The sequence below is a fragment of the Stappia sp. BW2 genome, from assembly GCF_008107695.1.
Taxonomy (GTDB): Bacteria; Pseudomonadota; Alphaproteobacteria; order Rhizobiales; family Stappiaceae; genus Roseibium.
Window position 1 is genome coordinate 115,343 of sequence record NZ_VIRG01000060.1, and the last position, 115,343, is coordinate 230,685.

Annotated in this window: 101 protein-coding genes and 1 riboswitch (1 of these 102 cut by a window edge); of the genes, 38 read left to right on the top strand and 63 right to left on the bottom strand. The window is 59.1% G+C overall.

The annotated features are described in order from the left end of the window. Positions 1-642: 642 nt before the first annotated feature. The 5 genes from FMN63_RS10165 to FMN63_RS10185 all read left to right on the top strand — a co-directional run bounded on the left by FMN63_RS10165 (position 643) and on the right by FMN63_RS10185 (position 4,993). A complete protein-coding gene (locus tag FMN63_RS10165) occupies positions 643-1,683 on the top strand; it encodes an ABC transporter substrate-binding protein (RefSeq protein WP_148583860.1) in 1,041 nt (346 codons plus the stop codon). Between the two features lie 68 nt (positions 1,684-1,751). Then, on the top strand, positions 1,752-2,840 hold the full coding sequence (locus FMN63_RS10170; RefSeq protein WP_148583861.1) for an ABC transporter ATP-binding protein: 1,089 nt from the start codon (positions 1,752-1,754) through the stop codon (positions 2,838-2,840). A 1-nt stretch (position 2,841) separates the two neighbouring features. Further along, positions 2,842-3,726, top strand: a complete 885-nt coding sequence (locus FMN63_RS10175; protein WP_148583862.1) for an ABC transporter permease — start codon at positions 2,842-2,844, stop codon at positions 3,724-3,726. Beyond that, positions 3,726-4,553: an ABC transporter permease gene (locus FMN63_RS10180; RefSeq protein ID WP_148583863.1), complete on the top strand. Its 828-nt coding sequence runs from the start codon at positions 3,726-3,728 to the stop codon at positions 4,551-4,553. The genes FMN63_RS10175 and FMN63_RS10180 overlap by 1 nt, the downstream gene beginning before the upstream one ends. Before the next feature lie 74 nt (positions 4,554-4,627). Continuing rightward, positions 4,628-4,993 (top strand): cupin domain-containing protein, encoded by a 366-nt coding sequence (locus tag FMN63_RS10185; RefSeq protein ID WP_148583864.1) that lies wholly within the window; start codon positions 4,628-4,630, stop codon positions 4,991-4,993. Positions 4,994-5,125: 132 nt separating this feature from the next. Here the strand turns inward: FMN63_RS10185 and FMN63_RS10190 are convergent, their stop codons facing one another. The 4 genes from FMN63_RS10190 to FMN63_RS10205 all read right to left on the bottom strand — a co-directional run bounded on the left by FMN63_RS10190 (position 5,126) and on the right by FMN63_RS10205 (position 9,850). Beyond that, the gene (locus FMN63_RS10190; protein ID WP_148583865.1) at positions 5,126-6,385 is read right to left on the bottom strand and encodes an NAD(P)/FAD-dependent oxidoreductase; all 1,260 of its coding nucleotides are present in this window, start codon (positions 6,383-6,385) and stop codon (positions 5,126-5,128) included. Between the two features lie 430 nt (positions 6,386-6,815). After that, the gene (locus tag FMN63_RS10195; protein ID WP_148583866.1) at positions 6,816-7,808 is read right to left on the bottom strand and encodes a threonine/serine dehydratase family protein; all 993 of its coding nucleotides are present in this window, start codon (positions 7,806-7,808) and stop codon (positions 6,816-6,818) included. 117 nt (positions 7,809-7,925) lie between these two features. Next, positions 7,926-8,918, bottom strand: a complete 993-nt coding sequence (locus FMN63_RS10200) for an ornithine cyclodeaminase family protein (protein ID WP_148583867.1) — start codon at positions 8,916-8,918, stop codon at positions 7,926-7,928. Positions 8,919-8,992: 74 nt separating this feature from the next. Next, a complete protein-coding gene (locus FMN63_RS10205) occupies positions 8,993-9,850 on the bottom strand; it encodes a GNAT family N-acetyltransferase (protein ID WP_205513966.1) in 858 nt (285 codons plus the stop codon). Between the two features lie 271 nt (positions 9,851-10,121). On the opposite strand from FMN63_RS10205, the gene argE reads away from it, so the two are divergent. The 6 genes from argE to FMN63_RS10235 all read left to right on the top strand — a co-directional run bounded on the left by argE (position 10,122) and on the right by FMN63_RS10235 (position 16,700). Then, a complete protein-coding gene (gene argE, locus FMN63_RS10210; protein ID WP_148583869.1) occupies positions 10,122-11,246 on the top strand; it encodes an acetylornithine deacetylase in 1,125 nt (374 codons plus the stop codon). A gap of 15 nt (positions 11,247-11,261) precedes the next feature. Then, positions 11,262-12,185, top strand: coding sequence for a 2-hydroxyacid dehydrogenase (locus FMN63_RS10215; protein WP_148583870.1), 924 nt, complete (start codon positions 11,262-11,264; stop codon positions 12,183-12,185). Positions 12,186-12,204: 19 nt separating this feature from the next. Next, positions 12,205-12,558 carry a cupin domain-containing protein gene (locus tag FMN63_RS10220; RefSeq protein WP_148583871.1) on the top strand — a complete coding sequence of 118 codons (354 nt, stop codon included), beginning with the start codon at positions 12,205-12,207 and terminating at the stop codon, positions 12,556-12,558. A gap of 152 nt (positions 12,559-12,710) precedes the next feature. After that, a complete protein-coding gene (locus FMN63_RS10225; RefSeq protein WP_148583872.1) occupies positions 12,711-14,174 on the top strand; it encodes an aldehyde dehydrogenase family protein in 1,464 nt (487 codons plus the stop codon). Between the two features lie 8 nt (positions 14,175-14,182). Continuing rightward, on the top strand, positions 14,183-15,232 hold the full coding sequence (locus tag FMN63_RS10230) for a tartrate dehydrogenase (protein ID WP_148583873.1): 1,050 nt from the start codon (positions 14,183-14,185) through the stop codon (positions 15,230-15,232). Positions 15,233-15,242: 10 nt separating this feature from the next. After that, positions 15,243-16,700, top strand: coding sequence for an NAD-dependent succinate-semialdehyde dehydrogenase (locus FMN63_RS10235; protein WP_148583874.1), 1,458 nt, complete (start codon positions 15,243-15,245; stop codon positions 16,698-16,700). A 120-nt stretch (positions 16,701-16,820) separates the two neighbouring features. Here the strand turns inward: FMN63_RS10235 and FMN63_RS10240 are convergent, their stop codons facing one another. Further along, entirely contained in the window at positions 16,821-18,095 is a 1,275-nt protein-coding gene (locus FMN63_RS10240) for an NAD(P)/FAD-dependent oxidoreductase (protein ID WP_148584062.1), read from the bottom strand. Positions 18,096-18,109: 14 nt separating this feature from the next. Continuing rightward, the gene (locus FMN63_RS10245; RefSeq protein WP_148583875.1) at positions 18,110-18,778 is read right to left on the bottom strand and encodes a haloacid dehalogenase type II; all 669 of its coding nucleotides are present in this window, start codon (positions 18,776-18,778) and stop codon (positions 18,110-18,112) included. Positions 18,779-19,085: 307 nt separating this feature from the next. Between FMN63_RS10245 and FMN63_RS10250 the strand changes: the two genes are divergently transcribed. The 6 genes from FMN63_RS10250 to FMN63_RS10275 all read left to right on the top strand — a co-directional run bounded on the left by FMN63_RS10250 (position 19,086) and on the right by FMN63_RS10275 (position 26,897). Next, the gene (locus tag FMN63_RS10250; protein ID WP_148583876.1) at positions 19,086-19,922 is read left to right on the top strand and encodes a GNAT family N-acetyltransferase; all 837 of its coding nucleotides are present in this window, start codon (positions 19,086-19,088) and stop codon (positions 19,920-19,922) included. Positions 19,923-19,942: 20 nt separating this feature from the next. After that, complete coding sequence (locus FMN63_RS10255) at positions 19,943-21,316, top strand: aspartate aminotransferase family protein (protein ID WP_148583877.1); 1,374 nt, start codon at positions 19,943-19,945, stop codon at positions 21,314-21,316. Positions 21,317-21,659: 343 nt separating this feature from the next. Beyond that, complete coding sequence (locus FMN63_RS10260; protein WP_148583878.1) at positions 21,660-23,261, top strand: ABC transporter substrate-binding protein; 1,602 nt, start codon at positions 21,660-21,662, stop codon at positions 23,259-23,261. A 182-nt stretch (positions 23,262-23,443) separates the two neighbouring features. Next, a complete protein-coding gene (locus FMN63_RS10265) occupies positions 23,444-24,397 on the top strand; it encodes an ABC transporter permease (protein ID WP_148583879.1) in 954 nt (317 codons plus the stop codon). Next, a complete protein-coding gene (locus FMN63_RS10270) occupies positions 24,394-25,242 on the top strand; it encodes an ABC transporter permease (protein WP_148583880.1) in 849 nt (282 codons plus the stop codon). Before FMN63_RS10265 ends, FMN63_RS10270 begins: the two co-directional genes overlap by 4 nt. Before the next feature lie 2 nt (positions 25,243-25,244). Further along, entirely contained in the window at positions 25,245-26,897 is a 1,653-nt protein-coding gene (locus FMN63_RS10275; RefSeq protein WP_148583881.1) for an ABC transporter ATP-binding protein, read from the top strand. Between the two features lie 9 nt (positions 26,898-26,906). Here FMN63_RS10275 and FMN63_RS10280 read toward each other — a convergent pair whose 3' ends face one another. Continuing rightward, positions 26,907-27,383 (bottom strand): Lrp/AsnC family transcriptional regulator, encoded by a 477-nt coding sequence (locus FMN63_RS10280; RefSeq protein ID WP_148583882.1) that lies wholly within the window; start codon positions 27,381-27,383, stop codon positions 26,907-26,909. A 231-nt stretch (positions 27,384-27,614) separates the two neighbouring features. Between FMN63_RS10280 and FMN63_RS10285 the strand changes: the two genes are divergently transcribed. Further along, positions 27,615-28,940 (top strand): NAD(P)/FAD-dependent oxidoreductase, encoded by a 1,326-nt coding sequence (locus FMN63_RS10285; RefSeq protein WP_148583883.1) that lies wholly within the window; start codon positions 27,615-27,617, stop codon positions 28,938-28,940. A gap of 173 nt (positions 28,941-29,113) precedes the next feature. Here FMN63_RS10285 and FMN63_RS10290 read toward each other — a convergent pair whose 3' ends face one another. Together FMN63_RS10290 and FMN63_RS10295 are read right to left on the bottom strand one after the other, a co-directional pair. Then, a complete protein-coding gene (locus FMN63_RS10290) occupies positions 29,114-29,812 on the bottom strand; it encodes a YfdX family protein (protein WP_148583884.1) in 699 nt (232 codons plus the stop codon). A 165-nt stretch (positions 29,813-29,977) separates the two neighbouring features. Beyond that, positions 29,978-33,418 (bottom strand): indolepyruvate ferredoxin oxidoreductase family protein, encoded by a 3,441-nt coding sequence (locus tag FMN63_RS10295; RefSeq protein WP_148583885.1) that lies wholly within the window; start codon positions 33,416-33,418, stop codon positions 29,978-29,980. A 127-nt stretch (positions 33,419-33,545) separates the two neighbouring features. On the opposite strand from FMN63_RS10295, the gene FMN63_RS10300 reads away from it, so the two are divergent. Next, positions 33,546-34,016 carry an Lrp/AsnC family transcriptional regulator gene (locus FMN63_RS10300; RefSeq protein WP_148583886.1) on the top strand — a complete coding sequence of 157 codons (471 nt, stop codon included), beginning with the start codon at positions 33,546-33,548 and terminating at the stop codon, positions 34,014-34,016. Positions 34,017-34,299: 283 nt separating this feature from the next. Here FMN63_RS10300 and FMN63_RS10305 read toward each other — a convergent pair whose 3' ends face one another. The 4 genes from FMN63_RS10305 to FMN63_RS10320 form a co-directional block, all read right to left on the bottom strand. Further along, positions 34,300-35,121 carry an ABC transporter ATP-binding protein gene (locus tag FMN63_RS10305; protein WP_148583887.1) on the bottom strand — a complete coding sequence of 274 codons (822 nt, stop codon included), beginning with the start codon at positions 35,119-35,121 and terminating at the stop codon, positions 34,300-34,302. A gap of 34 nt (positions 35,122-35,155) precedes the next feature. Further along, entirely contained in the window at positions 35,156-36,175 is a 1,020-nt protein-coding gene (locus tag FMN63_RS10310) for a FecCD family ABC transporter permease (RefSeq protein WP_286192588.1), read from the bottom strand. After that, positions 36,175-37,293, bottom strand: a complete 1,119-nt coding sequence (locus FMN63_RS10315) for an ABC transporter substrate-binding protein (RefSeq protein WP_148583888.1) — start codon at positions 37,291-37,293, stop codon at positions 36,175-36,177. The genes FMN63_RS10310 and FMN63_RS10315 overlap by 1 nt, the downstream gene beginning before the upstream one ends. Before the next feature lie 352 nt (positions 37,294-37,645). Then, on the bottom strand, positions 37,646-38,071 hold the full coding sequence (locus FMN63_RS10320) for a DUF2946 family protein (RefSeq protein ID WP_148583889.1): 426 nt from the start codon (positions 38,069-38,071) through the stop codon (positions 37,646-37,648). A gap of 328 nt (positions 38,072-38,399) precedes the next feature. On the opposite strand from FMN63_RS10320, the gene FMN63_RS10325 reads away from it, so the two are divergent. Then, on the top strand, positions 38,400-40,301 hold the full coding sequence (locus tag FMN63_RS10325; protein WP_148583890.1) for a PhoX family protein: 1,902 nt from the start codon (positions 38,400-38,402) through the stop codon (positions 40,299-40,301). A gap of 84 nt (positions 40,302-40,385) precedes the next feature. On the opposite strand, the gene nrdF is transcribed toward FMN63_RS10325, so the two are convergent. From nrdF to nrdH, 4 genes are read right to left on the bottom strand one after another with little or no spacing between them, the layout of a single operon-like run. Then, complete coding sequence (gene nrdF, locus FMN63_RS10330; protein ID WP_148583891.1) at positions 40,386-41,375, bottom strand: class 1b ribonucleoside-diphosphate reductase subunit beta; 990 nt, start codon at positions 41,373-41,375, stop codon at positions 40,386-40,388. Positions 41,376-41,387: 12 nt separating this feature from the next. Then, positions 41,388-43,538, bottom strand: coding sequence for a class 1b ribonucleoside-diphosphate reductase subunit alpha (gene nrdE / locus FMN63_RS10335; protein WP_148583892.1), 2,151 nt, complete (start codon positions 43,536-43,538; stop codon positions 41,388-41,390). Further along, positions 43,520-43,924, bottom strand: a complete 405-nt coding sequence (nrdI, locus tag FMN63_RS10340; RefSeq protein WP_148583893.1) for a class Ib ribonucleoside-diphosphate reductase assembly flavoprotein NrdI — start codon at positions 43,922-43,924, stop codon at positions 43,520-43,522. Before nrdI ends, nrdE begins: the two co-directional genes overlap by 19 nt. Positions 43,925-43,945: 21 nt before the next feature. Further along, on the bottom strand, positions 43,946-44,167 hold the full coding sequence (gene nrdH / locus FMN63_RS10345) for a glutaredoxin-like protein NrdH (protein WP_148583894.1): 222 nt from the start codon (positions 44,165-44,167) through the stop codon (positions 43,946-43,948). A 107-nt stretch (positions 44,168-44,274) separates the two neighbouring features. Then, positions 44,275-44,486: riboswitch (cobalamin riboswitch) on the bottom strand. A gap of 322 nt (positions 44,487-44,808) precedes the next feature. On the opposite strand from nrdH, the gene speB reads away from it, so the two are divergent. Together speB and FMN63_RS10355 are read left to right on the top strand one after the other, a co-directional pair. Continuing rightward, on the top strand, positions 44,809-45,861 hold the full coding sequence (speB, locus tag FMN63_RS10350) for an agmatinase (RefSeq protein ID WP_148583895.1): 1,053 nt from the start codon (positions 44,809-44,811) through the stop codon (positions 45,859-45,861). A 106-nt stretch (positions 45,862-45,967) separates the two neighbouring features. Then, positions 45,968-46,873, top strand: a complete 906-nt coding sequence (locus FMN63_RS10355; RefSeq protein WP_162530013.1) for a LysR family transcriptional regulator — start codon at positions 45,968-45,970, stop codon at positions 46,871-46,873. A gap of 137 nt (positions 46,874-47,010) precedes the next feature. Here the strand turns inward: FMN63_RS10355 and FMN63_RS29820 are convergent, their stop codons facing one another. After that, on the bottom strand, positions 47,011-47,136 hold the full coding sequence (locus FMN63_RS29820; RefSeq protein WP_286192590.1) for a hypothetical protein: 126 nt from the start codon (positions 47,134-47,136) through the stop codon (positions 47,011-47,013). A gap of 66 nt (positions 47,137-47,202) precedes the next feature. Between FMN63_RS29820 and FMN63_RS10360 the strand changes: the two genes are divergently transcribed. Next, on the top strand, positions 47,203-49,611 hold the full coding sequence (locus FMN63_RS10360; RefSeq protein WP_148583897.1) for an aminotransferase class III-fold pyridoxal phosphate-dependent enzyme: 2,409 nt from the start codon (positions 47,203-47,205) through the stop codon (positions 49,609-49,611). 131 nt (positions 49,612-49,742) lie between these two features. Here the strand turns inward: FMN63_RS10360 and FMN63_RS10365 are convergent, their stop codons facing one another. Together FMN63_RS10365 and gad are read right to left on the bottom strand one after the other, a co-directional pair. Then, entirely contained in the window at positions 49,743-50,636 is an 894-nt protein-coding gene (locus FMN63_RS10365; RefSeq protein WP_205513976.1) for a hypothetical protein, read from the bottom strand. Positions 50,637-50,728: 92 nt separating this feature from the next. Further along, a complete protein-coding gene (gad, locus tag FMN63_RS10370; RefSeq protein ID WP_148583898.1) occupies positions 50,729-52,108 on the bottom strand; it encodes a glutamate decarboxylase in 1,380 nt (459 codons plus the stop codon). Positions 52,109-52,480: 372 nt separating this feature from the next. Between gad and FMN63_RS29985 the strand changes: the two genes are divergently transcribed. Then, complete coding sequence (locus FMN63_RS29985; protein WP_148583899.1) at positions 52,481-52,750, top strand: integrase core domain-containing protein; 270 nt, start codon at positions 52,481-52,483, stop codon at positions 52,748-52,750. Between the two features lie 220 nt (positions 52,751-52,970). Here the strand turns inward: FMN63_RS29985 and FMN63_RS10380 are convergent, their stop codons facing one another. Then, positions 52,971-53,831, bottom strand: coding sequence for an alpha/beta fold hydrolase (locus FMN63_RS10380; RefSeq protein WP_148583900.1), 861 nt, complete (start codon positions 53,829-53,831; stop codon positions 52,971-52,973). A gap of 158 nt (positions 53,832-53,989) precedes the next feature. Between FMN63_RS10380 and FMN63_RS10385 the strand changes: the two genes are divergently transcribed. Next, complete coding sequence (locus tag FMN63_RS10385; RefSeq protein ID WP_148583901.1) at positions 53,990-54,532, top strand: TetR/AcrR family transcriptional regulator; 543 nt, start codon at positions 53,990-53,992, stop codon at positions 54,530-54,532. Between the two features lie 49 nt (positions 54,533-54,581). On the opposite strand, the gene FMN63_RS10390 is transcribed toward FMN63_RS10385, so the two are convergent. The 12 genes from FMN63_RS10390 to FMN63_RS10445 form a co-directional block, all read right to left on the bottom strand. Next, positions 54,582-55,781, bottom strand: a complete 1,200-nt coding sequence (locus FMN63_RS10390) for a glycosyl hydrolase family 8 (RefSeq protein ID WP_148583902.1) — start codon at positions 55,779-55,781, stop codon at positions 54,582-54,584. A gap of 519 nt (positions 55,782-56,300) precedes the next feature. Then, positions 56,301-57,587, bottom strand: a complete 1,287-nt coding sequence (locus tag FMN63_RS10395; protein ID WP_148583903.1) for a TRAP transporter large permease — start codon at positions 57,585-57,587, stop codon at positions 56,301-56,303. After that, entirely contained in the window at positions 57,580-58,071 is a 492-nt protein-coding gene (locus FMN63_RS10400; RefSeq protein ID WP_148583904.1) for a TRAP transporter small permease, read from the bottom strand. The genes FMN63_RS10395 and FMN63_RS10400 overlap by 8 nt, the downstream gene beginning before the upstream one ends. Continuing rightward, positions 58,068-59,078, bottom strand: a complete 1,011-nt coding sequence (locus FMN63_RS10405; protein WP_148583905.1) for a TRAP transporter substrate-binding protein — start codon at positions 59,076-59,078, stop codon at positions 58,068-58,070. The genes FMN63_RS10400 and FMN63_RS10405 overlap by 4 nt, the downstream gene beginning before the upstream one ends. A 74-nt stretch (positions 59,079-59,152) precedes the next feature. Beyond that, positions 59,153-59,650 carry a flavin reductase gene (locus FMN63_RS10410; RefSeq protein WP_148583906.1) on the bottom strand — a complete coding sequence of 166 codons (498 nt, stop codon included), beginning with the start codon at positions 59,648-59,650 and terminating at the stop codon, positions 59,153-59,155. A 19-nt stretch (positions 59,651-59,669) separates the two neighbouring features. Then, the gene (locus FMN63_RS10415; RefSeq protein WP_148583907.1) at positions 59,670-60,617 is read right to left on the bottom strand and encodes a PDR/VanB family oxidoreductase; all 948 of its coding nucleotides are present in this window, start codon (positions 60,615-60,617) and stop codon (positions 59,670-59,672) included. Positions 60,618-60,623: 6 nt separating this feature from the next. Beyond that, positions 60,624-61,385, bottom strand: a complete 762-nt coding sequence (locus FMN63_RS10420) for an SDR family NAD(P)-dependent oxidoreductase (RefSeq protein WP_148583908.1) — start codon at positions 61,383-61,385, stop codon at positions 60,624-60,626. Next, positions 61,385-61,867 carry an aromatic-ring-hydroxylating dioxygenase subunit beta gene (locus FMN63_RS10425; RefSeq protein WP_209001060.1) on the bottom strand — a complete coding sequence of 161 codons (483 nt, stop codon included), beginning with the start codon at positions 61,865-61,867 and terminating at the stop codon, positions 61,385-61,387. Before FMN63_RS10425 ends, FMN63_RS10420 begins: the two co-directional genes overlap by 1 nt. A gap of 1 nt (position 61,868) precedes the next feature. Next, positions 61,869-63,149 carry an aromatic ring-hydroxylating oxygenase subunit alpha gene (locus FMN63_RS10430; protein WP_148583909.1) on the bottom strand — a complete coding sequence of 427 codons (1,281 nt, stop codon included), beginning with the start codon at positions 63,147-63,149 and terminating at the stop codon, positions 61,869-61,871. 3 nt (positions 63,150-63,152) lie between these two features. Beyond that, positions 63,153-63,524: a hypothetical protein gene (locus FMN63_RS10435; protein ID WP_148583910.1), complete on the bottom strand. Its 372-nt coding sequence runs from the start codon at positions 63,522-63,524 to the stop codon at positions 63,153-63,155. Between the two features lie 25 nt (positions 63,525-63,549). Beyond that, the gene (locus FMN63_RS10440; RefSeq protein ID WP_148583911.1) at positions 63,550-64,689 is read right to left on the bottom strand and encodes an acyl-CoA dehydrogenase family protein; all 1,140 of its coding nucleotides are present in this window, start codon (positions 64,687-64,689) and stop codon (positions 63,550-63,552) included. Beyond that, positions 64,686-65,837 (bottom strand): amidase, encoded by a 1,152-nt coding sequence (locus tag FMN63_RS10445; RefSeq protein ID WP_148583912.1) that lies wholly within the window; start codon positions 65,835-65,837, stop codon positions 64,686-64,688. The genes FMN63_RS10440 and FMN63_RS10445 overlap by 4 nt, the downstream gene beginning before the upstream one ends. A 159-nt stretch (positions 65,838-65,996) precedes the next feature. Between FMN63_RS10445 and FMN63_RS10450 the strand changes: the two genes are divergently transcribed. After that, a complete protein-coding gene (locus FMN63_RS10450) occupies positions 65,997-66,560 on the top strand; it encodes a nuclear transport factor 2 family protein (RefSeq protein ID WP_148583913.1) in 564 nt (187 codons plus the stop codon). A gap of 68 nt (positions 66,561-66,628) precedes the next feature. Here the strand turns inward: FMN63_RS10450 and FMN63_RS10455 are convergent, their stop codons facing one another. The 5 genes from FMN63_RS10455 to FMN63_RS10475 form a co-directional block, all read right to left on the bottom strand. Further along, positions 66,629-67,954 carry a TRAP transporter large permease gene (locus FMN63_RS10455; RefSeq protein ID WP_148583914.1) on the bottom strand — a complete coding sequence of 442 codons (1,326 nt, stop codon included), beginning with the start codon at positions 67,952-67,954 and terminating at the stop codon, positions 66,629-66,631. 6 nt (positions 67,955-67,960) lie between these two features. Then, positions 67,961-68,473 (bottom strand): TRAP transporter small permease subunit, encoded by a 513-nt coding sequence (locus FMN63_RS10460; protein WP_148583915.1) that lies wholly within the window; start codon positions 68,471-68,473, stop codon positions 67,961-67,963. A 51-nt stretch (positions 68,474-68,524) separates the two neighbouring features. Then, a complete protein-coding gene (locus tag FMN63_RS10465) occupies positions 68,525-69,559 on the bottom strand; it encodes a TRAP transporter substrate-binding protein (protein WP_148583916.1) in 1,035 nt (344 codons plus the stop codon). A gap of 382 nt (positions 69,560-69,941) precedes the next feature. Next, positions 69,942-70,799, bottom strand: a complete 858-nt coding sequence (locus tag FMN63_RS10470; protein WP_148583917.1) for an alpha/beta fold hydrolase — start codon at positions 70,797-70,799, stop codon at positions 69,942-69,944. After that, positions 70,796-71,170, bottom strand: coding sequence for a hypothetical protein (locus FMN63_RS10475; RefSeq protein ID WP_209001061.1), 375 nt, complete (start codon positions 71,168-71,170; stop codon positions 70,796-70,798). The genes FMN63_RS10470 and FMN63_RS10475 overlap by 4 nt, the downstream gene beginning before the upstream one ends. Before the next feature lie 239 nt (positions 71,171-71,409). Between FMN63_RS10475 and FMN63_RS10480 the strand changes: the two genes are divergently transcribed. Together FMN63_RS10480 and FMN63_RS10485 are read left to right on the top strand one after the other, a co-directional pair. Further along, positions 71,410-72,279, top strand: coding sequence for a dioxygenase family protein (locus FMN63_RS10480; RefSeq protein WP_148583919.1), 870 nt, complete (start codon positions 71,410-71,412; stop codon positions 72,277-72,279). A 93-nt stretch (positions 72,280-72,372) separates the two neighbouring features. Beyond that, on the top strand, positions 72,373-73,263 hold the full coding sequence (locus FMN63_RS10485; RefSeq protein ID WP_148583920.1) for a LysR family transcriptional regulator: 891 nt from the start codon (positions 72,373-72,375) through the stop codon (positions 73,261-73,263). 215 nt (positions 73,264-73,478) lie between these two features. On the opposite strand, the gene FMN63_RS10490 is transcribed toward FMN63_RS10485, so the two are convergent. From FMN63_RS10490 to FMN63_RS10525, 8 genes are all read right to left on the bottom strand, one after another. Then, entirely contained in the window at positions 73,479-74,633 is a 1,155-nt protein-coding gene (locus FMN63_RS10490) for a muconate cycloisomerase family protein (protein WP_148583921.1), read from the bottom strand. A 253-nt stretch (positions 74,634-74,886) separates the two neighbouring features. Next, a complete protein-coding gene (locus tag FMN63_RS10495; protein WP_148583922.1) occupies positions 74,887-76,392 on the bottom strand; it encodes an aldehyde dehydrogenase family protein in 1,506 nt (501 codons plus the stop codon). 27 nt (positions 76,393-76,419) lie between these two features. Beyond that, on the bottom strand, positions 76,420-77,928 hold the full coding sequence (locus tag FMN63_RS10500; protein WP_148583923.1) for a tripartite tricarboxylate transporter permease: 1,509 nt from the start codon (positions 77,926-77,928) through the stop codon (positions 76,420-76,422). Positions 77,929-77,940: 12 nt separating this feature from the next. Further along, positions 77,941-78,480, bottom strand: coding sequence for a tripartite tricarboxylate transporter TctB family protein (locus FMN63_RS10505; RefSeq protein ID WP_148583924.1), 540 nt, complete (start codon positions 78,478-78,480; stop codon positions 77,941-77,943). Positions 78,481-78,530: 50 nt separating this feature from the next. Further along, entirely contained in the window at positions 78,531-79,469 is a 939-nt protein-coding gene (locus FMN63_RS10510; protein WP_148583925.1) for a tripartite tricarboxylate transporter substrate binding protein, read from the bottom strand. Between the two features lie 129 nt (positions 79,470-79,598). Then, on the bottom strand, positions 79,599-80,456 hold the full coding sequence (locus FMN63_RS10515) for an intradiol ring-cleavage dioxygenase (protein ID WP_148583926.1): 858 nt from the start codon (positions 80,454-80,456) through the stop codon (positions 79,599-79,601). 28 nt (positions 80,457-80,484) lie between these two features. After that, positions 80,485-81,561 (bottom strand): maleylacetate reductase, encoded by a 1,077-nt coding sequence (locus FMN63_RS10520; RefSeq protein ID WP_148583927.1) that lies wholly within the window; start codon positions 81,559-81,561, stop codon positions 80,485-80,487. Next, positions 81,558-82,925: an aminotransferase class III-fold pyridoxal phosphate-dependent enzyme gene (locus tag FMN63_RS10525; protein WP_148583928.1), complete on the bottom strand. Its 1,368-nt coding sequence runs from the start codon at positions 82,923-82,925 to the stop codon at positions 81,558-81,560. Before FMN63_RS10525 ends, FMN63_RS10520 begins: the two co-directional genes overlap by 4 nt. 152 nt (positions 82,926-83,077) lie before the next feature. Here FMN63_RS10525 and FMN63_RS10530 point away from each other — a divergent pair, with 152 nt between their 5' ends. Both FMN63_RS10530 and FMN63_RS10535 read left to right on the top strand, forming a co-directional pair. Further along, positions 83,078-84,118, top strand: coding sequence for an AraC family transcriptional regulator (locus FMN63_RS10530; protein ID WP_209001062.1), 1,041 nt, complete (start codon positions 83,078-83,080; stop codon positions 84,116-84,118). A gap of 150 nt (positions 84,119-84,268) precedes the next feature. Further along, positions 84,269-84,724 (top strand): MarR family winged helix-turn-helix transcriptional regulator, encoded by a 456-nt coding sequence (locus FMN63_RS10535; RefSeq protein ID WP_148583929.1) that lies wholly within the window; start codon positions 84,269-84,271, stop codon positions 84,722-84,724. A 64-nt stretch (positions 84,725-84,788) separates the two neighbouring features. Here the strand turns inward: FMN63_RS10535 and FMN63_RS10540 are convergent, their stop codons facing one another. Beyond that, the gene (locus FMN63_RS10540; RefSeq protein ID WP_148583930.1) at positions 84,789-85,556 is read right to left on the bottom strand and encodes an amidohydrolase family protein; all 768 of its coding nucleotides are present in this window, start codon (positions 85,554-85,556) and stop codon (positions 84,789-84,791) included. 87 nt (positions 85,557-85,643) lie between these two features. On the opposite strand from FMN63_RS10540, the gene FMN63_RS10545 reads away from it, so the two are divergent. Genes FMN63_RS10545 through FMN63_RS10560 form a run of 4 tightly spaced genes read left to right on the top strand, consistent with a single transcriptional unit; the run spans position 85,644 to position 89,314 of the window. Further along, positions 85,644-86,372 carry a GntR family transcriptional regulator gene (locus tag FMN63_RS10545; protein WP_148583931.1) on the top strand — a complete coding sequence of 243 codons (729 nt, stop codon included), beginning with the start codon at positions 85,644-85,646 and terminating at the stop codon, positions 86,370-86,372. A 27-nt stretch (positions 86,373-86,399) separates the two neighbouring features. After that, positions 86,400-87,350, top strand: coding sequence for a tripartite tricarboxylate transporter substrate binding protein (locus FMN63_RS10550; RefSeq protein WP_148583932.1), 951 nt, complete (start codon positions 86,400-86,402; stop codon positions 87,348-87,350). Next, complete coding sequence (locus FMN63_RS10555) at positions 87,347-87,784, top strand: tripartite tricarboxylate transporter TctB family protein (protein WP_148583933.1); 438 nt, start codon at positions 87,347-87,349, stop codon at positions 87,782-87,784. The genes FMN63_RS10550 and FMN63_RS10555 overlap by 4 nt, the downstream gene beginning before the upstream one ends. 12 nt (positions 87,785-87,796) lie before the next feature. After that, positions 87,797-89,314 (top strand): tripartite tricarboxylate transporter permease, encoded by a 1,518-nt coding sequence (locus tag FMN63_RS10560; RefSeq protein ID WP_148583934.1) that lies wholly within the window; start codon positions 87,797-87,799, stop codon positions 89,312-89,314. Positions 89,315-89,466: 152 nt separating this feature from the next. Here FMN63_RS10560 and FMN63_RS10565 read toward each other — a convergent pair whose 3' ends face one another. The 5 genes from FMN63_RS10565 to FMN63_RS10585 form a co-directional block, all read right to left on the bottom strand. Continuing rightward, positions 89,467-90,900: a methyl-accepting chemotaxis protein gene (locus FMN63_RS10565; RefSeq protein ID WP_209001064.1), complete on the bottom strand. Its 1,434-nt coding sequence runs from the start codon at positions 90,898-90,900 to the stop codon at positions 89,467-89,469. 362 nt (positions 90,901-91,262) lie between these two features. Next, positions 91,263-93,611 carry a cytochrome P450/oxidoreductase gene (locus FMN63_RS10570; RefSeq protein WP_205513978.1) on the bottom strand — a complete coding sequence of 783 codons (2,349 nt, stop codon included), beginning with the start codon at positions 93,609-93,611 and terminating at the stop codon, positions 91,263-91,265. A 114-nt stretch (positions 93,612-93,725) separates the two neighbouring features. Further along, complete coding sequence (locus tag FMN63_RS10575) at positions 93,726-95,039, bottom strand: TRAP transporter large permease (RefSeq protein ID WP_148583936.1); 1,314 nt, start codon at positions 95,037-95,039, stop codon at positions 93,726-93,728. After that, positions 95,032-95,460 carry a TRAP transporter small permease subunit gene (locus FMN63_RS10580; RefSeq protein ID WP_209001073.1) on the bottom strand — a complete coding sequence of 143 codons (429 nt, stop codon included), beginning with the start codon at positions 95,458-95,460 and terminating at the stop codon, positions 95,032-95,034. Before FMN63_RS10580 ends, FMN63_RS10575 begins: the two co-directional genes overlap by 8 nt. A 122-nt stretch (positions 95,461-95,582) precedes the next feature. Then, positions 95,583-96,599 carry a TRAP transporter substrate-binding protein gene (locus tag FMN63_RS10585; RefSeq protein ID WP_148583938.1) on the bottom strand — a complete coding sequence of 339 codons (1,017 nt, stop codon included), beginning with the start codon at positions 96,597-96,599 and terminating at the stop codon, positions 95,583-95,585. A gap of 379 nt (positions 96,600-96,978) precedes the next feature. On the opposite strand from FMN63_RS10585, the gene FMN63_RS10590 reads away from it, so the two are divergent. Next, entirely contained in the window at positions 96,979-97,407 is a 429-nt protein-coding gene (locus FMN63_RS10590) for an acyl-CoA thioesterase (RefSeq protein WP_353619191.1), read from the top strand. A gap of 12 nt (positions 97,408-97,419) precedes the next feature. Here FMN63_RS10590 and FMN63_RS10595 read toward each other — a convergent pair whose 3' ends face one another. The 8 genes from FMN63_RS10595 to FMN63_RS10630 are packed head-to-tail and all read right to left on the bottom strand — an operon-like array spanning position 97,420 to position 105,693. Continuing rightward, the gene (locus FMN63_RS10595; protein WP_148583939.1) at positions 97,420-98,145 is read right to left on the bottom strand and encodes an SDR family NAD(P)-dependent oxidoreductase; all 726 of its coding nucleotides are present in this window, start codon (positions 98,143-98,145) and stop codon (positions 97,420-97,422) included. Then, a complete protein-coding gene (locus tag FMN63_RS10600) occupies positions 98,142-98,915 on the bottom strand; it encodes a cyclase family protein (protein WP_148583940.1) in 774 nt (257 codons plus the stop codon). Before FMN63_RS10600 ends, FMN63_RS10595 begins: the two co-directional genes overlap by 4 nt. Further along, a complete protein-coding gene (locus FMN63_RS10605; protein ID WP_148583941.1) occupies positions 98,912-100,168 on the bottom strand; it encodes an SDR family NAD(P)-dependent oxidoreductase in 1,257 nt (418 codons plus the stop codon). Before FMN63_RS10605 ends, FMN63_RS10600 begins: the two co-directional genes overlap by 4 nt. Further along, a complete protein-coding gene (locus FMN63_RS10610; protein WP_148583942.1) occupies positions 100,165-101,340 on the bottom strand; it encodes a thiolase family protein in 1,176 nt (391 codons plus the stop codon). The genes FMN63_RS10605 and FMN63_RS10610 overlap by 4 nt, the downstream gene beginning before the upstream one ends. Beyond that, on the bottom strand, positions 101,340-102,953 hold the full coding sequence (locus tag FMN63_RS10615) for an AMP-binding protein (protein ID WP_148583943.1): 1,614 nt from the start codon (positions 102,951-102,953) through the stop codon (positions 101,340-101,342). Before FMN63_RS10615 ends, FMN63_RS10610 begins: the two co-directional genes overlap by 1 nt. Continuing rightward, entirely contained in the window at positions 102,950-103,423 is a 474-nt protein-coding gene (locus FMN63_RS10620; protein ID WP_148583944.1) for an aromatic-ring-hydroxylating dioxygenase subunit beta, read from the bottom strand. Before FMN63_RS10620 ends, FMN63_RS10615 begins: the two co-directional genes overlap by 4 nt. Then, a complete protein-coding gene (locus FMN63_RS10625) occupies positions 103,423-104,733 on the bottom strand; it encodes an aromatic ring-hydroxylating dioxygenase subunit alpha (protein WP_148583945.1) in 1,311 nt (436 codons plus the stop codon). The genes FMN63_RS10620 and FMN63_RS10625 overlap by 1 nt, the downstream gene beginning before the upstream one ends. A gap of 27 nt (positions 104,734-104,760) precedes the next feature. Then, positions 104,761-105,693: a PDR/VanB family oxidoreductase gene (locus tag FMN63_RS10630; protein ID WP_148583946.1), complete on the bottom strand. Its 933-nt coding sequence runs from the start codon at positions 105,691-105,693 to the stop codon at positions 104,761-104,763. A gap of 122 nt (positions 105,694-105,815) precedes the next feature. Here FMN63_RS10630 and FMN63_RS10635 point away from each other — a divergent pair, with 122 nt between their 5' ends. Then, entirely contained in the window at positions 105,816-106,274 is a 459-nt protein-coding gene (locus FMN63_RS10635; RefSeq protein ID WP_148583947.1) for a MarR family winged helix-turn-helix transcriptional regulator, read from the top strand. A 70-nt stretch (positions 106,275-106,344) separates the two neighbouring features. Here the strand turns inward: FMN63_RS10635 and FMN63_RS10640 are convergent, their stop codons facing one another. Both FMN63_RS10640 and FMN63_RS10645 read right to left on the bottom strand, forming a co-directional pair. Further along, complete coding sequence (locus FMN63_RS10640) at positions 106,345-108,840, bottom strand: DNA translocase FtsK (RefSeq protein WP_162855018.1); 2,496 nt, start codon at positions 108,838-108,840, stop codon at positions 106,345-106,347. Between the two features lie 431 nt (positions 108,841-109,271). Continuing rightward, positions 109,272-111,782, bottom strand: a complete 2,511-nt coding sequence (locus tag FMN63_RS10645) for a heavy metal translocating P-type ATPase (protein ID WP_148583948.1) — start codon at positions 111,780-111,782, stop codon at positions 109,272-109,274. Between the two features lie 159 nt (positions 111,783-111,941). Here FMN63_RS10645 and FMN63_RS29485 point away from each other — a divergent pair, with 159 nt between their 5' ends. Together FMN63_RS29485 and FMN63_RS10655 are read left to right on the top strand one after the other, a co-directional pair. Next, complete coding sequence (locus FMN63_RS29485) at positions 111,942-112,148, top strand: heavy-metal-associated domain-containing protein (RefSeq protein WP_162530015.1); 207 nt, start codon at positions 111,942-111,944, stop codon at positions 112,146-112,148. Positions 112,149-112,455: 307 nt separating this feature from the next. Beyond that, a complete protein-coding gene (locus tag FMN63_RS10655; RefSeq protein ID WP_148583950.1) occupies positions 112,456-112,929 on the top strand; it encodes a fasciclin domain-containing protein in 474 nt (157 codons plus the stop codon). 208 nt (positions 112,930-113,137) lie between these two features. Here FMN63_RS10655 and FMN63_RS10660 read toward each other — a convergent pair whose 3' ends face one another. Then, a protein-coding gene (locus FMN63_RS10660; protein WP_148583951.1) for an autotransporter outer membrane beta-barrel domain-containing protein crosses the window boundary here: on the bottom strand, positions 113,138-115,343 show its end. 4,430 nt of this gene lie beyond the right edge of the window; 2,206 of the gene's 6,636 nt are visible here — the last part of the coding sequence; its start codon lies beyond the right edge, outside the window — the gene reads right to left on this strand; it ends in the stop codon at positions 113,138-113,140.

Below are 115,343 nucleotides of genomic sequence, written 5' to 3' on the forward strand. Positions count from 1 at the left end.
CGAGCGTTAAGCCCTCTGTTTTTCGCGATCCGCCTGGACAGGAATGCGCGCAAAAGCGAGGGCTTAAAACTCTGGCAAGCTCCGTTTTACCACTGTACGGGCTGGTTCGACATGCCGCGAACGACGGGTCTGGGCTTCGGGCGCGGCCGAGGAACGCTCTCGAAAGACAGCTGCTGTTTCAATAAGGCGAGCCGACGCGAAGTTTACTGAATGGCGGAGACACTGGCGAAACTTGTCTGGTGTTGGCTTGTTTCGGAATTGGTCTGGCTCTTTTGTCAAATTGGATATGAACCGTAGTCCAATACTGCTCTAGCTTTCATTCCAACGTATCCGCGGGATGGGCAGAGAAATGGCCGCCAACGGTCGATGTTTTCACCGTTGGGGCGGGGAATAAGGGGCAGAAGGTTTTCTGGCAGGCTGAAGGCAAGTCCGCTTCCAACCCAGCCAGTCCACACCGGCAAGCCTTCGATCCTGCCGGCGGCCGGTACCGCTCCCGATAGGCCGACACCTTCCAGTGGAAGCGTGCGGCCGGCCACGGGTAGCGCAAACACATCGCCCGGAGCTGGTCGACCGGGCGACCACAAAAAAGCACCGACCGGTGTCGCGTTCCAGAGCGGCGATTGTTCGATAGGAGGACTGTTTATGAAGCACAAGATGACTTTCACCCTGGTGTCGGCCCTGTTTGCCACAACGGCGATGGCCCATGCCGACGATCTGACGGTCGCCTCCTGGGGCGGCTCCTACCAGGAGGCCCAAAGCAAGGCGCTGTTCGAACCCGCAGCCAAGGCCATGGGCATCGATGTGAAGCAGGAAACCTACGGCGGCATGTCCGACGTCAAGCTGCAGGTGTCCACAGGCCAGGTCACGCTCGACATCGTAGCCAGCGGTTCCGGGTCTGCCGCCCGAGCAGGCGCGGAAGGCATGCTCGAGGAACTCGACTATGACGTCATCGACGTTTCGAATTTCGGGCCGACGCTCTACTCCAAATACTGTGTCGGCGGTGACGTGTTCTCCACCACCTACGCCTGGAACACGGATACCTACGGCGAGAACGGTCCGCAGAGCTGGGCGGATTTCTGGGACGTCGAGAAATTCCCCGGCAAGCGCGCGTACCGCAATAAGGTCGCCGGCGCGCTGGAGCCAGCACTCATGGCCGATGGTGTTGCGCCAGAGGACGTCTACAAGGTTCTCGATAGCGAGGAAGGCATCGAGCGCGCCCTCAACAAGATCCGTGAGCTGCGTCCGAATATTGATGTCTTCTGGTCGTCGGGTGCGCAACAGGCGCAGCTGATGAAAGACGGCGAAGTTGACATGACCACAGGCTGGAACGGACGTTTCGACAACGCCAAGAAGGATGGCGCCAAGGTGGCCTACTCCTATAATCAGGCACTGCTCGACTACGACTGCTTCGCCATCCCGAAGGGGGCGCCGAACAAGGATCTGGCGATGAAGTTCCTGGCCGAGATTTCCAAACCGGAATACCAGGACGACCTGCCGAAATACATCACCTACGGCCCGACCAACAATCTCGCCTTCGAAACCGGCGTGATCGATGCCGCAACTGCGGCTGGACTGCCGTCGTCGCCTGAAAATGCGGCCAAGCAGCTTCCGATCTCGCTGGAATGGTATGCGAAGTGGGAAACCGTCGCCTCAGAGATGTACCAGGAGATGATGACCGAATAGCTAGCCCCCCAACCCTGACGGCGGGCGCGCTGCGCCCGCCTCTATCTGTTCAATAGTAGGAGGGGCCCTTGCGGTCACAAGACAGCGACGCTTTGCCCATTTCGATCAGGGGCGTCACCAAGACCTATGGAGCGGTTCACGCGCTGGACGATGTCTCACTGGAGGTCAAAAGCGGCGAATTCATAACGCTACTCGGCCCATCCGGATCGGGGAAGACCACACTCCTGATGGTCATCGCCGGTTTCACGCGTCCGGATTGTGGAAGTCTGAAATTCGGTGAACGCGAAGTGATCCGAACGCCACCGCATCTGCGGGACCTTGGAATGACCTTCCAGAGCTATGCTCTGTTTCCGCACATGAGCGTGGCCGGCAACGTGGCCTATCCGCTAAAGCTCCGCAAACTGCAGAAAGCCGAGATTGCCGAGCGCGTGGAAAAGGCGTTGGAGACCGTTCAGCTCGGCGGCTACGGCGACCGGCGCATCACCCAGTTGTCGGGCGGTCAGAAGCAGCGCGTGGCGCTGGCCCGCTCCATCGTCTTCGAGCCGCGCATTCTCCTGATGGACGAACCGCTGTCGGCCCTCGACAAGAAACTGCGCGACCAGATGCAGATCGAACTGCGCCATCTGCATGAAAAACTGGGCATGACCACGGTCTATGTGACCCATGACCAGCGCGAGGCGCTGACCATGTCCGATCGGATCGCGGTCGTGAACAAGGGGCGCATCATGCAGCTAGCGAGCCCGCGCGAACTCTATGAGCGACCGGCGAACCGCTTTGTTGCCGATTTCATTGGCGACAGCACCTTCCTGCCGGTCGAAAGATCTGGCGAGCAGGTGTCTTATGGCGGCATGCCGCTTAAGTTTGTCCAGGCACCACCCGACACGCCGACCCTTGCCCTTATGGTGCGTCCGGAACGGATCGTCCTGTCCTCCGAAGGCCCTCGTGAGGGCGCAAACAACTTCGCGGCCACTGCCGTAGAAGTCGTCTACCAGGGCGACAGCTATCTTCTGCACGCAAGGCTTGATGACGGAACGCTGATTGCGCTTCGCGGCGGGGTGCGCGGCGCCAGCCTGTCTGCGCTGCCGAATGTGGGTGACAAGGTCACGCTGACCCTGGCACCGGAAGACACGGTTCTGATCGATGGAAGCGAGGCCTGAGATGCAGGCGACCCCGGCAAATGCGTCCGGACTGCGCGTCGACGAAAAGCTGGAGCGCATGAAGCTCTTTGGCCTGAGTTCGCCCGCGTTGCTTCTGGTCCTCGTCATTCTGGTCATTCCGGTGGGATGGCTTTTCTATGTCTCGTTTCTTGGCGGCAACGGTCAGTTCTCGCTGGAGAACTATCAGCGCATGGTCGAGCGCAGCTCCTACATGCGGATCTTCCGCACGACCTTCGAGGTCAGCCTTGTCACGACGGGTCTGTGCATCCTGATCGGCTATCCACTGGCCTATTTCCTGTCCCAGATACCGCCCAGGATCGCGAACCTGTGCATGATCACGGTGCTGTTGCCGTTCTGGACGTCTCTGCTTGTCAGAACCTATGCCTGGCTGGTGCTGTTGCAGAAACAGGGCCTCATCAATGAATGGGCAATGGCTCTCGGCTTGTGGGACGAGCCGATCAAGATGGTTCACAACATGACGGGCACGCTGATCGGCATGGTCCACATCATGCTGCCGTTCCTCATCCTGCCGGTCTACGGCTCCATGAAGGCCGTCGACCGGGACTACGTGAAGGCAGCGGCCAACCTGGGCGCCAGTCCGAGACGGGCGTTCTGGGATGTCTTCTTTCCGCTCACCATGCCCGGTCTTTTCGCAGGCACGCTGATGGTCTTCATTCTCTGCCTCGGTTTCTTCGTGACACCGGCCGTGCTTGGCGGTGGCAAGGTCATCATGGTGTCGATGAAGATCGTCTCCAACATCGAACTCTTCGTCAGCTGGGGCGCGGCCAGCGCCCTTGGGGTCGTGCTTCTGGCTTTGACCTTCGCGATCCTCTGGGTGGCGTCCCGCTTTCTGAAGCTCGACCAGATTGCAGGGGGAGGGCACTGATGTTCGCCTGGCTCAAGAAACCTGCAAGCGAGACCCAGATCACCCATGGCCAGCGCCTCTGGCTCTACGTGCTCGCGGTCATCATCATGGTTCTTCTGGTGACGCCGACGCTGATCGTCATTCCGATGTCGTTCTCCGACAGCCAGTATCTGGAGTTTCCGCCACGGGTCTGGTCACTGCGCTGGTACGAGCACTACCTTTCGTCGCCCGAATGGATGCTGGCCACCTGGACGTCGCTGAAGACCGCGTTTCTGACAATGCTGGTCGCGACGCCCGCCGGCGTTCTGGCCGCCTACGGTCTGCACGCCTCACAGGTGCGTTTCGTGCGGGCGGCCTTCCTGTTCCTGATCACGCCTATGATGGTGCCGCTGGTCCTCGTCGCCATCGGTGTTTTCTATGTCTACGCCCAGATAGGCATCCTCTACACGTTGTTCGGGCTGGTGCTGGCGCATTCCATTCTGGCGCTGCCGCTGGTGGTGATCGTGATCGGATCTGCTCTGAAGAGTTACGACATGAGCCAGGAAAACGCCGCGCGCAGCCTTGGGGCACCGCGCTGGAAGGCTTTTGTGACGATTACATTGCCGCAGATCCGCTTTGCGGTGGTGACTGCGGCACTGCTCTCCTTCCTGACCTCCTTCGACGAGGTGGTCGTCGCCATGTTCGTCTCGGGAGGCGACAACCCGACGCTGACGCGCAACATGTTCAACGCCCTGCGCGACCAGATCGACCCGACCATCGCGGCGATCTCGACCATCATGATCTGCGTGACCACCTTTTTGATGGTGTTGGCACAGATCTTCGGTCAGCAGCGGGCTGCGAAGGACTGAAAACCTTGATGCGCCGGGCATGGAACGCCCGGCGTTGTTTCCCCTCATGAAATCCGTTTCTCCTGGAGCCTTTGATGATCAATCTCCTGACCTTCGCCGACCTCGCCAGCCAGCCGCTCGGCGACTTTGCGGACAAGCCGACCACCTTGACCGAGGGCCAGAAGGAGGCCTCGACGATGCTGTGGACCTCTGCCGACGGCCACACCAAGATCGGTGTCTGGGAATGTATGCCCGGCCGCTTTACAGCAGACCGCACCAAGGCTGGCGAATATTGCCATATCCTCTCCGGGCGGGCGTCCGTGACCAATGCCGACGGCAGTGGAACAAGGGAGATCGGTCCCGGCGATCTGCTCGTCCTGCCGCAAGGCTGGACAGGGGAGTGGGTCATCCACGAGCACATGCGCAAGCTGTTCGTGATCGACGCTGCGCCGGCGGCGTGACAGGACGTCTGACCGGAAAGGCATAGCGCGAAGGTCGCATTGGTGGGCAACCGTCCCGGCTCCTAGGCGTCTTGGCCCCAATACCGAAAGCCGATGTCTTTTAAGGACAGTGCGTGTCGTCCGGTCCGCCAGCTAGAACCGATCCACTGAATAGTCCGACAGGTCGATGTTGGGTTTCCGCCCGCTGGCCAGAGCAGCGACCATACGGCCGAGCTTCGGGCCGATTGTGAGACCAATGTGCTGGCCGCCATAGGCATGCAGGATGTTCGGTGCGCCGGAAGCTTCGCCGAGCACCGGCAGGCTGTCCGGTGTCGTCGGGCGCCGTCCCATCCAGCTTTCCGTTTCGTCGATCTCGAGACCGGGATAGACGCGTGCGATTGCCTTGGAGATCAGGTTTACCGGCGCCTTCGCCGGGGTGGCATCGATGCTCGCGAATTCGACAACGCCCGCGATCCTCAGCGCATCCTGCATCGGCGTCATGACGACTTTTGCATCCGTGACCATATAGGGCTGCGGCGCCGTGAAAGCGGGGTTCTTCAGAACCACGTGATAGCCGCGCTCGGCGACGAGCCTCATCTTGACGCCGAGCTTTTTCGCGAGCGGGCTCGACCAGACGCCAGCAGTCAGGACGATCTTGTCAGCGCTCAGAACCTCGCCGCCCTCCAGGGTGACAGACGGCCTTGAGCCGGGCGTCATGTCCAACACGCGGCCCTGCCGGAAGGAGCCGCCCTCACCAAGGTAGGCCTCGAAAAGATCGGAAACATACTCTCCAGGCGAAGACAGCCACTTGTAGTCTTCAAAAACCGTTCCGAACCCGTACTGCGGACCGAGATTGGGGTCGCGCTGCAGTAGTTCTTCCCGGGTGAGCGTTGAAGGCACGAGGCCGTAGCGTTTGCGGGTTTCGATGCTCAGTGTGTCGCTTTCGTATTCTTCCCGATTTCGGAACAGGGTCACGAAGTCGCCGCTGCAAATGTGCCGTTCGGCTGGCGTGCCCTTGGCCAGCGCCAGATGCTGCTCGTTGGTGTCGAAGGTGATCTGTGACAGCGCCTTCGAAATAGGCGCAATCCGGTCCGGTGAAAGGTTCCGGTAGAAGGGAATGAGCCAGGGCAACAACCGGGGCAGATAAGACCAGCGCAGATAGAGCGGCGAACCCGGATCCAGCAGCATCGCGGGTGCCTTCCTGACGAGCGACGGAGAGGCAACGGGCATGACGGAGGCACGGGCCAACAGCCCGGCATTGCCAAAGGAGGCCTGTTCCGAAGAACCGGGGAGAACGGGATCGATCAGGGTCGTGCGCCAGCCATCTCGCCGTAGCCATTCCGCCGCCGCCAGTCCGGTGATCCCTGCACCGACGATGATGATGTTGCCTTGCACGCCGCTGTCTTTCGCCATTGAACCGCTGTCTGAAAGGTATGCCCCATAGGGGCGGTTTCAGGCAGGACCATTATGCGTTTTTTCGCAAGCCACTGCAGCGCGTTGCATCCGTCCTACTGTTTTTGCCGGAGGTCTTCAGCACCGGTCTCGCATCCGTCGATGCGCAGAAAATGGTATGAAAAGGTGCTGAAAATGGATTTAGAAAGCAGCCAATTGCTGTCGGGGAGGCGCAGAGCCCTGCTGTTGCCGGTCAGGGTTGACCGGAAAGACCCCGCGGCCGCGTGTCGGCCAGCCTTGATGACGACCCGCGCGCGAGTATCACCTGGAAACCGTGTGCGACGATCACGGCAGTATCGTCGCACACACGCTTGACCTGGCGCTGCGGGCATCTTCTTGCGGCAACGCGCTATAGTTTGCAGTTCCCTGCCGAAACCTCGCGGGCAGCCAATCAGACGGTACCAGATTTGTAGACATCCGCGAGGGCGTCCAGTTCCCAGTTTCCACCTGTCAGAATAACGCAAACCTTTGCGTCCGGCCTGACGGCGATCGAACCGGCCAACAAGGCTCCAATGCCAATCGAAGCGGCCGGTTCGGCAATCAATTTCGCATCGACGGCGAGTGAGCGCATGCCTTGAACGATATGCTCGTCGTCTACGAGAACGATCTCATCGACATATTTTTCGATGATTGGATAGGGGTTCCTGCCAGGAACGCTGATCCGCAAGCCATCGGCGATCGTGTCCTGCAAGGGAAGGGAGGTCGGCTCTTTGTTGATCCGGCTTTGATAGTATTTGGGTGTCAGCGCAGGCTCTACCCCGATGACGCGCACGCGCGGATTGGTTTCCTTGATGGCCGTGGCGACGCCGGAGATCAGCCCGCCACCGCCCAGGGGCACAATCACGGTGTCGACATCTTCCAGGTCCTCCAGGATTTCACAAGCCATCGTTCCCTGGCCTGCCATCACCATCGGATCCTCAAATCCATGGACCACCGTGTAGCCGTTTTCCTCGGCAATTTCATAAACCCTTTTCCATCTGGCGGCGTTGTCGCCATCGAAAAGAATGACTTCCGCACCAAGGGCTTTCGTATTTTCGACTTTCAACTTTGCCGTGGTGGTCGGCAGCACCAGCAAGACTTTCGTGCCCAGCATTCGGGCGACATAGGACAGGCCTTGCGCGTGATTGCCCGAGGAACTGGAGATGAGGCCCTTGGCGATCTTCTCTTTGGGCAAAGAGAGGACCGCGTTCAGAGCGCCTCGGATCTTGAACGCCCCGGTAACCTGCAGGGTTTCAGGTTTGAGATAGACTTGGCAACCGACAGCCTTTTCGATCCGTTCTGCGCGCAGCAGCGGCGTGCGCCTGATATAGGGTTCTATCCGTTTCCGGGCCTCCCGAATATCCTCGATGGTCGGGGAGTTGCGATGACTATCTTGCTGGTTCACCTTCGCGGCCTTTTTATTGTTCAGAGGAGGCTGGAGTTGAAGTTTTCTTGGCAACCTCAAGAAAAATCTCAGGTTTGCCCGATATGGAACGATCCCGTCAACGCGAGCAGACGCGGCTTATGAGAAGAACTCGAAATGCGTTCCGACGTTCTGCGCAATGGCGTTTTGATAAATCCTGTCGGCGGTGGTGATGTCCTGTATCGCCATGCCGGTGGAATCGAAGATGGTCACTTCATCTTCATGTTCGCGGCCAGGTTTGCGACCCAGCAATATCTCGCCGATTTCACCGTGAATATCATCACTGGTTATGATGTCATGGTTGAGCGGGTGCCAAGTCTCGCCCTTCTCGGAGCATTGCGCCAACGAGTCGACAACAATTTTCGCGTTTCTGAAAATCTCCGGCTCCAGTTCCTGCTTGCCGAATTGGTCAGTGCCGATCGCAACGATATGTGTCCCCGGTTTGACCCAGGCCGCTTCCACCGGAGCTCCAACGCCGCGTGTCGTCGTAATCAGGACATCCGCTTGCTCAACCGCTTCTTTCTTGGTTTCGGTGATGATCACCGGAATGCCGAATTCGCTTTCGATGTCGGCCTTGTATTTGGCAAGTTTTTCAGCCGTGCGGCTCCAGGCATAAATCTCGTCGATCTTCATGACCTCGTTGATGGCGCGAATTTGCATTCTCGCCTGATTTCCGGTGCCGATCGACGTGATTTTCGAAGCGTTTTTTCTGGCAAGCGCCTTTACCGAGACGGCCCCGGATGCGCCGGTTCTCAGCCCCGTGATCAGGCTTCCGTCCATCACGCAGATCAGGGCGCAACTCCTTGCGTCAAAGAGAATGATGGTCCCCATTCCGGTCGGCAAACCAAAGCTGGCCGGGTTGTTTGCGAAGCCCCCTGAAGAGGCCTTCATGGAGATTGTTTCATTGACTTTGTAATAGCCGAGCTTGAAGTCGATTTCTCCGCGCGGCGCAGGCATGTGAATGGAGAGATATTCCGGTTGTTCGACCTGTCCGCTGTTGAAGGCTTTATAGGCATTTTCAACAGCTTCGATAACTTCCCGATTGGAGATCAGGCGGCTCACTTCCTCTTTGTTCAGGAGCAACGTCTTCATGTCTCATCCTTGTTGGTCGCCAGAAGCTGCCTGGCCCTGGTTGTTTGATCTCCATAGCGCTCAGGCAGAACCGCCTAGCCGAGCGTCTGGCTGACAAGCGAGTAGGTGACAGGGCCCTCGACAACATCCGTTCCAAATTTCCGCAGCCGCTCGCCCAGTGACATGGTGAGGACCGTATCGAAAACGGACATGCCGCTGCCGGTAACCAGATGCGCGAAATCACCGCTTTCGAAGTGGGTGTCGAGCCGCAGAAATCGGCCTTCATGCTCTTTGATGTGAGGAGAAAGAACGTCGATTGCATCGGCATCGTTCGACGCGACAATAGGGCCAACCACATGGCCGCGCCCGAAACGTCTGCAGAGCGCGAAGGCCGTCAATACGCCGTCGCGATAAAGGCCATAGCCCACCGATTGCGCCAGGAGCTTGTCGATCAAACCCGCGCGCTCAACACCGAAAGCCGCGCCGTCAAGCGCCGTGATTGCCGGCAGATCGTCTTTCGTGAGGACACGAAGGTCGCCTTGCGGCGCATCACATGCGGCACCGGCGCCATCCTTCACGACACCCTGACACTGGAAAACAGTCTTTTCCGGCGTAAAGCCGAGCGAATGATAAAGCCGTTGGGCCGCGCGCGTGGCATTGAGCCTGAGGTTACAGCCCTCAAGCTCATTCAACGCATATTCCATCAGCCAGAGGCCGGTTCCTTGCGTTTGCAGCCGGGGAGACGTGATGACCATGCCGATTGTGGCCAGGCTTTCAGCCTGACGGTACCACATGGCGGATCCCATGATCCTGCCGATTTCGTCGTTGGTGACGACACCCTCGCCGACCTCGCGCAAGAACTGCCAGTCTTCACCCCGGTGCGGCCAGCCGACGGAAATCGACAGCGCATGCAATTGGTCGAGATCGGCATCCTGCACGTCGGCAATATGCATTGAAAAAGCGTCGATCTGATTTTTTTTGCTTGGCCCCAAAGCCTCGCTCCCGGCAATCAAGAGTGTTATTGACCAGCGCGCCATATTTGCGCAGCGCCCTGACCATCGTAAACCTGCGCCGCCGCATAAATTGCTCTTAAGACCCCCAAAAGCAAAACATTCGACCGAAGTGAGCGCAGGTTCGGCATTCAATCCCGCAACAATCCGTCATGCTTCATGCCTGCAATTTGAATTATGGGACCGCTTGTCGATGCCATTTGCCGGGGAAAACATGAAAGCGACTGACATTCTGGAGCGGCTGGTCTCGTTTCCTACCGTGGTAGGAACGCCTAACGGCGAGATTGTTGACTGGATTTGCTCCTACCTGGAGGCAGAGGGTATCGCGGTTACCGTTCTGCCTGGCCCGGAAGGCGACCGGAGCAACCTGTTCGCCACAATCGGCCCCCGGGACGTTCCCGGCTACATCCTCTCCGGCCATATGGACGTCGTGCCGGCAGAGTTGGCGGAATGGACATCCTCCCCGTTCTGCCTGCGCCGTGACGGCGAGCGGCTGTACGGGCGTGGCACGACAGACATGAAAGGTTATCTGGCCGCAGCACTCGCTGCTGCCCCGAAGCTGGCCAAGATGGGTCTTGCTCGGCCTGTGCATCTGGCATTTTCATACGATGAAGAGGCCGGTTGCCGGGGCGTGCCACATCTGCTTGCCGCGTTGCCGGATCTTTGCGCTGCCCCATTGGGCGCGATCATTGGAGAGCCCAGCAACATGCGGGCGGTGCTCGCCCACAAGGGCAAGTCCGCGGCAAGCGTCACCATTCAGGGGCGTGCCGGTCACTCCTCCCGACCCGATCTAGGGCTCAATGCCATTCATGCCATGGCAGGCGTATTGAATGCGGCTATCGAGGCAGCGGAACAGCTGTCTTCGGGTCCGTTCGATCAGGCCTTCGAGCCACCTTATTCCTCGCTACAGGCCGGGGTGATCTCCGGCGGCAAGGCTATCAACATCGTGCCGGACTTATGCCGGCTTGAACTGGAAGCGCGCGCAATATCAGGTGTCGATCCGCAAAGCCTCCTGACCCCGATCCGGAACAAGGCCGAAGCGCTGCGCGAGATGGGGTATTCGGTCGAGTGGACTGAAATGAGCGCTTATCCGGCGCTCGCGCTCGATGTGACTTCGCCACTGGTATCCTTGGTCGAGCACCTCACGCATCAAACGGCGCTAGGGGCGGTCAGCTACGGCACCGAAGCTGGCCTTTATCAGGGGGCTGGCATAGATGCTCTCATCTGCGGCCCGGGCGATATCGGGCGGGCGCACAAACCCGACGAGTTCATTCTCGAAAGTGAGCTTGTCGCCTGCCAGACCTTCATTGAAGCGCTCGGCCAGCGCTGCCAGGCCTGAGGCGGTTCAAATTACATGACATTTCTCTTCAGGTCCGATGCGGAACGCGGTGCAATCTTTGCAGAAGCATTTGCCGAAGCGCTGCCGGATGTCCCCTTCAGCATGGATGAAAATGACGTTGCTCCCGAGGACGTGCGGTACCTGCTGACCTGGGGAATGCCGGACGATCTCGATCGCTACAGAAACCTGGAGGTCCTGTTTTCCATCGGGGCAGGCGTTGACCAGTTCAATTTCGATCTGGTGCCGGACCATGTGATGATTGTCCGCATGGTCGAGGACGGCATTGCCCGGATGATGCAGGAATATGTGCTTCTGGCGACATTGGCACTTCACCGCAATCTGCCCGCCTATCTCGACCAGCAAAGACATCGGCTCTGGTCACCCTTGCCGCAGATGCAGGCCGAGGAGCGCCGTGTCGGCGTGCTCGGGCTGGGCGTGCTGGCGCAGGCGGTCATCGAGCGATTGAAGCCGCTCGGCTTTTCGCTTTCGGGCTGGTCTCGCAGCGCCCGCGTGATTGACGGCGTCACCTGCCACCACGGTGCTGATGGTCTCGATGAGATGCTTCGGACAAGTGACATTCTGGTCTGCCTCCTGCCGTTGACGGAGGAGACGCGCGGCTTTCTCAATGCCGACCTTTTTGCAAAGTTGCCAAAGGGCGCCGCCCTCATTCACGCGGGCCGCGGTCCGCAGCTTGACCATGCCGCTCTGACAGACGCACTTGACGACGGCCATCTCTCGGCTGCGATGATCGACGTCACCGATCCGGAGCCGCTGCCTGAGGCGCATCCTTTCTGGTCGCACCCCAGGATCATCCTCACGCCTCATATTGCCAGCGTTACCCAACCAGCGAGTGCTGCGCGAACCGTCATTGAAAACATCAAACGGCACCGCGCCGGACTCGATCCTGTCGGGCTCGTCGACAGACGTCGTGGCTATTGAAACACCTGAAAGGATCAACATGTCCCTGCTGAAAACCCTCGACCCGAATCCAACCTTTGCTCCCCGTGAATCGCTACCAGCGCCCGAGAAGCTGATTGCCGGATCGCCATCCTTCAAGACCTGGGCAATGGATGAAGCAAAGGATGGCAAGGTTCTTTCCGGCGTCTGGGAAGCGACACCGGGCGAAACGAAGTCGATCAAGGGCGAGGTTTTCGAATTCTGCCACATCCTCTCCGGCCGCGTCGAAATCACCCCTGAGGGCGGCGAACCGGTCATCTACAAAACCGGCGACAGCTTCGTGATGAAACCCGGCTTTGTCGGCGTCTGGAAGACAATTGAGACAGTGCGCAAATTCTACGTCGTGGTGAACTGACAAGACCGGTGAGGGCGGCAGCTCCTTTCTCTTGGAAGATTTGACTGCCGTTGCCCGCCAAAACGCAAGAAACGTCGACCGCAACAGATGAGCACAATCATTCGTACTCGGACGTTCGGGCCAGGATGTGGACCTCTCAAGGAAGACCTCTCATGAGTCTCAGTTTCGACCCGGACAGCCTGTCTCTGCCCATCGGCCATTTCATCGGCGGTGAACTCATCCCGGCTTCGGACGGGATCGAGATGCGCCGGCCCTCTGACGCAAAGGCCTATGCCGAGTGTCCCATTGCAGATGCCGGTCTGGTCGACCGCGCCGTCGAAAATGCCAGGGAAACGCTCAAGGCCAGCAATTGGGGCGGGGTGCGCCCGCGCGAGCGGACCAAGGCGCTGCAGGCCTGGGCTGACCTGATCGAAAAAGAAGCGGAAACGCTGGCGAAGATCGAAGCCCTGTCTTCCACACGGCCTGTTGGTCAGCTGATTGCTGGTGACATTGCCGTGACTGCCGAACAGATCCGCTTCTTTGCCGAATTTGCGGACAAGGAAGGCAGCGATCTGGTGCCGACCGATGATCAGACCTGTGGCATGATCGTGAGTGAACCCTATGGGGTCGTGGGCGCGATCACGCCTTGGAATTTCCCCATCTCCATGGCGGGATGGAAGCTCGGTCCGGCGCTTGCCGCAGGCAATGCGGTGGTGATCAAGCCGTCGGAAATGACGCCCTTCTCAACCGTTTACATGGCACAGCTTGCCGTGAAAGCCGGCATTCCGGCAGGCCTTTTCAATGTGGTTCTGGGCGACGGCCCGCTTACCGGCAACGCCCTTACCGGTCATGAGGACATCGCCAAGGTGAGCTTTACCGGTTCGACCCGTGCGGGCTCGGCAATCATGGAAAACATCGCTCGCACCGGCATCAAGCCGATGACGCTGGAACTCGGTGGCAAGAGCCCGCAGATCGTGTTTGCCGATGCCGATATCGCGAAAGCCGCATCGGCAATCGCCGGCAGCGTCATGTTCAATGCCGGCCAGGCCTGTGTCGCGGGCACCCGGCTGATCATTGAAAAATCCGTCGCAGAAGAGCTTGTCGCTGCGATCATTGCGCAAATGCAGACCGCCCGTCCCGGACCTACCTGGGACGAAGCAACACAATATTCGCCAATCATCTCCGAGCGGCAGCGTGCCCGCATCGCCAGCATTGTTGATGCGGCGAAGTCCGCCGGAGGAGAATGTCTCACGGGCGGTGGTCTGATCGCAGGTGAGGGCTATTTCTTCGAGCCAACCTTGATCGACAATGTTGATCAGACGAACCCGGCCATTGTCGAGGAAATCTTCGGGCCTGTGTTGACGGTCCAGACATTCGAAACCGAGGAAGAAGCCCTGGCGCTTTCTGCCCACCCTGTCTACGGCCTTGCTTCGGGCCTTTTCACCAAAGACCTGTCGCGCACGATCCGCTTTGCGCGCAGGCTTGAAGCGGGCACCGTGTGGGTCAATCGCTATAGCCGTTCGCGCGACCATATCCTGCCGACCGGCGGTTACAAGCGTTCCGGTATCGGCAAGGACCTTGGCCGCGAAGCCTACCAAGCCAACCGCAAGACAAAGAGTGTCCTCATCAGCCTCTAAGGAAAACCATGCAAACCTATTCAATCGCATTGATCCCCGGTGACGGCATCGGAGTTGACGTCATCGACGCTGCCTGGGAAATCCTGAATTCGGTCGCCGAAACCTCCGGCTTTGCGCTCAAGGGAACCGAGTTTCCCTGGTCCTGCGCCTTCTACAAGGAAACAGGGCGGATGATGCCGGAAGACGGCATCGAGACGCTGCGCGGCTTCGACGCCATTCTTCTGGGGGCGGTCGGCTGGCCGAAAGAGGTGCCGGATGCTGTCTCGCTGCACGGCTTGCTGCTGCCCATCCGCAAGGCGTTTGTTCAATATGCCAACATCCGCCCCCACCGCCTTCTGCCGGGCGTTCAAGGTCCGTTGAAAGCGGAAGCTTTCGACATTCTCTGTATCCGCGAGAATACCGAAGGCGAGTATTCAGGCGCCGGTGGGCGGGTCCACCAGGGCATGGACAACGAGGTTGCAGTCGAAACCTCGATCTTCACGCGCGCGGGCGTCGAACGCATCATCCGCTTTGGTTTCGAACAGGCAAAAGCCCGTCGTGGCAAGCTGGCCTCTGTCACCAAGTCCAATGCGCAGAAATATTCCATGGTTTTCTGGGACGAGATCACCCAGAAGCTGGCCCGCGAATATCCGGAGGTCGAGGTGACGAGTTATCATGTCGACGCGCTAGCCGCTCGCATGGTCATGGCGCCGGAAAGTCTCGATGTCATCGTCGCCTCGAACCTCTTTGGCGATATCCTGACGGATCTGGGCGCGGCCATTCAGGGCGGCCTTGGTTTTGCCGCCTCGGCCAACATCAATCCCGACCGCGCTGCCCCCTCCATGTTCGAACCTGTCCACGGCTCGGCTCCGGATATTGCCGGCAAAGGCATCGCGAACCCGATGGCGACCATCTGGTCCGGCGCCATGATGCTGGAGCACCTGGGCGAAACCCAGGCGGCCCGGCGCATCATGGAGGCGCTGGCGATCACCACCGGCAAGGGCATCGGCACCACGCCTGGAAAAGATACGACCGCCACGATCACGAGTGCGGTCAAGAATGCACTGACAACACTGTAAGGATATCTCGATGCTGAACCTCAAGGATAAGAGTCTTTTCAGCCAGGAAGGGCTGATCGGTGCAAACTGGGTTGCAGCCCGCTCCGGAAAGACCGTCGACGTCATCAATCCGGCGACGCAGGAAACGCTGGGCACCGTGCCCGATATGGACGGCGAGGATACACGCGCCGCGATCGAGGCTGCAGATGCGGCCTGGAAGACATGGAAAGCCAAGACCCATGCCGAGCGCGCCAAGCTTCTGGAGGCCTGGCATGACCTGATGATCGAAAATCTCGAGGACCTGGCGCTCATCCTGACAAGCGAGCAGGGCAAGCCGCTGGACGAGGCGCGCGGCGAAATCCGCTATGGCGCGTCCTTCGTTAAATGGTTTTCGGAGGAGGCGCGCCGTGTCAACGGTCACATGATCCCCGCGCCGAGCAACGACCGCCGCATACTCGTGCTGAAGGAGCCGGTCGGTGTCTGCGGCATTATCACGCCGTGGAATTTCCCCAATGCGATGATCACCCGCAAGGTTGCGCCTGCACTGGCCGCCGGCTGCACGGTGGTCATCAAGCCTTCGGAATTCACACCCTATTCGGCGCTGGCGCTTGGATTACTTGCCGAGAGGGCAGGCATCCCGGCCGGCGTGATCAACATCGTCACCGGCATGCCGACGGACATTGGCAACGAGATCATGGCGAACGAGACGGTGCGCAAGATCTCCTTCACCGGCTCCACGCGGGTCGGCTCACTCCTGATGCGTGGCGCTGCCGACAGCGTCAAGCGCCTGAGCCTCGAACTTGGTGGCAATGCCCCCTTCATAGTCTTCGATGACGCTGATCTTGATCTTGCAATCGAAGGCGCTCTTGCCTCGAAATTCCGCAATGGTGGCCAGACCTGCGTTTGCGCCAACCGCATTCTGGTGCAGTCCGGCGTTTATGACGCGTTTGCGGCCAAGCTGAAGGCACGCGTCGAAGAAATGAAGGTTGGGCCTGGCACGGAAGCGGGTGTGTCCATCGGGCCGATGATCAATAGCGCGGCGATTGAAAAGATCGAACGTCATGTTGCCGAAGCCTTGGAGAAGGGCGGCAAGGTCATTACCCAGACACCCGAAATGCCGAACGGTCGCCAATACACCGCACCAATCGTTCTGACGGGCGCGACAACCGACATGCAGCTTGCCAGTGAAGAGACCTTTGGGCCTGTGGCGCCGCTCTTCCGCTTCGAGACCGAAGAAGAAGCCATTGCCATTGCCAATGGAACGCCCTTCGGCCTTGCTTCCTATTTCTATACGGAGAACCTGAAGCGTGCCTGGCGCGTCGGCGAGGCGCTGGAGTTTGGCATGGTGGCCCTCAACACTGGCCTCATCTCGATGGAAGTTGCCCCCTTCGGTGGCGTCAAGCAATCCGGCCTTGGTCGCGAGGGCGCTCAAATGGGGATCGAGGAATATCTCGAAACCAAGAGCTTTCACATGGGCGGGCTCGCCTGAGATGGAAAGCGGAGCGGTCTTGAGACCGCTCCATTGTTTTCAAGTGTGAAGACAAAAAGAAGGAGCTGATTGCGTGCAATCAGCTCCTTTAGTTTGAGCCCTGGGGGAACAGGGAGGGCTTCACTGGAACTTGTCGAGCATCTTGTAATACTGGCCGACCAGCGGCAGGAACCAGGGCCTGCCGAAGTGGCCGGGCACTGCTGGCCAGGGATAGTCGCGCATCGGATTGCGATCGGCACGGCCAAGGATGGCGTCGGCCACCATCATGCCCAGTTGGGTTGAAAGCTGGGCCCCGTGCCCGGAGTAGCCCATGGCGTACCACAGACCATCATGGAAGCCGGCGCGGGGGTAACGGTCCGCGGTCATATCGACAAGCCCGCCCCAGCAATAGTCGATGTCGATACCTTTGAGTTGCGGAAAGATGCGTTCCATGCTTTCGCGCAGGATCTCGCCGGATGTGGAATCCGAGCGCTGGTCAGAGGTCGCGGAAAATTTCGCACGTCCACCGAAAATCAGCCGATTATCCGGTGAAAGACGCCAGTAGTTGCCGATATTCATCGTGTTGACGCAGGTGCGGTTGCCGGGCATCACGGCTGCAGCTTCGCTCTCGGTCAACGGCCGTGTGGCGATCAGGAAACTGCCAACGGTAATGATGCGCCGGCGGAAGTAGGAAAAATTCTGTGTCGTATAAGCGCCCGTTGCCAGGATCACGTCGGCCGCTGTCACCTCGCCGCGGGAGGTGCGAAGGGTATGAATGCCATTGGCTTCGCTGTGATCGCTGACGGCAGCGTCTTCAAAGATGACTGCGCCATGGCGCGCTGCCGCCTCGGCCAGACCCACCACATAGCGGCCCATGTGCATGACGGCGCTCTTCCTTGAGAGCATTGCGCCATGAAATGGCGAACAGACCTCGCTTTTGAGGTCTTCGGATGTCAACAGTGCCGTATCCGGGTCGCATTCCTTGTTCAGCGCTACGAAATTGCGTGCGATCGCATCGAAATGCTTGGGCTTGGAGGCGAGCTTCAGCTTGCCCGAGCGGCGAAAATCGCAGTCGATGCCCTCTTCCGCGATTAAGGCCTCAATGGTGTCGATGGAATCGTCCAGCGCCTTGTAAAGCGCAATGGCGCGCTCCTTGCCAAGTTGAGCCTTCGCGCCGAGATAACTGTGAGCCAGCCCGTTGTTCAGATGCCCGCCGTTGCGGCCCGATGCACCGAAGCCGACGCGCTCGCTTTCCAGTACGACGACCTTCGCCCCCGTCTTGGCAAGCTGTCGTGCAGCGGCAAGCCCGGTAAAGCCCGCACCGATGATGGCGACATCATAGTGCCCGCTGAGCGGCCCTTTGGCGGCGCCGGTAAAGGCCGGCGCCGTGTCATGCCAATAGGATACGAATTTCATCGTCATTGACTTTCCTACAGGCCGACGACGCCGGGGAGGCCGGAAATGTCGGCGATCTCGGTATAGCCGTAGTAGGGGTTGGCCGGTTCATGGCCACGGTTTACCCAGACCTTGTTCTTGATACCAAGATCATGCGCCGACATCAGGTCGTAGCGGAAAGAAGACGAGCAATGCAAAACGTCTTCCGGGCCGCAACCCAGCATGTCGAACATATATTCAAAAGCCTGGAAGCGCGGCTTGTAGGCTTGCGCCTGTTCGGCGGTATAGACCTTATGGAAGGGCGCGCCGAGCTTCTCGACATTGGACATGATCTGCGAGTCCATGGCGTTGGAAAGGATAACCAGCGGAATTTCCTTGGCGACCTTTGCGAGACCTGCAGGCACATCCGGATGAGGTCCCCAGGTCGGCACGCGTTCATAGATCATCTGCGCGTCTTCATCCCGAAAGGTGACGCCGTTGGCCTTGCAGGTCCGCTGCAGCGAATTATGGACTACCTCGGCATAGGGCTTCCAGGCTCCCATGATTTCGTCGAAACGATAGGCCGAGAAATTCTTGATGAATTTCTGCATCGCCTGCTCATCCAGCTGGTCGCTGTAAAGGTCGCGGGCAGCACCGGCCATGTCGAAATGAATCAGGGTGCCGTGACAATCGAAGGTGACATATTTCGGGCGAATGGGGGCCATGAAGGTCTTCCTCTGTCTATGTGTGTCGTTGACATCATCATAAAGTGACGAGACTTCGCTTGGCCGAGCGAATTGGCTGCTCTGGAAGCACAAAGTTTTTAAATTGCCGCCCGGTTTGGCACAGAATTGCACGGCAGCCCTTCAAGGTGCCGGTCGAAATGCCTGTCCGCCGGCCCCTTAAATGCCTTGCCAGCACAATATGCGGGATGCGCGCCGCGGTTTGGCAGAAGATAGTGCGCAGCCCCATGCATTTAGATGAATAGCTTGCCTTTCCTGTCCGAAACTTCTCATCAGGAAAGGATCACTCATGCAGAGCCAAATTGATATTGGTGCTTTCGGGCCTGAGCATATTGATGGTGCACTTGCGCTGACGCGCGCCGAGAACTGGCCGCATCGTCGCGAAGACTGGATGCTCGTGCAGCAGCTGAGCACTGGCGTTGTCGCAACCGACGCGGAAGGCCGTGTCACCGGCACGACGCTTGTGACGCCCTACGGCGACGATTGCGCCACGATCAATATGGTTATCGTCGACAAGTCCATGCGCGGTCTCGGTGTTGGCCGAAAGCTCATGGAAGAGGCGTTTGTTCTGGCTGGGGATCGCCCGCTTCGCCTCATTGCGACGCAGGAAGGACTGCCGCTTTATGAAAAGCTCGGCTTTGTAGCCACCGGCACGATCCTCCAGTGCCAAGGTCAGGCGCTTTTCTGCGACACCCCGGTGGGCGTTGAAAATATGGCTGCCGGCGACCTTGATGCTCTGAAGACGCTTGACCGCGAAGCCTACGGTGCAGACCGGTCGAAGATGATCGATGCGCTGGTGGCGTGCGGCAGCATTGCGGTGATCCGCAAGGGCGGTGCCGTAGAAGCCTATGCTGCGATCCGGCAATTCGGGCGTGGCGACGTGATCGGCCCGGTCATTGCGCCCGACAGTGAGGCGGCCCGCGCACTCATTGCCTATCACGTCTCCTCGCGCCCCGGGGCGTTCCTTCGTATCGACACGGGAAGCGAAACCGGCCTCGCGCCCTGGCTCGCCGAAATCGGGCTTGCCCATTCCGGCGGCGGCGTGGCGATGCGGCGCCCTCCCAAAGACAATGCAGAACAGGCACGGCGAAAAGTCTACGCGCTGGCCAACCAGGCCCTCGGCTGAAATCAATCTGGAGAAGCATAGTGCTCGCCAATTCCCTGAACGAACTTGATCGTGCCCATCTGATCCACCCTGTCGCGTCCTATCGCGGACACGAACGCCAGGGTGTGCGGGTCTTGAAATCCGCCAACGGGGCAACCGTTACCGATTCCAGCGGCCACCAGCTTATCGACGGCTTCGCGGGGCTCTGGTGCGTCAATGCCGGGTACGGCCATGAAAGTATCGTTGAAGCCGCAGCCCGCCAGATGCGGGAGTTGCCTTACGCTACGGGATATTTTGACCTCGGGTCGGAGCCTGCCATCCGGCTGGCATCCGAACTTGCCGAACGTGCACCGGGTGACCTGAACAGGTGTTATTTTACGCTCGGCGGATCGGATGCCGTGGATTCGACCGTTCGGTTTGTCCACTACTACTGGAATGCCAAGGGTCAGCCGCAGCGCGATCAGTTTATCTCGATCCAGCAGGGCTATCACGGTTCATCGACGGTTGGCGCCGGACTGACAGCGCTTCCCGCCTTCCATACCGGCTTTGGCGTTCCCTTTGACTGGCAGCATAAAATTCCATCGCCTTATCCCTATCGCAACCCTTTCGGAGACGATGCGGCAACAATCACGTCCGCGTCGCTTTCCGCCTTGAAGGCCAAGATCGAAGAAATCGGGCCGGACCGTGTTGCCGCATTTTACGCGGAGCCGATCCAGGGATCCGGCGGCGTCATTGTGCCGCCTAAAGGCTGGATCAAGGCAATCCGCGACCTTTGCCATGAATACGGCATCCTCTTCATCGCTGACGAGGTCATCACCGGTTTCGGTCGCACCGGGCCGCTTTTTGCCTGCGAGGCGGAAGACGTTGTTCCGGACATGATGACGGTCGCCAAGGGTCTGACCTCCGGCTACGTGCCGATGGGCGCTGTTTTCATGTCGGATGGCGTCTATGACGTGATTGCCGATGGTGCGGGCGAAGCCGCGGTCGGCCACGGCTATACCTACTCCGCCCATCCCGTCAGTGCGGCGGTCGCGCTTGAGGTGCTGAAGCTTTACGAAGGTGGCCTGCTTGAAAATGGCCGCAAAGCGGGTGCCCGGCTGATGGCCGGACTGGAAAGTCTGCGCGATCATCCGCTGGTCGGCGAAGTTCGTGGCCGCGGCATGCTGGCAGGCGTCGAACTTGTTACCGACAAGGCTAAAAAAACCCCGCTTCCAGCTGCGGCCATGGCAGCCAGGCGCGTCTTTGACCGGGCATGGGACAATGGCCTTGTCATCCGCGCCTTTCCGCAGGGCGTTCTCGGCTATGCGCCGCCGCTTTGCTGTACCGATGCCGAGATCGACGCAATCATCGAGCGGACCCGCGAAACGCTGGATCAGACGCTCGCCGACCCGGATGTCAGGTCCGTCATGGCTTGAGAGAGGATTCCCGAAATACTGCCGGAGCAACAAAGTTCGCAATTTAATGCTGCCGCGACCGGCAATTACGGAGAATAAGCCAACGCTGGCATGAAACACTAGAGGTGGGAAAAGGAGTAATCGGCTACTTGGATCAGGCACTGAATGAAGGGGAATATTTTCCTCCTTCAGATTTTGACAGTGGGAACCTTGGGTGATCCCGGGAAGCGAAGGTTCCGAAGAGACAAGTAGCTAACACATTGCCAACACGAAATCCGCAAAGGGTGGCTGTGAAAACCAACCGAGGCTGGAAGGTCCGCAATCAAGACGGCCGCCACCCAAACCGACCGAAGAGGGGAATGTAATGACTGATAAAATTATCAATTGGACGAAGTCCGACGACGCAAAGGTCGAAGACGCCATCCGTCGCGGTGCGTCCCGCCGCGATCTCCTGAAGTTGATGCTGGCGAGCGGCGTTGCCGTTACAGCTGGTAGCGCCATTTTCGGCCGCGCCTCAAGCGCTGTTGCCGGAACCCCGGTTTCCGGCGGGCATTTCAAGGCCGCAGGTCTGTCGTCCTCAAATGCCGACACACTCGACCCGGCCAAGGCTTCGAACGGCACCGACTATGTGCGCTGCTGCTCCCTCTACAACCGGCTGACCGTCATCGATGGCAGCGGCGTTCCCCAGATGGAACTCGCCGAGAAGCTCGAGTCCAAGGACGCCAAGACCTGGACAGCGACGCTTCGCAAGGGCGTGACCTATCATGACGGGAAGGCGCTCACCTCCGACGACGTCGTCTTCGCGCTGAACCGCCATCTCGACCCGAGTGTCGGATCCAAAGTCGCAAAGATCGCCGCGCAGTTTGCCGAGATCAAGGCTGTCGACCCGTCGACGGTCGAGATCGTTCTCGAAGCAGCGAACGCCGACCTACCGTTCATTCTGGCACTGCAGCACTTCATGATCGTTCAGGACGGCACGACCGATTTCTCGAAGGGGATTGGCACCGGTCCGTTCACGCTTGAAACATTCGAGCCGGGCGTACGCTCGATCATGAAGAAAAACCAGAACTACTGGAAGCCGGGTCTGCCGCATATCGATAGCTTCGAGTTCTTCGCAATCGGTGACGACAATGCCCGCGTCAACGCCCTTCTGGCGGGCGATATCCATTTGGCGGCTGCCATCAACCCGCGTTCGACAAAGCTGGTCGAATCCCAAAGCGGCTTTGAATTGTCCAAGTCGACAAACGGCAACTATACAAACCTCAATATCCGCCTCGACATGAACAAGCCGGAGTTTGTCACGGGCATGAAATATCTGATCAATCGCGATCAGATCATCAGCTCGGCACTGCGCGGTGATGGAGAAATCGGCAACGACCAGCCAATTTCGCCAGCTAACGTCTACCATAATGCCGATCTCAAGCCGAAGGAGTTCGATCCGGACAAGGCGAAGCATTACTTCGAAAAAGCCGGAGTGCTCGGCCAGTCCATCCCTGTCATCACCTCGGATGCTGCCGGCAATGCTGTCGATATGGCCATGATCGTTCAGGCCGCAGGGGCCGATATCGGTCTTAACCTAGACGTGCAGCGCGTCCCCTCAGACGGCTACTGGAGCAAATACTGGCTCAAGGCTCCGATCCACTTCGGCAACATTGACCCGCGCCCGACGCCAGATATCTTTTTCTCGCTTCTCTATGCGTCCAACGCTCCCTGGAACGAGAGCCAGTACAAGTCGCCGAAGTTCGACAAGATGCTGCTTGAGGCCCGTGGTATGCTCGATCAGACAAAACGGCACGAGATCTACAACGAAATGCAGACCATGATCTCCGATGACGCTGGTACAATCATTCCTGCCTACATCACCAATGCGGATGCACTTTCCACCAAGGTGAAGGGTCTGTTGACCAACCCTGTCGCAGGCATGATGGGCTACTCGATGGCAGAACATATCTGGCTTGAATCCTGATCTCAGGAGCCATATCCGGAGGGCAACGCCCTCCGGATATGAGTGTTGCCAGACTATTGCGCGACAGAACGAATGGCCGCAACACACAGGCGGGCCGGGAGCAATAGGCTCTTCTTTTGGAACATGTTTGATGGGAAAGTGGCTTGGCCGCCGGCATCGGACATTGCGGCTGGAGATCTTCCATGAACTCTGAAATCGGACGCCTGATCCTGAAGCGATTGGGCATCGCGATCATCACCCTTGTTATCGTATCATTCGCGGTGTTCTTCACGACGAATATGCTGCCGGGCGACACGGCCACCATTTTGCTTGGCCAGGCTGCCACGCCGGAAGCGGTGGCGGGACTGCGTGAAGCGATGCATCTCAACGATCCCGCTATTACGCGCTTCTTCCATTGGGCGTTCGGCTTCGTGACTGGCGATCTTGGCAAGTCCTACGCCAACAACATGGAAATATCCACGCTCATTGGAAACCGGTTCCTCAATACCCTGGAGCTTGCAGCAATCACCACGGTGATCGCCGTTCCCTTCGCGCTGACGCTTGGCATTACCTCCGCAGTCGCCAGGGGATCACTTTATGACCGGATCGTCACCGTTTTGACCATTGGTGTGATTTCCGTGCCCGAGTTCGTGATCGCCTCGACCGCGGTGCTTATCTTTGCCGTCTATTTGCGGTGGCTGCCCGCGATCTCCTTCGTCAATGAAATCCACTCCGTTTCCGACATGCTGAGAATGTATGCGATGCCGGTCGTTACGCTGACCTTCGTGGTCTCGGCACAGATCATTCGCATGACGCGCGCCGCCGTGATCGAGACGCTCGACACACCCTATGTCGAAATGGCTCTCCTGAAGGGGGCGTCGCGTAGCCGGATGGTTCTGCGCCACGCATTGCCGAACGCGCTGGGTCCCATCGTCAATGCGCTCGCACTGTCGCTCTCCTATCTGATCGGCGGCGTCATCATCATCGAAACGATCTTCAATTATCCGGGCATTGCCAAGCTGATGGTAGACGCCGTCGCGACGCGTGACCTGCCGTTGATCCAGACCTGCGCGGTGATCTTCTGTGCCGGTTACCTGATCCTGATCACGATTGCCGACATCATCGCCATTATTTCCAATCCGAGGCTCCGCAAATGAAGCAGACCGCCACAACCATGTCGGCTCACCGTTTCGGCTACACCTTCAGCCCGATTGGCATGATCGCGTTGGCCGTCATCCTGTTCTGGGCGTTCGTGGCCGCTTTTGCACCACATCTTGTTCCCTATTCGCCGGGCAAGATCGTTGATACCGACTTTTTCGGCCCGATAAGCAGCAAATTCTGGCTTGGTTCGGACTACCTGGGGCGAGACATGCTCTCCCGCATCATCATGGGGGCTCGCTACACTCTGGGTGTCTCTCTTGCGGGCGTTCTTATTGCCACAACGAGCGGCGTTGTCCTCGGCATGGCCGCGGCGGTTATCGGCGGATGGTTCGACACATTGCTCAGCCGTTTCATGGACGCGATGCTGTCGATTCCCAGCAAGCTCTTCGGTCTTGTTGTGGTTGCCGCAGTCGGGTCTTCCTTGCCGGCGCTCATCCTGACGCTTGCATTTATCTACACACCGGGCTCTTTCCGCTTTGCCCGGGCGCTCGCGGTAAATGTCAACACCATGGACTTTGTCGCGGTCGCTCGCATTCGCGGAGAAAGCACCCTTTATCTCGTCTGTGCGGAAATCCTGCCCAACATCATTCGCCCCGTGCTCGCCGATTTCGGAATCCGCTTTGTCTTCATCGTGCTGCTGCTCTCCGGCCTGTCCTTCCTCGGACTTGGCGTGCAGCCGCCGCTGGCAGACTGGGGCGCCCTCGTGCATGAGAATATCCAGAGCCTCTCTTATGCCTCGGCAGCCGTGATCGCACCTTCGTTAGCCATTGCCAGCCTGACCATCAGCGTCAATCTGCTGATCGACAATCTGCCGCGTAAAATCCGGGATCGGAGTGCCTGAACATGACCAATCTCGTAGAAATCAGAAATCTTCACGTTGAAGCGACAACGGACGCCGGACGCCGGATCGAGATCATCAAGGGTGTCGATCTGGATATTGCCAAGGGCGAGATCGTTGCGCTGATCGGGGAAAGTGGCTCGGGCAAGACGACCATCGCACTTTCGCTGATGGGCTATGCCAGACGCGGCTGCGAGATCACCAAAGGGTCGTTGCTGGTCGACGGCAAGGACATGGCCCGGCTTTCGGAAAAACAGCGCCAGCAGGTGCGCGGTACCGAGGTCGCCTACGTGCCGCAAAGTGCGGCCGCTGCCTTCAATCCATCGGCAACAATCATAGATCAGGTGTTCGAGGTAACCCGGATTCACAAACTCATGCCACCGGCCCAGGCACGCCTTCGCGCAATTGAACTGTTCCGCGCGCTTTCCCTGCCGGATGCCGAAAACATCGGTAACCGCTATCCCCACCAGGTGTCGGGGGGACAGTTGCAGCGCCTTGCCGCCGCCATGGCACTGATCGGGGATCCGAAGTTGATGATCTTCGACGAGCCCACCACTGCGCTTGATGTGACGACACAGATCGACGTCCTCAAGGCTTTCAAGTCGGTCATGCAGCAGGGCGGCATTGCCGGTGTCTATGTTTCGCATGATCTGGCCGTTGTTGCCCAGATCGCTGACCGGATCGTCGTCTTGAAAGACGGCGAGGTCCAGGAAACCGGCACCACACAGGACATCCTGCAGGCACCGAAACATCCTTATACCCGGGAACTTCTGGCTGCATTCGAGCCCAGACATTTCGAGTTTTCCGGGCGAAAAGAGGCAGCAGCGACACCGCTCCTGCGCATTGAAGATGTGACATCCGGTTACGGTCAGATTCAAGCGGACGGATTGCCGCTTATCCGGGCCGTTCGATCCGTGAGCTTTGAGCTCGAAAAGGGCAGAAATCTGGGCATTATCGGCGAATCCGGCTGCGGCAAGTCGACCTTGGCGAGAACGATCTCCGGCATGCTGCCCGCCAGCGCCGGACGGGTCCTCTTCGACGGGCAGGAAATGCCCCCGGCATCAAAAAACCGCACCCGGGATCAGCTGCAGCACATGCAGATCGTCTTCCAGTCTGCAGACACCGCGCTCAATCCGGCCAAGCCTATCGAAGATATTCTGGGGCGACCGCTGACCTTCTACCACGGCATGAGCGCTCAAGACCGCAGCAAGCGGGTTGATGAACTTCTCGATATGGTCCACCTGCCGAGAAACCTGCGTTACAGGCATCCGGCTGAACTGTCCGGCGGGCAGAAGCAACGTGTCAACTTTGCTCGTGCCCTGGCCGCTGAGCCGAAATTGATCATTTGCGACGAGATCACCTCGGCACTCGACACGGTCGTCGCGACCGCCATTATCGAGTTGCTCAAGGAGCTGCAGCGCGAACTTGATCTGTCTTATATTTTCATCAGTCACGATCTTTCAGTCGTCGAGGCCATCTGTGACGAGATCGTGGTCATGTATCACGGGGAAAAGGTGGAGCAGTTGACGCGGGAGGGCATCAAGGCCCCCAAGCATCCCTATTCGAAACTGCTCTTCTCCTCCGTGCCGAAGCTTGATCCGGCGTGGCTGGACAATCTGGTTCTGGAACCGGAACTGGTGCGGCAATATGTTGGCTGATCAAAGCCGTTAGGCCGGGAAGAGGCTGGTCAACGGCAGGTGTGACTTCACAATCGGCGACTTCAGCACGACGAAGCTGAAGTACTTGTCGATGCCGATGTCCATGTCGGTCAACCGTTCCATGATGACCTGGTATTCTCCGATCCCGGCGGTGATGAATTTCACCAGATAGTCGTAGCCCCCGGACACGAGGTGGCATTCGATGACCTGATCGACCTTGCCGACGACCGAAAGAAACCGCGCAAAGTCGTGCTGGCGGTGATTCTTGAGCGTGATTTCCGTGAAGACGGTGAGCGTCTGTCCGAGTTTCCCCAGGTTGATCTGCGCCGAATAGCCCTCGATATAACCCTCGTTCTGCAGACGTTTCACGCGCATCAGGCATGGGCTGGGTGACAGGTGAACAAGCTCGGCCAATTCGACATTCGTGATGCGGCCGTTCTTGTGCAGCTCGGAGAGGATCTTGATATCAGTCCGATCCAGTTTCATCACTGTTCTGTCACCTTCCCGTTGCCGTCGACTGCAGCATAAACTGCTGCGGATAACCCGGAGAAGTTTACCACACAGCGCAACATCATCTACAAACTCTTGATTTTGATACGGAGCAGATAATTCTATTGTTTGTTCCGTTCAAAGAATTATCTGCGGCGCTGAAGATATCTCCAGCACTGAATGCGGACATAGCCGGACTAGGGTAGGGGCCGGAATTCGGAGATGGATATGCCAGCGCCACTGACCCTGCTTGAGACTTCATCGAACCTGCCTGACCATGCTGACGCGGTCGTGATCGGCGGCGGCATCATCGGTGCATTTGCCGCGTACTATCTGACGCGGCGCGGACTGAAGACGGTGCTCATCGAGAAGGGACGCATCGGAGCCGAACAATCGAGCAGAAACTGGGGCTGGTGCCGTCAGCAAAACCGCGATGCCCGCGAATTGCCGGTCTCTACGAAGAGCCTTGATCTGTGGGAGCGTTTTCAGGAAGAGACCGGTGAAGAAACCGGCTTTCGTCGCTGCGGCCTTCTCTACCTCAGCAACAACGAGGAAGAAATCGCAGGCTGGGCGCGCTGGCGCGATTTTGCAAAGCCCCTCGGCGTGACCACGCATATGCTCTCAAGCGCAGAGGCCGCCGAGCGGGGTTGGGCGACCGGAAAAAGCTGGAAGGGCGGCGTCTTCTCGCCAACCGACGGGATCGCGGACCCGGCACAGGCGGCGCCTGCTGTCGCGCGAGCCATTATCAAGTTCGGTGGCACGGTGATCCAGAACTGCGCAGCGCGTGGTCTCGAAACGGAAGGTGGCCGAGTGAGTGCTGTGGTCACGGAACACGGCACGATCAAAACCAAAACGGCTGTTCTTGCCGGCGGGGCATGGGCGTCGTCTTTTTGCAGACAACTGGGCATCCGCTTTCCGCAAGCCTCCATCCGTTCCACCGCATTGTCGGTCTCGGCTGAGGCGGAAGGTCTTCCCGATACGCTTCATACCTCTGGAATTACGGTCACTCGCAGAGGCGACGGTGGTTATACCCTGGCAATCAGCGGGCGCGGGCGTGTCGACGTCACACCACAGCAAATAAGGTTTGCACCGCAGTTTCTGCCGATGTTTTTCAAGCGGTGGCGAAACCTCGCACCTGGAGGTCTTGAGGGGATCAAGGGTGGGCACGAGACGCTAAGCCGCTGGAAGCTGGACGAGAAGACGCCAATGGAGCGGATGCGGATCCTGGACCCCAAACCCGATGCCGCGACTGTCCGCCTGACTCATGGACGCGCGCTCGAACTGTTGCCGGAATTGAGCAAGACCAAGATAAAGGCAGTCTGGGCGGGCTTTATCGATACAACCCCGGACGGCGTGCCGGGCATTGGAGAAATCTCGACTGTTCCTGGCTTCATCCTGGCTGCCGGCTTTTCCGGTCATGGCTTTGGTGTTGGACCAGGTGCAGGTCATCTGATCGCCGACCTTGTGACCGGAGCAGAACCGCTCGTCGACCCGAAGCCGTATCATCCTGATCGCTTCAACAACTCTGCATGGGGCAAGGTCGCCGATTTCTGATGTCGCCCGTCAGGCTGCAAGTCGGCCTCGTAATGGAAGAGGTCTGCCCATCGGCGAGACTTGCGGCAAGTCCAAGCAAGAACGCCCGATGACGGAGCGATCCGCCACGGGCGTTTTTTGACTGAGGGAAAGGCGGCGCGGGAGCGCCGCCTGTTCCATCCGGGTTCTGCTGGTTATCCCTGTGCGGGAACCGCATCGACCGAGTAGTTTTCTACGACAACGGAGTCTTCGATAGCCTTCAAGGCAAGGTTCGCTTCGTAGTATTTCTTCTCGCCGATCAGCTTTGCCGCATCGGTAACATGGGCGACGCTGGCATTGGCGGGCACAAGGGCTGCGGTCACCGTCACATCGACATTCGCGAGTTTCAGGATCTCGGCTGCCTTCTTGCTTTCGCCCTTGGCCAGATGCTCATTGGCTTTCAGCAGTGTTTCCTGCTTGTCCTGGGTGGGAACGAAGCCCTCTGCTAGTGACAGCGAGGAATCGAACGGCAGATAGGAATCGCCTTCCTTCGGCGTCTTCTTGTCCTTGATGGCGTATGTGCTCATGGCTGTCTGCGCCGCTTCGAAGTCCTTTTTGGCGCCATTGACGAAGTTGGTTGCCTGATCGGGCTGACCGTTGAAAATTGCGATACGGGCTGCACGCACTTCGCGGATGGCCTGGTAGGCGTCATCAGCGGTCTTGAGGATGGCATTCTCTTCCGAGGACTGGGTCGCGGTCGCGACGGCGTCCTTGGCCGGCGTGGTTGCGGTTTGCTCGACGGCGGTCGGAGCCTTGCTGTCTGCGAGTGCCGGGGCAATCTGCAGAGCACCCGCGCCGACGGCTGCCAGCATGGCCAGTGCTGTTGCGGATTTGGCTAAATTGTATTTACGCATTCATTCCTCCAATGAGCGAGGACAGACCAGTTCTTGACTGGAACGAATGCAGGATGCCCGTTCCCCTTTGTCTCCTCCTGTCGCGAAGTTTAAATTTTGTTGAGACTGACAATTTGGAACGGAAAGCCTGAAAGGTCGGACAGGTCGACGCGCCTTTTTGCAGTCTCAAAGGCCCATTGCCTCTGTTTCCGCTTGAATTCGCTGGCGCACCTTTGCAATCGCCTGTTCCTTGACGGCCCCATAGCCACGGATATCCATCACAAGGCCGATTGTGTCGGTCACCTGTTCGATGTTCTCGGCGGTCAGGCCACGTGTCAGCCGGTCCAGCAGGTCTCGGTACTCGCCAATCAGCTCCCGTTCCATCCGGCGCTCGTGCGTATTTCCGAATATGTCCAGCTTCGTGCCGCGCAAACCTTTCAACCGCGCAAGTTGGCGCAAGGCAGGCTGAATCCATGGCCCGAAGACCCGTTTGTAAGGACGTCCGCGCGCGTCGCGTTTTGCCGGAAGCAAAGGTGGAGCAAAGTGGTGCTTAACCGTGAAGTCGCCTTCAAAACGATTTTGGAGATCTTCGTAGAAACCCGTCTGAGTGTGAAGCCGTGCGACTTCGTATTCGTCCTTGTAGGACATGAGCTTGAAGAGGCCCTTGGCGGCTGCAATTGTCAAACGTCCGGCGCCTCCGCCAATCCGTTCATCGGCCCGGCGGACGTCAGCTATGGCCGCGCGGTACATATCCGCCCAGGCGTCATTCTGATAGTCGGTCAGGAATTCGGCGCGCCGCGAAATCAATTCGTCGATGGTCTGCAAAGGGCTGACGGGCAGGTTCGCGATCTCCTCGACGGATTTCCGGTCCGCGACAATGATACGACCCCAGTTGAATGCTTCCTTGTTGAGATCGGGCTTCACACCATTCAGGTCGATCGCCCGCATCAGCGCGGCTTCGCTCAGGGGGACGAGCCCCGCTTGCCAGGCGGCACCCAGCATCATCACGTTGGCGTAGACAGTGTCTCCCAGCATCGCCTGTGACAGGGAATTGGCATCGAGTGTCCTGAGCGCCGCGGTGTCCACCAGTTGCGAGATCGCATCCAGCCGCTTGTCCGCATTCAGATCGGCATCCCGATTCTGCACCAGGTCGCCTGTCGGCATGACTGCGGTATTGACCACAGCAAGCGTTTCGGCCTCGCGGTAGGTGATGGAGGCCTTTGGCGAGGAACTGACCACCAGATCGCATCCGATCAAGGCATGAGCCGAACTTGGTTCAATCTTTGCCTGGTTGACGCCGGATTCGGTTTCCGCCAACCGGATGTAACTGAGCACTGGTCCGAATTTCTGGGCGAAGCCCATGAAATCGAGAACCGATACCCCCTTGCCTTCCAGATTTGCAGCCATGGCAATCAGCTGTCCGACCGTGACAACGCCTGTTCCGCCGACACCGGTGACAAGGATATCCCAGGGTGCGTCGAGGCTCGGAAGGACCGGTTCGGGAAGTTTCGACTTCAAATTTGCGAAGGCCTCACGGCTCCTGCTTGCCCTTGATTTCTTGAGCGTCCCACCTTCGACCGTGACGAAGCTGGGGCAGAACCCGTTGACGCAGGTGAAGTCCTTGTTGCACGAATTCAGGTTGATTTTGCGCTTTCGCCCGAACTCGGTCTCCACCGGTTCTACGCTCAGGCAATTCGACTCAACCGAACAATCCCCGCATCCTTCGCATACCAGAGGGTTGATAACTGCGAACGTCTTTGGATCTTCCATTTTGCCGCGTTTGCGCAGCCGGCGTTTCTCCGTCGCGCAAGTCTGCTGGTAGATGAGCACCGACGTGCCTTTGATCTCCCGAAGCTCCCGCTGAATCCGGTCCAATTCGCGGCGATGTTCAATCGCTACGCCTGTTGGGAAATCGGATGGGCTGAAGTTTTCGGGATGGTCCGAAATGACGACAACCTTCGCCACGCCTTCCGCGATCACCGAGTGCGCGATAGCCTGCACCGATATTGGCCCATCGACGTGCTGACCTCCGGTCATCGCTACAGCGTCGTTGAACAGGATCTTGTAGGTGATATTGGTTCCGGCTGCGACGGCCTGCCGAACCGCCAGGGACCCTGAATGGTAGTAGGTGCCTTCGCCAAGGTTCTGGAACACATGCCGGTTGCCATTGAATTTCGATCTTGCCACCCAGTTCACGCCTTCGCCGCCCATCTGGATAAGCGACGTTGTGCTTCGGTTCATCCAGCTTGCCATGAAGTGGCATCCGATGCCGGCAAAGGCCTGGCTCCCTTCGGGCACCTTCGTCGAGGTGTTGTGGGGACACCCGGAACAGAAATAGGGTGTTCGCGTGGCGCCGGGCACGTTGATAGGGCTCGGGCTTGGCACGGCTTTCCTTGCCGTCCCGGTCAGGTTTAGCTCCGGAAAGTTCAGATCCAGCCGCCGGGCGATTATTTCGGCCAGCATGACGGCGCCGAGTTCCCGCGTCCAGGGAACCAGCCGGTCGCCATGTTCATCTCTCTTCCCGACCATGCGTTCCGGCTTATGACCCGGAAAGTCGTAGAGGTACTCCTTCAATTGGCTCTCGATGATGCCGCGCTTTTCTTCGATCACGAGAAGTTCGCGTTTCCCGCTCGCAAACTCGCGTGCACCGGCAACCTCGAGTGGCCAGACCATGCCAACCTTGTAGATGTCTATCCCAAGTTCATTGGCGCGCTTCCGGTCGATCTTGAGAAGTCTCAATGCCTCCAGCACGTCCAGATGGGATTTGCCCGTGGTGACGATGCCAAATCTTGCATCCTTGTGGCCCCATTCGACACGGTCTATCGGGTTCGCGCGGGCGAACGCCAGAACGGCGTTCTTCTTGGCCTCCATTCGTTCCTCGATTTGAGGGCCAGGTAAATCGGGCCAACGGTAATGCAAACCATCGGCGGGTGGTGTGAAGTCCGGAGTGACAAACTCGCGGTCTTGTGGCAACTGGAAGGACATGCCGGACTCAACGGTCTCGGAGATGGCCTTGAAGCCAACCCACATGCCCGAGAACCGTGACAATGCGTAGCCCCACTCGGCGAAAGGCAGGAATTCTTCAACGTTGGCCGGGTTCAGTGTGGGCATGAAGAAGTTCATGAACGCCACGTCGGACTGATGCGGCATTGACGACGACACGCAGCCGTGATCATCGCCGGCGACGACCAGCACCCCGCCATTCGGCGAAGATCCGTAAGCGTTGCCGTGCTTCAGCGCATCCGACGCCCGGTCCACACCTGGCCCCTTGCCGTACCACAAGCCAAAGACCGCGAGACATTCCTTGTCCGGGTCTGTTTCAACCTGTTGCGTCCCGATCATCTGGGTGGCGCCGAACTCTTCGTTGACGGCTGGCAGAAACTCTATGCCGGCCTCTGCGACCAATCCGGCGTTGTGCCCGATCTCGAGATCGATGCCGCCGACCGGAGATCCACGGTATCCGGAAACATATCCTCGTGTATCGAGACCGCGCTCCCGATCACGACGTGCCTGGTCGAGTGCGATCCGAACGATAGCCTGTGTTCCGGTCAGGAAAACGCGTCCCTGCGTTCGTGTGTACCGCTCGATCAACTCATAGTCGTTCAGCTTAGACACATGTTCCGTCATCGCACTCTCGTTCAATAGATATCAGTGGGGCGTCATGAGAACTGTAAATCACGTTGGCGAAATTAGATTCCTTCCTCTCTCAGAAATTGGTATTTGCTGATCGAGAAAATTCATTCACAGGCAAAAAATGAAGAAATTGGATCAAATGGATCGCATGGAAAGCAGGTTGCTTTCGATCCTGCAGAGCGACGCTTCACCGAGCATCGCCGAGTTGGCGAAACAAACGAACAGCTCCACTGCGACCTGCTGGCGTCGTCTTCGGAGCCTGGAGGAGCGCGGTGTCATCAGTCCGCCAGTTCGCCTGGTCGATCCTGCCAAGGTCGGGTGCGACATGGATGCGTTTTGTCAGGTGCGAATGAAGTCCCAAGACGCGCAATCCCGGGAAACATTTAAACGTGCAGTGGAACAGGAGCCCAAAATTGTCGAAGTCTACTCAATCTCGGGCGATTGGGACTATCTGCTACACATATTGGCGCGAGACATGGGCGACGTGGAAAGAATTCTCATGAGCCGGGTCCTCGAACTTGATTGTGTCGCTGGCACCTCGACGATCTTTGTGATGCGCCGTATCAAACACACGACCCAGGTACCTGTTTAGAGCTTTCTCCGGACTAGGCCTGCCTGGCTGATCGAAATTGTATTCAAGGGGCGCAAGAACATTGCCCACGCCTGAAAGCGGCCACTGATTGCCCCGGATCAAGCTGCCTCTTTCACAAGCAGTCCGGAGAGACAGATCTCACCGTGTAATTCCTGTCCGACAGTGCCTCCTTCCATTCTGGAGAATGGGCTGCGCCGTCAAAAACCGAGATCAAACACCTGAGCCTGAAAGTCGCTCCCAAAAAGGGGGAGCTCTGTAACGACGGAGCTTGCCACCGTCCCCTTCAGGCGCTCTTGTTCTCTGTCTGCACAGGCTCCAGCACCGCCGAAACCGGTATGTTGACGCTGCGCCCCAGGGAATTGCGGTAGGTATCCAGTTCCACGCGGTAGACATCGCCCACCATCTCCCTGGTCAGCACCTCTTCCGGTTCACCGAAACTGCGCACCGTACCACCATGGACCAAAGCAACCCGGTCGCAATTGCGAGTGGCCAGCCCGAGGTCGTGGATGGCCGCCACAACGACGGCTCCCGTTCGTCTTGCGTAGGCACGAATGCGGTCAAGCACGGCCAGCTGATGGTGAAGGTCGAGCGCGCTGGTCGGTTCATCGAGGATCAGAAGATCGGGCTCGCGCATAAGCCGCTGGGCAAGAAGCACCATCTGCTGCTGACCGCCGGACAGGCGCGTCATCGGTTGGTCAGAGATGGCCTCAAGACGAAAATGGGCGACCATCTCCCGGGCCATGGCGAGATCCATATCCGAAACGCGCCAGCCAAGTTGCTCCCGCCGCCCCAGAAGCAGCACTTCCAGGACTGTGAGCCGGGTACGCAGGGTCTGCGCCTGAGGCATGTAGCCGACCCGCCACGTCGCGGGGCTTTTGCCGGACGCAGTGGAGACACCTTCCAGAACGATCTCTCCCGCGCAGGGCAGGGCGCCGGCAAGCGCGGCCAGCAAGGTCGATTTCCCGGCCCCATTGGGACCGACCACCGCCGTGACCAGCCCGCCGGAAAGGGTCAGGTCGACCCCGGCGATGATGGTCTTTCCTCCGCGCTGGACGCCGAGCCCCCTGGTCTTGAGAGCCCTGTTGCCTGCATCCGAGACACTCATGATGCCGTTCCCTTGTGAGTTACGATGACGGCCATCAGCATTGGAATGCCGGCGATGGAGGTGATGATGCCAACCGGAATAGACGCTCCGGGGAGATCGCCTTGCCGATGACCGAGGCGGCGATCAGAATGATGGCGCCGGACACGGCTGCCATCGGCAGGCCGTAGCGATGATCCTCGCCGACAAGCGCACGGCCGACATGAGGTGCGATCAGGCCGACAAAGCCAATCGTCCCGACAAAGGAAACCGCTGCCGAGGTTAGCAGGGCCACTGTGAGAAACGTCCGCTTGCGCAGGGCTCGTACATTCAGACCGAGACTGGCAGCGTTTGCATCCCCGAGCCGAAGGGCGGTGAGGTTCCAGCTGTCCCTGACGATGATCGGCAGGCAGGCAATCATGATCACACCGCAGACAGTGACACTGGTCCATGTTGCCTTGAGCATGCTTCCGAAAAGCCAGAAGACGATCTGTTGCAGCACTTCCGGCGAGGCCATGAACTGCAGCAGCGACTGCAGCGACTGGAAAAAGAACAGAACGGTAATGCCGGCAAGGACCAGCATTTCGGGCGTTGCGCCGCGCCACACGGCGATGACATAGACAATGAAACAGGCCAGAACGGTCATCGCGAATGCCGATAGCGGCACTGCGAGATAGGCCGGCAGCCACGCAAAATTGCCGAACATGATGGCAAGCGCTGCCCCGAAACCGGCCGAGGCGGAAAAGCCAAGAGTGAACGGGCTGGCCAGCGGGTTGTCCAGGATGGTCTGCATTTGCAGGCCTGCGATCCCGAGGCAGCCCCCGACCAGAATGCCCATGATGGTCTGTGGCAGCCGAAGCTGCCACAGGATGGTTGCGGCCGCCCGGTCCTCACCGGACGGGCCAGCTAGGAGCGCGGTCCAGACGTCGGCTATCGACATGCCGGACGGTCCGGTCGCCAGATCGACAAGCACGAGGATCACAAGCACCAGAACCGCAGCTCCGAGCTGTGCCGCCTTGCGTGCGGTCGCATGTCTGTAGGCATCTTCTGCCCGCGCCTGCGTCATGGACCAGGCCATCAGTTGTTCGCCGTATCAAGCGGCATCACATAGATGCCATCAGCCTCGATAGGCAGCCATTCGTGATAATAGGCCTTGATCTCGGCAGCCGGATCGACGTCCGCAAAGGCCTCCGGGTAGAGCAGCTTGGCGATGTACCGGGAATAGATGAAATCGGACAGCGTCCGAGCGCCGCCGTGATAGATGGCGTGGACGTCGCCGTTCTTCACGGCCGGAAGATCGGACCAGCCCGAACGCGTCAGATAGGCACGCATCCGCTCCTGGGCCAGGTCTTCATCCGCCCCGAATCCGACGATCACAGCAGCGGGTTTGTTGAGCCACTCCGAGCCGGCCAGAAGGATGATGTCAGGCTGCTGGCCGATGACATATTCCGGGTTCAGCGGGCCCCAGTTCTCGACCTGCCCCTTGGCAATGTTGATGCCCCCGAGGTTTTCGATAACCGCGCCCCACATGCCGTTGCCGTAGCTGTTGCCAATCGCATCCGGGCCATTCTGGGCGAGCTCTACATAGACCTTCTTGTCGGAGGGGCCGGCTTCCTGAACGCGCGCCCTGGTGTCTTCATAACGTGCCTTGTAAAGCTCAGCGAGCTTCTCGGCACGGTCTTCCGTTCCCATCAACTTGCCCAGGGCAAGCGTGGAGGCAACATGCCGCTCCAGGGTTTGGGCATTGTAGTCGACGACGACAACGGGGATCCCGGCGTTTTCGAACTGATTGACCTTTTCGCCAAGCGAATTCCAGGACCACGCTGCCAGAATGACGAGGTCCGGCTTGAGAGAAATAATCTTTTCGATCGAGAAAGTACCGGTCTCGGTATCGCCAACATCGGGAATGTCGGCAATTTCCGGGATCGCCTTGAGATAGGCCTCAAACTGCTTGGGACGCCAATCCTTCCAGGGCGACAGGGAAAGACCGACCACCTTGTCCATGGCACCTGGACCGGCGATGGCGTTGAAGTCTTCATAGTAGAAGCTGAGGATCACCTTTTTGGCGGGTTCCGGCAGCGTCACCGTGCGACCGAGAACGTCGACGGCACTGACGTCCGCTTGTGCGGCGGTAACAATCGAAAAAAGGGCAAAAAGCGCGATGCTTATGGCCCGGGGGATGGAACGCAAGCGCATTCATAGTCTCCATGCTTGGATGGCCCTGCAAGTCCTTTGCAGGGTCCAGGGAAGGGGGATGGTTCGGGAGGCTTCCTGGCTCGGAAAACTTGACTGCACCTGATTGACGCAAGCCCATCAGCCAGCTGTACGGCTGGTGTTCCGAAGCGCCCGGGCACCAGAGCGAACGGCTGCACAACAGAGCTCAGGGGGCAGTTTACCGGTTCGGGATTTGCGCCGCGCCGCTTGCACCCGGCAAGCCATGCCAATCGGCAGGGCTCAAAGGCAGCGGATCATGGCTTTGCAGGCGCTGACGGGTGGCCGAATGGCAATCCGTTTTCCTGACCGAACGGGTGTTTTCCGAAAGAGAATGTCAGGCGCCGATCGGCGGCGCCCGGGCGCCGAGCGGCCGGGAGTGTCTCTGCCCGATGGGAGCGTCCGAAACCGTGATGAGACGCCCATGCAACACAGGGTCGAGACTGGAGTCAAATACGAAGAACGGCTGATTGGGGGCAATATGAAGGGTGGCGAAGACACAAGGATGCGACGAGCTTGAACCCGTGCCGTCCGGAGCCTTATCACTCTGACTCAGCGCATTCCCGTCCTTGTCGACAAGGACGGTGAGGGAACCTTGCCCCGTACAAATGACGATCGGATAGGCACTTGCTGCGTTCTGACCCGGCATCGTCCCGACCGGCACCAGAGCGGCAAGAAACACGCCGAGCGCCAAAAGCCAGGTAATGGCCCTTTGCCCGGGCGATCTAGCCCATTTTGATGTCCAGGTCTGCTTGCGAGTCACTTTTGGCCCCGATCCGAGTGCCCTTCCTAAACACCCTTTTGAATTGCTTTCAACGCTGCGGTTCCACCTGTGACAATCTGTCAACTCAAGATTGTTTCCCGTCCTTCTGTGAGACCGTCTGATTGGCATCAGCAGGAAGGGCCCAAACTGGGGGCTCGTCACCTCGTCTGGCGGAGGCCGTTTCCGGCGTGGTGCAGAAAGGCCCACAAGGGTTCATCAAACTGTGATTTGATATCATTACGGGAAGGGGGCCGTTTCGCCGCGCCTTCCGTATGGGTGGCTCAACCGAACGGCAGGAAGATTTTCCGGAAGCCAAAAAGGAGCCACCATGACAGGAAATCGCCAACCCGACCTTTCCGATCTGTCGTTCGACGAACTGGACGAACACAATTTCCCGCGCGCAGAAGAAAACGAATTTGACCGTGTTGTCGAACGCGCGATTTCGCGCCGCGGCTTCCTGGGAGGCGTGCTGGCCTTTGGTTCAGGCGCGGCCGTCATGGGAACCGGGCTTTTGGACAGCACTTCGGCACTAGCCCAGTCGGCTTCCCGCTTCGCCTTCACGCCGATTGCGGCCCAGACTGACGGCACCGTGCATGTGCCGGAAGGCTATGACTGGAAGCTGCTGGCCCGCTGGGGCGATCCCTATTTCTCCGGCGTCGATGCGTTCGATCCGGAAACCGGCGTCTCTCTGGAGGCTTCCGACAAGGTTTTCGGTGAAAACACCGACGGCATGGAGAGCTTTGTCTACAATGGTCACCAGCTCCTGGCCATCAACCACGAATACGTCAATCCGAAGGTCAATCTGCCGCTGACCGGCGGCGAGACCAAGACTGCTGAGGATGCGCTGAAACTGCAGAACATGCAGGGTGTCTCGGTCATCGAGATCGCGGAAGACGAAGCAGGTTGGTCGATCGTGGTCGACAGCCCGTTCAACCGTCGCATTCATCAGAACACGCCGATGAAGATCTCCGGTCCGGCCGCTGGCCACGACCTCTTGAAGACCGAAGCCGATCCGTCCGGAACGTCGTCTCTCGGCACCATGAACAACTGCGGCTCGGGCAAGACGCCCTGGGGCACCTATCTGACCTGCGAAGAGAACTTCAACACCTACTTCGGCACCACCGAAGCTTCACAGGACCCGAAATCGATTGAGCGTCCCTTCGGTTACGACCGCTACGGCATCGCCAACGAGGGCCGCTACGGCTACGAGAAATTCGACCCGCGGTTCGATTTCTCGAAAAACCCGAACGAGCCGAACCGCTTCGGCTGGATTATTGAGATCGATCCGACCAACCCGGACAGCACGCCTGTCAAGCGCACCGCTCTCGGCCGTTTCAAGCATGAGAATGCCGAAGTCGTCCTCTCTCGCGACGGACGCGTGGTCGTCTACCTGGGCGACGACGAACGCGGCGAGTTCCTCTACAAGTTCGTCTCCAACGGCATCTACGTTCCGGGCGGCCCGACTGACGGTCTGCTGGACGACGGCACGCTGTACGTTGCGAAGTTCAACGACGACCAGTCGGGTGAGTGGCTGGCCCTGACGCCGGAAACCACCGGTATGCCGCTTGCCGAAATCCTCGTCTATTCGCGCATCGCCGCCTCCAAGGTCGGTGCGACAACCATGGACAGACCGGAATGGGTTGCCGCCAACCCACATGCGGTTGAAGTCTACTGCTGCCTCACCAACAACAAGAACCGTGGCGTCAAGACGAATGCGGGTGGTGACGAGACGCCGGTCGGCGGTCCGAACCCGCGCGAGACCAACAAGTACGGTCAGATCGTTCGCTGGTTCCCGCATGGCGACGACCATGCCGCCCAGACTTTCGATTGGGACCTCTACGTGATGGCCGGCAACCCGACCGTTCACAAGGATGCCTATGCCGGTTCGGAAAACGTGAACGAGGGCAACCTCTTCAACTCTCCGGACGGGATGGCTTTCGACACGAGCGGCATCGTCTGGATCCAGACCGACGGCGACGACAGCAACGAGGGCGACTTCGCCGGCATGGGTAACAACCAGATGCTGGCTGGCGACCCGGTCACCGGCGAGATCGCACGCTTCCTGACCGGCCCGAATGGCTGTGAAGTGACCGGTCTTTGCTGGTCGGCCGACCGGCGTACAATGTTCGTCGGCATCCAGCACCCGGGCTCCAACTGGCCGGACGGCGGCAAGCTGACACGCTCCTCGGTGATCGCGATCAAGCGTTCGGACAACGGCCTGGTCGGCTGACGCTACACACAGATGCCTCCGGACCGGTGTCCGGAGGCATTTCCACAAGGGTGCCAGGTCTTTCGAAGTATGAAAGCTCAGGCCTTAGAAATCCCAGTCTTCGTCTTCCGTCGCGACCGCCTTGCCGATGACGTAGGACGAGCCGGAGCCGGAAAAGAAATCGTGGTTCTCGTCCGCGTTTGGTGACAGGGACGCCATGATCGCCGGATTCACCTGGCAGACGCTGTCTGGGAAGAGCGGTTCGTAGCCGAGGTTCATGAGCGCCTTGTTGGCGTTGTAATGCAGGAAGTGCTTCACATCTTCCGTCAGCCCGACACCGTCGTAGAGGCTTTCGGTGTATTTGCCCTCGATCTCGTAAAGATCGAACATCAGCGCAAAGGCGAAGTCCTTGATTTCCTGCCGCTCGGCCTCCGGCAGACGCTCCAGCATGCGCTGGAACTTGTAGCCAATGTAATAGCCGTGCACGGCCTCGTCCCGGATGATCAGCCGAATGAGATCGGCCGTGTTGGTGAGCTTTGCCCGGCTCGACCAGTGCATGGGCAGGTAGAACCCTGAATAGAACAGGAAGCTCTCCAGAAAGACGCTGGCGATCTTCTTCTTGAGCGGTGAAGACGTTGCGTCATATTCGTTCAGGATCAGCCGGGATTTTGCCTGGAGGAACTCGTTCTCCTCCGACCAGCGGAAGGCCTCGTCGACATCCGCCGTGCGGCAAAGTGTTGAGAAGACGGAAGAATAGCTGCGCGCGTGGACAGCCTCCATGAAGGCGATATTGGTGAGGACCGCCTCTTCGTGCGGTGTCAGTGCAGCGGCCATCAGTGCAGGGGCGCCGATTGTATTTTGAATGGTGTCAAGCAGGGTCAGCCCGGTGAACACGCGGATGGTCAGCTGCTGCTCGTCATCGTGAAGCGTTGCCCAGCTCTGGATGTCGTTGGAAAGCGGCACCTTTTCCGGCAGCCAGAAATTGACTGTCAGGCGGTTCCAGATTTCCAGATCCTTTTCGTCCTGAAGCCGATTCCAGTTGACGGCTTTGGGCACACTGCGTGCGAGACCCGATACGGGCGTATGGATGGTCATGATCAAGGTTTCCTAAAGCGAGCAGGAGACGCAGCCCTGCACTTCCGTGCCCTCAAGGGCCATCTGGCGCAGACGAATGTAGTAGATGGTCTTGATGCCCTTCTTCCAGGCGTAGATCTGGGCGCGGTTGACGTCCCGCGTTGTTGCGCTGTCGCGGAAGAAAAGCGTCAGGGACAGGCCCTGATCGACATGCTCGGTTGCGGCCGCATAAGTATCGATGATCTTTTCCGGGCCGATCTCATAGGCGTCCCGGTAGAACTCGAGATTGTCGTTGGTCATGAAGGCCGCCGGATAATAGACCCGGCCGATCTTGCCTTCCTTGCGGATCTCGATCTTCGAGACGATGGGGTGGATGGAGGATGTGGCGTTGTTGATGTAGCTGATCGAGCCCGTGGGCGGAACGGCCTGGAGATTGCGGTTGTAGAGACCGTCCCTCATGACGTCCTCCTTCAGCGCCTGCCAGTCGGCCCTGGTGGGAATAGCGATGCCTGCCACCTCAAAGAGTTGCCTCACCTGTTCGGTTTTCGGCTCCCACGTGCGCGCGGTGTATTTGTCGAAGAAGGAACCGTCAGCATATCTGCTCGTTTCGAAGCCCTTGAAGCTTCTGCCACGTTCGCGCGCTAGAGCGTTGGACGCGCGAATGCAGTGATAGGCGACCGTGCAGAAATACATGCTGGTGAAGTCGACGCCTTCATCCGAACCGTAGTGAATGCGTTCGCGGGCAAGATAGCCGTGAAGGTTCATCTGTCCGAGACCGATGGCATGGCTTTCGTCGTTGCCCCGGCGCACGGAGGGCACGCTGTCGATGGCGCTCATGTCCGAGACGGCTGTCAGGGCGCGGACCGCCGTTTCCACGGTCGCGCCCAGGTCGCCGCCGTCCATCGCCTTGGCGATGTTGAGAGAGCCGAGATTGCAGGAAATATCCGTCCCCAGATGGCTGTAGGAGAGATCGTCGTTGAACTCGGATGCCTCATTGACCTGCAGGATCTCCGAGCAAAGGTTCGACATGTTGATGCGGCCGTCGACCGGATTGGCCCGGTTGGCGGTGTCCTCGAAAAGGACGTAAGGGTAGCCGCTCTCGAACTGGATCTCGGCGATGGTCTGGAAGAAACTGCGCGCCCGGATCTTCTTCTTGCGGATGCGCGGGTCATCGATCATCTCGCGGTATTTTTCCGTAACGGAAATCTGCGAGAACGGCTTGCCGTAGACGCGCTCCACATCGTGAGGCGAGAACAGGTACATGTCGTCATCCTCCTTCGCCAGTTCGAAGGTGATGTCCGGGATAACGACGCCGAGGGACAGGGTCTTGATGCGGATCTTCTCGTCCGCGTTCTCGCGCTTCGTGTCGAGGAAGCTCAGGATGTCCGGGTGATGGGCGTTGAGATAGACCGCGCCCGCACCCTGGCGCGCACCGAGCTGATTGGCATAGGAGAAGCTGTCTTCCAGAAGCTTCATCACGGGAATGACGCCGGACGACTGGTTCTCGATCCCCTTGATGGGGGCTCCGGCCTCCCGGATGTTTGTCAGTAGCAGCGCCACGCCGCCGCCGCGCTTGGAAAGCTGCAACGCGGAATTGATGCCCCGCCCGATCGATTCCATGTTGTCTTCAAGACGCAGCAGAAAACACGAGATCAGCTCGCCGCGTTGCTTCTTGCCAGCGTTGAGAAAGGTCGGTGTCGCCGGCTGGAACCGGCCGGAAATGATCTCGTCCATCAGCCGCATGGCAAGGTCCTCGTCACCGGCGGCCAGCGTCAGCGAGACCATCACCACCCGATCCTCGAAACGCTCCAGATAGCGCTTGCCGTCAAAGGTTTTGAGCGTGTAGCTGGTGTAATACTTGAAGGCGCCGAGAAAGGCCGGAAAACGGAACTTCCGGGCATAGGCCGCTTCGAAGATCGCCTTGACGAAGGCTGGATCGTATTGTTCCAGCACTTCGCGTTCGTAGTAACCTTCACGCACCAGATAGCCGAGTTTCTCCTCCAGAGAGTGGAAGAACACCGTGTTCTGGTTGACGTGCTGAAGGAAATACTGGCGCGCGGCCTGCCGGTCGGCGTCGAACTGGATCCTGCCGTCGGCGTCGTAGAGGTTCAGCATCGCATTGAGCGCGTGGTAGTCGAGATTAGCTGCCGGGTTTGCCGGACGTTCTAGGACTGTCGTTTCCAAAATTCTGTCATCCCGTGTTGGACGCGGTAGAGGTCGGTGTCGGTTCCGGCAAGCTCGAAACGGTAGAGCAGCGGAACGCCGCATTTTTTCGACACGACATCTCCGGCATAGGCAAAGAAGGGCCCGAAGTTGCGATTGCCGGAGGCAATCACACCTTTGAGGAAAGAGCGGTTCGCGGCATCGTTGAGAAACCGGATCACCTGGCCTGGCACAGCACCCCGGCCTTCGCCGTCCGAATAGGTCGGCAGCACCAGAACGTAGGGCTGCCGGATTATCGGCAACGCTTCCGTCTTGTTGCGCGGAATACGGACCGCCGGAGTCTTCAGCTTGTCGATGAACCGATGCGTGTTGCCGGAAGCGCTGGAGAAATAGACGAGTGTGCCCATTTCATCGGCACCGCGCCGGGATCAGCCGAGCGCCGCGATCTTGTCCGGTCGGAAGCCGGCCCAGTGCTCGCCCATTGCTTCCACCACCGGCACTTGCCGGTAGCCGAGCGATTGCACGTGCTCAAAGGCTTCCGAATTTTCGCTCAGGTCGATAATTGTGTAATCGACGCCGCGCTGATCGAGCGCGCGGTAGGTCGCATTGCATTGAACGCAGGAAGGCTTGCTGTAAACAGTGACGGTCATGTCTCTTGCACCCCGAAGAACGTGTTCTTGATGATGGACGGCAGGAAGCACGAGACAGCATGAGCACGACCTCACGCAATCAAGCGTCGCCCGGACCCGCCGTCCGCTGACGTTGTTCATTCAAGGCAGGTCTCCTGGCTCACGGGTCAACGCCCTGTCATCCACCTTCCCGGGATCTCCCAGTGGTTTTACGGATGACGGCTCGCCGTTTACAGTTGCGGGGGCAGCGCCGGATTTGCCTCTTTGGATGAGGCGCACCGGCTTCCCTCTTAGCCGGCAATTCCAAAGGAATCACCGGACCCTGAATACTAGATACAGTATGAGGTGCGATCACTAAGTCAATATGAAGCGTCATGTCGACGGAATTTGAGTGGGGAAATATGGCGGGCAGACATCTCTCCCCAATGTGTGTGGGGGGCGTCATATGAGACGTCCGGCAATTGCCTGGGTTTCGCAGTCGGTCATATTTTCGACGATGCAAACACCCGCCATCGGTTTCAAACGTCGCTGTGTTTCGCATTGATTGGCCGAGATCGCTGCCTGGAAACAGACGCGTAGTGTTGCGATCATTTCCGGAAAATCCCAAGTACAGTCTAACTGCGGTCCATTAAGGTCGTGCGTTTTCAGGAGGAGAATTTCAAATGGTGGACAAGGCGCATCTGGATGCCCTTCGAGAGAAGTATGGCAATGCGTCCGGCGGAGATATTTTTGACCCGCATTTTCAGGAAGTGGCCCGGTCTCAGTTCAGTGGTGGCGACAAGCGCAAATGGCCTTTCGCAGGCATCCCGAGCTTTCTGGATGCGCGGGCCTTTCCGGAGGCTCAGCACGCCGACGACTTCGGCGGTCTGGACATCGCCTTGCTCGGCGTGCCGATGGATCTGGGTGTAACCAACCGCAACGGCACCCGCTTTGGCCCACGAGCCCTGCGCACCATCGAGCGTATCGGCCCATACGACCACGTGCTCAAGACCTCTCCGATGGGCAAGGCGAAAATCGCGGATATCGGCGACGTTCCCATGCTCAGCCGTTTTGATCTTGCCCAGTGTCACAAGGATATCGAGGACTTCTACCGCCGCCTTGTTGCTGCAGGTGTGCGTCCGCTAAGCGTCGGCGGTGACCATTCCATCACGGCGTCGATCCTCAAGGCTCTGGGAGAAAAGGAGCCCGTGGGGCTTATCCACATCGACGCCCATTGCGATACCGCCGGTCCCTATGAAGGGGCCAAGTTCCAGCACGGTGGGCCGTTCCGCCTTGCGGTTCTGGACGGTGTGCTGGACCCGCGCCGAACGATTCAGATCGGCATTCGCGGTCCAGCTGAATATCTCTGGGAGTTCTCTTATGAAAGCGGCATGACCGTGGTTCATGCCGAAGACGTGGGCGAAGCGAGCATGCCCCGGTTGATCGAAAAGGCGCGCAAGATCGTTGGCGACGGGCCGACATATGTCTCCTTCGATATCGACAGCGTAGATCCAGGCTTCGCCCCGGGAACGGGAACACCCGAGGTGGGCGGCCTGCAGCCAAGAGAAGTGCTGCAGATCCTGCGCGGCCTGAACGGGCTCAACATCATTGGCGGTGATGTGGTGGAAGTGGCGCCGCAATACGATCCGAGCACCAACACGGCTCAGATTGCAGCGCAAGTCCTGCACACGATCCTTTGCCTCATGGTGAACACCGGTCACTTTGAGCAGGGCTGATAGCTGAGGCGATTATCGTCTTCTGTTCATCGAAGGCCCGCCCGCCATGGCGGGCCTTTGGCTATGCGGTGCCGGGGATTGCGGTCCCGGGCATTTAGTGCAACCTATGTCCATGAAGATATCAGGGTCCGACCTTCACCTGTTGCGCGTGTTCGAATGCGTTGTGCGCAATGGCGGAATTTCCGCCGCACAGATGGAGCTTTCACTCAGTCAGCCGACGATATCCAATCACCTGACAGCGCTCGAGCGACGGCTGGGGGCCAAACTCTGCGAGCGCGGCCGCCGCGGGTTTTCCCTGACACAAGAGGGGCGCCGAGTTTACGAAGTCAGTCTGGAAGTGACGGGCATGCTGGAGGCAAGTTCCGCCCGGTTGTCCGGCCTTCGAAGCGGCCTGTCTGGAAAGGTAACCGTCGGTATTGTCGACTGCTTGGCGACCGACCCGCAACTGAAGGTTTCCGAAGCGATTGAGGAGCTTTCCCGCATGGCGCCTGAAATCGAGCTGAGCCTGAAAATCATGCGCCCCAACGACATCACCAAGGCTGTCGCGGAACGCGAGCTGGACGTCGGCATCGGCGGGTCCAACATCAAGGTGGCGAGCCTTGCTTACCGGACCCTTTATCGTGAGGAACATGTCGTTTATTGCGGTCAGGGGCACCCGCTTTTTCAGGCATCGGATGATGCCGTCACCAGCGCCGATTGCCACGCCTACCCCTGGGTTCATCGGGGATACTGGAATGGGGTCAGAGCACAACGTACTGACAGTACCATCCTGAACCGCATCGCCTTTGACATCGAGGCGGAGGTGCTGATGGTGCTTTCGGGCGCTTACCTCGGTGTCCTGCCGGTGCATTATGCGAGCGTGTTCGAGCAGCAGGGCCGCCTGCGCCGGCTCGCCATTCCAGAAGAGGACTACTTTGCCGACATTGAACTTGCCATCCGGACGGGAGAGCAGGCTGCGAATGTCGGCTACGTCGCCGAGGTCATCGCCAAGGCGCATGATTTACATTTGTAAATTTCAATGTATCGGTTTTTTCATCAGTATTTTTTGAGGACGTTCCTCGATTTATCCTGACCCCTCAGCGGATTGAGCCGTGATGAGACATCGAGGCGGAAGGTGCGCAAGTGCGATGGTAACCCGCGCAATCTGTTCTACGTCACAACGCGGACATCCGTCTCATCCTTGACTTCCTTCTCGTGGTGGAAGCCGTGGGGCTTTCGGTCGCACAGGCGGACCTGAACCTGTCCGGTGCTTGCCTGGGCTATCTGCCCAAGCATTATGCGACTCAGTTCGTGCCCGCCAGGCGGATGGTCTTCCCCGCACTATGAGGTAACCTCTTGAATATGCAGTCAAACCCCACTCGCGATGAAGTCGACGCCATGCTTGCCAGCATTTCGGCGCCGGATCTGGATCTCGCCTTGATTGAAGAACAAGTTGGGACTTTATACGGCCTGACGGGAATATGGCGCCGGTTGGGCGGGGAGCGCGAACAGAATTTCCGTCTGGCCACCGGCGAGGGGCAGGAATTTGTCGTCAAGGTGGCCTCGCTTGAAGAACCGCCCGAAAGCCTCGCTTTCCAGATCGAGGCGCTGGATCATATTGCAAGGATCGATGCAGGCTATCCGGTGCCGCGGGTCAAGCGGATCCTGCAAGGGGAAACCATGGGGCGTCTTTCCGACGCGAACGGCCAGATGCATACCGTGAGGGTTCTGACCTTCCTTGCAGGGCAAACGCTTCTTGACCGGATCAAGTCCGCCGGACATAGGCTTCAAGCGGCAGAACTGATCACGCTGGGAGAAATGAGCGGCCGCCTGGCACGTGCTCTTCAGGGGTTTCAGGGCCGTGGCTCCCCGGCGAGCATGCCTTGGGATCTGAAAAACGCCCCTCAGCTTGTCGAACGGCTTCTGATCCATATGCCTGAGCGCATCAGACCGGTTGCGCGAACCCTGTTGCCGGACTTGGCCAAGGCGACGTCCGAGGACTTGCCGAAGCTTCGCGCACAGGTCATCTACAACGATTTTCACGAATCCAATGTCCTTGCGGACCTGATCCCCGGGGTCAGCGTCCAGGGTGTCATCGACTTCGGCGACATGGTCTATGGCCCTGTCGTACAAGATCTGGCCGTTACGATTGCCTCGCTGATCCACTGGGCAGACGACCCGGTTTACGCGGCAACCTGCCTTGCACGGGGGTACCAGCGGTTCATGCCTCTGGAAGCCGATGACCTTGCTGTGCTGCGCCGCCTCGTGCTTGCTCGGCTGCTGTTGCAAGTGGGGATCGTGTCCTACCAGTCTTCAGTCAACGGTCTCGATACGCCGCTAGGTGACTTACAGGCCTTCTACATGAATGCGATCGAGCGCATTGCACAGGTGACCGACGCCGTTTTTGTCGCCGGCATGCTGCCGTCTGTCGTGCCGATGAGCAGGGCTGTTTACACAGTTCAGTCGCTTCCCACCCCATCTTTGCTGCAGCATCGCGAAACTGTCCTCGGCAAGACCTACACTTTCTACAATGAGCCGCTTGAGCTCGTCAGGGGACGTGGTTGCAAGGTCTACGACGCGTCGGGCAACGAATATCTCGACTGCTACAACAACGTCGCAAATCTCGGCCATTGCCATCCCTATGTCGTCGACGCGCTGACGCGTCAGGCGAGTACGCTCAACACCAATTCCCGTTATCTGCACCGTGAAGTGGTCAGGTTGGGCGAACGGCTGTCGTCGACGTTGCCGGCGCATCTCGACACCTGGATTTTCGTCTGCACGGGGTCCGAGGCGAATGATCTGGCCGTGCGAATGGCCCGGGCAGTGACGGGCAAGGAAGGGATCGTCATTACCGAGAACAGCTATCACGGCAATACCTCGGTCTGCGCCCCGCTGTCACTCATTGATTATGACGCCAACGACAGACCCGGCTGGGTGGAAACGGTGCCGCCGCCCAATCTGTACCGCGGGCCCTACAGGCAAAGCGACAACGACGCCGGGTCGAAATATGCCGGCCATGTCGACAGCGCAGCGCGCCTTCTTGACGACCGGGGCAAAGGACTTGCCGGCCTGATGATCGATTCAATTTTCGACGGGAATGGATCTCTCGTTCCTCCGCCGGACTATCTGTCTGAGGTCTATGCCAGAGTAAGGGCACATGGCGGATTGACAATTGCCGACGAGGTTCAGATGGGCTTCGCGCGATCGGGAACGCACATGTGGGGTTTCCAGGCCTTTGGCGTGGAACCGGACATTGTCACCATGGGCAAGCCGATGGGGAACGGGCATCCGATGGCAGCGCTTGTGACACGGCGTGACATTGCCGCGAAGCTTCAGGCAAATGGCGGCTACTTCAACACCTTCGGCGGCAATACGGTGTCGGCGGTCGTTGGCAATGCGTGTCTGGACGTGCTCTGGGGAGAAAACCTGCAGGGCAATGCGGCCAGGAGCGGGGCAACCATGCGTGCGGGCCTCCTCGACCTGATGGAACGGCACGAGATCGTTGGCCACATTCAGGGACGAGGTCTCTTCCTCGGCGTCGAACTCGTGACGGACCGCACCACCAGGGCTCCGGCGAAACTCGCGGCTCGCTGGGTGCGTGAGCGAATGAAGTCGCTCGGCGTTCTGGTTTCCTCCACCGGGCCCCTCGGCAACATCATCAAGATCCGTCCGCCGCTCGTGTTCAGCAATGCCGACGCAGCAAGGTGTCTTGAAGCTCTGGAGACGGCGCTCTCGCAGGTGCCGGCCGACCTTCGCCCCAAAGCTGTATGATGGACGGATAAGACTGAGGCCCGGTGCTGCGCAGCGCCGGGCTTCATTGCAAATGGCTGTCGATCACTCGGACCGGGTTTGGTGTCAGCAACTTTGGCGTTGGGGCGAAGTGCGATCTTAAATGGCAACGCTCAGGACTGCACGGCCTGTCCGTTGGAGACGGACAGATGCGCGGTCTTTTCCCAATTCATCCGGGCTTCGATCATCAAGAGCGCGGCGCCTACAAAAAAGCAGAAGGCACCGACGAGCAGATTGGCGTTCGATGTCTGAAGGATCCACGCTGGCTCAGCGCCTTTCGGGGTGAAGGCAATCGTTGACGAGATCATGAACGCGACGCAGCCGAGAAGGTTGATGAAGACGATCCACCATTCCATCTCGAACGGCTTGAACGACCAGTGCGCGTGACCTGCCTCGATGTAGGCGAGGTAGCCGGAGACCAGAAACAAGACGGAGCCAATCATGCCGGGCACCCAGATGACGAAATCCTGGACGTACCAGACCGCTGGCGCGTTGATCGCGTCGAAGGTGTTGAAATTGAACGCGACCGTTCCGACGAATTGGGTCAGCGTGCACCACCATCCCGGGTTTGCCGGCTGCCAGCCAATGACCCGGATGGGTTGATCGGACGCAACAGGGGTCGCATTGCCGGTAAACTCGGGGGTGTTGGCTGCCTGGAAATGCTGGAGGTAGCCAGCGATGGTGAAAGGGACGGAACCGGCGAAGAAAATGAGGTTGATCTGCAGGCTCTCAAGGGAGGTCGGCACAAGCGACAGCAACGATCCGAGCATGAAAAGAAACGCGCCGACCGCAAAGGACAGGCCCGTCCACCAGTTGTACGCCGGACGATGCCAGAAGGGCTGGCTGCTTTGCTGCGGCAGCCGAACAAGCCCCTTTCTGTGCCGCCGTGAGCGCCAGACGAAGTGTTCGCCCGGCAGGCTAAACCTTCTGTAGGTGACGAACGGCCAGGGCCCCTTGCGGTGGACTTCTTCCATGGTTGCGGCAAAAGCCTGTTCTGTTCCGTTCATTCTGCTTCCCGCACGCTCTTGCAGTATCAGCTTTTCTTGTTCCGAAGGCCGAATGGCTGTCCTGCGCTCCGAGGAGCGCAGGACGTTCACGCTTAGTGGTGAAATCCGGAGAATTCGTCGCTTTCCAGAGGTTTGCTCGGCTGATGGACGGTGAGGTGATCCAGCGCGGTTTTCATGTCGTCGATCAGGAGTGAACAGAGATCGAGACTGACCCCGTTGCGGACCAGGATGCGTTGAATGGCCTGATCCTGGCAATTGGCCGGAAGCGTGTAGGCTGGGACCTGCCATCCCCGGACACGCAACCTGTCGGCGAGGTCGAACAGGTTGAACCCGGGGTCTTCGCCTTCTTTCATTTTCCAGGAAACCGCCGGTATGCCGCGTTCCGGGTCGCCATCGAAGACCACATCGAACAAACCCAGTTTGCCGATTTCATCTGCCAGATACCTTGCGCTCTTGTAGCAGGCGCCGTGCACCTTGGCGTATCCCTCGTGGCCCAGGCGAAGAAAGTTGTAATACTGGCAGACGACCTGCCCGCCCGGGCGCGAGAAATTGAGCGCGATGTCGCGCATGTTGCCGCCGAGATAATTCACCCAGAACACCATGTCCTCCGGCAGGTCCTTCTCTTCCCGCCAGAGCACCCAGCCCACACCGAGAGGGGCAAGGCCAAATTTGTGACCCGAGGTGTTGATTGAACGCACGCGGGGCAAAGAGAAATCCCAGACCAGCTTGGGCGCACAAAAGGGTGCGAGGAAACCGCCACTGGCGCCGTCGACGTGAATGGGAATATCCAGGCCGGTTTCTTCTTCGTATTTGTCCAGAGCCTCACTGACGTCCTTTACCGGCTCGAATTCCCCTGTGAAGGTGACTCCCAGAGTGGGAACCACCCCGATCGTGTTTTCATCGCAGAGTTTGAGGACTTCCTCCGGCGTCATCAGCAACCGGCCGTTTTCCATGGGAATTTCGCGGTGTTCGATATCCCAGTAGCGGGTGAACTTGTGCCAGCAGATCTGGACCGGACCGGTGATCAGGTTCGGCTTGTCGGTCGGCTTGCCTTCGGCGCGCCGCCTTGCCTCCCAGCGTCTTTTCATCGCAAGGCCGCCAAGCATGGCCGCTTCGCTTGAACCGACCGTCGAACACCCCGTTGCCGAGCCTTCCGGAGCGTGCCAGAGGTCCGCGAGCATCTGCACGCAGCGCCGCTCGATTTCGGCCGTTTGCGGATATTCGTCCTTGTCGATCATGTTCTTGTCGATGCAGTCTTCCATCAATTGATGGATTTCCTGTTCTTCCCAGGTCTGACAGAAGGTTGCCAGGTTCTGCCGCGCATTGCCGTCAAGCATCAACTCGTCCCGGACGACTGCATAGACATGGCGCGGATTTCGCTCGCTCTTGGGGAACTCTGATTTCGGCAGCGAGGAAACGGCGTCCCGTGCTCCGTAGACTTCGTCGTATTGATGGTGACGGGTCTTGCTCATTTCTCTCTCCTGTCAGGCGTTTGGAAGGTCGGCTCATTACCTGTATGGATGCTTTTGGCCTGCAATTTCCAGTAGAATTCTCGATTTTGAGTTTAGGATATATCTTTTATCGCCAATCCGTGCGCCGCAGCACATGGACATTCTCGAAGCGGCAAGCCTGCCTGCCTGTCAGCTAATTCCGGCTGTCACGGTGCCACCCTTCAGACGCTCCTGGGGTTTGGCGCCGAAAGAACGCAGCCCAACCTTCAGAACAGCTCCGCGCGGAAAAGACGAATTCTCACAGGTGGTTGGCTGCCGCGAGGATCGTAAAAAGGCGAAGGCCGCCGCGCCGAACGATGGTTCGCTTCCAAGGGAAACACCTTCAAATGGGTCATGACGGACAATGGCGCGGGGTACAGGTCCAGCCTGTTTGCGACGACGCTCCAGCGGACCGGCGCAAGACCTGCTCGAGCCAGATCTTACAGGCCGCAGCCCAACGGAAAGGCAGAGCGTTTCATCAAAATACTTCAAGAAGAGTGGGCTTACGGAATGTCCTTCGGATGCTCAGAACAAACAAACGCTGGACTGCCAAGATGGCTCAACATCGACAATTGCCAGCGTCCGCACGGGGGAGACAACTTCAACACACCGATCAGCCTCTGAACATTACTGGGTGCAACCGCATTGGAAAGCACCCCTCGTTTTTCGCTATGCTCTCTCGCGTTGCTTTTTCAGTACAGCGCCAAGTCCGAGCTGACAGATATGGTCCGTCGACTGCCCCCTGTTGTCCGAAGTTCTGATTTGCTGCATCGGGTAATCAAAGGCGCGGTCCAGGGAGCTGAAACCGTGCCCATGAGAGTGAAGCAGGTGATCCAGGTTCCTTTCAGGCGCTGGCCAGGAAGCGGGTAACGTCTTCGGCAAAGCGCTCCGCATACTGGAAGTGGAAGGCGTGCCCGGAATCGGGATAGATGGCGAGCTGTGCATTCGGGATGGCCCTGACCAGCGCCAATGAGTTTTCGACCGCAAAAGCCCTGTCGAAATCACCGTTGGCAACAAGAACCGGAACCTTGATCTCGCCCAGCCTCTTGAAGGCACCGTCTTCGCCCTGGAAGAACTTTCGGGTTGCGATCCCCTGAGCGGCGCGAGTCTGCATGGTCGTTTTCAGCGTCGCTCCGGCCACCGGGTCACCTCCGCCGATACGGGCAAGCGAGGCCATCCCGGCTGCCTGGCTCGTCTCGCTGTCTGTGTAGAAAATGAAAAGCATGTCGTCGGGGGTGTTTTGTTCCTTACTGGCGACCGCGAGCCAATCTTCGGGAAGGGGGATTGCACCCTTCACTGCAAAGCTCGGTGTGGTTCCAGCAAGGACAACACCCCCCAACCGGTTGCCATATTTGGCTGCCAGGATCTGGGCCGTCATTCCCCCCATCGACCAGCCGAGCACATGCGGGTTTTCCAAATCGAGCGCATCAGCCAGAGCAACGGCGACGTCGGCTGCCCCTTCCAGGGTATCGGGCACGCTTCCACCGCTGTCACCCACGCCGGCACTATCGAAGGTGATGACCCGGTGGTTGCCGGCAAGTGCGGCGGTGAGAGCAGGGTCCCAGTCGGCCATCGCCGCCCGAAACCTGTTGAGCATCAGCAGTGGCCGGCCTTCTCCCTGGCTGCGCCAGGCGATCGGCGTGCCATTCACCTCCGTCACATTCACATTGGCGCCGGACCGGACTTCCTGGATATCGAGTGGCATGTCTGTCTCCTCTGCATAAGCTCACGTCCGTCCTGGATCAGGTGGGTGAGACTGGAATTTAGGGGCGTTTCTCCTTGGCTTTGGATTTTAGATTATGTTTGTAATCAAAAGTCGTCAAGCTTAGATTATGGAGATAATCTTAAATTGAGAGGACGAATATGCGGGTCAGTCGTGAAGTCGCTGAAAAAAATCGGCAAAAAGTGGTGGCCTCCTCAAGCCGACTGTTTCGGGAGCAGGGCTATGACGGGATTGGCGTAGCCGCCCTGATGAAGGCAGCGGGTCTGACCCACGGTGGTTTTTACAAGCAGTTCGAGGACAAGTCGGCGCTGGTGGCGGAGGCGACCGAAGCCGCATTGGCCGAAAACCGGAAGAAGTGGCAGGACGTCATTGCCGCATCTGACGACAAGGCAGGTGAAGCAATCGCAAGCTGGTACCTCTCACCACTGCACATCGATAACAGGTCAGACGGGTGTTGCTTTGCGGCGCTCGCAGCCGAAGCGCCGCGCCAGGGCGTCAAGGTTCAGGAGACCTTCGCGGAGGCTCTGGAAGCGAGCGTCGATCTGCTAGCCGGACCAGACGGCAATCGCAACGAGGCGATGCGGCAACTTTCCACGATGGTCGGCGCCCTCGTGCTGGCCCGGGCTGTTGGGTCTGAAGCGTTGGCGCAGGAGCTCTTGGAGGCCGCAAAACAGAAGCCGTGAGACCCCGCAACGCCTTTTCAATCGTCAATGGCCGGTCGGCCCGGATGAATTAGTTTTCCTGCCACTGGCCTGAAAGCTCGATCATGGCCAACAGCTTGAGTGTATTGCCATAATAGTCTTCATCGGCAATCGGAATGCTGATCATGGCCGACCAGAGAGCGTCCAGCCAGGCTTGATCTCCCTCGGGATCGCCGCTACCGGCAATCGCACCAGCAGCAAACATGGCGATAAAGGCGGCGGAGCCGGTGGATTCGTCGTCCGGGATGCTTCCGTCGAGCCGATAGGTCGTCGCAATCTGGAACGGATCCTCTTTCGCCGCACCTCGGATCCAGCGGTTGATCATGGCGAGATGGGCCGCAGCTCGCGTATCGCCTGTCTCAAGAAGATCGAGCGAAAGCCGCCAGGGAAATCTGAGGGCGTTCCAGGAAAATTGGCCGTCGCCGGCCCCTTCCAGATAGAAGGCCTTCGCTGGCTGCGGGTCTTGCGGAAGGCCCACCAGAAAATCCGGCACCAGGCCGGTGTTTGCGGCATGGTCCGCAGAGATAGCTCCCCACACCTGGTAGCCGCGGTCACGTATGGAGGTCCAGCGTGGCGACAGGTCGCCGGCGGCTTTTGCGAAGAGCGCAAAACTTGCCGGCATGAAATCGGAAGAGCGGGATGCGTTGGAGTAGTCATCGTCAACCGCCCAGTCGCCGAGGCGCATCATCCCGTCAGCCGTGACCTCGCGCTCCAGGATTGCCTGCTGGGCCTGGTCGAAGGCCTCTCGGTAGCCGCCCCATTTCTCGTCGGCCAGAAGAAGCGCCAGGGCCGTGTCCAGATCGCCATCGGTTGCAGACATGTCGCCCCCGTCCGGGCCGTCCTTGCAGTCGCGGGTCTGGTTCCAGGCCATCAGGCCGGGGCCGGAGGCCGCCTGGTGCTTGCGGTAAAACGACACCATGCCTTCGAAGTTTTTACGCGCTTCAGGATCGCGCGACGCCATTTTGACAAGCGCCAGCATGCCGTACCCGTGTGCTTCGGAAACGGTGAGTGTTCCGGTGGCACTGCCGCCCCACGTCGGCTTGTCGTCACCTGCCGTGTCGACGTAAGTGCCGCCGCATCCCTCGTGCAGATAGGTTGTCTTCCAGTCCGCCCAGAACCTGTCCAAACTTGCCAGACGCTCGGCTTGCGGTTGCGATGGAAACAATGGCCGCGCTTCAACGGGCAGAAGCAGAAAAAGACACCAGGCAAGCGTCGCAAAAAAACGGAACAAAAAATGGTCTCCTTAACAAACGGAGTGCGCCATCCCTTCTACGACATGTCGAACCTGCCCAGAAGCAAAACAGCTTGGGGCGACTTTAAATACACAAACTTTGATCTGTGAAGTGACGGACCACCCGTTTCCCCGAGCGGCTGGACATAGGAGAAGAGACCCCAAGTCATTCTGCCCTCCGCTTTAAACCTCCCGTTTGCCTTTCCAGTCTCAAAATCAGGGGCTTTCACATCAGTCAGGACTGGACGGGCTCCTGCTAATCATCCGATCGTCCTGTGGGAAGCCGCCGTAGTGCAGACACGTCTCGGTCGCAGCCTCGATGCCCTTCCTGAGAGCCGCCGCGATGTCTCCAGATTTCGCCGATAGACACCATGATTGCTGACGGAGAACGCGCGCAGGACTATCACCGCGGTTCTGCGTTTTCGTTCAGTTTCGTCAGAAAATAGCTTCGCTTCCGACGAAAGAAGGCCCGGGGACTGTCATGTCCCCGGGCCTTTCGTTGTTTTGGTGTCTTGTCGCTCACATCATGTTGGGGATGAAGAGGACGATGGCGGGAAAGGCCAGAATGATGGCGACCCGGGCCACATCCACCAGCAGGAAGGCCCAGAGCCCGCGGAAGATGGTGGCCAAGGACACGTCCTTCAGTACCGATTTCAAGACGAAGGCATTCAGTCCAACCGGTGGCGTGATGTAGCTGAGTTCGGTGACGATGACCACGTAGATGCCGAACCAGATCAAGTCGTAACCGAGATGGGCGACAATCGGATAGAAGATGGGCACGGTGAGTGTGATCATCGACAGCCCTTCCAGCACACAGCCCAGAACGAGATAGATGGCCGTGATCAGAAGGATCGCCAGGAGCGGATTGCCGACGCCGGTCACCAGCGACTGGATTTCTCCGCCCATGCCGGAAATATTGACGTAGTTGGCGAAAGTCAGCGCCCCGAACAGGATCAGGAACATGCTGGCCGTGGTTTTCGCCGTGTCGTAGAGGGTCTTGAGCAGATCCGCGAACGTCATCCGGCGCTGCAGAATGACCAGCAGAAAGGCTCCGCCGGCCCCCATGCCCGCGCTCTCGGTCGGCGTGAAGATCCCGAGGTAGATCCCTCCCATCACGAAGACGAAGAGGCCGAGCGCCCCGACGATGCCCTTGAGTGCGAGCAAACGTTCCTTCAGCGGCAGCTTCGGTTCGGTTTCCAGGTCCACATGGCGTGAGGCAACGGAGATGCGAACGGCAACAACATAAAGCAGCACGCCGATGATGCCGGGAATGATACCGGCGAGAAACAGCTTGCCGATGTCCTGCTGGGTCATGATGCCGTAGAAGACGAGAATGACCGAGGGCGGAATGAGAATGCCAAGCGTGCCGCCGGCTGCAATCGAAGCTGTCGAGAGCGAGTCCGGATAGTGGAACCTTCGCATCGAAGGCATGGCGATTTTCGTCATGGTTGAGGCCGTTGCCAGCGACGAGCCGCAGACCGACGAGAAGCCGCCGCAGGCAACCACGGTTGCCATGGCCAGTCCGCCCTTGCGATGCCTTAACCAGGCATAAGCGGCGGCATAGAGATCATTGGCGATCCCCGATTGCACGACGAAGTTGCCCATCATCAGGAACAACGGCAGGATCGACAGCGAATAGGCGCGGCTGTTGTCGAAGAAGGTCTGCCCCAGCAGAGCGAAGGATGGTTCGATCCCGATCAACGCTGCCGTTCCGACCACGCCCACCAGAGCCAGCGCCAGGCCGATTGGAACGTTGAGCAACAAAAGCGCGAACAGGACCGCGATACCGATATGCCAGTCACCCAATGTCTTTCCTCCGAAAAATATCCGCAAGGCAGATGAGGGCAGCGATCATGCTCAGAACCGAGACGAGGTATCCGAGCGGGGCGAGCGGCAATTTGAGTGTTGGCGTAATCCCGTTGTAACTGGCGATCTGGTCGCCGATGATCCACAGACGCCATGAAACCATGGCCAGCACACCAGCAGACACCAACGCCACCAGCCTGGACAGAAGCACAGCCGGAAGGCCATGTAGTTTTTCCGCCACGATATCCACGGAGATATGGTCGCCATCGAGACTGGCGGCCGGCAAACCGGTGAAAATGACGGCTGCGAGAATGAGTTCCGTCAGTTCCGAGGCACCAGGCACAGGTGAATTGAACAGGTAACGGCCCAGGACGTCGGCGATCGTCAGGCCCATCATGGCAAGCAAGAGCACGGCGCAGACGAGCGCAATGCCCCTGCGAAGCCAGCGGTCGATGCCGCCGGCTTCCACGTTGGCCAGGCTCATTCGCCTTCCAGCTTCGAGATTTCCTGGAGGAGCATCTCGTAAGCTGCGGCACCATCGACCCCAGCTTCCGTCACCAGAGCGATATTGGCATCCACGACCGGTTGGAAGCGCTCGCGCAACTGGTCGATTTCCTCGTCGCTGGCCTGATGGACCTCAATGTTGCCCTCCAGGGCCTCCTTGCCGGCCGCATCGGCCCGGTTCCACATTTCGCCGGCGCGGCGTGCAAGCGGCTCACCGAGAAGCGTTGAAATTGCCGCCTTGTCTTCCTCTGGCAGCGCATTCCATGTGTTCTCGTTCATGACCATCATGAAGGCCGTGTTGTAGACGCCGCCCTCGGCAACAAAAGCCGAGCTCAACAGGTCGTTGAGACGGAAGAAATTGACGGTCTCCCAGGGAAAGAAGATCCCGTCGGCAATACGCTGGCTGAGCAGTTCGTAGGACTTGGAAGACGGTCCCTCGATGGGAACGGCATCGAGCAACACGGCAAGGTCGTGGGCGACAACGCTGCCGACGCGGATCTTCTGGCCGGCAATGTCGTCGACGCTGTTGATCTCGGAGGATGAGAAGATCTCGCCGGGGCCGTGTGTGTGGACGGCAAGAACCTTGACGCCGTCGTATTCGCCTGCCTGTTGCAGCATCGCCTCGTGGACGCGCCAATAGGCGACGGAGGTGACCACGGCATCATCGCTCAGGAACGGCATTTCGGCGATGGCGGAGGTCTTGAAACGACCCGGCGTATAGCCCTGGACCGTGTAGCCCATGTCCACGATCCCGTTCTTCACCAGATCGAAGGTTGCAGGGGGCGGGGCAAGCGGTGCGGGCAGCATATTCACCTTCACCCGGCCTTCAGTCACCCGTTCGATGTCCTTTGCGAAAGGTACGATCAGTTCTGAAACCTGGGGGTGGGACGGCGGTAGCCAGCTGTTGAGAGTGAGAACGGTCTCTGCGCTGGCGCTGCCGGCAATAAACACGCAGGCACTTGCCAGGAGTGTCGCTAATTTACGCATCTTATTCCCTCTGTAAGGATTTTTGTGAAGGCGTGCCATTTCCGTTGTTTCCCGGATTTCGGCACAAACGGCCGCTAGCGGTTCGCCGCCAGGTGGTGGTAGTCGCGGCTGAAGTAAACGAGCCCCTTTCCGGGCTTCTCTCCCAGGTGGACTGACTTGACCTCACAGAACATGACGGAATGCGTTCCCTGTTCGAAAACGGAACCGATCCGGCAGTCCATGGAGATATTGGCATCGTTCAGAACAGGAGATCCGGTCTCCAGGGTGGTCCAGTCCCCATAGGAGAACCTGTCGACGCCCTCGACATAGCGGGCGAAGACGCCCGCCAATTCCTGATGCTGGGATGCAAGAACATTCACGCACAGCACCCCGTTGCGCAGAAACCGGTCGTGCACATAGGCCTTGCGGTTGATGCATACGAGAACGGTGGGCGGCGTGTCCGTGACGGAGCAGACCGCCGACGCCACCAGGCCGTGCTTGCCGGCTGGGCCGTCGGACGTGATCAGGTTGACGGCAGCGCCCATCCTGCTCATGCCTTCCCGGAAATCGAGTTGTCCCTGACTGAGTTCCATGAGCGCTCCTCCTTCTCGGTTAGATATCCAGCACCAGCTTGCCGCGGCCGCGTGAACAGCAGACGCAGATCTGGTCCCCGTCCTCGCGCTCTTCATCGGTGAGAAACTGGTCGCGGTGGTCGATGTCGCCTTCCAGAACGTCGGTGACGCAGGTTCCGCAGACGCCTTCCTCGCATTTCACCTCGATCTTGACGCCCTGGGCGGCAAGTACCTTGGCGATGGTGTCGTCCGGTCCGATCGTCACCGTGATGCCGGAGGCCCGGGCTTCCACCTCGAAGCTGTCTCCGGTGAGGTCGACATCCGCGCTGAAATATTCCCGGTGGACGTTGGCGCTTGCGTGGCCTGCGGCTTCTGCCGTCGAGATGACCCAGTCCATGAAGCCTTGCGGACCGCAGACATAAAGATGCGTTTTGGCGGAAGGCGCTGGCAGATCCCGGTTCAGGTCGAGTCGCTGTGCCTCGTCCTGATCGTCGAAATGAAACACGACCCGGTCTGCTAAGGGAGCGGACGTAAGCTCATCGAAAAAGGCCGTCCGGTCTTTGGACCGGGTGCAATAGTGAAGGACAAAGTCCTTGCCGAGCGCGTGAAGGCGCTTGGCCATGGCAATCATCGGCGTGACACCGATGCCGCCACCAAGGAGGACCGTCTTTTCGGCCGTTTCCTCAAGCGGGAAATGATTTCTCGGGCCTTCGACTTCGAAGGTGGCTCCGATGCTTGCCAATCGGTGGACGGCAGTCGAACCGCCGCGCGAGTTCGGATCCTTCAGAACGCCGATCTCGTAAAACCCGGTTTCAGCCGGATCCGAGCAGATGGAATACTGACGCCACAGGTCGACATCCGGCAAATAGAGATCCAGATGCGCCCCCGCCGAGAATTCCGGCAGATCGTTGCCGGACAGGCGAATGCGGGCGATGTCTCCGCGGTCGTCGATCCTTTCCTCAACGGTCAGATGCAAGGTCTTGGTCATGAATGCTTACCGTACGTAGAGCCCGCCGTTGACGTCCCAGCAGGCGCCGTTGACGAAGGCCGCTGCGGGGGAGGCGAGCATGGTGACCATCTCGGCCACGAATGCCGGATCGCCCAACTGGCCAACCGGAATGTTCGCGATGGCTGCATCGATTTTGTCGCCCAGAACCGACCGCACCATGGGGGTGTCCATCGGCCCGGGAGCAATTGCGTTGCAGGTGACGCCGAACGGCGCCAGATCGCGGGCGAAGATTTTGGTCAGGGTCAGGATCGCTCCCTTGGACGCCGCATAATGGGCGCCTGTTGCCGTGCCGCCGTTTTGGCCGGCCAGGGATGCCATGTTGACGATCCGCCCATAGCCGCGTTCCTTGAAATGGCGGCCGAAGATCTGGCAACCGGTAAAGGTGCCACCGGCGTTGGTCGCAAGGATTTCGTTGAATGTCGCCGGGTCGATGTCCAGCACCGCCTCCGCTTTCGTCCGCGCAGCGTTGTTGACCAGAACTTCGACCGATCCCCAATGCTCGATGCATTGATCGAGGACATGCTGGAAGTCTTCCGGCTTGTTCACGTCCAGGGTCGCGGTCCAGCCGGTTTCGCCGGCAAGATCCAGTTCCGAGGCAAGAGCGGCAGCTTCAGCGCCCGGGTCGACATCGGTGATAACGACCCGGAAACCGGCACGATGGAGCGAACGGCAGACCTCCTTGCCGAAGCCACGGGCACCGCCCGTGACGACTGCGGTCTGAACCTTCTCGGGCAGCGGGGCCGCCATCAGAACAAATAGCTGAACGAGTTCAGCATCCCGTCTGAGTTCAGGAGCTTGACGATCTTCTGCTGGAGAAGAAAGCCGCTGCCACTACGCTTGAGCGTGTAGTACGCATCGCCTGCCCATACCCGCTGACGCCCGAACTTGTCCTCGACAAGGTGTTCTGCTGCGCGAACCTTGATGAGGTCCCCGGACATCTCCTCGATCACGATCCGGCTGATCGTGCGGATGGTTCTTGCAGGTGGCGCGGAAGAAATCGAGAAGCCTGCCTTGAACCGGCCGACACGATCCTTGCGCATCTTGGCGTTGTCATAACAAAGGTTCACCTGGTCGGCGTAATCCTCGCCGTCTCCGATCGGCATGATGTAGAGACCATCTTCGGTCCACAGATCGAGCCAGGTGTCGTAGTCCTTGCGGTCCAGGATGTCGGCCTCTTTCCAGAGAAACCCGGTGACATCCGTCAGGACATTTGCATCTACCATCGTCATCTTAGGCACCAACCATCATTCGTTTCCACATTTCGTAAGCCGCACGCATGCCGGTTTCGGCACTGATGTGACCACGCGGTCCGAGGTCGCCCGGTTCTTCGTCGACCATGCCGCGGTTGACGAGGATCGGAAGCTCTCCGCCCCCCCTCGTGCCGCGTTGGACCCGCTCCCAGACCTCAGCGTCGTCGGGAGACCCGAAGCCCATCGGGCCCTGGAAATGCTCATGCAGCCGGATACGCATCCGGTTGGCAGCCTGAGGACCGCCGTCCATGCCGATGGCGATGTGACGGATGTCGGTCTGGTCGACGCTGACCGGTGTCAGAACGCGGAAGAACGCGAGGCTGAACGACACGTTCGGGAAGAGGTTGAGGTTGAAACCGGCGCCGCCGACGGCCTTGACGATCTTCTTGACCTGCTCCTCGGAATACCCTTCGGCACGAATTTCCTCGGCCAGCTCCTGGAAGCGCTCCTCGATCGGCTCGTCGAGCCCGGCATCCAGGTCTTCCCGCTCGGGGATCATCATCATGACGGAATGACCGTTCCCGAGGTCTTCGACCCAGCCCCGACCCTTGTCGAGAAAGTCGAACATGTCCTCGGTCGCTTCATCGAGCGACTGCAGGAAGGACTTGTGAACCACCGGGAAGTGATAGGCGTCGGTGGTGTTCTCGAGCTGCACCTTCCAGTTCATCGGCACCGTGAACTGGTGTTCGCCGAGCACCTTCACCGGGAAGCCGCCACCCTGCTTCATGAACAGGTCGATGTATTTGCAGACCTTCGGGCCGAGGAAGTCGACCAGCGGTTCGATGTTTTCGTTGAAGGTCGCGAAGACCATGCCGTTGTAGCTTTCGGTGCGCAGTTTCAACAGGCCATGCTGCGCCTTGTCGAAGTCGTCGCCATACTGCTCGGGATAGGGCAGGGCGCGCAGCGAGCCGTCGAGGCCATAGCCCCAGCCGTGATAGGGGCACTGGAAGGACGAGGTCTTGCCCTTCTTGACTTCACACACGGTCGCCGCACGGTGGCGGCAACGGTTGACCATGCAATGGATCACACCCTTGCGGTCGCGGACCACGATGACCGGATCGAGACCGACATTGGACAGCTTGAAGGAGCCCTTTTCGGGAAATTCGCTCTCATGGGCCACCCAGACCCAGGTGTTCTTGAAGATCTTTTCCATCTCTTCCTGAAAGAGATCGGGATCCTCGTACATTTCCGTCGCGACTTTCGCCTCCTTGTTGGAATAGAGCGCGTCGAGATCGCTGAATTTCGGCATTGCGGCTGTCATCGTTCAACTCCTGTGAGCAGAGGGGATTTCCAGGGCGCGGCCCATGCGGGCTTCGACCGTCATGTATTTCCAAAGGCGGTGGTTTTCCTCGCCCACCTCGATGGTGCGCAGCAGGTTGCAGGCGCTCTGAACGGCTTCGCGGTCGGGAAAATCCACCAGCATGTACCAGGTAAAGGGAAACCCGCTCGTCGCGCCGACCATGGTCTGGTCATCGTCGAACGTTCCGATGATTTCCACGCCCTCCATCTCGTTGATGGAGGACATCAGTTCCTGGGTCGCTTTCCAGACCGGGCCGATCTGATCGAACGGCAAGCTGAAAAAGGTCGGATGATTGTTGAAGCACAACAACGTGCGGACCGGTTTTTTCTCAGTCATTTTCATACCTCTGACGGGTCTGGATTTACGGATATCCGGGCATGGTCGCCTGGTCGAAGAAGGCAGCTCCCGCAGCCGTCCAGGTTCCCTCCGACAGGAAGGCGTGTTGGGCCACGGCGGCGGCGTCGATCCAGCAACGGTTCAGCGAATGCCCGATGTCGATGGCGTTGGAACCGCCAAGCGCGAACGCCATGCGTGCAGCTTCCGCCCCATCGCGCGCTGCCTTCGAGGCCACCATCCGCAGGCGGATGTGCGTGTCGCGGCTGACCTTCTCGTTGTGTTCGAGCTCTTCGTAGGCTTCTTCCAGCGTATCGTAGAAGAGATGGGCCGCACCCAGGTAGACGCCGCGGGCCTTGGCGTATTCGGTCTGAAGATACGGTCTGGCTCCGGGAGGCGGAGCTCCGGTCACCGACTTGCGCGACCCGGTCTCGTAAATGTAGTCCAGGGCAGCTCTTGCAGCGCCCAGGGCGACCACCGCCAGCACCTGAGACGCAAGCGCCATGGACGGATAGCGAAACACTTTGTCGTCCATCGCCGGCGCGCCGCCACGGATGAACGTCCACTCTCGGGGCACCACAACGCCATCGATCTTGATGTCATGGCTTCCGGTTGCGGCCAGTCCGACCGTGCGCCATGTATCGACGACCTCGATCTTGTCGCGCGGCATGATGGCGATCAGCGGCAGCTTGGTGTCGTTGTCCTCAACCTTGATCCCGGCTCCGGCCAGATCTGCGCCCATGATGCCAGAGCCCCAGGGCCACTGACCGCGCACCTCGTAACCGCCGTCCACGATCTTGGCGGGTTGGGGCGGAAACATGGCTCCGGCGAAAACCGTGTCCGGGTTGGACTTGTAGATTGACTCGTATGTCGCTTTCGGCAGGGACGCGAGATAGGTGGCGGAAACGCCGAAGCTTGCCACCCAACCAGCCGACGCATCGGCGGCCGAGATATCTTCGATCAGCCGGCAGAAATCGGCGGGGCTGAGTGCGTCACCGCCATAGCGTTTCGGCACAAAGGCGCGGTAGACACCCAGTGTCTTGAAGTCATCAACCACGTCCTGCGGGATATGGCGCAACTTGTTGAACTCGTTGGCCCTGTCCTTGATCCCCGCCAGGATGTCTTCTTTGGTTTTTGGCCGTGCTGCCACGGCTCCTACTGCGCTCATTGGTTTCTATCCTCTTGTCGAAACATGGGAAACGTGTCGGCTAACCATTCTGCGATGGCGCAAAGCCGCGCATCGTCCGCCTTGCGCCCGACAATCTGAAGGCCCATTGGAAGGGAGCCGTCGACAATGGCAAAAGGCAGCACCAGCGATGGATGGCCGCTCAGATTGAACGGCCGCAAAAACCGCGTCAGCGGAATGATCTGGGCCGGGTCCGATGCCGCTTCGAGCGTCGGTGGAACAGTCGGCAGCGCCGGCATGATCAGCGCGTCGCACTGTGTCAGTGCGGCGTCGACAGCGTCGGTGAAGCGGGTTCGATCCGTCTCGGCAGCCCTGACGTCGGCAGGGGTTACGGATTGCGCCTTGGCGACACGCATTTTTACATCCGGCCCGAGAGGCGGTTCGGCATCCAGCAGATGACCGAAAGCCTGTGCGGTTTCGTAGCTGATGATTGTCATGCCTGCTTCAAACGCGTCGTCGAATGCGTCGAGCGCGATCCGTTCCAGCCCGGGCAGTTCTCGTGAAAGCGTCGCAAAACTGTCGCCGCTCGGGTCTGGATCGGTCGTGACCCAGGCCAGACGTGGCGCGGATTTGCATGTGTCTGTCTTGAACGTAGGGTCGCTGCCCGCCATCGCCTGCGTCAGTGCTGTCGCTGTCCGGGCAAAAACACCGACGCAATCCAGTGAACTGTCCGCCGGATGACACCCCTTGCGGCTGATGCGGCCAAAGGTTGGTTTCAGGCCATAGACACCGCAACATATGGCGGGTTGGCGAACCGAGCCGCCTGTGTCTGTCCCGACCGCGAAGTCGCAAAGGCCCGCTGCAACGGCAACGGCCGAGCCTGACGACGAGCCGCCGGGGATACGGTCTGGCCAATTCGGATTGACGGGAGTGCCGAAGACGGTGTTGACGCCGGTTACGCCAAAGGCAAGCTCGTGCATGTTTGCCTTGCCGATGATCTTGCAACCGGAAGCCAGGAGAGATTTCACCACGTCCGCATGATCGGACGGCATGGAAGAGACCGCCGCCGAACCGCACGCGGTCACTTCGCCGGCGATGTCGATGCAATCCTTTATGGCAACACTCAACCCATCCCCGCCCAGGTTAAGGCGGCGGATGAGCGCATGCGTCCCTGCGCTCTCGTTGATCATTTTAGTCCCTCTGGTTGCCCTGTTTTTATGGGCATTTGCGGTAATATTACCGTGTCATTGATCTGTGTCAATCAATATTCACGTGAATATTGATATATAAGTTCGTTTGAGGCACTCTCTGTGGCGTTGAACCAAACCAACCGACCGGAGACCGATTAAATGTCTGATGAACGCCTCGCCCTGCTGGAAAAGCGTCTGGCCATCCTCGAAGCTGAAGCTGAAGTGCGGCGCGTCCAATCGCGCTACATGTTCCTGTGCGACACGCCGAACCCCGAATTTGGATGCGACGACGACGCCAAGCGTATCGACCTGATCATGGAGCTGTTCGCACCCGAAGCGGTCTGGGAAGGCGTTGGCGAATATTACGACAATCAGTTCGGCCGTGCCGAAGGCTGGGACGCCGTCAAGAAGCACTTTCAGGGGTTCTGGGGCGGCAAGACCGATCCGGCGCTGATCCTGAACTGCCACTATCTGACGTCCGAGCAGATCCGGGTTGCTGACGATGCCATGACGGCGGAAGGCAACTGGGTGCACATGCAGCCGTGGCTGTTCTCCGACGGCAAGGCTCTGCTGCGGTCGTCCCGCCTGTTCAACAGTTACCGCAAGTGTGAGGACGGCAAGTGGCGGTTTACCCGCAACCGGACGGAAAACGTGTTCGTGGCGCCGCTGCCGGCGACCTGGGCGTCCGACTACCCGTCGAAATCGGTCCTGATGAAGCCGTAACGGACGGCTTTGGCTGCAAGCATCACCCAAAGGCGCCCACGGGCGCCTTTTTTGCTGTGCGCCGGAGGTCACCATGAGACGAGCCCCGGAAAGGCCAGGACAAGCAGCAGTATGCCAACCTGCATGGCGATGAAGGGGATGACCGCCTTGTAAACCTGAGAAATGGTAACGTCCGGCACGGTGTTCTTCAGATAGAACAGGGCCATGCCCACAGGCGGTGTCAGGAAGGACGTTTGCAGGCAGATGGCCAAGAGGATCGCAACCCAGGCCGGTTCATAGCCAAGAGACGTCAGGACGGGCAGGACAAGCGGGGCCACAATCAGGATGATTTCCATCCAGTCCAGAAAGAAGCCCAGCAGGAACACGATGCCCAGAATGAAGATCAATGTTCCGATAGGCGGCAAGGCAATCGCATGCAGTCCCGCCTCTATGAGCTCGTCGCCGCCGTAACCGCGAAGAACGACGGAGAAGCAGGAAGCCCCGAAGATCAGCGCAAACAGAAACGCTGTCGTGATGGCAGTGTTCTCGCAAACCTCCTGAAAATCCGACCAGGACAGCCGTCTCGACGACAGCGCCAGAAGCGTTGCCCCGGCAGCACCGATGCCTGAGGCTTCGGTCGGTGTGGCTATGCCGAAAATGATCGACCCGAGAACAGCGAAGACGAGCAGAAGCGGTGCAAGGAGGGATCCGACCAGCCCGCGAAGCATGTCGCCGACTGAACTGTTCGGATCGACAGGCATGGCCGGGGCCAGGTCCGAACGCCTGAAGGCGGTGAAAACCGCGTAGAAAATATAAAGCAGGGCAAGCAACAGACCCGGCAGCAGGGCGCCCCGGAACAGGTCTCCGACGGGGATCTGCAACTGGTCTCCCATGACGATCAGCATGATCGACGGCGGGATCAGGATCCCGAGGCATCCCGTGGCCCCGACGGTGCCGAGACCGAGCTTGTCGTCGTAACCGGCCGCGCGCATGGCGGGCATGGCAATGGTGGCGAGCAGAACCACGGAGGCACCGATGATACCGGTGGAAGCGGCCAGCACGACGCCGATGAGAATGACCGAAACGGCCATGCCACCGGGTACCACACGCAGCACCTTGTGCATCTGCTTCAACAGCCGCTCAGCGACGCCCGATTTGTCGAGCATCATTCCCATGAAGATGAACATGGAAATGGGGATGAGCGAGTAACTCGAGATGCTGTCGAAAATCCGGTTGGCCACGAAGCCGATCATCCGCAAGGATGCCATGTCGGCATCAACGGAAAAACCGTCCAGGAAGGTCCCCAGCGCAGCGAATGCGACCGCGACGCCTCCGAGGACAAAGGCGACCGGGTAGCCTGAAAACATCACCACCAGGAACACGGAACACAGCAGAAAAACGAACAGGATATCCACGGCGCGCTATCCCTTCCGCGCTGGTGACGGCAACAGCGTCAAGATGGATTTCAGCGCAACGGCAATGCCTTGAACGAACAGCAAACTGAGGCCGGCAGCCATGACGAACTTGATGATGTAGCGGGCCGGCAGGCCTGAAGGCATGGGCGAGCCTTCCTTGAGCTTCCAGCTGTATTCAAAGATCTTCCAGCTGCTGCCGGTCACGAACCAGAGGAACGGCAGCAAAAGGAAGAGGACGCCGCAAAGTTCGACGACGGCCCTGGTTCGCGGGCTCATGCGGGCGTGCAGGGCATCGACGCGCACATGGGCGTCGCGCTGGTAGGCCCACGCCAGACAGGACATGACCGCAACGGCGTTCAAATGCCACTGCAGCTCTTCGATTTCGATGGACCCGATATTGAAGACATAGCGGGCGATAACGTTGACGAGGATCGTGATCATCAACAGCGGCAGAAAGAGCGCGCCGGCTTGGCCGACGAGGCGAACCACGCGCTCAAGAAAAATGACGAGGATTTGCATGATCGCTCCAGCTGGATTGCATGGCAGGGATTATCCCTGCCATGCGACAGGTCAGCGGCGGTCCGTCCAGGCTGCGGCGGAGGCGCGGTAAGCTTCCAGGGAGTCCCAGACCCGCTTGAAGTTGGGATCTTTTTCCACCTGATCGGCGATCGTTTCGTCAAACGCTGCATGCAAGGCGTCCAGAACGTCCGGCGGGAAGGACTTGATCTCCACGCCAGCGTCCTCGAACGTGTCGACGGCATCGGCATTCAGCGTGAGCGTCGAGAGAATGGACTTCAGGTTCACCGCCTTGCAGCTTGCTTCGATCAGGTCTTGCTGGCTTTCGGACAGGCTGTTCCACTTGTCCATGTTGACGATGAGTTCGTTCATCGCGGCCGGCTGATGCCAGCCCGGCAGGTAGTAGTATTTGCCGACCTGCTGCAGACCCAGGGTGATATCGATGGCCGGCATGGACAGCTCGGTGCCATCGATGATGCCTTTTTCCATCGACGGATAAATCTCGCCGCCCGGCAGCAGGACAATGGAGGCCCCCACCTTGGCCATGGCTTCGCCTGCAAGGCCGGCAAAGCGCAGCTTCTTGCCCTTGAAATCGTCGATGTTGTTGATTTCGAAATTGTACCAGCCGCCGGCTTCGCTATCCATCAAGCCGCAGGGGATCGTCTTGACGCCCTGCTCGGCATAGATTTCTTCCCAGATCTCGCGGCCGCCGCCTTCGTAAATCCAGCCGGCATGGGTCAGCGCGTCGGGGCCGAAAGGAATGCCGCCGAAAAGCTGCACGGCCGGAAAGCGTCCGGCGACATAAAGAGGTGACGTGATGCCTGCGTCCAGTGTGCCTTGCTGAACGGCGTCGAAGATCTGAAGCGAAGGAACCAGCTTGCCCGCACTGTACACCTTCACATTCAGAGACCCGTCGGATGAGCTGTTCAACAGCTCTCCAAGATACTCCGCGTTAGCACCGCTCGCCGGCATTGTAAGCGGCCAGGCGCTTTGAATGTCGAGGCTTTCCGCACTTGCCGCCTGCGACAGGGAGACCGCGCCGATCACCGTTAGAGCCATGGCTCCGATGGAACTTTTCAAGGATGACATATTAAACACTCCGGAAGTCAGATGTGCCCGGATCCCCTCGATACCGAGCCTCTGTTTTTCTATTTGTCGGAGAGAACGGTCCGCCGCTCAGCTTGTAAGCGCGCGCACGCTTTCACCGGAGAACAGGTGAACAAAGTGCGCCCTTCTCTCCAATACCCGGTTTGGTATCGACTGATACCTCCCGCGATGCAGCATTGGTTGCGCGATATCGCATCCTGCGGCTGGATCGGCCGCAAAAAGGAGAATGCAGAGAAGACAGGAGCGGAGAGCGCATGCCAAAGCCGCGGCCGCAGGTCCTGCGTCCGTTTACATGGCACAATGACGGGATCGGCTGTCCGCAATAGCGGTTCCGCCAACCCGTCGGTGGTTTGCTGTCAGGCGGTCAGGCGCCGGGCGTCTCAGGCATCCGCTGGAGGGCGTCCACGAAATAAGGCCGAAAGCCTTCCGGATGTTCGCTCATTGGAAAATGGCCGAGTTCATCCATTATCGTCAGAGTTGCCCCGTCAATGGCATCGGCTGTCCGCCGGGCGTCTTCCGGGGTGCAGGTGAGGTCATATGCGCCGACCAGGATGTGAACCGGCGTGGCGCTGGTGTCGATCTGCGGCAGCCGGGCGATCAGGCTTTCGTCACGGGTGTAGAAGCTGAGGTCGCCCCGGAAGACCCCGGGTCCGCTCATCATGAACATCCAGAGCGTGTTCCAGCGCTCCGCATTGGGCGCGTGGGGAGAAATATTCGCCGAGACCAGGGAAGCGCCCATCTCGCCGCCATGTGCGTCCGGACGATGGAACCAGTCAATGTCATACCAGGCCGGCTGAAAGTCGCTCGCCTCAATGGCGATGAAACCGGAGAAGCGGTCAGGATGCAGAGCGGCGAGTTGCAGGGCGATGCGCCCGCCCATCGAGCAGCCTGCCAGCACCGGTCGATCAAGCTCCAGCGCGTCGACCATTGCGAGAACGGTTTCGATGTAGGCCTCTGTTGTCAGAAGATATTCTTCGGTCTCGAACCCCTCGGGCGGCAGGGACTTGCCGTGCCAGGGCATGTCGAGCGCGATCAGCCTGTTGGACGCGTTGATTTCGGGGTCGTTCATCAGGTGACGCCACTGACGGCTGTCCGCGCCAGCGGTATGCAGGCACAAAACCGGGCGCCCGCTGCCAGCTTCCTCAAAATACACCCGGTTTTTCCGGCCGCCCACCTCAATGGTGACGTAACGCCCGCATATGCTCTCGATCTTCGCGCTCATTTGTTTCTCACCTCGCGTCCGAGAGCCATGAATTCCTTGAAAAACCGGAGGTTCTTGACCAGGATCAGAATGTCCCCGTCGATGCGGGCGCGGCCCATTTTGACCAGGCCGAATATGTCGTGATATCCGGGCTCCGGAATGTCCTGCCAGAAGGCATCAAGTGCCGCGCTGTCGGTCTTCAGTGCAAAGCGCCAGGGCGTCTTGCGGCTTATTCCGGCGCGAATGGATGACACAATGCCGCGGTCGAAGTGGATGTAATATTCCTCTTCTCCCACCTGCAGGAGCACGGTTTCTGAAAACAGGCTGCCCAGCCTTCGAAGATGCGCTTTTTCGGCCAGAAGCCGAGCCATTTCCTGCAACATATCAAGCATATGAACCTTCCGGGTTCTCATCCAGTCAGACGCCAGCTTGATCCGCTTGAACGGCTGGATTCAAGGTCGCTGAAAGTATCGGCCGATACTTGGAGATAATGGCAATGTGGGGCAAAAGTATCGAGCGATACTAAACCGCGTCTTGGACTATGCTCCCGCTTGCGGAAACATTGGTTCCCATACCGGCGGATAATGGGAAGAAACACCGCCGTCGTTTGAAGGTTCAAGAGGAGGAACCAATGCGGAATGTCACCATCGAAAACGTCACCGATCTCGTGATCGGCTCACTTGGCGAGAACGGCGAGATCACAGACAGGAATCGTCAGATCCTGTCAGCACTGGTTCGTCACCTCCACGACTTCTGCAAGGAGGTCAATCTGCAGCACCACGAGTTCCTGGGGGCGTGTGATTTCCTGGCGCGTGCTGGTCACGTGTGTGATGACAAGAGGCAGGAATTCATCCTTCTGGGCGATATCCTGGGCGTTGAAGTTCTGGTCGACATGCTCACCAACCGTGTCGGGGGAGCCGAGAGCGAGTCCACAATTCTCGGCCCGTTTTACCGCGAAAATCCGCCGGTTCTGCCGAAGGGTGCGTCCACGGTTCAGAAGCATTTCGACGATGAGGAATCTGTCTATTTCGAAGGCCATGTTCGCGACGCGGATGGCAGCCCGATTTCCGGAGTGATCATCGACGTTTGGGAAGACGCGCCGAACGGCCTTTATGAAAACCATGATCCGGACCAGCCGGACTACAATCTGCGTGGACGGTTCATAACCGACGACAACGGACACTATGCCTTCCGTGCCGTTCGCCCTGTGCCTTATCCGATCCCGGACAATGAAACCGCCGGCGAATTGCTGCGCGCGATGGGTCATCACCCGAACCGTCCGGGTCATATGCACTTTATCCTGTCCAGGGAGGGGTTCCGTCCGCTGGTCAGTCAGGTCTTCGACGGCAGCAGCGCGTGGCTCGACGATGACAGCGTCTTCGCTGTCAAGCAAAGCCTGGTCGCTGAATTCAAACCGGCTGGCGATGATTTGGATACGGACTTGCACGTGGAATTCGACTTCACCCTGAAACGGGAAGCCGTCGCGATGGCCGCGGAATAACAACAGCAGCCCAACTTTGGCCCCGGCTTTGCCGGGGCTTTTCTTTTGTCGAGGGATGTGTCCATGTAGGTGGATGAACCGATGGAGAAAAGCTTGAATATCAAGCAAATGAGCTATTTCATCGCCGTCGCTGAAGAACTTCATTTTGGCCGGGCAGCCGAACGGCTGAATGTCGCCCAGCCTCCCTTGAGCCGTCAGATCAAGCAGATTGAGGAAGAACTTGGCGCCCTGCTTTTCAACCGGGGGCGCAACGCGGTCACGCTCACCCAGGCGGGGGAACGGCTCTATGTCCGGCTGCAGAAGATCCTTGCCGATCTGGAGGACACCAAGCTGGAAATCAAGCGCCTTGGCCAGGGCGCAGAAGGGCGTCTTCGGATAGGCTTCGTCGGATCCTCGACCTATGGCGTGTTGCCTACCATCATCAAGTCGTTCAGAGCGAATTTTCCGCAGGTCAACCTGAGCCTGCTGCCCATGAACAATGCCCAATTGCATCGGGCGTTGATCCGGCGCGAAATCGATATTGCGTTCGCCCGTCCGGCGCTGAACGATCTCGAATTCACGACGCGCCATCTCAGCAAGGAAGACATTGTGGCAGCCGTGCCGGACACGCTGGAAACAGCTTCGAACGGCGTGGTCTCGGGTGAGGAGGTCGCCGCGAATAACACCATTTTGTATCCCGAGTATCCACGGCCGAGCTTTGCCGATTTCATCATCGACAATTTCGAACGCCAGGGCATTCAGCTCACCAAGCGCGTCTTCACCATGGATCTGCAGACCGCGCTCAGTCTCGTTGCCATCGGCGAGGGCATTTGCATCGTGCCGGCGACGGTTGCCAGCACACGGCGGGTCGGTATCAAGTTCATGAAGATAGGGCTGAAACTGGAGCAGACGGCCTTGTCTCTGAACCATCGGCTGGATGAGCGTGGTGTGCAGGTCAACAAATTTGTCACCATCGCCCAACAGGTTGCGAGAAAGACCATCTAGGGTTTGGCCCCCTGAATGAAAGGGTTTCACCGCGTGTCGTCAGCATGCCTGACCGGGCATAAAGCCCGCTTCACTCACCCGTCCTAACGCCATTTCATCTTTATTTATGGGGCCACATCCCAGCGCCGTTCGGCCCTGAAAACCGGGTCGCAAGCGTCGGAGACCCGGCCCCCTTCCAGTCGCTTTCCAGCAAACCTCTCGAGTCCAATTCAGGATCACGACACTTTCGCGACCGTTCGTACCTTGCTGACGGCAGAATCGCGACGGTAGAAGTTGACCTTGTCCATATCCAGATCGACGCCGTTGCCGTCTCCTTGTGGGACATGCACGTGAAAGTCGCCGAACCGGATCGGTTGTTGCAGGATCTCATCGGTGAAGAGAAGCGGACCGAAGAATTCACAGCCCCAGTCCAACCGGTCTGCGCAGGCGAACACATGCAGCGCCGCGGCTGTTCCCAGACCGCTCTCCAGCATGGTGCCGCCATAGACGCCGATACCGGAAGCGTTGGCCAGCGCGCAGACCTCCTGGGCTCGCTTCAGGCCGCCCGACTGCATTATCTTGACGGCAAAGACATCGGCTGCGCGGGCACTTGCAACCTTCTGCGCAGTCACAGGGCCACTCAGGGCCTCGTCGGCCATGATTGCGACGCGGTATCCAGCCGTCAGCTCGGCCATGGCCGCGATGTCCGTTGCGGCCACCGGCTGTTCGATCAGGTCGATACCGATTTCATCAAGACCGGCCACGCCCCACCGTGCTTCGGTCAGAGACCAGGCCTGATTGACATCCACCCGGATGCTAGCCTGATCGCCGAGCGCGGCCTTGATCGCCGCCACATGCTCGATGTCGTGGCGAACTGGCCGTTTGCCAATCTTGAGCTTGAAGATGTTGTGACGGCGCGAGGCAATCATCTCCTTGGCTTCTTCGATGTCCGTTTCCGCCGTGCCGCTGGCAAGTGTCCAGGCGACGGGCATGGAGGTTCGAAGCGCGCCGCCGAACAAGGCGCTCAGCGACATGTTTCGCCGGCGTGCGAAGCCGTCCCAAAGCGCCATCTCGACTGCCGCCCGGGCAATGGGATTGCCGCGAACGGATCGTTCGATCATTGCAATCAGCGCGTTGGGGTTGTCCCCGTCGGCTTTCAGGATCAGCGGGGCAATGTAATCCTGGATCGCGGAACAGATGCTTTCCGGGCTTTCGCTGCAGTAGCTCAACCCACCAATCGTGGTGCCTTCTCCTGTGCCGATGGAACCATCGGAAAAGCGGATCTGGACGATCACAAACGATTGCTTCCGCATGGTTGTCATCGCAAGGACATGACCGCGAATGGTCGGCACGTCGAGAATGATGACTTCAATCGTGTCGATATGGGGCAAGTGTTTCCTCCGGGAGTGTTTCCCGGAGATTGACCGAATTAGACCGTTCGATCCATCACCGCCGTGGTCTTGGGTAATACTCAGATGATGCAAAACGTGAATGTTGAAGAATTGGCCGTTTGTTCAAAAATAGGCTGCCTGCCCTTCAAGGGTGAGGCTGCCCATAAAGGCGGCATCGCGCAGCATAGAGTTGACACCGGTGCGCGGAAGCGTCGGGCACCGGTGTCTGCAGTTTGAAAGCAAGCGACAGGCTTTATGAGTAGGCAACGCAGACCGACTTGGTCTCCAGGTAGTTGTCGAGCGCACCAGAGCCATGTTCGCGGCCGAGTCCCGACTGCTTGAAACCGCCAAAGGGCATGTTCTGATCCGGAATATTGTGGCTGTTGACCCAGACAGTTCCCGACTTGATGCGCGGTACGAGGTTCATCACCCGGTTGATGTCACGGGTCCAGACGGAGGCACCCAGCCCGAAGCGGGTATCGTTGGCCATTGCCACGGCTTCGTCTTCGCTGTCGAAGGGCGTGATGGTGGCGACCGGACCGAAGACTTCGTCCTGCATCAGGCTGGAGCCGCTGCGCGCATCTGTAAACAATTGCGGGGCCACGAAATAGCCGCCGCCGTTCGGAACGGACAGATCCAGAAGCGGCGTCGCTCCATCTGCGATGCCTTTCTTGACGGCCGAGGTGACATGCTTGTGATGCTTGGCGGAAACCACCGGGTTGATGTGATGCGCAGGGTCAAGACCAGGGCCGATGGACAGGCTTGAGACGATGCCCTTCAGGGTCGCAAGCGCTTCCTCGTAGATACCCTTCTGGATGTAGAGGCGCGTGCCCGCACAGCAGGTCTGGCCTGTGTTCAGAAAGACGCCGATGCCGGTTGCGGGGCCGAGCAGGGACAAGTCCATGTCATCGAAGAATACCATCGGGGCCTTGCCGCCCAACTCCAGCGTGACCGATTTGACGTCCTGCATCGCCTGAATGCCGATCAGCTTGCCGGTTTCCGTGGAGCCTGTGAAGGTGATCTTGTTGACGCCCGGATGTTTGACCAGGGCCGCTCCGGTGCCACCATCGCCGGTCACGACGTTGACGACACCGTCCGGGAAACCGGCCTCGCGCACCAGTTCAGCCAGGCGCATCGAGGTCAGCGGGGTTTCTTCGGCCGGCTTCAGCACAACCGTGCAACCGGCGGCAAGTGCAGGGGCAATCTTCCACACCGCCATGTTGAGCGGGAAGTTCCACGGGGTGATGGCGGCGACGACGCCGACAGGTTCCTTGCGGGTGAAGGCGGTGTATTTGGTTCCCGGCGGTATGGCGATGGACACGTCGAGGGTTTCGCCACGGATCTTGGTGGCCCACCCGGCCATGTATCGCAGATATTCAGCGGAGGACAGCACCTCGATCAGGCGCGACATCATGATCGACTTGCCATTTTCGAGCGTTTCAAGCTGGGCCAGTTCCTCGCCGTTTTCCTCGATCAAATCGGCCAGTTTGAGCATCAGCCGCGTGCGTTCAGCCGCCGGCATTCCGCTCCAGGCGCCGTCAAGGGCAGCGCGTGCGGCCTTGACCGCGTCATCAACATCCGCCTTGCCAGCAGAGGGAACGTTGGCGAGAACGGATCCGTCCGCCGGATTGTGAACGTCGAACGTCTCACCGCTTCCCGAAACGCTCTTGCCGCCGATGAGCATCTGCGGCTTCCGCAGAAAGCTGGTGACATCCGTGCTGATGCCGGATGGGGCCTGGTCTGGTGCGCCAATACGCATGAATGATCCTCCTTCAGGTCGTCTGCTTCACTGCGCAAGCGCAGTGGTTTCCTTGTTGTGTTTTTTCTGGAGCCGTTCGCGGATGCTGTTAAGCACGCTGACCACGACGATAAGAACGATGGCCGCTGCCAGAAGGCCTGAAATCGGCCGGTTGACGAAGTCCAGCGGACCGTTGATCTGGGCCATGGAAGCCCTGAGCTTCACTTCCATGATGCCGCCGAGCACCATGCCGAGGATGATCGGCACGATGGGAAGGTTGAGCCGCTTCAAAATCAGCCCGAAGACACCGAAGCCGGCAGCGATCAGGCAGTCGATCGATGAGTTCCTGAGCGAATAGACACCGACGAAACTCAGGATCAGGATGCCCATGCCAAGGAACCGTGTCGGCACCTTGATCAACCGGATCAGAAGATTGGAAGACCCGAGCATGAAGATGATCACGATCACATTGAGTAGCAGCAAGGCGATATACAGGGCGTAGACGAAGTGAAGCTGACCCTGAAACAGGGCAGGGCCCGGCACCACGTTGTGGACGTAGAAGACCGACAACATCATGGCCGTCAGCGCCTCGCCCGGAATGCCGAGGGCCAGGAGGGGAATGAGGGCCGCGGCCGGAACCGCGTTGTTTGCACTTTCGGAAGCGACCAGTCCTTCCGGACTGCCTTTGCCGAAAAGCTCCGGAGCTTTGGAGGTGCGCCGCGCCGCTGTGTAGCTGAAGAATTGCGCGGTGAACTCGCCGACACCGGGGATCATGCCCATAAGCACGCCGAAGCCGCCGCCTGTGGCTGCAATCCGCTTGTAGCGGAAGACTTCGCGGATGGCTGAGCTCATCTTGCCCTTGACCCCATCCATCTTCGGAGACGCGTTCGGCTCGACCATCAGCAGGAAAGCCTGACTGATTGCGAACAGACCAAGGACCACAACGATCAGATCGAGCCCGGAGGTCAGCCAGGTCAATCCGAAGGTGAAGCGCATGGTGAAATTCACCGGTTCCATGCCGACCGAATTCAGCAAGATCCCGAGACCGGCGAGCATCCCGGCCGCTGCGATCTGGCCCTTGTGCGCCACAATCACGAGAGTGATGCCGAGCAGTGCAGCGAGAAAGATTTCCCGGGAGCCGAACATTGGGGCGATTTTCGCCAGAACCGGCGAGAGCAGGATGAGCAGCACGATCGAAAGGATGGCGCCGAAGAAGGAGGCGCCATAGGCCAGCCCGAGCGCGCGCAGAGCCTCGCCGCGCTGGGTCATCGGGTAACCGTCGTAGGTCGTGAGCGCGTTGACCGCTGTCCCCGGGGTGTTGATCAGGATGGCTGGCAGGGAGCCGCCATACATGGAAGACCCGTAGATGCCGAGCAGCAGGGTCAATCCGACCAGCGGATCGAGCGAGAAAGTCGCCGGCAGCAGGACGGCGATGGCGACCGCCGGTCCGACCCCCGGAATTGCGCCTATTATGACGCCGCCGATGGACCCCAGGAGCAAGGCGGCAATAACCTGCCAGGACAGGACAAGATCGAGCGCTTGAAGCAGAACATGCATCGGAAGCGTCCTTTAGAAATTCACCATGAAGGTGCTGCGTAGGGAAGGCGGCAGATACTGATAGATTGCGCCGCCGGGCAGCTTGACGCCGAGACCGGTCTTGAAGACCAGGACAACGGCGACGGCAAAGACAGCCGCAAGACCGAGTTCCTGCCAGGATCTGAAGCCCAGCCGAGCCGAAAGCGCGACAGCGAAGGCCACGGTTCCCGGCAGATACCCGAGATAGGGCACGGCGAAGACGTAGACGACAAACCAGGCGACATATTCCAGCGAGCGACCCCACAGAAGGACCTCTTTCAGCCTGCCGGGCAGACGCGGAGCATTCAGCGTGGTTATCAGATGGAACCCGCCGAACAGCAGCATCATGCCGACGCCGATCAGGGGCCAGAAACCCGGTTCGGAGACAAACTCCTTGTTACCGAGAAACTTGGCCTGGCTCGGAAGAGCGGCGGCGGCAAGAGCCGCAAGCACCAGAAAGGCAACAGCGAAAACCAGATCGCCCGGACGCCGCTCGCGACGAAACATCGCGAGAAAGGAAAGAATACGTATCATGAAGTGACCACCCTGTTCGGGGCCGAGGGACTGACCCTGGCCCGAGAGGCTTATTCGCCCAGGATTTCGGAAATGCGGGCCAGAGTGGCCTCGTCCTTCTTGATCTGCGCGTTCGAGGCTTCCGCGTCGAGCCAGTAGATCTCGGCGCCGGTTTCCTCGGCCACCTTCTTGGCTTCGTCGGAATTGATCACTTCAATGGCGGCCTCCGCAATCGCGGTGCGGGCTTGGGCCGGTGTATCCTTGTGAACGAACAGGCCGTTCCAGGTGGAAAGGGCCAGGTCTGGATAGATTTCACCCGCTGTCGGGACATCCGGCAGGATCGGGATACGCTGGTTGGTGACGCTCATCAGAACGTTGAGGTCATCCAGGCACGGGCGGATCAATTGCAACGTGGTGTTGATCACGTCGACGTCGCCGGAGGCCAGGGTATTGCAGTCCAGGGCGTCGAAGGCTGCATCCGTGGAATAGGAGAAGTCCAGGGCTTTCGCGATGGCCTTGGTGTGGCGTGCCGGGGTCGTCGCATCGCCGAAATGTCCCAGCGTTACGTTGTGGTCCTTGGCGTAGGCGGCAAGCTCTTCCATCGTGGCGTAAGGCGCATCCCCCTTGGCAGCAAGCACGAAGGGATAGCTGAGGAAAATCCCGACCGGATCGAACGGATTGCCCTCAAGCGGCGGGATGCCGATATGCGGGCCAACGAGCGGCACGTCGATGACGAAGGAGCCGACTGTGTAGCCGTCCGCGGGCGCGAGTGCGACGGACACGGCTCCGGGGAAGGGACCACCGCCGCCGCCGGGTTTGTTCACGACAGCCGCCGCTACGCCGTAGTCTTCCTGGAATTTGTCGGCGATCATCCGCGTCAGCACGTCTTCAAGATCCCCCGGGGGAAAGGGGATCACGAATTCAACCGGCTTTTCGGGGTATTCGGCGGCGGCTGAAAGGGGGAAGGCAGTTATGGCAGCTGCCAAACATGTTTTCGCTAGAGTGTTCATTGTGGTGTTCCATCTGGTAGGTTTCTTTATTGCGTGATTTTTCACGTTATAGTTATAGTTCTACGTTGAAATACGGATGGGATCAATGGCCGCTCGCGCTTGTTTTTTTGGCATTTGGCGAGCGATTGATCAGGCTTCCGTAGAGTTTTCCGGCGGAAGGACGAAGTCGTAGGCAGCCTTCCACTTCGGGCTTCCGTCAGTCGCGTCCAGTTCCTGAAACCGCGTGATCAGCGGGGCTTTCACGGCGAAAACCGCATCGCTCTCGAGATATGGATCGCCCGCCACGAATGTATGAGTGATCAGCCGCTGGTAGCCTGGTGCGGTGATCAGGAAGTGCATGTGCGCCGGACGGTAGGGATGGCGGCCCAAATGCCCGAGCATTTGTCCCACCGGCCCGTTGTCGGGAATGGGGTAGGACACAGGTTTGATGCCGGTGAACCAGTAGCGTCCGTCAGGACCAGTTCTGAAAATGCCACGGTTGTTGTGTTGCGGCTGAATGTCAGGTTGCTGGACGTCATAAAATCCGTCCGCGTTGTCTGACCAGACATCGACGCAGGCCCCCTCGATAGGCTTGCCGTCGAGATCCAGAACGCGGCCCTCGAACAGGCACGGCTCGCCTTTGCCATCGAGCGAAATCGATGCGCCCATCTCGCGTTCGGGCACACCATCGACATGGAATGGGCCGAAGACGGTGGAGGGGGTGGACCCGGCAGGTTTCCGGTTGTTGACGGCATCGACCAGCATGGAGACACCAAGCACGTCGGATAGCAGAATGAATTCCTGCCGTGTGTCGGAGCACATGTGACCCGTTTGCGTCAGAAACGCGATGGCGGTTTCCCATTCCTTCTCCGTCAACCGCACGTCCTTGACGAAATCATGCAAATGCCGAACGAGCGACTCCATCACCTGCTGCAGACGCTCAGGCGTTTTTGGGGACATCCGTGCGTTGACAGTCTCTTGCGATCCGTCTTCCGACAGGTACGTCATATTCCCCTCCTCAGTTTGCCCGTCTTGCTTAAGCAGGATCTCCCGACCAGGCACGGTTGAGCGTGCTCCGTATGGCCTTTGCTTCAAGCGGTCTCGGGTTTGGGTATCTGGCCTTCAGGGCCAATTCGGTCGCAGTGTCGATGCCGTCTTCAGGCATGCCGATCTCAGCCAGGCTTTGCGGAGCACCGAGCCGTTTTGCGAAGTCCTGCAAACCCCGTGCGGGATCGGTGCCGAGCACCGGCCGCAGCCGTTCGATGACCGCCGGAATAGCCGGCGCGTTGTAGGCAAGGGCGTGGGGCAGAACGACCGTGTGGGTTTCCGCATGGGGCAGAGCGAAGCTGCCGCCCAGCACGTGGCACAGCTTGTGATGCAGGGCCATGCCGACGCTGCCCAGACAAATACCGCAGAGCCAGGCACCATAAAGAGCATTCTCGCGTCCGGTGGCGGATGTCTGGTCCTCAGCGATGTCGGGCAGGGCCTTGACCAGGGCTGCTATGCCTTCCAGCGCCAGCGTATCGACCACCGGATTGCCGTTGACCGCGTAAAGCGCCTCGATGCCGTGTGCTATGGCGTTGATGCCACTGATAACAGAGGTCGCAACCGGCAGCCCATGGGTCAACTCGACGTCATAGATCACGGTGCCGGGCAATATCTCCGGACCGGAGCGTGTTGTCTTGATGCCGTCCTTGGTTTCGCCAAGGATGGGCGTCATTTCCGAACCCGAATAGGTTGTCGGCAGCACGATCTGAGGCAGGCCGGAGCGGGCCGCCAAGGCTTTTCCGAGGCCGATCGTCGAGCCGCCGCCAATGGCAAGGATGCCATCGGCCTCTTGAGTTTCCAGAACCTTCAGCGCCTTGTCGGTCACCTCGACCGGCGTATGCATGGCCGCGCCGTTGAACACACCGGCAATCCGGGAGGCGGCGGACAAGCAGACCTCGTCGGCAAGCGCGCCGCGTCCGGGTGTGGTCAGAACCAGGACCCGCGACAGATTGGCGTGCGCCAGTTCCTCATCCAGTGTTTTGCGCGTGCCACTGCCGAACAGCACCCGGGACTGTATCGGCCCGAACTGAAAGGTCTCTCTTCGGATTGCGCCGGGGTAGGTCAATTTTCTTTCTCGAAACGGCTGCAGGCAACCGTCAGGGACCGCACGATCGTATCGATCTCGGTTTCGCTGATCACCAGCGGCGGCGACAGGATGATGACATTGCCGGCCGGGCGTACGATGGCCCCTTCCTCACGGGCATAGGCGGAGATGCGTTCGACAATGCCGTTGCCCGGGTCCATCGGAGTTCTCTTCGCCTTGTCGGACACGAAATCGATACCGACCATCAGACCCTTGCCACGCACTTCGCCGACGATAGAGCAGGTCTCGGCCAGTGGCTTGAGACCCTCAAGCAGACGTGCCCCCATCTTCGCCGCATTGCCGGGCAGGTCTTCCTGTTCGACGATTTTCAGGCAGGCGAGGGCGGCGGCGCAGCCTACCGGATGACCGGTCGAGGTGTAGCCGTGCATGATGATGCCCTGCGGGCTGAATTCCTTGTACCAGGCACTGGCAACACGCTTGTTCAGGGCGGTCGCGCCTAGGGGGACATAGCCGGAGGAAATGCCCTTTGCCAGGCACATGATGTCCGGCTTCACGCCCCAGCCACGTGCGCCGAACATGGCCCCCGAGCGGCCGAAGCCGGTCACAACCTCATCGGAGATCAGCAGCACGCCGTAGCGGTCGCAGACTTCGCGCAGTTTTTTCCAGAAACCGTCTGGCGGAACAATGACGCCGCCGGCGCCCTGAACCGGTTCGGCAATGAAAGCCGCGACCGTGTGGGGCCCCTGGAATTCGATCAGCCGCTCGATCTGGGTGATGACGGCATCTGTCAATTCAGTCGGATCTTCCGAATAAGGGTTGCGGTAGGACCAGGGACTGTCGACCTGGAAGCATCCTGGCAACAATGGTTCGTAGGCGCTGCGATAGTAGGAGGCACCATTGACTGAAAGACCGCCGAAGTGGACGCCGTGATAGCCCTGCTTCAGGGAAATGAATTTGGTGCGCAGGGGCTCGCCCACGAGCTGCCAATACTGCCGTGCCAGCTTCAGGGCCGTTTCGACCGCGTCCGATCCGTTGGCGGAAAACAGGACCTTGTCGACGTCTTCCTCTGCCGCCATGGCGCAAACCTTGGTCGACAGTTCGATGGAGGGTGGTGTCGCGGTACCCGCGAAGGACGAATAATAGCTGATCCGGTCCATCTGTGCGGTGATGGCGTCTTTCACTTCCTTGCGGTTATGGCCGACGTTGACGTTCCAAAGGCCACCAAGACCGTCCACCAGACGATTGCCGTCGATGTCCGTTACGTAACAGCCATCGGCCTCCACGATAACCTGGGGCGGATGTTCCGCGCTGGTCAGCGGATGGATCATCGGATGAAACTGATGACGAGCGTTTTTCTCCCGAAGGAAGTTTTCGTTTTCGAACATTTGTAGAACCCCGGATTGAGACGTGTCTCATGTGCTGGAAGAGGTCGGGTCTTTGCGCCCGGCTTCGAAAAACAATGAAGACTGAAAATGGGTATCACCATTGATTGTTACGCCATTTATCCGATAATTTGCGCCAAACAGGGGGAGAGTGAATGCCTTCGCGCACATCAGGCGGCGAAACTCCGCAGTTTTCAGCGATACGGGCGTCCTTGCTGACAGCCCTGATCGACCGGCTTGAAGCCAGCAATGAGAGCGCCCAGCCGATCCTCAATCGCATCGGTCTCAGTCCTGCGCAGCTCTCCGATCCCTACGGCTTCATTCCCATGCCTCAGTTCGTCGCGTTTCTCGAGGGGGCCAGTGCTTCGGTGAAGGACCCCGTTCTGGGCGCGCGCATCGGCGCCGGTCTGAAGGCCGGTGACATGGGACCGCTGGGGATCGTTCTGTCATTGTCGGAGAGTATTCAGGCCGGAATTTCCCGCCTCGTGCGCTATACCAATGCCTTGCAAAGCGGCACTCAAACCCAATGGATCCAGGTCGACGATCAATGGGTGTTCAGCTACCGGCTCACCGACAGCCGGATTTGGCCGCGGAGGCAGGATGCGGAATTCTCCCTGGCGTCTCTGGTGCAGGTGGTCCGCGACAATTTCAGTCGGGGATGGTCACCGCAGGAAGTTCACTTTGAGCATTCGGAACCGGAAGATACGGGGTTTCTTGTAAAGTTCTTCCATTGTCCGGTGCTGTTTCGCCAGCCAATCAATCGGCTATTCGCGAGGCAGGGCGATTGCAGCGCGGTCGTGCGGACGGAAGATCCGCACTTGCTTGCGACCTTGGAACGCCATGTTTCGGATCTCGTTTCGCCGGGCAAGGAAGCCGACAGTCTTGAGCAGGCGGTGAGGGAAATCATCGAAGTCAATCTCGGCCTGGCGCCCGTATCGGTGGAACGGATTGCCCAGGCCTTCGGATATTCGCCAAGAACATTGCAGCGCAAACTTGCCCTCGAAGGCACGACCTTCAGATTTCTTGTCGAAACGATACGTCGGCAAAAAGCGGAGAAAATGCTGGCCTTGCCCGGAGCCAGGGTCAACCAGGTGGCAATGGCACTCGGTTACGGGGATGCCACCGCCTTCTGGCGGGCATATCGAGACTGGAACGGAATGCCGCCCTCGGAGGGGATGCCGCCGACCGGCATCTGAATGGACGCCTTCGTGTGTCCGGCCCAAAGCCCGGACTTCGGATTGTTGCCTAAGACCAAAAGGTGTCTTGAAATAAATACGGGAGTCACCGCATTCACAACGGGATAGAAATCATATATCCGCAGGTTGCGATGAACAGACAGGCATAAAATGACAAAAAGTCGATACGACAGCCCTGCACACGTTAAGGAAAACTGGCCCTTTTACTGGATCAGCCAGATCAATGCGGCTTACTCCGACGCCCTGGAGCGCAGAATTAAGTTGCATGGCATCGATATTCCACGCTGGCGGGCCATGATGAGCCTCTATGAAGACAAATATCTGTCTGTCTCGGAGATTGCTCAGTTTTCCGCTCAAAAGCTGAATACCACGACAAAAGTCATTCAACGGATGCTCAACGACGGCCTTGTCACAACGCGCATCAGCCCGCAAGACGGTCGGGTTACGGAAGTCTGCCTGACCGAAAAAGGCGACAATCTGCGCAAGGAAGCCTTTGTTGAAGCCCGCTACGTCTTTGACAACTCGTTTTCTGAATTGACCCAGGAAGAAATCGACATTCTCAACAGCACGCTGTCGGGTGTGCTGAAAAAATTGCGCAAGCTGTAAAGCGTCTCAAGCCAGCGGTTACGACTGTCCCCACTGGCTTTGCCGGCCACCATGACTGTGCCCGTCAGATCGTGATGCCGTAAAGCGCCTCGGCTGCGCTGGCATCGTCGTAGTCTTCACCGAGCGCCAGCAGTCCTTCGTAGACGGCGTAATTCTCGTGCCTGGTGTGCGGCCAGTCGCTGCCCCAGACGAAGCGGCCGTCACCCAGCAAATCCCGTAGGCGCGCGATGTGGTCGCGAGGATCCGGGATGCCGCGATAAGGTGCACTCAGCTTGACGAAAAAGGACGAACGATCAGAGAGCGCCGCCAGCGCATCGATCCAGGGTTCGTTCTGTGCGTCCAGTGAAACCGGTAGGCCGATATGATCGATAACGACAGGCAGCCCCAAACGCGACAACGGCTGAAGCCAGTCTGCGAGCCGCGGGCTCTCAAGCTGAATCTCGACATGCATCCCGAGGTCGCGCAACCGGCCGGCGAAGTGGTGCAGACTTTCCGACTCCAGATCCGGAAGCGGGGTGTCCCCGACGAGGTTCCAGCGCAGACCACGCACCCCGCCGCGGCAAAGCTCCTCCAGTTCCTGTTCCGGCACATCAAGGTCGGTCACCGCAACCCCCGCGAAACGGTGCTTGTCCAGGTCCGCAAGTGCGCAGAGAAGCTGGCTGTTGTCTGTGCCGAGAAAACTGACCTGAACGATCACGCCTCCCGTCAGGGCGTTTGAGGTGATTTTCGAAAGCCACTGGGTGAGCGGGGCGGGATGCTCCGGAAGATACCGAACGGGACCCGTGGGCACGACTTGTTCATAGACATGTGCGTGGCAATCGAACCTGAACATTCCGTCTCCTTAAATGAAAGTTATATATAGAACTGGTTGACTAGATGGGTCAAATGCTGTTTCGTGTGCCGCGAGGAGGACGAGCGTATGGTCGAAACTGCGTCGACGATCGATACCAGATTGCCCGCTTATCTGCGGCTACGGGATGACCTTGCCGCGCGCATTGCCGCTGGTGAATGGCGCACTGATGAAGCGCTTCCCTCCGATAACCGCCTCGCGCGTGACGGCGGCCTTTCCGTCGGTACGGTCCGCAAGGCCGTTCAGATGCTGGTGGATGAAGGCCTTCTCGAACGGCGTCAGGGGTCAGGCACCTATCTTCGCAAACCGGCCTTCAATGCAACCTTGTTCCGTTTTTTCCAGATGCGTGACGCTGGAAGCGGCCAGAGTATTCCCACAAGCCGGCTGCTCTCACGCTCGCGCGTCAAGGCACCAGACTCTGTTGCAAAGGTGCTGGGCACGGATGACGTCATCCGGATCGAGCGCCTGCGCGATTTCGCCGACAAGCCGTTCCTGTCCGAAGACATTTACATACCGGCCAATCTGTTCGCTGGTTTTGAAATGATCCCGGACAATGAAGTAGGCCCACTTCTCTACCCGGTTTATCTCGACCGTTTCGATGTCTTCGTCGCATCGGCCGATGATGAGGTCAGTTTTGGAACTGCGGACGAAATCACAGCTGCCCGCCTTGAAATAAAGCCAGGTGAAGCGGTCGCGGTGATCGAACGCACCGCCTATTCCATCAAGGGTATTCCGATCGAATGGCGTATCGCTCGTGGCCCCGCAAACCGGTTCCGCTATCGCAGCCGCATCGGTTGAGCGAACACACAACAAGGAGGACTCACGTTGAAAAAACTGCTACTTGGCATTGCCTTGCTGCCGCTTGTCGCTGCGCCGGCACTGGCGGAATACCCCGAGCGCGCTATCGAGGTGACCGTGCCCGCGCCAGCTGGCGGCGGCACCGATACCAGTGCCCGTAAACTGGCGATCCTGCTTGAAAAGGAGCTCGCTGCCTCGATGGCGATCCTGAACGTCGCCGGCGGTGGCGGTTCGGTTGGCGTGACCCAGTTCATGCAGGCGCAACCCGATGGCTATTCCCTGCTCGCAACCTGGAACAGCCCGATTACCACGGTGCCGCAGGTTCAGAAGACCGCCTATGGTCTCGACAGTTTCACGCCAATCGCTTCCACGTCTGAAACTGCGTACACGATGTGCGTCAAACCGGACTTTCCGGCAGAAGACGGGGCTCAGTTCCTGGACGAACTTGCAGCCAATCCGAACAAATACACCTACGGAAACGACGGTATCGGCGGCACCATGCAACTTGCTGCCGAACGTATCTTTCAGCAGCGTGACATCAAGGCAGTGGCCATTCCCTTCGGCGGAGCGGGCGAGACGCTGCAGAACTTCCTCGGCGGTCATATCGACATCTATGGCGGATCCATCTCGCCGGTCCTTCCTTACGTGGAATCGGGCGAGGCGAAATGCCTGATCGTTACATCGGCGTCCACGGTTGACGCTCTTCCGCAAGCGGCCGGTCTCGAAAGCCTCGACCTCGCGGCCCAGGAAACCTTGCTGTGGCGCATGTTCCTTGCTCCGGCAGGGCTAGACCAGGCCATTGCCGACCGGCTCGTCGCCGCACTGGAAAAAACCGTCAACGACCCGGAATATGTCGAGTTCCTAGCGACCAAGGGCGAAATCCCGCATGTCGTTACCGGAGAAGCGCTCTCAGCACGGCTGCAGTCCGAATTCGACGGTCTGGCAGAAGCTGCCAAAAACCTCGGTCTCTCTCAGTGACCGAGCAGCGGCAAGACATACTGCTCGGCGTCGTTTTCGCAGTGATAGGGGTGGCAGCGGCTATAAAAGCCGCCGCTTATTCCGGTGCCTCCGGCGGATATCCGATGGTGCTGGGGGTGATCCTGGCCGGGCTTGGCGGTCTCGTTTCTTTGAAGGCGCTCAAGCGAAAGCGGCTCGACGAGCGGCCGCTTACCCAGCACACGCCTCGCATGCTGCTGACACTCGTGTGCGCTGCGCTCTACCTTGCACTCGTCCCCGCTCTCGGCTTCTACACCACATCCGCGCTGCTCGTGATCGCCTTGCCCGTTGTGCTTGGCTTCCGGCAGCCAATCTATCTCGGCTTGGTCACGGTGGTCTTCATCGGCATCGTCTGGTCGGTCTTCTCGCTATTGCTCGAAAAACCGCTGCCCACTGAAATCTGGAAGCGGTTTTAGGTCTGGCCCCTCATGGAAACGATCACCTCCATATTATCCAGCGTTTTGGCAACAGGGCCAATCCTGGCCATGATCGGCTCCTCCATTCTCGGTGTCTTCATCGGCGCGCTGCCGGGACTGAATCCCGTCATGGCAATTGCCTTGCTGCTGCCGCTTACCTATTCCATGGATCCGCTGGTCGCCCTTGCGATGGTCGCCGGCATCTATAACGGCTCGATGTACGGTGGCGCCATCCCCGCGATCCTTCTGCGTATTCCAGGCACACCGGCAGCAATCGCGACCACCTTTGACGGCTACCCGATGGCGCAGAAGGGGCAGGCCGCACGCGCGCTGAAGATTGCCTGCTGGTCCTCTGCACTCGGCGGTACGGCGTCGGCTTTGGCGCTGATCACTGTCGGTCCTCTGCTCGCCCGGGCAACGCTCGCCTTCGGACCGGCTGAATATTTCTGGATTGCCGTCTTCGGCATGGCCTCTGTCGGGGTTCTGGTTGGTAACGACGCGGTAAAAGGCCTGATGGCCGCGGTCTTCGGACTGCTGCTCGGCACGGTCGGCCTCGACCAGCTCTCTGGCGCACCACGTTACACCTTCGACCAGACCTGGCTGCTGAGCGGCCTGGACCTGATCGTGATCCTCGTCGGCCTTTACGCACTGCCGCCTGTTCTTTCGCTCGCAGAAAGGGCGGATCTGGACGGACTGTCGGCCAGCGACCTCAAGCTCGACAACGTTCGGGTTCCCTGGAGCGAGGTCAAAACGCTGATCCCGACCTGGATCCGCTCCTCGCTGATCGGCATCAGCGTGGGCATTCTGCCGGGCGCGGGCGGCAACGTCGCGGCTTTTCTCAGCTACAACGCGGCAAAGAACGCCAGCGACGACCCGAAGAGCTTCGGCAAGGGTAATCCGAGAGGCGTCGCGGCCGCCGAATGCGGCAACAATGCCGATAACGCGGCGTCGATGATCCCGGCACTCGCGCTCGGCATTCCGGGCAACGTCATTGCCGCTCTGGTGCTGGGGGCCCTTCTGATCCACGGCCTCCAGCCAGGACCCCAGCTGTTCCACCAGAACCCTCAACTGGTCGGCGGGTTCATGGTCGAAATGCTGCTGACGTCGCTGATCATCCTCATTGTCGGCGGCGCGGCGGCGACGCGTGTCTTCGCGCAGGTCCAGCGTCTGCCCGGCGTGCTGCTCGTTCCCACCGTTCTCGTCCTCATGGCTGTTGGTGTCTACGTCATCAACGGCCGTGTCATCGATCTGTGGATCATGTTCGTCGCGGGGGCGTGCGGCTATTTTCTTGAAAAGATGGAAGTGCCTCTCGCTCCGATCGTGCTTGGCCTTATCCTGGGGCCGATGGCCGAGCAGAACATCCGCCGCGCCCTGCTGATCAGCCGCGGCGACTTCAGTGATCTCGTGACGCGGCCGATTTCTGCGACTATTGCGATCGCCACCCTGGCCCTCATCATATGGCCAATCGGCTCAGCGCTTTTCCGGCGCAGAAAAACGTCAAACGACGCCCAAAACGAAGAGGTACGGTAGCACTCCGGAAGGTGCTTCCGTACCTCTTGTTGGCTTCGGTTGCCGGGTTGCGGACGGTTTGAGGCAAAGCCGCTTTGTTGTCGGTCATTGCCTCCCGGCTAAAGGTGAGCTCCAGGACAGAACACTCATCTGATGCGTGTTCTGTCTTTCGCTCACATCAATGACTGGGATGCTTCCCTGACATTCTGCGTGGCGACATCAATTTGGGCCGTTGCCGAGGAAATCGACTGCATGCTCGCGGTAATGTGCTCAACGCCTTGCGCCGCAGATTGCATGTTGGCGGAAATGTCGTTGGTAACGGCGGTCTGTTCTTCCACGGACGAGGCGATACTGGCGGCGATGTCCCCGATGTTTGTAATCACCGCCATGATGGCTTCGATTGCGGTGACCGCATGTCCTGTCGTGTCTTGCATTGCACTGATTTGACTGGAAATTTCTTCGGTCGCGCTACTGGTTTGCGAAGCCAGGCTCTTGACCTCGGAGGCGACCACGGCAAATCCCTTGCCTGCCTCTCCGGCACGCGCGGCTTCAATCGTCGCGTTCAGGGCCAGAAGATTGGTTTGGCTGGCAATGCCATCGATCAATTCGATGACAGAACCGATCGTCTTGGCATTTTCGGAAAGCCCGGACATGATCTCGCCGGAACGTTGTGCCTCATTGGAGGCGTCCTTGGACACATCCAGCGCGGTCTGCACCTGTCGGCTGATTTCCTGAATAGACGCGACGAGTTCCTCGGCGGCTGCTGCCACGGTTTGCACACTGGAGGAAGTCTCTTCCGAAGCCGATGCCGAACTCGTGGCCTGATCTTTCGCACTTGAAATCGCCTCTGCGATCTCCGAAAGATCCTTGTCGATTTGTTCCTGCAGGACAAGTCGGCGCTGCCGTTCCAATACCTGTTCGGTTATGTCGAAGGCAAATTTGACAACTTTGTAAGGGTTTCCCGCAGGATCGAAAAGGGGATTGTAAGTTGCCTGAATCCACACCTCCTTGCCGCCCTTGCCGATGCGCTTGAACTCATTGGACTGGAATTTTCCCGCCTTGAGCTCATCCCAGAAGCGGCGGTATTCCTCGGACTCACGCTCCTTTGGGTCCACGAAAAGGCTGTGGTGTTGGCCTCGAATTTCATCGAGTGAGTACTCGAAAGCACTCAGGAAATTCTCGTTTGCATCGAGAACCGTGCCTTTCATGTCGAATTCGATTACGGCCTGAGACCGACTGATAGCGAACAGCTTTTCCTTGAATTCCAGGTTCTGAAGCCGTTCTTCGGCGTTGGCCCATTCAACGACGGTGCCAATTCGCTTCTTACCCTGCCAGACGTGGCTCGCAATGAGATCAAAGAACGTATCACCGATCTTGATGGTCGCCCGATGCGTATTGGTGAGGCTGTCGAGCAGATTTCTCTGGTGAGCAGGGTTCTGGTGGAAGATGTCGATCGACTTGCCGAGAAGTTGGTTCGCCCGAAAGTCAGGGAATTTCGTTCGAATTTCTTCTTCTGCTTCCTGCAACAGTTCCTGCACAGCCGAGTTCATGTAAGTGATGTTGTAATCGCCATCGGCGATCATGACATTAGCGGTCAACTTTTCCACGGCAGCGGCAACAAGTGCGCTTTGCGCTTTTCCAAACATTCCCACGCTCCATAAACACGGTTCTGGTATTTATTTCTGGCAGAAATGTATTAACAGACTAACCATACGTAAATTTCCATAAATCGATTGTTTAATTGCACGTTGTCTCTGTGTTGTTGAGTGAGTATTGTGGGATTTGACAAGGATATATTTGCAATCAGTGGATAATAATACTACTATTGGTTGTGAGAATGTTTTGCCTGATTGGGATTTTCATTCTGTGCAGTGTTATGCGACACACTTTGAAGTTGCGCATACCCGCCACAGCCATGCTGGCACATAGCGAAGAGGATGGTATTTGCAAATGTCAGGATCGTGCAGATCTACAGCGCCAGCTTGAGTTTGCCACCCCTCACCGAACGCGAGCAGCAAGACATCATGCGCCGGTTTTCTGCTCGTTCAGTGCGCGTCAGCACCACGTCGCGATGATCGATCTCTCCTTCGAGCACCTCGACCTCGCAACTGCCACAGAGGCCTTCCCGACAATCGCAGGAAATGTCGATACCTGAAGCAAGAAGCGCGTCGAGCAGCGTCACATTGGCGGCGACTTCAACAGTCAGGCCGGAGTCTTTCAAGTCGACCTGAAAGGCGTGTTCCTTCGATGGATCGAGAGTGGTCTCCTGCGCTGAGAAATGTTCGAAGTGCAATGTGCCATCGGGAAGTCCGGCGGTGAGATCTTCCAGTTCGGTGATCATTCGTTCCGGTCCGCAGGCATAGATCTGTCCGCCTTCAGGCAAGCGCGCAACGATGTCTGCCAAATTGGCGCGCGGGCTTTCGTCTCTGGCATGTACTGAAAGCCGCTCGGCGTGGTCGGCTTGCAACCGGTCCAGAAAAGCCATGCTGCGGCGAGAACGCCCGCAATAGTGGATGGCATAATCTCGTCCCAAGTTCTTCAGACGGTCTGCCATCGCGAGGATAGGGGTAATGCCGATCCCTCCGGCTATGAGGATGTATGAGGGTGCATGCTCATTGAGCCGGAAGAGGTTGCTGGGACCGCGAAGGCGTAGTTCCACCCCCTCTGCGGCGACTTCGTGGAGGCGGCGGGACCCGCCACGTCCTTCCTTTTCCAGGAGCACGGCGATGTCGTAGGCCCCGGCATCGGCTCTGCCGCACAGCGAATATTTGCGATCAAAGCCGTCCAGGCACAGTTCGATATGGGCTCCGGCGCTCCAGCGCGGCAGAGGTCGTCCTTTGGCGTCCTCAATCGTCAGACCCAGGATACCGTCTGCTTCCCGGCGGACAGTCTTGATGCGGATTTTGCGGGCAATGTCGCGGCGTGCGGGCGCTCCGACTGTGAAGTGGTGATTGCCTTGGGCAATCGAAGGGTTTGCCCTCTCGGGGTTCCTTGCCGGATCCCATTCGACCCAGACATGATCGGGACCTCTGAAAGAGGTGTTGGACAGATAAGTAAACTGCTGTTCAGCCAACTGAAGATGAGGCAGCCGGCGGGTGATCTCTTCAAGAAAGATCCGCATTTCCATGCGGGCGATATTCTTGCCCATGCATTGATGGCTGCCATAACCGAAGGTCAGATGATCGACGGCATTGTCGCGGTAGATATCAAACTGGTCGGCATCTTCGAAGTGCCGTTCATCCTGATTGCCGGACGCTTGAACGATGAGCAGCTTTGCGCCTTCCGGGATGTCTACGCCACCGATGCTGGTCGCCGCCGTCGCCTGCCGCCGCCAGGCAACGATGGAGCCGGAATAGCGCAGGCATTCTTCCACCGCGTTCGGGATCAGGCTCGGATCCTCACAGATATCCAGCCAGGCCTGCCTGTTGCTGAGCAGTGTCTTGAACATGCCGGCCGAGGCAAGTGACGTCGTTTCGTGGGCGGCGACGATGATCGCCATCATCATCGAATGCACGTAGCTGTCCGGCACGACATCAGGCATTTCCGCGTTCTTGCGGATCGTTTCATGCATCCAGCCGGTTCCTTCCGGCTCCTTGCGCATCTTTTCGATGATCTTGCCGGCATAGTTCCAGAACTGGCCCACGTCATGCGCGATGGCGACCTGCTGTTCGTCGGTGGGCTTGCCCCAGGTATTGACCGAGTGGGCGACAGAAAAGTTTTTCAGAACGGCAATGTCGTCTTCCGGTACGCCGAGAAAATGCAGGGCGACATTCAGCGGAACTTCGTAGAGCATGGCGTCGACCAGATCGACCCGGCCGCTGTCGATGAAGGCATCGATCTTTTCGCGGGTCAGCCGGCGCACCATATCCTGCCTGGCTTCCAGATTGTCCGGCAGGAAATGATCCATCAGGGCGCGTCGCCGTTCCATGTGAACAGGTTCGTCCTCGTTCACCATGGTCCGGTTCATGGCGTAGCCGTAGCCCTTGAGAACCTCCATGGCCTCCGGTGTCGCCGGCGTGATTTTTTCCAGAGCGTTTCGGGGCGAAAAAAGAATGTTGTCGCGGAAGACAGCCTTGATGTCGTCGTAGCGGCTGACCACCCAATACCCGAGTTTGGGGCTGAAGAAGACGGGCAGTTGATCGCGTGACCAGCGCAAGGCCTCTGCCGGGTCTGCCTGATAGGGGCCGGCGAAGGCGTCGAAATCTGCTGCCATCTTCGAAAACGGGCACTGGGCTTCAGCCACCGCCGGAGTGCGCCCTTCGTCTCCTGAAGACTTTCCGCCTTTTGGCACGTCTGCGGGGTTCGCAGTGCGTTCCATTTTTTCCTCCCAGAAAAATTTCAGACAGCACACACCGGAAGTTACGGTGATTGCGCTCCCGTTGCCAGCGCCCATCGATGAGGTTTGCCGGCTGCTGTCACTAAGTATCCGGCTTTACATCTGGTTTGGCAGCAGGAGCACAAGCCCCGGCAGTGTCAGCAAGATGATCAGCCGAAGAATGTCGACCATCCAGAACGGCGTGACACCCTTGAAGATGGTGGCTGTCGGCACATCGCCGACCACAGCCCGCAACACGAAGACGTTGAGGCCGACCGGAGGTGTGATCAGGCTGATTTCTGTCACCACGACGACGATAATGCCGAACCATACCGGATCATAACCGAGCCCGGTCACGACTGGAAAGAAGATCGGCACGGTCAACAGCAGCATCGACAGGCTTTCAAAGACACAGCCAAGCGCAATATAGATCAGCAGGATCAGGCCCATGACCATCCATGGCGGCAGATTGTAGGCGGTCACCAGATTGCTGAGCGCGGTCGGCAGGCCTGCGATGTTGACGAAGTTTGAAAAGATCCAGGCACCAATCAGCACGGCAAACAGGCTGGCTGCGGTCATGGCCGTTTCGCGCAGGGCTTCCAGGGTATCGGCGAGGGACAGACGCCTGCGGGCAAGGGCAATCAGAAAAGCCCCCATTGCGCCCATGCCGGCAGCTTCCGTCGGTGAGAAGGTCAGGTTGATCGGGGGCACGTCGAAGACCCCGTAAAGCCCGCCAATCACCAGAAAGAACAGCAACAGAACGGCCCAGACTTCCTTCAAGGCGGACAGTCTGCCGCTCAGGCTCACCCGTTCGCCCGCCGGACCGGCTTTCGGATCGCGCCAGACTGTGAACTGAACCGCGACGAGGTAAAGAATGACCCCCAGAAGACCGGGAAGGATGCCGGCGACAAAAAGCTTTCCGATAGAGGTTTCGGTCAGGAGACCGTAAATGACCAGGATCACTGACGGCGGGATCAGGATGCCGAGCGTACCGCCTGCGGCAATCGAGGCCGTCGACAATTTGTCGGCGTAGCCGAACCGGCGCATTTCCGGCATGGCCACTTTCGACATGGTGGCGGCAGTTGCAAGTGACGATCCGGAGATGGCGGCAAAGCCACCGCAGGCAACGATGGTTGCCATGGCCAGTCCACCGCGGAAATGACCGAGAAACGCATTGGACGCGGCATAGAGCTCGCGGCTGATCCCGGCCTTGTTGACGAGCAGGCCCATGAGAATGAACAGCGGCACGACCGAAAGGCCATAGTCCTGGCTTGTGTCGATGATCAGGCGGGCGGTCATGGAAATCGAGGCACGGTACCCCATTTCAATTGTGAAGCCGACCATGCCCACAAAGCCCATGGCAAAGGCGATGGGAACGCGCAGCAGAACAAGTGCCAGAACCGCCGCGAATCCGAGAAGTCCTTCAAGCATGCTGGGGGCTCATCAATTTCGGTGCGAATATATGGCCGAGACCGCGGACAATGAGGACTGCGGCGGTAATTGCCGTGACGACGGCAATGAACCATCCGACATAGTGCAAGGGCAGGCGCAGGTATTCCATGACGTCGCCGTAAGACCGGCTCCGTTCGGCGAGATCAAACACGCGCATGGCCGGCAGGATCAGTATCAGGCCGCAAAAGAGATCCGTGAAGGCGTTGCGCCAGCGGGTCAGTCCGGCCCGCTTGAACATGCCGTCTGTCAGGTCGACGCAGATGTGGCCCTCCTTGGCGGAGACGACCGGCAGGACGGAGAAAACCATGATTGCCATGAGCAGGCGCGTCATGTCGGCGGCAACTTCAATCGGAGCGTTGAACACCGACCGGAGCACCACGTCGCAAAATGTCATGACCATGAGGACGAACAATGCAAACGAGGCTAGAAGCGCCGGCAGACTGGCCGCAAACTTGAGAAGACGGGGCACGTCCTGATCCTTAAGCTACGGGCGGTCCGGACAAACCGGACCGCCCGGACTCGTTAGTTTCCGGCCATTTCCTTCTTGACCATCTCATAGGCGGCTTTCGCATCCACCCCGGCTTCCTCAAGTTCTCCTAGAACCTTGTCCGTGACTTCCTTGCTGATTTCCTTGAACTTCGCGATGTCATCGTCGCTCGCGGGCGTGATTTTCGTGCCTTCTGCGTTCTTGGTCGCTTCATAGGCAATCTTGTCGGACTCGTCCCAGGATGCACCTGCCATCCGGCTGGCGGGCTCCCCAAAGACTTGCTCGTCCAGGGCCTTCTGGACATCTTCCGGCAGGCTATCGAATTTTTCCTGGCTCATGATCACAGCAAAGGAGCCGCGATAGAGACCGCCCGGCATGTCATAAAGATACTTGGCCACTTCGTTCAGCTTGAAGCCAACACGCTCGCCGACGTTCATCGCCACAGCGTCGGCCGCACCGGATTCCAGTGTTTCATAAACCTTGGGAGCCGGAACGTTGATGCCTATCAGACCCAGCGCCGATCCAACGTCACCAGCAACACCGCCGCCGATGCGCGTTTTCAGGCCGTTCATGTCGGCAAGACTGGAAACTTCCTTGCTGGAATGGATCTGACCGGGGCCATGGGTGTTGAGCGAAATGACCTTGACGCCGCGATGCTCTTTCAGGTCGGCGAGGTATTTTTCATAAACGCGCCAATAGGCGACGGATGCAGCTTCCGCGTTGCCTTCATAACCCGGCAGTTCGATCAGCTTCGTCCCGACGAAACGGCCCGGTTGATACCCGTGGAAAATAATAGCCATGTCTGCGGCCCCATCAAGAACCAGGTCCATCTGGGCCGGGGGCGGTGCGAGTCCGAAGACAAGCTCGCCTGTGACTTCTCCGCCGGTGGCTTCTTCCATCATCGTGATGAGATTGGCAAAAATGCCGGTATTCACGCTATGGGTTGGCGGCAGCCAGCTTGAAATCTTGAGAACGGTTTCTGCCGAAAGCGCCGAAACGCTGAGGCTCAGTGAAACTGCGGCAGCGCCAACAATCCTGAAAAGCGACTTCATCTTCCTCTCCCTTGAACGATGCGTCTATCTGGCTGGGCACCTCCGCATGCCGAGACCGTTATGAATACTTTCATTGATGAGCCGGTCTTGTCAATAAATATGAAACTGCATGTATTTTTTGCAATTGCTCAGAGATTGTATTGAGGTGTCACAATCAGTCTTTCGACTGGTCAGGTCTCGGTGAGGTGCCAGTATTTGAAGAAATTTCAATGATATAGAGACTGTTGATGTGGCGGAAAGAGTCTCGAACAAGCCCGGAGACACCGGTCGTGCGAATGACGCTCGTGTTGAAGCGTGTCCGCGATATGTGCAAAATCAAATAAAATATTTTCAGCCTCCGTAGAGAGGCAGACTGTTCAAAGGCAGGGAGACGCGCATCTTGGACGTACCATTCAAAACCACCCGCATGCTCAACTTCGGAGATTGCGATATCTCCGGAACAGCCTATTTTCCCTCATACCTGAACATTCTCAACGGTGTGAACGAGGAATTCTGGCTGAAACTTGGTTATCCCTGGCACAAGATCATCTGGGAGGAACGCTGGGGAACGCCGACCGTCCATCTTTCCAGCGACTTCTCAAGCCCTTCTTTCTTCGGGGAAGAGCTGGAATTCGAGGTAACCGTACAGCGGGTCGGTCGGTCGTCGGTCACCATGCATCACGAAATCAGCTGCAAGGGCGAAAAGCGCTGGTCGAGCACTCAGGTGCTGGCGGCCAGCAATCTCGACGAACATTGCTCCATTCCCTGGCCGGAAGATGTCAAGGCGGCCTTGCTGGCCTGTATGCCACAGGAACAAAAAGACAGCTGAACGTTAGGCAGTTCAGATCGTCAGGGTTCCGACGCTCGCACCGCCGCAGACGTATAACGTCTGTCCGGTCACGAAGCTGTTTTCCGGATCGCAGAAAAACAGGAACGCATTGGTCACGTCCCGGACGTTGCCGATGCGCCCGACCGGAATGCGTTTGGCAAGGGCTTCCTGTTGCGGGCTGTCCTTTTCGATGATGCCCCAGAAATTGTCGGTCAGGATCGGCCCGGGGGCGACCACATTGACTGTGATGCCGTGAGGGGCAAGCTCCAGGGCCCAGGTCCGGGCCATGCCGATCATGCCGGCCTTGCTGGCGCTGTAGGCCGTGCGGGTCGGTGCGCCGAGCGCCGCCCGGGAGGCATTGAACATGACACGTCCGAACTGGCGCGCCTTCATACCCGGCAGGGCCGCCTGCAGAAGCGTCAAGGCCGATCCCAGGTGCAACTGCGCAAGTCCGGTGATGTCCTCGGGCTTGGCGTCCTCGACAAGGTTGGGCCAGATGAGCCCGGCATTGTGGATCAGGTGGGTGACATCGAACTCCGCCGCAATGGTGTGGGCAGCGGTCGCAACGGCTTCCGCATCAAGCAGATCGGCTTCCACCGAATGCAGGTTCGGGTGAGACTTTTCCGGGGCGGATCTTGCAACGGACACGACCTTGTAGCCCTGACCGAGAAGCCGTTCGGCCAGGTCAGCACCAATCCCCTTGTTGCCACCGGTAACGACTGCCGTAAATTCACTCATTCCGCCACCATCGCCAGAACCCGAAGCGGGCTGCCGGTTCCATTCTTGATTTTGAGGGGGGCTGCGATCAGCACGGCGCCGGTCGCCGGCAGTTGATCCAGATTGGCCAGACATTGCAGCCCGTATTTTCCTGCGCCATGGAGAAAGTAGTGGGCAGGATAGGGCGGAACGTAATGTGCGCCCTGACCTGCATCCGTTCCGACCGTCTCTGTGCCGAAACCGCGGATGTTCCGCTCCTCGATCAGGAAGCGGATGGCCTCCGGCGTTGGTCCGGGCGAATGCGGCCCGTCCGCGCGCATGTTCAGATACTCGGCGCCTCTACGCTTGGACCAGTCGGTACGCATCAGCACCCAGGCATCTGCCGGAATACGGCCATGGTCACTTTCCCAGCCGGCGATGATCTCGGGCGTCAGTTCGAAATCGTCGTTCTCTGCCGCGCCTTTGGAGCAATCGATCACCACAACAGGCCCGACAAAAGCCTCTGCCGGTATCTCGTCAACCGAGCCGTTCGGCACGTCCTTGCCGGAAATCCAGTGCGAGGGCGCATCAAAATGGGTGCCGGTGTGCTCGCTCATGGAAATGTTGTGCCATTTCCATGCCGGACCGCGGTGATCGTAGGCGCTGACTTCCTCCATCCGGAAACGTGCGCACTGACCGAATTCGGGCGGCAGAACGATCACCGGAAAATCCGGGTCGAGCGTGTGGGTCAGGTCGACAATTCTGACGGCTCCGGAAGCAAGGCCGGAAACAAGCATGTTCAGAGTGCTCATGCGCCTTCTCCCCCTTGCGTGAGTTCGCGTTCCAGAACCTTCGGGTCCCGTCGCCAGCGTTCGCGGATCTCCATGGCAACGTCGCCGCACCACACATCTTCAAGGCCCTGCTGCAGCCCTTTGACGACTGCCTTTGCCAACGCCTTTGACGTGACCTTGGGCGGCGGCACCGGCTGGGTCCAGTCGTCGTCATCCGGCCCGGTGAAGACGGTCATCACACGCAGCCCCGATGACCGGAATTCACCGCGCAGAGACTGACACAGCGAATACGCCGCCGCGTTCGTGGCGGAAAAGCAGCCGAAGTCCGGGGCGTTGGAGAGCGCGAAGACGGAAAGAACATTCACCCAGGCCACCGCCGAATTGACGCCATCGTTGGTGCGGGCGCACATGCCGGGCCCGAAGGCCTGGGCAAGGCGCATCAGGCCGAGATAGTTGGTCTCCATTTCTTCGCGCGCGAAGGTGGTATCGCTGCGCGCCAGAACGCCGCCCGGCCGGAGGAAGCGGGCGTTGTTGACCAGAATATCCGTCTTGCCGCCGATTTCCCCGGCCAGCCGCTGCACCGATGCGGTATCCGTTACATCGAGTGGCAGCACGCTGACACCATCGAGCCCGGAAAGCAGATCGCGGTTGGCGTGCGGTCGCCAGCTTTCCGCTTCGCCAACAAAGACGGTTGAGGCACCCGCTTCCAGCAGCGAGGTCACCAGAGCTGGTGTGTTCGGGTTTCGCAGGTCCGTGATCAGGATGCGCCTGTGCTTTGGATCGGCCGAAAGGGCACGCATTTGCGGATCGTCTTCCATATTGCTTGTCCTGTTCGTGGGCACTGCCAGCAAGACGCCCTGGCCGGATGCGTCGAGACGATTGAGAAGGGTTACCGCCTCACCGCGTGCGCAGTCGCCATGCAAATGGCACAGGACCACGGGGCCGGCCTCCAGTTTCACAGAGCCCATGCGCCAGGGTGTTCGTTCCCGGAAATAAAGATTGATCGATGTGCGGATACTGGTCTCCGCCAACAGCGTGCCCGCCGGTGAGATGTCCTGCCATTCCAGTCCGGTTGACAGACAGTGGCCGCAAACGTCCCGGGGGGGATATTGCACCGTGCCACAGTCTTCGCAGACCTGCAGTGCGAAGCGGCCCTCCGCCGCTGCTGCCGTCAGTCCGAGGGCCGCACGGGAGCGGGCTTCCGGTGGGCGCAGGGGAGACTGCGTGCGCTTTTGCGGGTCTTTTTTGGGGGGAGGAGAAAGCGGTGTGCTCATGCCGTGCTACCTGCTTTCAGGATAGCCGCGCTCGTACAGACGCCGCGGTCGTAATTGATCATGCCGAAGCCGGACACCATCGCGGTCGTGGCATCCGCCACTTGGGTGCCTCCCGCAGTACCCAGAACCTGGCGAAGCGCTTCCACCAGGCCGATGAAACCGCCCGCAGCGCCAGCCTGGCCTGCCGATAGTTGGCCACCAGACGTGTTGTGCGGAAAATCTCCAGAAATCGTCAGGTCGCGGCTTCGGACGAAATCCGGGCCGTCGCCCTTTTCGCAGAACCCGAGATCCTCGATCTGCATCATCGAGATGACGGGATAATCATCATAGGTCTGCAAGAGATCAATGTCGTCCGGCGTACAGTCCGCCATGGCATAAAGTTCTTCCACGTCGAGCGTCCAGCCACCGCGCAGCTGCACGGGATCTTCTGCATGGGCGTTGTGGCGCTCGATCGTGCCGCCGATCACGGCATAGGGCAGGTCCCGACGCTCTGCTTCCTCAACGGACATGACAAGAAAACATTCGGACCCGGCACAGGGCATGACACAGTCAAATAGAGCGATCGGGTCTGCAATCGGACGGGCGCGAAGATATTGTTCGAGCGTCAGCGATGTTTTCATCACCGCGTTCGGATTGCGCAGGGCATTGGCGCGCTGCGCCACGCAGATCCTGCCGAAATCCTCTCGTGTAGCGCCATATTCGTGCATGTATCTGTCGGTCAGAAGAGCGAAATTGGCATTAGGGCCGCCAAAACCGTAGGGGTAGGACGCGTCCTGGGCGAAGCGGGAAAAGCTCGACAGCAGATTTCTGAAGCTGTCGATATGGTTGGTGTCGCCGGCAACGCAGGCGACGATATCGGCATCGCCCGCCTGGACCGCACGTGCGGCCCGGCGCAGGGCGATAACACCACTGGCGCCGCCCATCGGAATATTGTCCAGCCATCTGGGACACAGGCCAAGATGCTGCGTCAACCCGACGGCCGTATCCGGAAACAGGGTGAAACTGGCAACCGAAAACCCGTCGACATCTGCAAGTCTCAAGCCTGCGGCCTGAAGGGACCCACGCAACGCGCCTGCAATCCACCAATGGGCTGTCTCGATGGAGTAACGCTGATAGGGCACTGAAACCGGTGCAGTGATCGCGACACCCTCATAGCTCTGTCGTTTTCCCATCAACTGGCCTGCCGTTTTTTCATGTGTCCGGTGAAGACTGTATCGGGATGGTCCAGAAGCTGCAGGGCCAAATCCTTCAAGGCAGCTCGCTGGATCTTCTGTGTCGGCGTCAACGGCAGCTTGTCGACAAAGGCGATGTAGCCCGGAGCCTTGTAATAGGCCATCTGCTCCAGACACCAGCGTGTGATTGCCGCGGCCTTTTCAGGGCTCGGGGTCTTCACCTTCAGGCAGGCAAAAACCTCGTCGCCGCGCACAGGGTCAGGGACGGGGGCAATGCCGGCGGCCTCAATGTCGGGATGACGCATCAGGATCGACTCCACCTCCACAGCCGCAATGTTTTCGCCCGACCGCCGGATGACGTTTTTCTTGCGGTCGACAAAAAACAGGTTGCCGTCAGTTCCCCGGCGCACAATGTCGCCGGTGTGGAACCAGCCGTCTTTCCAGGCTTCTTCCGTTGCCGCCTCGTCCTTGTAGTATTCCGAAAAGAAGCCGTAACGCGGATCCGGCCCCGCGTGGCGTACTAGCAATTCACCTTGAACTGCCTCATCGCCATTCTCGTCGACAATCCGGCAGTTCACGCCCTTGCTCGGCTTGCCGATGCTCGCCTGGGCCACCAGCCGATCTTCGCCAGAGGCGGCAATCACGGCGCCAGCGCCGGTCTCGGTCATCGCCCAGGCTTCCACCAGCGGAAAGCCGAAACGGTTCTCAAAAGCGATCTGCAGCTTCGGGTCCACACCTGCGCCAAACCCGAAGCGGACTTCATGCGCGCGATCCGCAGGGGAGGGGTCAAAGCCCGTCAGCATGGAGGGCATCACACCCAGATAATGCAGGCAGGTTGCCCGGGACGCAGCGACATCCTGCCACCACGTGCGTGGGTGAAAACGATCCAGCACGGTGAGGCAGCCGCCGACCGTGACCATTGCCATGAACGAGTAGGCCATGGCGTTCATATGAAAGACGGGCAGGGGCGTGATCATGCGCTCGCCCTCTTCCGTCAGCGTCGCTAATCCGCCCACACCGGCATACCAGCGCCCGGCGAGCAGGAAATAGGTATTGGGCAGCACGCAGCCCTTCGGTTTGCCGGTGGTGCCCGAGGTATAGAGGATAGCTGCCTCGCGGGCCTCTCCTTCCAGTAGCCGGGCAGTGACAGCCTCGTCCCGTGGCCGGGGGATCGGCTCTCCGGGAGCGATCACAGTCGCGGCGATGCCGGCAGCGGCGACAGCTCTCTCAAGCTCCGTCTTGCGGTCGGCAATCGAAACGAGCAGCGCCGGTTCGGAATGACCGATGAGATATTCCAGCTCCGCGGCTCGCAAGTCAGGATTGACCGGCACCACGGACCCGCCAATCCGGTTCACCGCAAGCCAATGGAGGAAGAACGTGGGCCGGTTCTCCAGAAGCAGGGCCACGCGCATGCCGGCGCCATAGCCTGCCTCCATCAGGTCCCGTGCGAGCGCGTCGACCGTCTGCAAGGCCGCCCCGTAGGTCAGGTCCCCGGCTGGTATGCCGTAGATATCCGCAGTCTTGGGCAGAACCTTCAGAAACGGCCGGTCCGGAAATTTCTCAGCCGCGGCAGCGAAGGCGGCATAGACTGTATCTGGCGGTGTCGCGGTCATGGCAGCAACTGAATATTGCCGAAGGCGGCGTCGCAGTTGAGGATGTCGACCCGCTTGTTGGCAATCCTGATCGCGCCGTCGACCACCTTCAGTTCGTGCGTAGCCGTCAGCGCCAGCAGAAACTGCTCGTCGAGGCGTGTTTCGACGTAATGCATGGAAGTGTTGGTGACGATCCGGTCACCCTCCATCTCATCGATGAAGGGCCGCTGGATGACATGGTGACAGCGGCTCTTGGGCTTCTGGCTGAAGGTTCTGGCCCCGTTCAGTCGTTCCACCCGCAAACGCAACATGAATATGTCCTCATACAGCAGCGACGTCACGAGATGCGGATCGGTCTGCTTGTAGTCGAGTGGCATCCAGTAATGCCCGTCCTCCAGCCAAAGCGACAGCCATTCGCTGAAGCGTCCCTCGTCCAGCATCCTTGCTTCGTCGTAGATGAAGTCGATGACCTCTTCCCTGGAAATTGCCATCACGCCTTCTCCATCGTAGCTGTCATGAATTTCACCCAGGCATCGAACTGGTTGCGCATCTGCCGTTCCGTGGTGCCGTTTTCCACGGCCTCCTCGGTGAAGTCTTCGTCTCCGGTTTTCAGGCGTTGAATGTTCACCCATTCCATGCCGTTGGACATGAGGCCTTCCTGGGCGCGCTCGTACATTTCCAGATCGTCGTGCCCGACCATCGACGTCGGTGCATTGATCATCCGGTTGTACATGGCGGTGCGTGCCAGCAGTTCATCCGGTGCCCCGACGAGTCGGTAGATGTAACTTTCAACCAGCGTCTTGTCCGGCCCCAGCGGAATGAAGTTCCGCAGCTGCTGGATCGGACCCTTGATCATGATGTTCGGGAAATAGACCGTGTTGTGCCGGTTCTCGTCGAGAATTTCCTTGGCGCGGTCCTTGCCATGGGTCGCGCTCAGAGCCTCGAAATAGCCCGGTATCGCGGAATAGTCGGAGTGGATCGAGTGATGCACGCCCGTATGTCCGTGGCCGTTCGGCCAGGTGCGGATGCCCATGTTCTCGAAGAACTCGTAAGGCGACATGAAGGGCGCAATGATTTCCATTGCGGGTGGGCGTGGCTCCGGATTTCCCATCTCCTTCCAGATGTTCACCGCGGTTCCGGCGGAACTTTCATGGGCAACCATCGGGTGGCAGGTGTCGGTCTGGTTTTCAACCAGCATCTTCCAATTGCACTTGTGCATGTAGCGCAGCGGCGGCCCGGCGATTTCCAGCCGCCCTTCGGGGGACCGGTCGACCATGTTGTCGATGGAGCTGATGCTGTCGCCGAAATAGTCTTCAAAACCGATGCCTTCGGCAGCCAGCCGGGCAAAGACAAAACCGCGATAGTTCCGGACCGCACCGACCGGTGTCATGCCCTTGGCATTCTCGGTCTCTTCGAAACCGGTATTCTCATAGCCCTTCTTCAGGGGGATCGCGAGCAGACAGCCATTCGTCTTGAACGACCAGGCATGGTAGGGGCAACGGAAGAACTTGCCGGTGTTGCCTTCCCGGTCGATGGCGATCTTTGTGCCCTTGTGCGGGCAACGATTGTAAAGAACGTAGATCTCATCATCCGAGTGACGCACCTGAATGACCGGCTGATCGCCAATCTGCGTGGTGAAATAGTCGCCTTTTTTCGGGGTCTGGCTTTCGTGGCCGACAAACACCCAGGTGTTTGCGAACAGGTGCTGCATTTCCAGTTTGTAGATTTCCGGGCACGTATAGACGTCCCGGTGGACTTGCGGCCCCGTAAACAGAGCGGCGATCTGGCTGGCCGTTCGCATGCTGGCTCCTCCCTGGAATGCGAAACCCTAAAGATCGAGGACAAGCCGCGCACATTTCGCGCGGCTGACACAAATCTGCATAACCTTTCCGGATGCCTTTTCTGCATCCGACAGCACAACGTCACGGTGATCGGGCGTTCCGCTGATCACATCCGCCTGGCAGATGCCGCAGTCGCCGCGTTGACAGTCGTACAACACGTCGACACCGGCAGCTTCCAGAGCCTCGATGATGGTCTGGTCCGAAGCAACCGTCACCACCTGACCCGTGCTGTGAATTTCCACTTCGAATGGCGCGTCACCGGTTTGCGCCTGCGGTGCACTGAAGAGCTCAACATGAATGGCGTCTTCCGGAAGCCCTGCATCGGCTGCGGCCGTACGTGCGGCATCGATCATCCCCTTGGGGCCGCAGACGTAAAGATGCGTTCCGGAGGGCTGGGCTTTCATCAAGGCCGTCAGGTCGAGCGGATCGGTGTCGTCAAAATAGAAATGGGTGCTATCGCCAAAGGCAGCCTTGAGCTTGCCGGCAAACCCCATTCTGGATGCCGTCCGGGCCGAATAATGCAATTCGAAGGAACGATCTTTCAACTTCAACCGCGTCGCCATCGAGATCAGCGGTGTGATGCCGATGCCGCCTGCCAGAAGCAGGACGTGAGCCGCGTCTTCAACAAGCGGAAAGTCGTTGTTCTGTTCGCTGACGGAGATCGATTGACCAGCGTTCAAGGCATGCATGGCCTTGGAGCCGCCCTGGCCATCCTCTTCCCGCTGCACAGCCACGGTATAGAGCTCATCAGCCTCTGGCCAGTCGATGAGGGAGTAGTCGCGCTCCCCCAGGGGGCCGAGGTCAAATGTAATATGAGCGCCGGCTTCATAGGCAGGCAATGGCGCGCCTGCCTCCGCGCGGAACCTGAAAACACGAATCTGATCGGTTTCCGGTTCTATGCTTTCAAGAACAAGATCCACCTTAAATGCCTCCTCCTTTAAAAAATATGAAATTTCATATATAATGAGTCAAGACTCTTTTTTTCTTGATTGGTCCGGGATAAAGGACGCTTTCAAAAGTGTGCATTGATGGAGGAAGGGTTTTGACCCAGACGCCGGGAAAATTCGTTTCTTCTTACCTGCTGTACCTTCTGGCGGCGTCGAGTGAAGCGGCCAGCCACCAGTTTCACGCGCGTGTCCGGGAATTGGGCCTGCGAGTGCCGGAATGGCGCGTCCTGGCCTGTCTTTACGATCAGGACGGACTGATGATCACGCAGCTGGCGCGATATTCTCTGATGGAACAATCCAGAATGACACGCATTGTCGACCAGATGGAAAAGCGCGGTCTGGTCGTTCGCAAAAGCGATGAGGGCGATGGCCGCCGTGTCCGCGTCCATCTGACGGAGGCTGGGCAGAAATTGAGCTCAGACGTGGTCGAAGAGGCAAGGGAACACGAAAGAACCCTGCTGTCGGCCCTCCAGGAGGTCGATGCGGAGCGCATCAAGCCGTCTCTGGAAAGGCTTCTGGACTCTCTCAACAGCTGGAACAGTGCCAAGCAATAGGATCCGGAAAGAGGTCTTCCGGGCCCCTAGGCCGATACTCCGTCTGCCCATACCCCGCGTGCCGAGTTGCCTATTCTTCGGAAGGCGGCTCTTTTTTCGTGGCCAGAATTTCGCGCTTGCCAACGTGGTTGGGCGCTCCCACAAGGCCATCGTTTTCCATTTTCTCGACCAGGGTAGCGGCGCGGTTGTAACCAATGCCGAGGCGGCGCTGGATGTAGGAGGTCGAACAGCGCTTGTCGCGCAGAACGATTTTCACCGCCTTTTCATAGAGATCGTCCCCGTCTTCGGAAGCGATTGCACCCTTGTCGAAGACGGCTTCGTCTTCTTCCGGCTCCTCCTCCTCTTCCGCGGTCACGGTTTCGAGATAGGCGGGCCGGCCCTGGCTCTTCAGATGTGCGACAACCTGTTCGACTTCCTCATCCGAGACGAAAGCACCGTGGACACGGTTGATGCGTCCGCCACCTGACATGTGAAGCATATCGCCCATGCCGAGCAGCTGTTCTGCACCCTGCTCGCCCAGGATCGTGCGGCTGTCGATCTTCGAGGTGACCTGGAAGGAAATCCGGGTCGGGAAGTTTGCCTTGATCGTGCCGGTGATAACGTCCACCGACGGGCGCTGCGTCGCCATGATAAGATGGATGCCAGCGGCGCGAGCCATCTGCGCCAGTCGCTGGATCGCCCCTTCAATTTCCTTGCCGGCGACCATCATCAGGTCGGCCATCTCGTCAACGATGATGACGATATAGGGCATCGGAGCGAGGTCCATTTCCTGCTGCTCGTAGAGCGGCTCACCCGTATCCCGGTCAAATCCGGTCTGCACGGTCACAACAACCGGTTCGCCCTTCTGACTTGCAGCCGCAGCCCGCTGGTTGAAGCCGTTGATGTTGCGCACACCAAGTCGCGCCATCTTGCGATAACGGTCTTCCATTTCACGGACGGCCCATTTGAGCGCTGTCACTGCTTTTTTCGGATCGGTAACGACCGGTGTCAGAAGGTGCGGAATGTCATCGTAGATCGAGAGTTCCAGCATCTTCGGATCCACCATGATCAGGCGGCACTCTTCCGGCTTCAACCGGTAGAGCAGCGATAGGATCATGGTGTTGATGGCGACCGATTTGCCCGAGCCGGTCGTTCCGGCGACCAGGAGATGCGGCATCTTCGCCAAATCGGCGACAACGGGCTCTCCGCCGATTGTCTTGCCGAGGCTCAGCGCGAGCTTGCAATTGGTGGCACGGAAACTGTTCGAGTCGATCAGTTCACGGAAATAGACGGTTTCACGCTCCGTGTTCGGCAGTTCGATCCCGATGACATTGCGGCCGGGCACGACCGCAACACGTGCCGAAATGGCTGACATGGAGCGCGCAATGTCATCCGCCAGATTGACGATGCGCGATGACTTGATGCCCGGAGCCGGTTCGAACTCGTAAAGGGTGACGACAGGGCCAGGCCGGACGTGAATGATCTCGCCGCGCACCTTGAAGTCTTCCAGAACGCTTTCCAGAAGCCCGGCGTTTCGTTCCAGTTGCTCCTGCGTCATCTGGAAGCCGGGGCCATCCTGAGGAACTTGCAGCAGATCGCCCGACGGAAACTCGTAGCTGCCGAACAGCGACTGCTGACCCGTTCTTGCGCCAATGGGCGGAAGGGCCTGCGTGCTGGAGGACAAGGGACGGGATGCAGGGGTTGGCATTGAAACCTGCACCTTCGCCGCAACATGTTCACGCTGGTTGCCATCGGCGCCAGAAGGAACTTCCGTCCTTTGGCTACTGCGTTGCGCCGCCGGTCTTGAAGGCGTGGCCCCAATCTGTCTGGCAGAGGAAGGCTTGGGTTCCGCCGGTGCGGACCCGTTGCATTCGACGACGCGGTACAGCGATACGATGCCTTCCGCTGGCCGTGCGCTTTGTCCGGCAACTGGAACTTCTTCATAAACCGTCCGGACCGGCCGCACCGGTTCCGGAGCTTTCTGAACGGGTGCCACGGTGCTCGCTTGCGGGGCGAGGGCATCGTCAGACATGAACTCAAAGAATGCGTGATCGGACAGGAACCCAAGGTGTGTCGCAGAGGATCCCGTATCGTTTGCGACGGCTTGCACATCCACCGGTCTACCATCGGCGGTGGGGCCGCGCATATGCGTGACCGGTAGCGATGGAGCGACGGCAGGGACGGGTGTTGCTGCGGTCAGGGGGGGCTGGTCAATGGTGTCTGCCTCGACCGGCAAAACCGTTTCAGGAAGCGTGTCTTCGCTAACGTTTTCCGCTGGAACAGACCGCTGTTTCGAGCCACGGTCCGGCGTCCGGGTGAAGCGGACGTTGGGCGCGAGATAGAAGTAACTCTGACAGGATTCGTCTGAAGGGGAACTCACCGTCCGGCTTCCATCTGCTGTTGTGTGTTGTGGGGTGGCTTCAATGCGCGGCACCTGGTGCATCTCTGCGGGCCGCTCACCGTCTGTGATGCCGGTTTGCGCGAGCACACTTCCGCCATGAGCTTCCCGATTGGTTTCATCGGCAGGAGCTGACTGGCCGGCATCGTTCGAATTCGAAATTGAGAAATTCTTCCGGGAAATACGCATGGACAAAGAAGACTAGTGTTTCGGGTTGAACGCCTTTGAAAGAGATGTAGGAAAATAAGGTTAAGAGTCTCTATCCAAACCCGGTCCGTCCTGGGTCGATATCCCTGTTTGTCCACATGCACGATAGACATTTTTCGGCAGAAATCCGCCAAAAAATGCCTTTATACCGGCGTTGTTGATGACGTGATTATGTGCAGAGAGTTTTTGCTGGCCTGCGCCTGTCTGACCGATGCGGAAACGGAAGCTGGCAGAGATGCCCTGTCCCTCTAAGTGCCGCAGCGGCAAAGAACTTCGGCCCTGCCGTTGGACCGAAACGCAGAACAAAGGCGGCAGTCCTGAACCGGATTGCAAAATTGCCCGTTCTGAGCGGTCTGATGAGACAGCTTCCCTTGTTGCAGCAAACGGCTGTGCTGACCGGGTTTGAGAACCTTCTACTCGGCAGCCACCGCCGTTGCATTCGGGGGGGCAGAGGTTCCGGGTCTTGCTTCAGCCATCACCGGCGCGATCCTGCGAAGCCGCAGCGCATTGGTCAGCACAAACACGGATGACAAAGCCATGGCGCCGGCCGCAAGAACAGGCGATAGCAGCACGCCGAAGGCGGGATAGAGTGCTCCGGCGGCCACGGGTATCAAGGCCGTGTTATAGGCAAACGCCCAGAAGAGGTTTTCCTTGATGTTGCGCATGGTCCGGCGAGAGACCTCGTAAGCATTCACGACGCCCCTCAGATCGCCCGACATCAAGACGACATCGGCCGATTCTATTGCCACATCGGTCCCGGTGCCGATCGCGATGCCGACATCCGCATGGGCGAGGGCAGGGGCATCGTTGATACCATCCCCGACGAAGGCGATACGGCGGTTGTCGCTGCCCTTGAGGTTGGTCAGGGCGTCGACCTTGCCGTCGGGCAGAACGCCCGCGATGACGGTGTCGATCCCGGTTTCCGCGGCGATCGCCTCTGCGGTCTCCCGTTTGTCGCCGGTAATCATCGCGACCTTCAACCCCCGCTCGTGGAGAGCTGCGATTGTGGGCCGGCTCGAGGATTTCACCGGATCGGAAACTCCGATAACAGCCGCAATCCTGCCGTCAATGGCGGCATAAAGCGCCGTACGCTCGCGTTTCGCCAACCCGGTTTCCTCGTTCGACAGGGCATCCGTCGCAATCCCTTCGCGTGCCATCAGCCTGTCGGCACCGACAAGCACCCGTTGACCGTCCACGACAGCGGAAACGCCATGACCGGTGATGGAGTTGAACTCGCTCACCGCAAGCTTCTCCACGCCTTCCTTGGCTGCTGCCCGCACGATGGCCTCGGCGACCGGATGTTCCGAGCGGGCCTCGACGGCTGCAATGCGCGACAACACCAATGAGCGTTCAAATCCATCTGCCAGAACCAGATCGGTCAGTTCCGGTCGGCCTTCCGTCACGGTTCCCGTCTTGTCCAGGGCGACAATGTCGACGTCGGCAAGTTGCTGAAGCGCGTCACCCTTGCGAAACAGAACGCCCATTTCGGCGGCCCTGCCTGTGCCCACCATGATGGATGTGGGCGTCGCAAGGCCCATGGCACACGGGCAGGCAATGATGAGCACCGACACACCGGCCACCAGGGCGAGTGTCAGCGCCGGGTTCGGACCAACGATCAGCCACACCACGACCGTCGCCAGGGCGGCGGCCATGACGGCGGGCACGAACCACAACGTGATGCGGTCCACCAGTCCCTGAATTGGAAGCTTGGCGCCCTGAGCTTCTTCGACCATGCGGATGATCTGCGACAGCGTCGTGTCGGCGCCGACACGCGTCGCCTTGAATTGAAGTCCACCGCTGCCGTTCACCGTGCCGCCGGTCACCGCGCTGCCGGCCGACTTTGCGACCGGCTGGGGCTCACCCGTGATCATGCTTTCATCGACGTGAGAGATCCCTTCGACCACTTCACCGTCAACCGCGAGCCGCTCTCCGGGGCGAACGACCACGACGTCGCCGATGGCCAGCGTTTCAAGAGGCACATCCACCATCTCGCCGTTCCGCAGTACCCGGGCCGACTTGACCTGCAGGCCCAGCAGGCTCTGGATGGCCGCCCCGGTGCGCCCCTTTGCCCTGGCTTCAAGAAAGCGCCCCATCAGGATCAGAACGACAATCACAGCCGCTGCCTCGTAATAGACCGCGCGAACCTCGGTCGGAACCATGTCCGGCAAAAAGGTGGCAACCACCGAATAGAGATAGGCGGCGCCGGTCCCGACAGCCACCAGACTGTTCATGTCGGGAGCGCCTTTCAAAAGGGCCGGAATGCCCTTCAGGTAGAAAGTCCGGCCCGGACCGAAAAGCACGATACTTGTCAGCACAAATTGCAGGATCCAGCTCGTTTGCTGACCGATTGTCGCTGCAATCAGGTGATGAATGGCGGGGATCAGATGTCCCCCCATCTCGATCAGAAACACGGGCAGGGCAAAAGCGGCTGCGATGGCCATCTTGCGCGCCAGTTCCCGTGCTTCTTCCGCCTTGCGTTCGGTCCGATCCTGTGACGTTCCCGCGTCTGCGAGGCTTGCCGGATAGCCGGCGTCTGTGCTCGCTTTGATGAGATCCTGAACGCTCGTGGCACCTTCCGCGAAGACGACCGTTGCCGTCTCGGCCGCAAGGTTGACGCTGGCGCTGATGACACCGGGAACAGCTTGCAGCGCCTTGTCGACGCGGCCGACGCACGACGCACAGGACATGGACTGAATGGTCAGCGTGACCGTTTGCGTTCGGGCGGGATAGCCGAGATCGTCCAGCTTGGCGACAGCAGCTGCAATCTTGTCCGGGGCGGCAGAAAATTGAGCGCTTTCGGTTGCCAGGTTCACGCCGACGTCTCCAAGGCCCTCGACAGAGGCAAGGCCGCGCTCGACGCGCCCCACACAGGATGCGCATGACATTCCCTGAACCGACAAGGAGATTTTCTGTTGCCCAGACATGGGTCCGACTCCGGCATGGATTGTTCGATTGCTGTCAAATGGGCTCTCCAGTCACTGGAAGGTCAAGAACCAGCTCCGCATTTTCAGGTTTTTTTCTTCTTGACCCTCCTGCTGCTGGATGTACGAGAACCGGAAAATCAAACAGCTACGGAGCAAATCATGAAGTTCAGCATTCCAGACATGAGCTGTGGTCACTGCAAGGCGGCCATCGGAAAGTCCATTGAGCAAACGGATGGTGCTGCCCAGGTCGAGTTCGACATGGAAAACAGAACCGTGACCGTCAAAAGCACCCGGTCCGCACAGGAAATTGCAGGCGCTCTCAACGAGGCGGGCTACAGCTCCGAGTTGCTTCAGGCAAGCTTCTGAAGAGTGCAAGCCGTCTCGGTTTCGCCGAGACGGCAATACGGAAGCCTGTTTTGACGGGGGCCGCCCTCACCAGATTGACAAGAAAACAGTCTGACATGTTTCGATGCGGTTGCCTTAAGAATCGATCCCTTGATGAGGGCTGAAGTGTGGAATGCATGGATCGGCTTCTGGATCACTTCTGGATCATCAAATTAACGTAACGTTAATGTGTCCAGATGCCCTGCGTTTTCGCAGATCTCTCCCCCGCACGGTCACGTATCGAAGTGGCTGGTGCAAAGCCAGTTTCATAACTGACGAGGAGGATCAGATGAAAATTGCCAAGTATCTTGCTATCGGTATCGTAGCATCCGTGATGTCTCTTCCGGCCAAGGCGGCCGATATTGTCGACACTGCGGTCAATGCAGGTTCGTTCGGCACGCTTGTCGCCGCCGTTCAAGCTGCCGGACTGGTTGAAACCTTGAAAGGCGACGGTCCGTTCACCGTTTTCGCGCCCACGGATGAAGCCTTTGCCGCGCTGCCCGCCGGCACCGTCGACGACCTTCTGAAGCCGGAAAACAAGGGAAAGCTTGTCGCTATCCTGACGTACCATGTGGTTCCCGGCAAAGTCATGTCGACGGATCTTTCGGATGGAATGACGGCGAAGACCGTGGAAGGCAGCGAAATCACGGTTGATCTCGATAACGGTGTCATGGTCAACGACGCCAATGTCGTGACCGCAGACGTTGCCGCCGACAATGGCGTCATTCACGTGATCGACAAAGTCATCATGCCGCCGATGTAATTCGGCCCCGGAAAGAAGGTTTGCCGGGGACTAAACGCCGGCAAACCTTCTTCCGACTTACGAAAAGCCTTTGGTTTGAACGGCGGAACTCATCTCCAGCCTCTGTTCAGCAACATCTCGCAGATCCTGTCTTGCCCCAACCTCTACCGGCCTTGCCCGTCGCTTTTCCAACGGCGGGACTTGGCCTCCCGGTATTTGTCCTGCTGACCTAAAACGGAATGCTGAGCCTCAGAGATCCGCTGTTGGTGGCCAGTTTTTCCGAGAAGCGGCCGTTGTACTCAAGCCGCAGGTCGACCCCTTCGATAGACGTGAGCTGAAGGCCGGCGCCAATGGTGGCAAACAGGTCTTCATGTTCGACAGATGTCTTGAAAGACCCGGTTCCCCCGGAGCGGTTGGTGAAGCGGGCATCGGTTTGCCACTCGTTGCTGGACAGAAACGAGACGCCGAGTTTGCCGTAAACCCGCAGGTCCTTGCCATCCTTGTAGCGCAGACGGCTGCCGAACTCGACGGAAGGCGTTGCGGCGAAATTCCAATGGCCCGTGGAGTCGAATTCCAGCCCGTAATCTCCGCTTTCCCGGTAGTTGCCGACCCTGGAATAGATCGCGTCAAAGTCGATGTAGGGTTTGACGTAGACGTTTGTTGCCGCAAACGTGCGGGCGATACGCGCCCTGATGGAGCCTGCCAGCACGTCGGGCGAGCTTGAGATGGTTTCGTTTAGGTCTGAAATCGACAGGTTGCGGTCGAACCGCGTGCTGCCATAGCTGCCGGCGGCGGCGGCAGAAAGGGTCCATGCACCCATCTCCCGCTTCAGGCTCGCCCCGAGATATCCCGACTTGCCGTCTCCCTTGACGGTTCCGGAGGCCTGGGAAATCCAGGTCTGCTGAAAGGCCGCGGCGCCGCCGATGAACCAGCCCGGAGCGATTTCCCGTTGCCCGCCGAGCTGATAGGTCAGCGCGTCGGCTTTATAGCTCGGCGAATTGCCGATGGCCGCGCGGTGGCCTGTGCCGCCGGTTGCCCGTGCCCAGCCACAGGAGCCCTCTGTTATGCCCGCGCCATCGCCTTCGAAGACGGGGCAGCTCATCAAGCTGTCACCGAAGGTCAGCATTTCGAATGTCTGTTCAACGACGGCAGCGAGCCCGGTGCGCGGCAGAAGCTGGTTCAGGGTGTCTGCATAGTCTCCAGACTGATTGTCGACCTCATCGGCAATAGCCCCGAACAACGTGCCGAACACGTTGTTGCCGCCACGATCCCAGATATTCTGAAGGTTTTCCGCAACGGCCTTCTGATCCCGGTTGAGCTTCACCTTGCCGTTGGGGGTAAAGTCGGCGCCGGTTACCTGGAAATAATAGTCGGAGCCTTCCGGATTGAACAGGTAATCAAAAATGAGAGAGTTCTGCGGGGTGAGGGTACCTGAAACAGATCCGCCGACCGACAGAACCTTTGTCTTCCTGTCCGGAAGAAGGCTGATGGTCTTCAGGCCGAGTGTGCCTGCCAGCGTCGCGTCGCCGCGCACCTCCAGCCAATCGGAATCGAAATTGTTCAGGTCGATGTCCGCGACCAGAAAACCCTGTGCGCTTTGCGTGAAGTTGCCGGTAATCACTGTCTTGCCGGGGTCGCGTGTGCGGCCCAAAACGAAACGGCCGTTGTTGATCACATTTGCATCATACAGATAGCCGTCAGCAAGGGTGTTGGGGGAATTGTTGGTGACCGTCCCGGCGCTGCCGCCGTCGGCATTGGTCAGGACGACATCGCCGTAAAGCGATGCGGTGTCGTTGACCGTTACATCGAGGGTTGCCCCGTCAGCGGTCGTTCCTGTGCCGGTGTACCAGACGGCATAGGAGCCGCTGTCGTCGGTTCCGTTGCGCGATGCGCCCGACTGGACAATGGCATCGTCGTTCAGAACCAGCGTGTTGTTGAGCCCGTTGGAGACCCTGATAGCCGCTGCGTCTGTGTCCGTGCCGCCCTGAACACTGCCGTTTCCGTCAACCGTAATCCCGACTGTCCCGTTGCCGTCAGCACCCTGGCTTTGCGCAAAGACGCCTGACGAACGCGCGCCGGTGGCTGCCACCTGGCTTGCGATGTCCAGATTGATAGCGCCTCCGGTTCCCGTGCTGTCCGTTGACATGAGGCCGGCCGAGCCGCCCGAGCCAGTGCCCGAAATGCCACCGCCGCCGCCAATGGACTGAGCGATAATGCCAATTGACTCGTCGCCGGTGACGGTGATCGGCGCATCGATATCCAGTGTGATCTGCCCGCCGTTGCCGCTGGCACCGCCGGAGGTCAGGTTCGCGGTGGCATTGGTCATGGAACTGCCGGTCGCATCGCCTGCCAATCCGCCGCCGCCACCGATGGATTGGGCCACCAGGCCGAAAGCGCCGTCGCCGCTGGTCTGGATACCGGCACCGCCGGTTAGC

Bases quoted from the DNA above. Each gene is read 5' to 3' on its own strand.
- FMN63_RS10165 (WP_148583860.1), top strand. From the start codon at position 643: ATGAAGCACAAGATGACTTTCACCCTGGTGTCGGCCCTGTTTGCCACA.
- FMN63_RS10175 (WP_148583862.1), top strand. From the start codon at position 2,842: ATGCAGGCGACCCCGGCAAATGCGTCCGGACTGCGCGTCGACGAAAAG.
- FMN63_RS10180 (WP_148583863.1), top strand. From the start codon at position 3,726: ATGTTCGCCTGGCTCAAGAAACCTGCAAGCGAGACCCAGATCACCCAT.
- FMN63_RS10185 (WP_148583864.1), top strand. From the start codon at position 4,628: ATGATCAATCTCCTGACCTTCGCCGACCTCGCCAGCCAGCCGCTCGGC.
- FMN63_RS10190 (WP_148583865.1), bottom strand. From the start codon at position 6,385: ATGGCGAAAGACAGCGGCGTGCAAGGCAACATCATCATCGTCGGTGCA.
- FMN63_RS10200 (WP_148583867.1), bottom strand. From the start codon at position 8,918: ATGAAGACGTTGCTCCTGAACAAAGAGGAAGTGAGCCGCCTGATCTCC.
- FMN63_RS10205 (WP_205513966.1), bottom strand. From the start codon at position 9,850: ATGCATATTGCCGACGTGCAGGATGCCGATCTCGACCAATTGCATGCG.
- argE (WP_148583869.1), top strand. From the start codon at position 10,122: ATGAAAGCGACTGACATTCTGGAGCGGCTGGTCTCGTTTCCTACCGTG.
- FMN63_RS10215 (WP_148583870.1), top strand. From the start codon at position 11,262: ATGACATTTCTCTTCAGGTCCGATGCGGAACGCGGTGCAATCTTTGCA.
- FMN63_RS10220 (WP_148583871.1), top strand. From the start codon at position 12,205: ATGTCCCTGCTGAAAACCCTCGACCCGAATCCAACCTTTGCTCCCCGT.
- FMN63_RS10225 (WP_148583872.1), top strand. From the start codon at position 12,711: ATGAGTCTCAGTTTCGACCCGGACAGCCTGTCTCTGCCCATCGGCCAT.
- FMN63_RS10230 (WP_148583873.1), top strand. From the start codon at position 14,183: ATGCAAACCTATTCAATCGCATTGATCCCCGGTGACGGCATCGGAGTT.
- FMN63_RS10235 (WP_148583874.1), top strand. From the start codon at position 15,243: ATGCTGAACCTCAAGGATAAGAGTCTTTTCAGCCAGGAAGGGCTGATC.
- FMN63_RS10240 (WP_148584062.1), bottom strand. From the start codon at position 18,095: ATGAAATTCGTATCCTATTGGCATGACACGGCGCCGGCCTTTACCGGC.
- FMN63_RS10245 (WP_148583875.1), bottom strand. From the start codon at position 18,778: ATGGCCCCCATTCGCCCGAAATATGTCACCTTCGATTGTCACGGCACC.
- FMN63_RS10250 (WP_148583876.1), top strand. From the start codon at position 19,086: ATGCAGAGCCAAATTGATATTGGTGCTTTCGGGCCTGAGCATATTGAT.
- FMN63_RS10260 (WP_148583878.1), top strand. From the start codon at position 21,660: ATGACTGATAAAATTATCAATTGGACGAAGTCCGACGACGCAAAGGTC.
- FMN63_RS10265 (WP_148583879.1), top strand. From the start codon at position 23,444: ATGAACTCTGAAATCGGACGCCTGATCCTGAAGCGATTGGGCATCGCG.
- FMN63_RS10270 (WP_148583880.1), top strand. From the start codon at position 24,394: ATGAAGCAGACCGCCACAACCATGTCGGCTCACCGTTTCGGCTACACC.
- FMN63_RS10275 (WP_148583881.1), top strand. From the start codon at position 25,245: ATGACCAATCTCGTAGAAATCAGAAATCTTCACGTTGAAGCGACAACG.
- FMN63_RS10280 (WP_148583882.1), bottom strand. From the start codon at position 27,383: ATGAAACTGGATCGGACTGATATCAAGATCCTCTCCGAGCTGCACAAG.
- FMN63_RS10285 (WP_148583883.1), top strand. From the start codon at position 27,615: ATGCCAGCGCCACTGACCCTGCTTGAGACTTCATCGAACCTGCCTGAC.
- FMN63_RS10290 (WP_148583884.1), bottom strand. From the start codon at position 29,812: ATGCGTAAATACAATTTAGCCAAATCCGCAACAGCACTGGCCATGCTG.
- FMN63_RS10295 (WP_148583885.1), bottom strand. From the start codon at position 33,418: ATGACGGAACATGTGTCTAAGCTGAACGACTATGAGTTGATCGAGCGG.
- FMN63_RS10300 (WP_148583886.1), top strand. From the start codon at position 33,546: ATGAAGAAATTGGATCAAATGGATCGCATGGAAAGCAGGTTGCTTTCG.
- FMN63_RS10305 (WP_148583887.1), bottom strand. From the start codon at position 35,121: ATGAGTGTCTCGGATGCAGGCAACAGGGCTCTCAAGACCAGGGGGCTC.
- FMN63_RS10310 (WP_286192588.1), bottom strand. From the start codon at position 36,175: ATGGCCTGGTCCATGACGCAGGCGCGGGCAGAAGATGCCTACAGACAT.
- FMN63_RS10315 (WP_148583888.1), bottom strand. From the start codon at position 37,293: ATGCGCTTGCGTTCCATCCCCCGGGCCATAAGCATCGCGCTTTTTGCC.
- FMN63_RS10325 (WP_148583890.1), top strand. From the start codon at position 38,400: ATGACAGGAAATCGCCAACCCGACCTTTCCGATCTGTCGTTCGACGAA.
- nrdF (WP_148583891.1), bottom strand. From the start codon at position 41,375: ATGACCATCCATACGCCCGTATCGGGTCTCGCACGCAGTGTGCCCAAA.
- nrdI (WP_148583893.1), bottom strand. From the start codon at position 43,924: ATGGGCACACTCGTCTATTTCTCCAGCGCTTCCGGCAACACGCATCGG.
- nrdH (WP_148583894.1), bottom strand. From the start codon at position 44,167: ATGACCGTCACTGTTTACAGCAAGCCTTCCTGCGTTCAATGCAATGCG.
- speB (WP_148583895.1), top strand. From the start codon at position 44,809: ATGGTGGACAAGGCGCATCTGGATGCCCTTCGAGAGAAGTATGGCAAT.
- FMN63_RS10355 (WP_162530013.1), top strand. From the start codon at position 45,968: ATGTCCATGAAGATATCAGGGTCCGACCTTCACCTGTTGCGCGTGTTC.
- FMN63_RS29820 (WP_286192590.1), bottom strand. From the start codon at position 47,136: ATGCTTGGGCAGATAGCCCAGGCAAGCACCGGACAGGTTCAGGTCCGC.
- FMN63_RS10360 (WP_148583897.1), top strand. From the start codon at position 47,203: ATGCAGTCAAACCCCACTCGCGATGAAGTCGACGCCATGCTTGCCAGC.
- FMN63_RS10365 (WP_205513976.1), bottom strand. From the start codon at position 50,636: ATGAACGGAACAGAACAGGCTTTTGCCGCAACCATGGAAGAAGTCCAC.
- gad (WP_148583898.1), bottom strand. From the start codon at position 52,108: ATGAGCAAGACCCGTCACCATCAATACGACGAAGTCTACGGAGCACGG.
- FMN63_RS29985 (WP_148583899.1), top strand. From the start codon at position 52,481: ATGACGGACAATGGCGCGGGGTACAGGTCCAGCCTGTTTGCGACGACG.
- FMN63_RS10380 (WP_148583900.1), bottom strand. From the start codon at position 53,831: ATGCCACTCGATATCCAGGAAGTCCGGTCCGGCGCCAATGTGAATGTG.
- FMN63_RS10385 (WP_148583901.1), top strand. From the start codon at position 53,990: ATGCGGGTCAGTCGTGAAGTCGCTGAAAAAAATCGGCAAAAAGTGGTG.
- FMN63_RS10400 (WP_148583904.1), bottom strand. From the start codon at position 58,071: ATGAGCCTGGCCAACGTGGAAGCCGGCGGCATCGACCGCTGGCTTCGC.
- FMN63_RS10405 (WP_148583905.1), bottom strand. From the start codon at position 59,078: ATGCGTAAATTAGCGACACTCCTGGCAAGTGCCTGCGTGTTTATTGCC.
- FMN63_RS10410 (WP_148583906.1), bottom strand. From the start codon at position 59,650: ATGGAACTCAGTCAGGGACAACTCGATTTCCGGGAAGGCATGAGCAGG.
- FMN63_RS10415 (WP_148583907.1), bottom strand. From the start codon at position 60,617: ATGACCAAGACCTTGCATCTGACCGTTGAGGAAAGGATCGACGACCGC.
- FMN63_RS10420 (WP_148583908.1), bottom strand. From the start codon at position 61,385: ATGGCGGCCCCGCTGCCCGAGAAGGTTCAGACCGCAGTCGTCACGGGC.
- FMN63_RS10425 (WP_209001060.1), bottom strand. From the start codon at position 61,867: ATGACGATGGTAGATGCAAATGTCCTGACGGATGTCACCGGGTTTCTC.
- FMN63_RS10430 (WP_148583909.1), bottom strand. From the start codon at position 63,149: ATGACAGCCGCAATGCCGAAATTCAGCGATCTCGACGCGCTCTATTCC.
- FMN63_RS10435 (WP_148583910.1), bottom strand. From the start codon at position 63,524: ATGACTGAGAAAAAACCGGTCCGCACGTTGTTGTGCTTCAACAATCAT.
- FMN63_RS10440 (WP_148583911.1), bottom strand. From the start codon at position 64,689: ATGAGCGCAGTAGGAGCCGTGGCAGCACGGCCAAAAACCAAAGAAGAC.
- FMN63_RS10445 (WP_148583912.1), bottom strand. From the start codon at position 65,837: ATGATCAACGAGAGCGCAGGGACGCATGCGCTCATCCGCCGCCTTAAC.
- FMN63_RS10450 (WP_148583913.1), top strand. From the start codon at position 65,997: ATGTCTGATGAACGCCTCGCCCTGCTGGAAAAGCGTCTGGCCATCCTC.
- FMN63_RS10460 (WP_148583915.1), bottom strand. From the start codon at position 68,473: ATGCAAATCCTCGTCATTTTTCTTGAGCGCGTGGTTCGCCTCGTCGGC.
- FMN63_RS10465 (WP_148583916.1), bottom strand. From the start codon at position 69,559: ATGTCATCCTTGAAAAGTTCCATCGGAGCCATGGCTCTAACGGTGATC.
- FMN63_RS10470 (WP_148583917.1), bottom strand. From the start codon at position 70,799: ATGAGCGCGAAGATCGAGAGCATATGCGGGCGTTACGTCACCATTGAG.
- FMN63_RS10475 (WP_209001061.1), bottom strand. From the start codon at position 71,170: ATGCTTGATATGTTGCAGGAAATGGCTCGGCTTCTGGCCGAAAAAGCG.
- FMN63_RS10480 (WP_148583919.1), top strand. From the start codon at position 71,410: ATGCGGAATGTCACCATCGAAAACGTCACCGATCTCGTGATCGGCTCA.
- FMN63_RS10495 (WP_148583922.1), bottom strand. From the start codon at position 76,392: ATGCGTATTGGCGCACCAGACCAGGCCCCATCCGGCATCAGCACGGAT.
- FMN63_RS10500 (WP_148583923.1), bottom strand. From the start codon at position 77,928: ATGCATGTTCTGCTTCAAGCGCTCGATCTTGTCCTGTCCTGGCAGGTT.
- FMN63_RS10505 (WP_148583924.1), bottom strand. From the start codon at position 78,480: ATGATACGTATTCTTTCCTTTCTCGCGATGTTTCGTCGCGAGCGGCGT.
- FMN63_RS10510 (WP_148583925.1), bottom strand. From the start codon at position 79,469: ATGAACACTCTAGCGAAAACATGTTTGGCAGCTGCCATAACTGCCTTC.
- FMN63_RS10515 (WP_148583926.1), bottom strand. From the start codon at position 80,456: ATGACGTACCTGTCGGAAGACGGATCGCAAGAGACTGTCAACGCACGG.
- FMN63_RS10525 (WP_148583928.1), bottom strand. From the start codon at position 82,925: ATGTTCGAAAACGAAAACTTCCTTCGGGAGAAAAACGCTCGTCATCAG.
- FMN63_RS10530 (WP_209001062.1), top strand. From the start codon at position 83,078: ATGCCTTCGCGCACATCAGGCGGCGAAACTCCGCAGTTTTCAGCGATA.
- FMN63_RS10535 (WP_148583929.1), top strand. From the start codon at position 84,269: ATGACAAAAAGTCGATACGACAGCCCTGCACACGTTAAGGAAAACTGG.
- FMN63_RS10540 (WP_148583930.1), bottom strand. From the start codon at position 85,556: ATGTTCAGGTTCGATTGCCACGCACATGTCTATGAACAAGTCGTGCCC.
- FMN63_RS10545 (WP_148583931.1), top strand. From the start codon at position 85,644: ATGGTCGAAACTGCGTCGACGATCGATACCAGATTGCCCGCTTATCTG.
- FMN63_RS10560 (WP_148583934.1), top strand. From the start codon at position 87,797: ATGGAAACGATCACCTCCATATTATCCAGCGTTTTGGCAACAGGGCCA.
- FMN63_RS10570 (WP_205513978.1), bottom strand. From the start codon at position 93,611: ATGGAACGCACTGCGAACCCCGCAGACGTGCCAAAAGGCGGAAAGTCT.
- FMN63_RS10575 (WP_148583936.1), bottom strand. From the start codon at position 95,039: ATGCTTGAAGGACTTCTCGGATTCGCGGCGGTTCTGGCACTTGTTCTG.
- FMN63_RS10580 (WP_209001073.1), bottom strand. From the start codon at position 95,460: ATGGTCATGACATTTTGCGACGTGGTGCTCCGGTCGGTGTTCAACGCT.
- FMN63_RS10585 (WP_148583938.1), bottom strand. From the start codon at position 96,599: ATGAAGTCGCTTTTCAGGATTGTTGGCGCTGCCGCAGTTTCACTGAGC.
- FMN63_RS10595 (WP_148583939.1), bottom strand. From the start codon at position 98,145: ATGAGTGAATTTACGGCAGTCGTTACCGGTGGCAACAAGGGGATTGGT.
- FMN63_RS10600 (WP_148583940.1), bottom strand. From the start codon at position 98,915: ATGAGCACTCTGAACATGCTTGTTTCCGGCCTTGCTTCCGGAGCCGTC.
- FMN63_RS10605 (WP_148583941.1), bottom strand. From the start codon at position 100,168: ATGAGCACACCGCTTTCTCCTCCCCCCAAAAAAGACCCGCAAAAGCGC.
- FMN63_RS10610 (WP_148583942.1), bottom strand. From the start codon at position 101,340: ATGGGAAAACGACAGAGCTATGAGGGTGTCGCGATCACTGCACCGGTT.
- FMN63_RS10615 (WP_148583943.1), bottom strand. From the start codon at position 102,953: ATGACCGCGACACCGCCAGATACAGTCTATGCCGCCTTCGCTGCCGCG.
- FMN63_RS10620 (WP_148583944.1), bottom strand. From the start codon at position 103,423: ATGGCAATTTCCAGGGAAGAGGTCATCGACTTCATCTACGACGAAGCA.
- FMN63_RS10625 (WP_148583945.1), bottom strand. From the start codon at position 104,733: ATGCGAACGGCCAGCCAGATCGCCGCTCTGTTTACGGGGCCGCAAGTC.
- FMN63_RS10640 (WP_162855018.1), bottom strand. From the start codon at position 108,840: ATGCGTATTTCCCGGAAGAATTTCTCAATTTCGAATTCGAACGATGCC.
- FMN63_RS10645 (WP_148583948.1), bottom strand. From the start codon at position 111,782: ATGTCTGGGCAACAGAAAATCTCCTTGTCGGTTCAGGGAATGTCATGC.
- FMN63_RS29485 (WP_162530015.1), top strand. From the start codon at position 111,942: ATGAAGTTCAGCATTCCAGACATGAGCTGTGGTCACTGCAAGGCGGCC.
- FMN63_RS10655 (WP_148583950.1), top strand. From the start codon at position 112,456: ATGAAAATTGCCAAGTATCTTGCTATCGGTATCGTAGCATCCGTGATG.